Origin of the sequence: Bacillus sp. T33-2 (assembly GCF_002860205.1) — a bacterium.
Taxonomy (GTDB): Bacteria; Bacillota; Bacilli; order Bacillales; family Cytobacillaceae; genus T33-2.
Genome location: NZ_PGVB01000027.1, coordinates 1 through 84,214, shown reverse-complemented (window position 1 = coordinate 84,214; position 84,214 = coordinate 1). Strand labels below are relative to the sequence as shown.

Genomic DNA, 84,214 nt, shown 5'->3' with positions numbered 1-84,214 from the left:
GCAGTTTTGTCCATCATAGACCGTATGATGGACAGTTTTCGCCTTCGGCCTGGCAGTTTTGTCTATCATAGACCGTATGGACAGTTTTCGCCTCCTGCCTGCAGTTTTGTCCATCATAGACCGTATGATGGACAGTGTTCGCCTTCGACCTGGCAGTTTTGTCTATCATAGACCTAAGGTAATGTTTGTTTTTTAAGCTAAAACCACTGTTAATAGTGAAGAGTGATTTTATTAATCTTTTTGTGCATTTTATTTTGGTTAAATTTAAAAACGACTGAAAAAATAAACCTGCCATAAGTTTGGCAGGTCCACTCACTTGATAACGCTTACTTTATCTTATAAAAAGGCTTGTCAGTTCCCTACCTTTAACCCGTTAACCCTTTGCGCCTGCTGATTCACTCTGTCAACTGCTTCCCGGTACTCCGACTCTAGCTGTTTAATAATTTCCTCTGCGGATTCAATTCGTTGAACGGCCCCAACTCCGTGGCCTGCAGACCATATATCACGCCAGGCTTTCGCGTTGGTGGATTTTTGCATATCATCAAAATCCACTTTGTCTTTCTTTACGAGCTGTTTCGGATCCAGACCTGCCTTGACAATGCTTGGTATCAGCATGTTCGCCTTGACGCCTGAGAAAGCATCTGTCAAAACAATATCCTCCTGGGTGGATTCGACAAGCATATGCCGGTACTCATCCTGGGCCATGCTCTCTGTGGCAACGATAAATCTTGTCCCCATGTAGGCAAGGTCTGCTCCCGATGCCTGTGCCGCCAATATGCCCTTTCCTGTAGAAATGGAGCCTGCCAGTATAATGATGCCATCCCAGAAAGTACGGACCATATCGACAAATGCAAACCCGTTTATATTGCCAGCATGCCCCCCGGCCCCGCTTGCAACAAGAATGAGCCCGTCTGTTCCGGCTTCTGCTGCTTTTTTGGCAAATTTCATGTCACTTACATCGGAAAATACAAGACCGCCATACTCATGAACAATGTCCACCACATGCCTAGGGCTTCCAAGTGAAGTAATCACCAGCTGGGGCTTATGCTTCTTGATCAGTTCCAGTTCGTCCTGCAAGCGGCTGTAAGAACTATGTACCACCATATTCATTGCCCATGGCGCAATTTTACGGCCAGGTTCCTGTTCTCTTGCGGCATTTAATTCATCGTTCAGTTGCCCCATCCATTTGTCCAAAATTTCAATCGGCCTTGCATTAGGTGCCGGGAACGAACCGATTACCCCGTTCATGCAGCAGACTTTTACAAGATCCGGACCTGATACAAGAAACATCGGCGCAGCGATGGCAGGCAATGCCAGCTGATTCCACCATGATTCTGGAATATTTTTACCCATCATAACCCTCCTGATTTTTATAAGAATTTTCTGAATTGATTTCTATTTCATCTTAAGACATCTGTTTATATTTTTCAAGAATAGCAATGGAATAGAGCGATGGGAATTTTCTTTCTAACTTTCCCTCTAAACAACAAACCCTCCTCGTTCAATGAGAAGGGCTCTTGGGGTCTTTTTTTATAAGGTCGGCGAACTTTGTGGTGATTCTCTTACTTGTGTCACTGTCTCTAGCCGGGTTGTTGCCCAACATATATCGTTTCCATAAAAATTCGGCTGTTTCTTCGATAAACACCAGCAATAAAATCGGAGCAATGAAGACGGCAATCCAGATCCACATTTTGAGGTCTCCTTTTTAATTGGATAATTTATCCTATTCGTAGTTTACCACAAAAATTATGAATCTAAAACCCTTGCATTTAATGTGGCCTTTCATATTTCATAGCGCGTTGGCTGTCCTGGTACCCTTTTGTTGTTGGATCCTGGATTATACCCAGCATTGATAGCAGGACAAACACGGCATTTGCTAATGTAAGGATCGATTCTTTCACCTGATCAGTTAATTGAAAATCGATTATACCCAGTGAATTTAAGCCAGCCACTACCACTTGTGCTGCAATAAGCAGCTGGGACAGAAAAGCGATAACCCAGACACCATTTTTAAGTCTGACCTTCCAGTTGATCAATCGTTTCCCCTCCTTGAATGTGAAATGAGTTCTCAATATTTTATGCTGTTCCAAAAAGGGGTTGTACTTTAACTGTCCATACCCGAACAATATTTCATTAAATTTATCCTGGGACACAAACAAAAAAGCTGTCTAATTCGCAATGAATCAGACAGCTATCCATTTTTAACAGTCAATTATTTTTTTCCAGCCTCTATGACCTTTTTTAACAACTGTGGATCAACTTCGCTTTCGAGCAGGGCAATGTTTTTCTTTAGGTTTTCGATATTTTTCGTTCCAATTAAAACTGAACTGATTCCTTCGTTTTTATATAAAAAGTTCAAGGCAAGAGAAGTTAACAAGTCTGCGTCTCCGTCGACAAGTTTGAGCATCTCGTTTAGCTTGCTGTTTTGCTTAAGCTGATCCTCTGGCATTAGTAACGCCCTTAATGTCAGCAATCCCCTTCCAAGGCCGGTCCTGATCAGGACCCCAATTCCTTTTTCCTTGCATAGATTGATATTTTCCTCGTTCTTCTGGTTAAGCAAATGATACTCCATTTGCATGACATCAAAATCACCCGAAATAATGCATTCTTTTGCAAGCTCACCGTCAATGGAGGCGCCGAGATAGCGGATCTTCCCTTCACGCTGGGCATCTTTCATGGCCCTTACCGTTTCTCCGTCACTTATGACCTTTTCCGGATCGAGGCCGAAATGGATTTGCATAAGGTCAATTACATCCGTATTAAGCAGCTTGAGGCTCCGGTCAATGGAATCTTTTATCGCGCCATAGGAAAAATCATAGTAGGTAGCGGGTTCATCATTGTGTTCACCGCATTTTGAAGCTAGGATATATTCATTGCGCCGCCCGGAAATAAATTTACCGATGCGTTCCTCGCTGCGGTGGTAGGCACTTGCAGTATCAACCAGGTTGATACCCATGTCCAAAACCGAATTAAGCACCCTTCCCGCTTCCTGCTCATCAGGCCTGGCAGTATCGGCCACCTTCATTCCCCAGTCCCGGCCGATGGACAGGGCTCCAAAACCTATAAAAGTCACTGCTTCATCCATGCGTTTGATGTTTCTTTTCTCGAATGCTTTTGCCATTTTTTTCACGCTCCATGTAATAGGGTTCCCATTGTGATTATATCAGATATGCAATAACGCTTATCATGATTTACGTGCTGTTTGTAAAAGATTAAGTACAGCTGCTAGACCAAATATGACCGCGAATCCTGTCTCGCGAGAATATTTACGCAGCGCCACCGCGACTATAGTTTCGTGAAATAATGTTTTATTTTCGCTTGAATCACAGGTGTTTTCGCAAAATTCTATGATGTGTTCGCGAGAATAAGCCAGTTTTCGCAAAATTCTATGATGTGTTCGCGAGAATAAGCCAGTTTTTCGCAAAATTCTATGATGCGTTCGCGAGAATAAGCCAGTTTTTCGCAAAATTCCTATTGATCCCCTAATGACTCTAAATAATGTTCCTCATTATGGCGCCATGATCCCGAAATGATGAACCTGTAATGCCGGAAGCTTGTTCTGACTCAAGGAAAACGATAAGATCCGCTACTTCTTTTGGGGTAACGAAACGTTTAATCAGAGATGTTGACAAAGAGGTATTGAACACCTCTGATTCTATTTCTTCAAATGTTTTTCGGGTTTCCTGGCCCGTGCTTTCATAAAAACCGCTCAATTTTTCCGTTTTTGTCGGTCCTGGTATGAATGTGTTAACGGTAACCCCGCTTCCAGAGAGGCTTTCTGCCAAGCCTCTCAAAAGGGCAAGGAGCGCTGCTTTTGATTGCCATCGGCCCGGACAAACTCTTTTGCAATCGCATAACCTATTCCTTCCGAAGATTCCGTAACGACGGCTTTTCTTCCTTCAAGATTGATTTGCATATGTATTCTCCTTGTTTTTATATTGGCATCACTCGATTTAATTCTTACTCACCATTATACCAACAGTGAACCCAGACAAGAAAACGCAACATCAATCATGACAAAAACCCCGATGTAGATTCATCAGGGTTCATTAAGCACAGCATAAAGCTTATTTTGAAGCCATTTTCCATCCGTCGCCGCCCAGAACATAAAGACTGGCTAGCACAAACACGAGCAGCAACAGCAGCACGGCCAGTCTTTCTCCTCTTAACGGCCACAGTTTTGACTGTGCGCTGTAATTTTTGCGCTGAGGTATAAGCCGTGGCTCCTGTCCGGTTTTAATCCATGGGTTTCTCTGATAGTTGGACTGGAAACGGTTTTTCAAGCCATTTGCGAGCAGGCTGAAAGCGATTGTTATTAAGATGAGCGTACCGAACGGCAGAAGTAAAACGAATTTATCAGCACCGTAAATCGCGCTCCTGTTCTGTCCAACCAGCCCGGAAAGTTCCTGTGTAATTGAGTGGTAAAGAATCGGGTCGAAGGTCATGTATGTTCCGCCTAAAAAAATATTGACGAGAGCGAGCTGGCCCATCATCGTTATGACATAAACAATCTCTAATACAAACATGATCAGCAAGGATTCTTTCATTTGTGGAAAGATATGCCTCCAGACCATGCGGTTCTTTCCAGCACCTAGGGCGCGCGCAGCCTCGATAAAAACCGATTTATTCACTTCCTGCGTCTTCTGCCTTACTGATGAGATGATGCTTGGAATGCTGACAGCAGATGCGATCAGGATAAAGTACCAAATCAGTTTATTGGCCTCAAGCGGGCTGTTGAACGTAATCGGCCTAAGGAAAAAATACAGGATTAAAAAGAGCGGAACATAACCCCAAGCATTTTCAAATGCAACAAGCCACTGTGGAGACCTTTTCCACGTCCCTACATAAATGCCGATGACCGTGCCAACAACCATTTTGATAAATGTGACCGCAAGCGCTACAAAAATAGTGTACCTGATTCCAATCAATATCTTTGACGCAAGGTCATACCCCCACCGGTCTGTCCCCAATGGCCATTCCTTTGTTTCAAATGGTTTGACGGGCGGAGCAACCACATCCCCGTCTATGTATTTCGTTTTGAATTGGTCCGTCAACTCATGGGGAGCTAACGACGGTCCGAAAATCGCCAAAAACAGCAGGATCGAGACAAGGAACACTCCGATATAAAGCGGAAAATTGATTCGAAGCAGTTTATTCATACACAAAACCTCTTTTAAAAAGATAGAGTAATGCTCTCACCGAAAAATAAACGGCAACGGAAATAAGCAGCATGCAGAAAAGGCCTATCGCAATTGGCTGAACCTCATTGCTCTGAAAGATAAACTTGGTGATTCCTGATACATTGAGTAAATATTCAATAATAAATAGGTTGCCGATTGCCAGTGAAATCACTTTTGTCAATTCAGCTACAATGAACGGCTCTACGTTTTTAAAAACATGGTGAAAATTGATGTAGTTGACACCCATTCCCTTCGCCACTGCGGTCCTGATGTAATCCTCACCACTAGTCTGAAAGTATTTGACACCTACAAGCTTAAATAAGTATAGCGTGGGAGCAAGGCTGACAAGAATCATAGGGAACCAAATATTTAACGCCCCAGTATCAGGCCGAAGAGAAATGACCCTGATGCCCGTCTGTTTAAATATCTTAACTGCGATAATCAAACTGACTATGATTAAAATAAAGTCTGGTATTGCAGCAAGCAGATTGATCATTAGATTGATTATTCTCGTAAACCGGAAACGGCTGATAAAAATTCCGAAAAAAATGCTCAGGACAACTCCGGCGATTACACCGACGAGGACTATTTCAAGGCTTGTGACAAAGTTATTGCCAATATCGGCACTGATTTCCCTTTCCTGTTGCCCCAGTTGGTATGTACCGAGGCTTCCCTGGCTCATTTCAATTATGAAGCTTGCGTAAATTTCCGGCAGCTTCTCCATGTTCCAGTCAATCGAATCCCCTTTTTCGTTCACTTTCATTATCATCGGCAGTGCTGCCAGGAAAAGTATTAAAATAAACACGATTCCCGCTTTAAACAATGTTTTTTTCAAGATATCTCCCCCAGTGAAACTATTTCTCTCTATTCAAAGAACCTATCAAAATAATAAACCGACTTTTCAGTTTATTATCGATTTTATCTTATCTGATTTTTCAGGAAAATACAAGGAATAATATACCATATTCCTTGTACTAATTCAATCCGTTTTCCATAAAAAACCATCCACTTGAGCCAGGTGAATGGTTCTAAGGCTGCTTTTATCAATAGAAGCCGTAGCCGCCATATGGGTAGTATGGATAGTATGGGTAAGTGTAATACGGATAAGGATAGTAATATGGCGGCTGGATCAAGGCGCCTGCCAATAATCCCCCTGCGAATCCTCCAAGGAAAGGTCCAAATCCCCATGGCCGCCCAAAACCCCACTGCCTATTGTCGTTTTCGATTTGAATGAAGTTGCCGTCAACATGTGGCATTGGCTGAAATTGTGTATGCATCCCATTTCCTCCCCAAATTTAATGGTTTCTTTCCTTAAAAGATTATGAACCGGGTGCGATTTATGAATAGGCACACATCATGTGCACGCACAATAAATTAAAAATGCCCTCCATTCCTTAACGAATAGAGGGCAACCACAGGCTGCATCAATGCCCGACAGCCACTTTCCTGGAAAAAATACGCTTTTTGTGAATGCTAAAATAAAATAACATAAACACTCCGCCGCTGACCGCCCGTAAACTTCCCGAAATATACATCGCAGTATCCATACTTGTCTGCTCGAGCAGATAAACGCCAAACTGGGGCGCGACAAAACCAACAAAAGCAAGCAGGATATTATACTGGGCAATGTAGCTGCCGCGGTTCTCCTCCTTTGTCACCTCAAGCAGCTGGTTAAATAAAAGCAGGACAGTTCCGGAAACAAATACGCCTGTAATCAGGTTAACAAAAGTCAAGTAGATCATGTTTGCGGAAAGTATGGTCAGCACCGGGGCAGTTGCCATTCCAACCCCACAGACCGCAAGCATTTTCGCGTTGCTATACTTATCCGCCATTCTTCCCCACCACTTAAAGCTCACAATCTGGGCAACCTGGTTAGCGACCGTAAAGATGCTGATCCAAAACCCTGTTGCATGGGCAAATTTTATCTGGTATATACTGAACAGCGGCCATGCCATTTGCCAGGCAAAGTTAAAAAACAATCCGCAAATTATAAAGTACAAAAAGGGCTTGTAACGGTAAACACTCCAGTTCACAGTTGATTTTCTCTTCTGCGCCGGCAGTTCTTTTTTTGTCTCTATATGTCTGTTTAAATAGTACACTTCAATTAAACCAAATATGAATGCGACAGCAAACAACATCTGATATGGTACAGGATTACTTTTATCAAACATTTGAAGGCACAGGCCAACCGCCAGGGTAGCAATCATTCCCGCAATCGTGAGTGCCTTGTTGCGCTCACTGAAAAAACCGCTCCTCCTGTTATCAGGAATCAGGTCGCCAATAAAAGATTGCCAGCTGAGGTTTGCGAATGACCCGGGCAGGTTCATAAAACCGACCAAGAGCACAAACACCCATGCCCTGTATTCATAAGGAAGAAAAACAACAAAAAACATCCCAATCAGAAATAAACGTGTAAATAAAATAGAATAGCCAGTGAACCGTTTCTTTTCATTCAGCCTGCCCATAATAACCGAGCAGATAATTATCGCAGCCAAACCAATGATCTGAGGGAGCGAGCTAATAAGTCCCACCTGATAGTTTGTAGCACCTAGAACCCCAATTGCAAATAATGCGAAATAGTTATTGCTCATATTCAGTACAACTGTCGATGCTACACCGTTCACAATGCTGTTTTTTTCATTCCACTGGTTGATTTCCTGACTGTTTTGCATGCTTCCCTCTTCCTTTAGGTTGGTAAAATTATTTTAGATTTCGAAATAACCACCTAATCATATACCTTTGGATTTTTATTGGCAATAGGTTTTTTTGTGTCTTTTTCGTAAACATTCTCCTTCCTGCCGGGTGCCTATAAAAATGAAAAGAGGCGCCATGCGCGCCTCCTTCTTATCTATTTTGTGTTTCTTAAAACCATATACAGCCAGTTGTTGCGGGCACTCTTTTCCTCTTCTGATGCCAGGTCATATTTTTTAAGGAGATGGAAAACTTCATTCAACAGGTCTTGGGTATGCTCCTGGACAAAAAAGTCCTCAAACAAAGGCTTCATGTCATCCGGCAGATGCTCAGCCTGGGTTACATATTTCGTTCTTACGTCTTCTGGGCTATGGTTCTCTTTGCATTCACTCATTTTTTGGCCTCCTCTTTCTCGGTATTCACTACTCTTTGATTAGAATACCAAATCCTTCATCTAATTACCCAATCTTTTCACCTCATAAAAGTTGATCTGTTTTTTTGGTCCCTAATCCTTTTCTTTCTTTCCTAATTTGAATATGATTGAGGGGATGAACCGAATGAAGGCAAGGAGTAAACATGATCAGAACACTGGCAATTACAAAAAACAATGAAATTGTAAAAGGCCTCTCTATTGATGAGGTTCTTTCCGGAGATTATAAGTGGTATTGGATTGACTTTAATAATCCCACCATGTATGAAGCAGAGCATTTAAGGACACCGTTGAATTTTCACCCGCTGGCGATCGAGGATTGCATTCATACTCTCCAGCGGCCGAAACTGGATTACTATGAAGACTGTACGTTTTTTGTGACACAGGCGCTCCGTCCCGGTTCATTTACAAGGGATGAAGTCGATCTTTTTTTGGGAGCAAACTATATTGTGACTTTCCATAAGCATCCGTGCATCGAGATTGACGAAGTGTGGAATCGCCTCCAGTCTTCAAAAACGCCGGAAAAATGGGATCCATCACAAGTCCTGTACCATGTCCTTGATCAAATCGTGGATAATTATTTTCCAGCGTTATATTCCATTGAAGACAATCTGAATGAGATTGACGAAAATTCAAAAGGCCGGACAATGGAGTACCTGCTTGAAAACTTATTCGACACCCGGCATGATCTTGTCTCTTTGAGGCAAACCGTTACACCGATGAGAGACCTTGTCTACAGGATGATAAACTCTCAGAGGCTGGAAGGCATTCTTGAAAAAAAGTACTATTTCTCTGATATACATGATCATTTATTGAAATTGACAGAAATGATCGAGGCAAACCGGGAACTCACCACCGATATCCGTGACAGTTACTTATCCATCAACTCACACCAGACAAACCGGGTAATGAAAGTATTGACCGTGATTACGACCATTTTCATGCCGCTTACCTTCATCGCCGGCATATACGGGATGAATTTTGAAAATATGCCTGAACTAACATGGAAATATGGTTATTTCCTTGTCTTATTCGTGATGCTCGCCATTGGGGTTGGAATGGCTTTGTGGTTCAGGAAAAAGGGTTGGTTTAGATAGCCTGAAGTTTATGATAAAAAAGTAGACTGGCGTGCGAGCCAGTCCTTTTACAATGGTTATAAAAATCACTAATCAACGCCCATAAGAACTATCAAGATTCCATATTCGTTCACCCAAGCGTTCAATTAAAGCTTTGGCCCTTTTCTCAATTTTTGCAGGCAATGTCTCCCTGCTGAAAAATTGCATATCGAGACTTTCTCCATCTAGCATTTCAAGTGAACCTTTAACATCAAATGCTCGGTATAAATGAATCACACTATAGGTTTCATCACCATTTGGATATCGGAAATAGAAATCAGGACTGGATATCGGAAATAGAAATCAGGACCTGAAAATACCTCGATTAATTGAAACTGATTAGCAGCGAGCCCGGTTTCTTCTTTCAGTTCACGAAATGCAGTTTCTTCCAAACTTTCTCCTAGTTCCATTGATCCTCCTGGCAATCCCCAATCAAGCGTATCAGAGCGATGTTGAAATAAGATTTCCCGTTTTTTGTTTACAACCAGTATGGTTGCACCGACAGTAATAATTGGCTGCTTCCCAACAAACCTCCTAAGATCTTGAACATACGACAACGGTTTGCCACCTCACTAATCATCTATGTAAATGCCGGAAACACAAAACGCCCCATGTACATCTTATGTTTTTGCACACAAATACACGTCCTCTCCTGGATTATACCATCTTATGATTTTGTAAAATTCTCGCTTTACTGAAAAATTCTAGAAAGTTATGATGAAGTCAAGGCATAGTTTCGGAGGATTGTATATGTGGAACACTGAATTAGCATCGAAGCTGAAGATTAAATATCCCATTATCCAGGCGCCAATGGCTGGTGGAATTACGACAACTAAACTTGTGGTCACTGTATCAGATGCAGGCGGACTAGGGATGATAGGTGCAGGATATTTGGCTCCCGAACAATTAAGAAACCAAATCAGAGAAATAAAAAATCAAACTTCAAAGCCATTTGGCGTCAACTTGTTCATCCCCACCGAAATGGAGCCAAACGAAAATGAAATTAAAAAGGCGAACAATCTTTTAAAATCAATTCGTGAAAAACTGGGGGTACCTGATGAAAAATTCAGCATTGAAAACATCCATAATCACTTCAACGAGCAATTGGAAATCGCGCTTGAAGTAAAGGTAGCAGTTTGCTCTTTTACATTTGGGCTGCCAGAAACGAATACCGTTGAAAAACTTAAAGAAGAAGGGATTTTTACCATAGGCACTGCAACAACCGTGAAAGAAGCCATCATGGTTGAAGACACTGGCATGGATGCGATAGTTCTCCAGGGAAGCGAAGCCGGTGGCCACCGTGGAACCTTCATTGGCGGCACCCAATCAGGCCTCATTGGTTTGATGTCCCTTATTCCACAGGCTGCTGACCAGGTCCGTATACCAGTCATCGCGTCTGGAGGTATAATGGACGGAAGAGGTTTGTTGGCTGCTTTATGCCTAGGAGCACAGGCGGTTCAGCTTGGGACCGCGTTATTGACATGTGAGGAAAGCGGCGCCCATCCTATGCACAAAGAAGCGATTATTAATTCATCAGAGGATGACACTGTGATAACAAGAGCATTCTCCGGGAAGCCGGCCAGGGGAATCAACAACGAATTTATCACAAACATGGCCCCCTTTGAAAGCGACTTCCCTGCATTCCCTGTTCAAAACACCCTCACCACAGGCTTAAGAAAAGCCGCGGCACTGCAAAACAATCCGGAGTACATGTCATTATGGGCTGGACAAAGTCTGAGGTTAGCGAAAGCACAATCAGTAAAAGAGCTGATCAACAATATTATTTCTGACGCTGAAGTACAAAGTTTTAAAATAATGGACCGCTAACAATGTACTTTTTCAGCATAACTGCTTCCTCGAAGGAGACATTATGGTTAGGAGGTGGAAATAATGGAAAATAAAAAGGATATCCGCCAGGAAAAAATAAATGTTGAACTCGCTGGCATGGGCCTGTACGGGACGACTACTAATGCCGAAATAGCTGGCTACAAAGCAACCGGGGACATTGAAAATGCCGGCCGCGTTGATAAATTCACAAAAGAAGAAGGTCACAGAGGTGCGACAGCATCCTTGAAAGGCTCCCACCAGCGGGATTAAACCTGCAGATTTTAACCAAAATGAACTCCATGGTCTTTTACAGTTCAATAATTCTCCTATTTGGAGGCCTAAAGATGGAACCGGTACGGTTTCATCTTTAGGCCTAATTTAAAAAAACCCGTTCATGCTGGTGGCGGACTTTCAATGGATCTCTTTGTTATATTGAGTTTTCACCTTTTGAAAAAGATGGTGGAAGCGTGAATGTATGGGCATGAAAGACAAAATCCTCACTCCACAGCCGAAACCTGTCCATCCTAAAAGCTATGAAAGACAAAATCCTCCCTTGAGACCTGAAATCTATCCTTCAATTTGAAATAACTAACAATGCGTTTAAATGAAAACAAAAATCCTGCCATCAGGAGTTTGCTGGATGAACATCCACATTACCCATTGTAAAAGCCAATACACATTTCTAAACAATCCCGGCAATGAAAAAGGTTTGACTAAGTCCATGGGTGGAGCTATTTGTAATGTTTGACACATAGCTGCCCTTGGAGGATTTTATGCAATTATTTTCGGTTAAAAGACTATTAATAGGAAAACCTTTGAAAACACATGAGTTGGGCGACCAAGAAATGAACAAATTAAAAGCTCTGGAGATTTTTTCCATTGATGCGACTGTCGTCGGTTGCCTACGGGACAGAACAGATTCTTCTTGTCCTTGCGACAAGCCTTCATTTAGCAATTAAATACTTAGCACCCAAAAATAAAGATAAACCTTTCTGCCAGCGCCGGAATAGTGCGCTTTTATTTTGCCATCGTTTGTCATACACAGTTTGCAGGTTCCTTATCCCCTCTCGTTCCATAACAATTCAGTCCCTTTATCCTGCCCTCCCTCAACAAAATCAGCCTCTTCTATCGCTTTTTCACCAAAATACATTATAATACTAGAAATACGGTCTATTTACCTAAACTGAAATCTTATTGATGAAGATTATAGAAAGCAAGGAGATAGAATGAAAATTTTGCAGCATATTTGGGAAGCAATCAATCGATTCTGGAAACAAAAACATATTACACAAATATTATTGCTTATCTTGTTGACGGTCATTTTATTGACGATCCTGTTCTTTGCGTTTATCGCCAGCAGGGCCAATGTTGAATCTTTGAAGGAAGGCCTCAGCCAGACGACCCTTATTTATGACAAGGATGGGGATCAGGCAGCCCAGGTTGCGACGAACCGCACCGCGGGCGTAAAAATTGAAGAGCTCCCCGACCACATCCCTAATGCAGTTATCGCGATTGAGGATGAACGTTTTTATAAGCACAACGGCTTTGATATAAAAGGCATGGCGCGCGCCTTTTTTGGCAACCTGTTCGCCGGCAGGATCACGGGTGGCGGGAGCACGATAACGCAACAGCTGACCAAGAACGCCCTTCTTTCACCAGAGCAGACATATAAACGAAAAGTCGAAGAATTATTTTTGGCGGTAGAGATTGAAAAAGCGTATAAAAAAGATGAAATTCTACAAATGTATTTGAACCAGGTGTATTTTGGCAGCGGTGCCTGGGGAATCAGCAATGCATCCAGGAAGTATTTTAATGAAAATATTCAGGACATATCAATCAGTGAAGCCGCCCTCCTTGCCGGTCTTCTTCAGGCGCCGACTGCGCTTGACCCGTATAATCATTATGACAGGGCCATAAATCGCCGGAATGTCGTGTTAGGCAAAATGAATGAACTTGGCATGATTACTGATGAAGAATATAAAGATGCAAAAAATGAAAATATTAAGCTAAGGGATGGCGGAGGCAGCTATGTCGACCGAAAATACCCCTACTACGTGGATGCGGTAATGGATGAAGCCATCCATCAGTATGGGTTGACACAGGATGAAATATTAACGAGGGGATACCGAATCTATACAGAAATGGACCAGAACCTGCAAAGCGGACTCGAGAAAGTGTACAAGCAAAACTCCCTGTTCCCGCGTGGCAGAGGCGATACGCTTGTGCAGAGCGGCGCAGTCCTTGTAGACCCGAAGTCCGGCGGCGTCCGGGGGCTTGTTGGCGGGCGCGGGAAGCATGTATTCCGCGGTTTTAACAGGGCAACGCACTTAAAAGCGCAGCCAGGCTCAACGATGAAACCTATGGCAGTTTATACACCCGCTCTGGAAGAAGGCTACAATTTCAAGTCCATGCTGGTAGATGAGCCGATGTCGTTTGGAAATTATCACCCGCAAAATTTCTCTAAAACATATCAGGGCGAGGTACCGATGTATGAAGCGGTGGAGCATTCCATCAACCTTCCTGCGGTCTGGCTTTTAAAAGAAATAGGCCTGAACAAAGGGCTTGATTCGGTGAAGAAATTCGGGATCCCAGTGGACAAAGAGGATGAAAATTTAGCGATTGCGCTAGGCGGGATGCATAAAGGAATATCCCCCCTTCATTTGGCTGAAGCCTATACTGCCTTTCCTAATGGAGGGAAACGAAGCGAGACCCACCTGATTACGAAAATAGTCGGGCCGACGGGAAATGTGATTGGGGAACATGATCATAAAACCACCAGGGTGACATCAAGAGCGGTGACTGAAGAAATGACATCGATGCTGCTGAATGTTGTAGAGACTGGGACCGGCAAAGCGACAAAAATACCTGGTGTGGAAATCGCAGGCAAAACCGGATCGACACAGCTTCCATATAATGATATTGAAGGCACGAAGGATCAGTGGTTCGTTGGTTATACGCCAAATATTGTGGGTGCAGTATGGCTTGGTTACGATAAGACCGACCGGCAGCATTATTTGGCAGGAAGCAGTTCCCAAAATGTTGTCCCTATCTTCCGGGAAATCATGGAACAATCACTGCCCCACCTTGAACCTGCTGAATTCGGCGTAAAATCCGTCAACGCCAGGCTCTCAGCCGATGATGAAAAACTGGCAAAGACTGATAAGGAACTGAAGGAACGGGCTAAAAAAATAGAGAAAGAACTGAAAGAACGGGCTGACCAGGTTGAGCAGAAACTAAAAGAAGAAGCACCAAAATGGAAGAAGGTGCTGGAGCAAGGACAGAAAGATTTAAGTGAGTTAAGTGATAAAGTTAAAGAAAAGCTAAACAATTAGGTTGCCGAGGGAACAGTTTGCCGCTGTTCCCTATTTGCGTTCAAATCCTTCACAGATTGTTCATTATTGAACAAAGTGATTTCTAATATAATGGAAGTAATAGAAATAACATTTCAGGATGGGGATGTTGGTTATGGTGAAACTACTTTACGTTACGGCGAATCCAAAGAGACCTGCTGTTTCAAAGGGAATGAAGATTGGAGAAGCTTTCCTGGAAACGTTTATAAAGGAGCAGCCAGATACTGAAATTACTCATATGGATTTGTTTAATCTTGATATGCCATGGATGGATGCGGATTTGATTTCAGCCCGCGGCAAAATGGGAGGCTTTGGAGTCAAAATTGATGAACTTCCAAAGCATGAAAAAGTGAAAGTGAAAAAAATGCATGCTTTAGCTGATGAATTTATCAGCCATGATTATTTTGTTTTTGTGTCGCCATTATGGAACCTTAGCTCACCTGCTGTGTTAAAGAACTTCCTTGATAATCTGTTTATATCTGGAAAAACATTTAACTATACGGCTACTGGACCGAAAGGCCTTCTGAAAAATAAAAAAGCAATCCACATCCAGACCCGGGGAGGAGTTTATACGAACACCCCAATGGAACAAATGGAATCAGGCGACCGTTATTTAAAAATCGCCCTTCGTTTTCTCGGCATAGAGGTCATGGACAGCATTGTTGCTGAAGGTTTGGATGCATTTCCAAAAATGGTTCCCGATATTGTTGCAAAAGCGAAACAGAAAGCAGTTCTGGCAGCAGAAGAAATGGCAAGGAGCACTATCCAAGTATAGAATCAAATAGCTGGAGCAATCCAGCTTTTTTATTATTTTAACGGGTTGGCCGGATCCGCAAAACGATCGCAAAAATCATCTGAGCAAGCGGAATAAATATCACGAGCCTAAACCAATTTTCAGCACCCACCAAAAAATAAAGTGCAACCGGCAAGATCGTCAACGCACTTAAAAGCATGAACCCAGCCGATTTTTTTATAATGGCTGCAAGCAAGATTGACCAGGAGCCTAGAACAAGTAGCAAAAAAAGAAGCCCGACCCAATGGATATTTTCCAGGGTGAAAATCTCATTGCCAATTTGCATAGCATTCTCCCCTTTTTTTGCTGGATCCTGAGCATATCTTCTTCATAGGTGCGACATATTAATGCTCTTTTTCCGGCTCATTTACAATTTTTATCGTTTTGAATCCCAGGTTTATTTTGTAATTCAAATTCCAACTTCCCCCGAAAACTTCAATTTCATGATCCAAAACAGCAAATCTGATGACAACATCGTCATCCCAGTCCAGGACAATATAGCAATTATTATTCGAGTACACCTTAAAAGTTGGATGAGCGATCAAATACCAGCCATTCAATAATGGGTGCCGTTTGGTGGCCATAAAATCCGCCTTCTTTCCTTCAGTGCGCTTGCAGCTTTCGTACTATTATAGTACTACCATCATTGCCATGTTTTCGTAAAAAGAAAAGTTCTGTGTGCAATTGTATTTGGAATCGGCGCAGTGATTTTTATGCTTCAAAACACCATACCAGTAAATTCTATACTAATGTGGAATTCCCTTCTAACTCCCGAATTTCCTGATACATTTAAAAAAGCCCTTTTCCGATGAGGTTCGCATGTACAGGTTCCAGTCCAATTTCTCGCGCCCAGACAGAAAGCTGCCCGACGTGGTGTATCTCGTGTGCAATCATATGCCTCATTATTTCCCCAAATTTATATTCAAAAGGCTGACCTGAAGAATTTATGCCTGTTACCAGCTTTAAGTCTATTTCTGGTGTCCAGCTTCGAACGATTTCTTCCGTTTCTGCCCGGCACATATTTGAAAATTCGATGACTCGATCCAAACTGCCAAAATCCTTGTATTCATAAAAGATTTCAGTCCGTCCCGTCAAATCTCCTGTCCAGCTTTGTTCGACATCAACAATATGAAACAGTGTATGAAGGATACTATTCATTCCCCCTGTCCGCTCCTTAGCAACTTCTTCAGCAGATAGTTTCTTGCACCATTCAAACCATTCTTCGCGAACCATCCAGTTATATTGAAAAAAATAAAGCATTCTCATTTTCTCCCCTCTTACATCCGTATAGAGTGCTTCCCATGTTTTCTGCGTTCGACGATTATTCATAAAATTGGACTTCAGCCATTAGGTAATTTGGCTGAAGATGTGTTTTCTGGCATAACTGGCATCTAAATGGTTCATTCTATAAAGTGATACCAAATGAAAGGAGCTCTTTTATGGATAATACACAAGGACCAATTCCAGAGCCGCCGCGAGCCATTACAACAAAAGACATACTGTACCTAAAAGATGCACTGTCCTGGGAACTGCTTGCTTTTAAAAAATTTCATTTTCTGTCCAGACAAGTGGATAATACCGAGATCAGGGACGCCATGGACCAGGCCGGGAAAATGCATCAAAAACATTTCCAAAAATTACTGACGCACCTGGAAGTTGATAACAATAAAGCACTAGCCGAATTTTCCGGACAACAGTCCAACCAATCTTGAGGATCAATGGAGGTGGCTTGAATGCCCAATCAGCAATCCCAGAATAAGAATCAAATCGCCAACCCGCAGACAGGGGAATTGCCGAAAGTAAAAACTCCTGAAATGAACGTTCGCGATCATATTAACGACGCCCTCAGTACGTGCAAATATTTGACGGACAGCCTAAATATAGCCGTGCGGGAAGCGAGCCATAAAGAACTATACACTGATATGCTGCAGATCCTGCAGGAAACACATGAAAGCTGCCGCACTTTTTTTAACCTGATGTTTAAAAATGGCTGGTACAAGGTTGAAGCGGAGGAACAGCAGAAGATTGATCAGGCCCACAAGCAATTCAGCAATTATTCAGAACAGTTCCCATATTAGCATTATAAGCCTGGTTGCTGTTACACCAGGCTGTTTTTTTAATAATAAAAATAATAGGATGCAATCTTTCTTCTAACCTTGCAGCCGTTCTTGATAAATACCTTCAGCATCGCCACATTGTTTTCATGAGTGCTCCCGAAATATCAAATGCATCACCCATGAGGTTTTCCATATGTGTGATTGGCAATCAGCTCATTCCTTTCGATTTTCTAACCTGAGATCCATCCCGGCGATGGTTACTTAATTAAGGTCGAAATCAGGTATAGGGCTGTTCCCCACATGATTAATGCAGAGATTTTGTTCAAAGCCGCCAATCCTTTTCCAGCTGTGTCAATTTTTCCTGTTATATGCCCGGCAATAGCAAGGCCGGTAAACCAAATCCATGACACAATGATACAGGAAAGGGTAAAAGCCCATTTCTCCATGCCTTGGTATGATAAAGAACTGGTCCCTATAACGCCGATTGTGTCCATAATCGCATGTGGATTAAGAAGCGACACGGATGCGGCAAACATGACCTGTTTCATCGGTGTAAAAGATTCTGTTTTTTGGCGATTTGCATCCGGCTTGCTGTTCCAAGTCACATAGCCCATGTACAGCAAAAATAATATTCCAACTCCCAGTAAAGCAGCCTTTACCCAAAAAATTCCGAATACAATGACTGATACTCCAAGTACCGCCAGCGAGATTAGCAGACTATCACAAATGCTCGCTGTTAAAACAACAGGCAACGCTCCGACAAACCGTTTGTGCGTCGCTCCTTGATTAAATACAAAAACATTCTGTACCCCCAATGGCAAAATAAGCCCAAATGAGAGTATAATTCCGTGGATGATTGCGTTCAACATTTATGTAACCTCTGTTTCTATCATTTATTAAACCTGTTAATATTCCTTTCATGTCAGCGCAAACAATAAACAGCAAATCCCTCCCTTCTTCGTCATAACACTACAATTAATAGTAGCGAAAATCTGGTATAATAGGAAAAAATAAACCTTATTATTAAGGGGCAACCGCAATGGTTTGGTCAGAATTTCAGCCAGTTCGAAATCAATACAATGACATAAGAAGTCATACTCGACAAGCCTGTTTCTGTTTTAAAAAGTCCCAGGAACCTCAGTGCTAGGTTCCGTTCTTTATATGCTAATAGGATTAAGATAATGCCTCCAGCCTGTTGAACGACTTCAGCACCAGCATCTTTTCAATGACGCGGTCTCCCTTCCACCAATTTTCAGCGATGGTAAATTCCTTTGGGTAGTCATTCCAGCTCCAGCTTATATCCCATACCCCGTCGGCATTCCGAGATTCAACCAAATAATCAAGAGCTATATCTGTAATATCTTTATGTTCGGCATAAAGGTAACTTTCAGGAGAATCGATAAGGTCAGTTGGCAACGGCACATAGGAAGTCTTCCATTGTTCTACATCCCTTGAAATCGCCCGGTCTACATTCTCACTGATTTTCCTTTTCAAATTGGCTGTATCGAAGGCAACCGTGCAGCCTTTTTCGGAAACAAGCTCCAACAGGCGCTGATAGCAACTCGTAAGATGTTTATTTCCTTCAACCGGTGCATTTATATAGTCTTTCGCTGCTTTTTCAACTATTTCGAGCGCCATTTCATAAGGAAGGGAATTTTCATCCGACCAATACAACATATAACTCGCAAGCGCAGCAGTAGGATTATAACCCCAGTCTTTTTGAACATTCTCATACCATGTCCACCACGGTGCATGAGGGAAATCATTATTTGAAGGGATACTGGCCAGCCATAATCCGTCTTCTAAGTGCTCTGTATTTAGCAAGTATGTAATTGTGTCCTTTACAATCGGTTCATCTCCTCTGCATCCTGCTTCAAGCATGATTTCACAGGCCTTCCATGTCTGAAGTGGAGAAGAATTGGGATTCATGGAATCTGCTTCAATGGCATGGCCAAAGCCACCGTCTTTATTTTGATAGGCTAATAATGATTCCAGCACGGCTTCTTTTGACCCGTTTTCAAAATGTAATTGCCATCTTGCCAAATCGACTGGCCTTGCGTTGCGGTACATCCAACTCAGGATTTCTTCGACATATTGTTTACTCAATTTTTTCATATGAACCTCCTGCATTCACGATTTTATTTACGAAGATATAGCCAAAAGCAATCCCAATAAGCATGATGACTAAACCAATGTAAGAAACAGAATAAAAATCTGTAAACTGACTGCGAAACAATAGAGCTATGAAAGTTATTATCTTTACACCGTTTACAATAACATAACCGATATTGGAACCTGCCCAAAAGGCAATTCCAGACATTGGATCATAAAATTTTCTATACCTGCCAATCGCGATAAAAACAGCAAAAGAAATGATCAAAAGTACTAGTGTATGCCTGAGTCTTAACCGTCTGAATTAAACATTTCTTCAACCCCCATTCCATAAAATTTGTATTTTTTCCATACACATCCCTAATTTTACAATACCTGATTTGCTGTAAATATAAAGGAGTTTTTTGTAAAATGGCGAATAAATTTAAAATGCATCCCTGCCTTGTGTTTGGCCACTTGGCTTCCAATCCGATTTGTGAGGAAGGCGGAAATGATGACATAATTAATAAAGCGCGGTGATTATGTGGGCTGGTTTGGCGGAAGTTATGAAGAATATGATTTTAATATGTTTTCGGTTAGTCATTTTATCATACTTGCTATATTAATTATCGGTGCTGTATCTGTTTTCATTTATAGGGACAAATTTGCTGAGAATCAATGGAGAAAAGCAGAAATAGGAATTGCCCTATCATTGATTGTTATTGAATTGACATACCATTTCTGGATGTATGTGAATGGGAATTGGAAAGTAAGCCACGCCATTCCCTTAGAATTATGCAGCTTGAGTCTTGTCTTAACAGTCCTGCTTTTGTTGACGCGAAGCAAAATGATATACGAAATTTTGTTGTTTACTGCCCTTCTCGGTGCATCCCAGGCATTTTTGACACCGTTTTTAAATTTTGATTTCCCTCATTTCAGATTTTTCCATTTCTTTTATTCACATTTGATGATTATTTGGGTACCCTTATATTTTACATGGGTCAAGGGATACCGGCCAACCATCTGGTCAGTTCTAAAATTATTTTTATTTTTGAATGCGATTATGCCCATCATCATGTTAATAAATAAACTGGTTGGCGGAAATTATATGTACTTAAGCCATAAACCGAAAGGTGCAAGCTTGCTGGACGTTTTAGGCCCCTACCCGTGGTATATATTATCATTGGAAGGTATGCTGATATCGCTTAGTTTAATAGTGTGGCTAATCTTTAGAGGCAAGGGGGCAAACATTAATTCTCATACATCAGCGAGAAAAAAACTTGAATCATAGTACATAAGCTATACAATGTTGTAATGGGTAAGCCTATAATGGACAAAATTTGGACTGCAGCTCAGGAAACTGTCCTTCATAAAGGTATGAAGGACAGAATTTCGATTGCTGCCTGGAACAATGTCATTTCCTGAACACAAAATGTTTCTGCCCAAAATAATTGGTCACAGTATACAAAGCTGCTCCAAGCAGAACAGCGAAGTTATCCCGCAGTATGAGCCCGTCCATGAACGGCTGCTGCTGAAGCCAGCTTGCAATGAAGGCACTTGCATAATATGAACCGACGTAGCAATGCAGGATGACTGATATGAATCTTGGACCTGCGTTTTTGACATCAACGGAGCTATGAAAAGTAAAAGTCCGGTTAAGAAAATAACTTACAATTGCTCCAATACTGTTCCCTATAAACGTTGACACCCAGTATGGCCAGCCAATCAAATTCAACAGAAAAAATGTGATCGACAGCCCGGCAGCGGTGTTAACAAGGCCGACAAACAAAAAACGGATGAATGGGTTAGTTCGTTTCTGAAAGCTTTCCAGCATCAATGCTAAATGGCTCATTCTTCTGTCCCTCTTTATTTAAGATATGGCGTGGCAATGGCAGGTTAAATGTATCAATATCGATAATATATTTCGGCCTGCGCTTTGCTTCCTTATAGATCTTGCCTATATACTCCCCTACCAGGCCGATTGCGATCAACTGCAGGCCTCCGATCAGCCAGATGGAGATGATCAGGGTAGTCAGCCCTAATTCCGTGTGTTCTAAAAGTTTCACTCCCAAATCATAAGCCCCAAATAGCATGCTTACAAAAAAGAACAGGCAGCCGGCCATCAATATAAACCGGATTGGCACAACAGAAAAGGATGTAATTCCGTCAAATGCGAATGAAAGCATTTTTTTCAAAGGGTACTTTGTTTCCCCGGCGAGACGTTCCTGCCTCGCATAATAAACGGATGTCGACCGGAATCCGATGAGAGGGACTATTCCGCGCAAAAACATGTTCACCTCTCCGAAGCGTTCGAGTTCTTCTACCGCCCGTCTGCTCATCAGCCGGTAGTCTGCATGGTTAAAAATAAGCTGGACACCCATCTTTTGCATCAGCTTATAAAAACCTTCTGCTGTACTGCGCTTAAAAAAGGTGTCTGTCTGCCTTTTTCCCCGCACTCCGTAAACAACCTCATACCCAGCCTGATACTTCTCGACAAACTTGCGGATGACGGCAATGTCATCCTGCAGGTCCGCATCAATTGAAATGATGCAGTCCGACGCCTGTTTTGCTGTAAACAACCCGGCAAGGAGGGCATTCTGGTGCCCGACATTCCGGGAAAGCTTCAAACCGCGGATCAAATCAGAGTTAAGGCTCTCCTTATAGACAATTGTCCAGGTATTGTCCTTGCTGCCGTCGTCCACAAACAATATTTTACTGTTTCCTGAGACCAGGCCATCAGAGATCATTCCGCTTAAAAGGCTGGACAGCTGCGGGATCGTTTCAGGCAGAACTTCCTCCTCGTTATAGCATGGGACCACTATCGTAAGTACTGGTTCATTCATCGCTGTTTCCTCCTGGTGCTATATTGCTTCATAAAGGTATATTTTCCAAATAGATGAATTTGAATTAAAAATTTTATCCAGTTTTAAATTATTTTCACCTGCATTGTCGATCGGAACTGCTGACAAAATGTACCTTCCCCCCATTTTTTTGAAAGGTTCCATATTAAGCTCAAGGTTTTTCAGCCGCTTTTTCGAGTCCTTTGTAAACATGTAATGTTTGCCAAGCTCGTCTGTAAAAATGTAGCAGCGTCCGCCCCATTCATCGAAATAAGTCCTGATCGTTTTATTTTTGTCCAGTTCTTTTTCAATGATCTTCCGAAACTCGTACTTATAGGACAATGGGTAAAAGTTATTGTAAGTATCAAGCGTATAAAAACCGTTATATTGCGAGATGGACGGATGGATGCCAATGCTTGCCACCCGGTAGTCCTGCTGGGGCAGGCCAATATGTTCTTTAATTTCATCGAACTGTTCCTCAGCGAAAAATTCTTTGACTGTCGGTTTGTTCTGGAAAATGATTTCCTCATTCGTAAAGATAAGCAGGACTATTTGCGCAACAACGAGCCACGGGACAGCCCTCCTCCAACCGCTGCCCTGCTGCCAAAGTATTCTCAGCCCAACAGCGAACAACACATAAACGACTAGCGGCCTCAGGAAGTGGAACCTGGCAAAATTGAATGTATCAAGAAAGTGGAATCTTTCCGTCATGGGCAGCCAGCCCTTATAAAACCAGAAAGCATACCATGCTGACAGGATGAAGTTCAGTGCAAACAAAAATACAAACACTTTTTCGTTTCTCCACAATCTTTTCTTCCAAACGAAATACAATGCGATGAACATGACAGGCAATATGATAAACGTATGTACCGTCATCGCATGGTGATGCCCCAATATGTAATTTTTAAAAGTAAGCCTGACTGACCGCAGGAACGACAGCCTTGCGTGAAAGTATTCATCCCTGCTGTTCGGCTCATCGTCAAAAAGGAATGAATACACAAGCCGGTAATCCGTAACCAAATAAATGGCAGACATATAAACGATGGCAAATAAAAACCGCCAGTTCCACCCTTTGCCTCTGGCTACATCCACCAGCCAGAAAATCCCCATTGCACTCAGAAAAAAGAAAAATCCGAGCACGATGCTTGAATAAAACGGCAGCAGCGTCAGGGCAAGATAGTTTTTCCAGGAAGTCTCTCCACGCCGGATATTCAAAAAAGCCCAAAGCGCAAGCGGCATTCCGAGTGTGCTCAACATTCCGCACGGCCAAAACGGAGTCATGGCGAAGGCGAGTGCGGTCCCGACACGGATAAATCCCCACTCCTGCTTCGGGAGAAAATGCTTTTTTAATAGCAAATACATACCAATAAAAGCGACAAACCTTGCTATTGCCTGGCTGAGCGCGTACGCAACCATCGTTGGGAACAGTGCATAAAGCCAGACGATCAAACTATATTCAGTTCCAAAGGCATTTCGGGGAAGCCCGTTGATCACCTGCGAAACCTTTGCATCAACCGCGCCCGCTATTTCTCCGCTGTTGGCGAGCACCCTGTACCATGCCAGGTTGGAATCTAAATTGTCATGGACCCGGATATGGGCGTTTTCACCAAGTACAAAAAGTGGCGCGAGAAATATGGCCAGGGCAAGGATTGCTACAGTTACAAGCTTTTGCTCATTATTTTTCAGTGAAAACAATCATTACACCTCGTAGAACCTGATTATGATGTTCGTTTTAAGGTGTGCTTTTTAACATGAAACTATTCCCTAGTTTTCCAGAAATATTGAATCCATGTTAAAATCGTGATAGGCCAACCATGGCAGGACATATGATAGAAACGGATTCGGCATGATGAGCTGAGAGGGGGATTATATGATTAAAAAAGCAGTGATTCCTGCGGCCGGACTCGGTACACGTTTTTTGCCGGCGACAAAGGCGCAGCCAAAAGAAATGCTTCCAATCGTTGATAAGCCAACGATCCAGTACATCATAGAAGAGGCCGTCCAGTCCGGTATTGAGGATATCATCATCGTGACAGGGCGCAATAAACGGGCAATCGAAGACCATTTCGATAAATCGGTCGAACTTGAGCTGCTGCTGAAAAGAACCGGAAAACAGGAAATGCTTGATGTAGTCGAAAACATTTCGAACATGGTTGACATCCACTATGTGAGGCAGAAGGAGCCGCTCGGCCTTGGCCATGCAGTTCTTTGCGCAAAGAAATTTATCGGGGAGGAGCCGTTCGCTGTCCTCCTCGGAGACGATATCATTGATGCTGAAGTCCCAGGTTTGAAGCAGATGATCGACCAGTACAAAAATGTACAGGCCAGCGTTCTTGGCTGTAAAGAAGTTGCGGCTTCCGAAGTGGTGAAGTATGGAATTGTCGGGTATAGCAATCAAATTGGTGATTTGTACAGGGTCAATACCCTGGTCGAAAAGCCACCTGTGGAATCGGCACCCTCAAGGCAGGCGATCATTGGCAGATACCTGCTTTCCCCCGCGATTTTCGAAATACTTGAAAAAATACAGCCTGACAAAAAAGGCGAAATCCAGTTAACCGACGCTCTTGACCTTTTATTGAAAAATGAAGCCATTTATTCATACATTATTGAAGGAGAACGTTATGACGTTGGGGATAAATTCGGTTTTTTACAGGCGTCCATCGATTTCGCAATGAAAAGCCCGGACCTTAAAGAAAAGCTCACGGCCTATATGAGACAGCTCGAATGGTGATTCATGCAAAAACAATACACCGGCCAAAACCGGTGTATTGTTTTTTCGCTGTTATATTATTGAAGGTCGATATCAAAATCGTTATATCCCTTCATTGAATCCATATGGCTTGCGATCATGGCAATGATCGTGCCCGCTTCTTCCTTCGTAAAAATAAAGTTCGTTTCATCCTTGATCAGTTCATCATCTTCCGTCCAGATCCGGTTCACCCTTCTTAAAACCCCATCCCCGGTTTCCGAAACTACTCCGAACTGGTAGGTGACTTCAACTTCATCTTCTTGCATGAAGGCTGTTACTTCAGGCGTTTCCCATTCAACATCTACTTCATCGAACAAGCCCTCATCGTCAACTTCAGCTTCTCCAACATAGTATTCAACTTCAAAGTCGTCATGAGCTGCGTCAACCCGGCCAGCTAAACCATCGTCATAGTCTGCCATGCCTGCACCGTCAGCATAATATTCATCGTCATCTACTTCTACATAATAATCATCATTCATAAAATCGTGGAATGTTTCATGCACAGCATCCACTATATCTTCAATGTCCGTTAAAATCACCCGGGCGGGCTGGTCCAGATCGAGATCGTAATTTTCTATATAGAACTCTTCATTATGGGGATCAAACAACAAAGTGCAGAAGTATTCTCGTTCATCATCTTCCGTCTCAACAAAAAATTCAATCCGGGGATGTTTCGCACTCCGGTCGATTTTCATATAGCCGGTTTCATCATATTTTGCGCATATGGACTCGAGGTGATCCTGAAGCTCCCCTGCCACACGGTCAAACCATTCTAATGACATCCATTTCCCATCCTTTCTATAGGTGATCTCTAATATTATTTCCTGTCAACGGTTTCTCGTTCATTCCATATGAAGGGAATAATGCCACCTATCTACTGTTTGTAACCGCTCTCCTAAGGGAATAGGAAGTATATGGATTAACATTCAAAATTGGAGGCTGAATACTGTGGACAAGAAAATTTTAGGTGTGTACAATTCACAGACGGAAGTAACAAGTGCGATTGAACAATTACGAAATGATGGCTACGATGTGCAGGATCTGTCGATCATCGCTAAAACAGAACGAGACCATTCGCGGGTAGAAGGGCAAACAGGAGCAACTGTGGAAACCTTTGATACAACTGGCAGCAGGGACGGTGGTGGCTTAGCAGGTGCAACATCCTCACTTATGGGCACTGTCTATGAAAAGCTTAGGGGGCTTGGATTGTCTGATGAAGAAGCGAAGGAATATGTTGGTGATGTAAATGCCGGGAAAATTATTTTGTACAGTAACCATGCTCCTGGTGAAATCGGCGGAGGCTACATCGAAAGTACCGGGTATAATCAGAAGAACGGCGAAATTGACCAAGCCCGGCTTGAAAGAGATAATTATTGAACTGGCGCTTATTTTGACTAAAAGGCTCTCTGCGTATGAGAGCCTTTTGCATGAGGAAATATTTGTTTTGCATCAAAGTCGTTCCGCTGTACAAAAATAAGCTACAGGAATACAATTGATTTATCTGACTTGCGAAACTTTTGGTGGTTCAACTGCCGCCGCACCCTCCGTCTCCACCACCGAAACCTCCGCCATCACATGAGCCGCCATTATTCGACCCGGACGAAAAATCAGACGGGCCCCAATTCGAATCAAAGGAACCTGGCATGAATCCGGACCTTCTTTTTGTCCCTCCCCCATCTGCCACCATGCCAATAAACGCCGCTCCCGCTACCACCAGTATAAATACAACCACTAACATTTTTCCCCACCCACCCCTCATAAAAATTATTCATATAACTTCCTTGAATTTACGTTGTATCTTCGATGAGGTTTCAACGTTTTCTGATTTTTACGTCTCATTTCCATTTTTCAGTTACTTATCAAATGAACTATCAATGTCAATAATTAAACATGAATTTCAGAATTTCATTAAATTACCAACAACTATATTACTATTTCCCTATTTATTACATAGGGTTATTATTTATAATGGTAAATAGACATTTTAAGGAGATGATTAATTGAATTCCAATTCGAAACTTGTCTCTAAATTCCTCCCGCTAATTGCAGCCTTCGTTGTAATCATGGTTGCAAGCATTACTTGGTTTGTTCAAAAAGCAGATCCCGAGATCAGTGTACCGTTTTCATCTTTGGTGAAAACTGTCCAAAACCTGGATGGGGAAACTGCTATTCTTATAGAGCAATATGATGGAACACTTCATTTAGAAACAAAGGATGCGAAATATGTATCCCAAGTCCCTCCAAACAGCCAAATGGTCGATAAATTGGTAGAAACCTTCAACGTTAAGTATTCGTATTCCAGCAACAGTAAATACGGCAAATGGTTGATGGGCGGCTTGCTTGTACTGCTGGTGGCCGGGGCCCTGGTTGTCCAGAAGAAGACGCAGGGCGGCATTGGCGCAGGCAGTAAAATGAAAAACAGTTTGTCAAAACCCTCCCCGATTCCAAACATTACACTAAAAGATGTGGGGGGCTTGCCAGAGGAAATGAAAGAAGAAATCCTGCAGACTCTGTCCATACTTAAAGAGCCGCAAAGGGCGGCCAAGCTGGGAATTAAACCTCCAAAGGGAATCCTGCTTTATGGCCCTCCGGGAACAGGAAAAACACTGCTTGCCCAGGCAATGGCACGCGAACTTAATGCGAATTTCTTTTCAGCAAGCGGTTCTTCTTTCAATGAAATGTTTATCGGTGTAGGAGCTTCACGTGTGCGCAGCCTTTTCCAGAACGCAAGGAAGCATACCCCGGCTGTCGTTTTCATCGATGAAGTTGATGCATTGGCAGGAAAGAGAAAACCGCACGACGGCGGAGAGGCCGAAAAAACGTTGACTGAACTCCTTGTCCAGCTTGACGGCGGCCATTCAAATGATGGCATTCTCTTCATTTCTGCAACTAACCGCAAAGATATGCTTGATGAAGCGTTCCTGCGGCCAGGACGGGTGGATTTTTCATTTAATGTAGCCCTCCCTGACACGAAAGGACGGCGCGAAATCATCAATATCCACACTGCGGGTAAAAATATTGCGGACGATGTGCTTTCTTCCCTTGATGAACTTGCTGAAAGTACGTCTGGTTTCTCAGGAGCCGAGCTGCATTCACTTTTTGCAACTGCCAGCAGGCGCGCACTCAGGAACGGTCAGGATATCATCCAGAAAAGCGACATCGATTACGCGCTTGACCGGACAATACTCGGAAGCACTTCCCGGGAACTTAATGATTTGGACACAAAGCGCCGCGTTGCCATCCATGAATCAGGCCATGCCCTTGTTTCTGCGGTTACAAAGCCAGGTTCGGTAAGGAAAGCAACAATTGTTCCGCGAGGCCAGGCGCTCGGATATGTTGCACCAATTCCGAAAGAGCTGCATTTATCCACCACAAGTGATCTGCTTGACCGCGTGGCCATGATCCTTGCTGGCGGGGTCGCAGAGAGGATGTTCCTCGGAGAACATAGCATCGGAGTGAGCGGTGACGTACAGCAGGCAAAGCAAATCATTGAACAAATGGTTGATACTGGCCTATTGCAGGACGGTTTCACGTTAACGTTCAATAAAAATGACAAAGATAAAAAGATGCAGGAATTGTTCCATGATGCCCTCGAAAAATCGGAACTGATCATAAAGTCACACGAACCACAATTTAAGCTTTTAGTTGAGGCTCTCTTAAAGAAGGAAACACTCGAAGGCGGCGAAGTGCAGGACATTGTAAACGTTCGGCTTCCGCTAAATTCAGAAGAGTTGATTTATGCATAATATATTGAACAGATGCACCGGTGGATGCCGGTGCTTTTTTTATCCTGAACGCTTAGAAACAACATTTGTATCTTTTACGTGAATTAAATTACTTTTTGCTTAAATCATCTTCATTTTCGCTCAAATGAAGGAGGTTTTCGCCTAAATAAAGAGTTTTTTGTTTAAATGAAGTAATCTTCCGTTTAAATTAAGTTGAACAAAAAAAGTGCGGCCACCAGCGCTGATGTTAATCAGCGCAATCGGAAGCAAGGCACTTTTTGTATTATATAATTTGCCTTCCAGACTGTGCGAGTGAATGATAAATTCCATGCTGCAACGTTTGGAAGCAGTTAAATTTTGCCAAGTTTATGTTTGCTTGTGTAATGCTGATTCCGAGTTCCGCCGAAATTCCGACCAGGATCGTTTCTGTTCCAATCAAGGCAGCGGCTGATGCGAGTTTTCCAATAAACTCTGCACTGTAGCCGCTAAGTTCTTTATCCAATCCTGTAAGATCAAGAACAAGGTATTTTGCCTGGTACTTCGGAAGGTTGTGCAACGTTTTGACGAGCAGGTCTTCAGCCCGGGACTCATCATATTTTCCGATTAGCGGCACGACAACAATCCCTTCGAGGACAGGAATGATCGGGGAAGATATCTCTTTTACAAGATCCTGCAGCTCACGGGTCTTGTCTTCGACGAGCGCTTCAAGCTCCCTGATGTGCTCCGACTCTTTTCTTCTGGCTAGCTCATGGATATTTTTTGCTACTGTGATTTCGGAAGGGAAATACTCCACAATGTCGGTTTCGTATCCCTCGATTTGGCTCCTTGTCACCCTGAACCACATGTTCGTCCCGAACAAGCCGGTGAAGATGCCGGCGTAATGGGCCGACAGATAGGTTCCAGCCGTTTTCTTGCCCTGAGCCTTATTGATTTTATATTCCCAGCTGTTCTTCAGCTCCATCGTCACTGTTTTCGTTTCAGTGTTCAGATCCTTAATATAAGCCCGGCCCCATCCTGCAGAAGCATATGTACTCGGGATTAGCTCGGCTGCCTCTTCGATGCTGACGTTTTTCAGGTTGGTAAAATACTCACTTACGACCAAACCTTGCCTGAATCCTGTTGTTTCTAATACGATACTTGCTGCCTCCTCACCGGAAACCTCCTCAATCGTGTCGAAAAATGTTTTCATCGCAGAGGAAATCCAGAAGAGTACCGCATCTTCCCGTTCAAACAGAAATTGACCTTTTTCGATATCCCATTGAAAATCAAGTCCTCTTACATCCATAGAGTATTTAAACATGTTCGCCAAATCAGAACATCTCCTTTCATTGCCTGTCACTTAAGATGATTTGATTATGTAAAAGATATTAATCCCTATTGACAACTCAATTTTTTCATTAATTAGCGTACCCGTTTCGTCGACTTTTGTCTATTTTTTTTAACCGCTCGCGGATTTCCCTCATGTTTAACTTCAAATAAAAAACAGGGTCACCGTCCTCAAACGCAGTGACCCCTTCAATATTACGCAGTATTTTTCTGTGACAAAAATCCTTTGAGTTGCTTGCGAGCCCTGTAAAGCCTTGTTTTTACAGTAGAAGATCTCAGTTCGAGCTGCTGGGCGATCTCATCTTCCTTCAGGCCAAAGTTTGCTTTTAACAGGAGTATTTCTTGATGTTCATATGTCAAAAGATTCACCAAATCCAGGATTTCTTCTTTTAGCAAAGCTGCTTCAACTTCGCCCTCGACGCTTTCCTTAATAGCCAAGCCATTGCCCACCTGTTCCATTATCAGTTGGTCGACAGGGAAACATTTTTTCCTTCTTTCCGCCCGGATAAAGTCAATAGCTGTCCTGGCGGCTATGGACGAAAGCCAGGCCCCAATTTTTGCATGATCGTTGATGGATCCGATTTTTTTAAATGCTTTAATAAAGGTTTCCTGGACTACATCTTCTGCAACATGGACGTCTCTCGTAACGGCATATGCAACCTGGTACAACTTCTTCGAATATGTTAATACCAGCTCATTAAAATCAATTTCCAGCTTATTCGTATATCCCATCCTCACACTCTCCTTATCCCAGGCCATCCCGACTATATTCTATTTGAAATGATTGATGACAAAGTCGGGAGCATTGTCTTTATCAAACCAGCCAACTTGCGGATATTCGATGCCTTTAAAATATATCAGCACCCCATATTTCTGGTCAGAATCACCCCAGCCGACATTCTCCAAACAATAATCAATCCGTTTTTTATCCGTTATTTTTAACGAGCCAGGCTGGCCTTCAAGCTCGCTGACAACATCCCGGGCGCTCCCTCTGTGTTCAGGTGAACGCACATCTTCGTATGAAGCAATCAGGATATGTTCAATATCATCTGCTGACACTCTCGCCTCGTCGAGTTTACCTTTTTCCTCGAGCCATTGTTCAAACTTATCGTACGAATACTTAAAATCAACATGAATGATCCTGTCCCTGGCAATGAAAATCTCCACCCTGGAGCTAATCCCATTCGATTGATTCATTTCATCGTAGGATTCATGCAGGACCTCATCCTTTAAAAGCTCAACTGCTTCCTTCAAATCTTTTTCTTCAACAATATTAACACTTTGATTTTCTGGACCGTTTGAAGTAATGGTGATTTTATTCACGTCTTCTGTTTTGAAATCAAATATGTCACGGGTGCTGCGCTTGTATTCAGCAGATTCGTAGATTGGCTTAAGATATCGCTTATACTTATTTTTCTCGATCTGGTACTGGCGGATCATCTTTTTGCTATTATCTAGCTCATATATGAAAAATACATTTTCATAAAAGCGGGATTGATCTGTTACATTCTCTTTTTTATCTGCCACAATCTGACTGTGCAGCTCCTGAACATCTTGGAGGGACTCTTTTCCTGTTAAAGGTTCTGGTGTCTGGGATTTATATTCATACACATAGCCTATTGGCATGTCAGTGAACAATACACTTTTCACTTTATCCATGGAAGGGACACGGTCCTCATATGGTTCGAGTAGCTGGGCAACAACCACGATCATTAAAATGCCTGCAGCATACAGCGCCAACCCCTTAAATTTATTAAAAACCCTCCATGTCTTCTCCAAAACCATTTCCGCAGCAAAATACCCGATTATCGCCCCAAGCACGTATCCGAAAATCGTCCACGCCAGTTGTCCCTGTACATTCCCGAAATACATTCCCCCGAGAAGCATGGTACAGAAAGTGGCCCCATATTTAAAGATAGATTTAAGGCTGGAAAACGCAATCGCCTGGGACACTGCTTCAACCTTTCTTTTCTTATAGATGAACAGAGAGAACCCATATAATACAGCCGCAATCAGCAAATAAATGACTGTTCCCTCCCAATGGAGAGTATGCCGTTCCAGCATAGCCACATATGAAATTGGCGTCATTTTATCGATGTTCAGGTTCATGTAGTGATCCCGCGGGAAGCCGTAGAGTAAAACTTTCAGGTTAAACAGCACAAGCAGTGTAATCCCTGCAGGAAACAGGACAAAAATATAGGTCAACACTGCATGGACAGCAGTCAATCCTGTCAACATGGCCACAAAAACACCCGCCGCAAACAGGACGATATCAAACACTATTGTAGTACTCGCCCAATAAAGGATGTCTTCCGTGCTAAAGTAGATCCCAAAGCCAAAAGCAGAATGAATGATCAAGACTATTAACGCAATGGCGATCACAGGCACCAGCAATAGAACAACGCCTGCAATAGTGTAATGGAAGAACAGCCGCTCCCGTTTTATCGGCAGGCTGTGCATCAGGTCTGCTGCCGCTTTCACGTGTAAAAAGCGGAAAAGAAACACACTGATGAGAATGGGTACTGAGGCAGTGAGTGCCAATTGGATCGGCAGGTCGATATGAAACAGATTATCTACTTTTAAATTGACCCTTGTGAGTTCATTGGAATAAGTCATCAACATCCTTAATGGAAGTGCGAAGGCAAGGCCGAGAAAATAAATAATCGACACCCAGCCGACACTTCGGGCAATTTGAAGGTTAAACTTTGGATTAAACAAGGACATTCTTGATGGCATAGCCAATATCCCCCATTTCATAAATAAAGATTTCCTCTAGTGTAAGTGGAAGCAAATCAAAAATGACCGGATTAAACTCGTCAACCACCGTACTTATCTCGTCCTCTCGTCCTCTGACAACACATAAAAGGACACTGCCGCGTTTTTCGGTATGCAAAGGCTTCAGTCGTTCCAGCATTTCTGCAGGGATTTCCCCTTTAAAAGCAACCTGTATTTTATGTACATCCGACTTGAGATCATCAAGCTCTTTCTCAATGACCAGCTTTCCTTTGTGCAGGATTCCGATATGATCGCAAATATCTTCGATCTCCCGCAAATTATGTGAGGATATCAGGAGTGTCATCTCTCGGTCGGCAACATCCTGGATCAGCAGGTTTTTGACTTTTTTCCTCACCACCGGGTCGAGGCCGTCCATCGGTTCATCAAGAAGCAATATTTCTGGCATCGTCGATAATGCCAATATGAAAGCTGTCTGTCTTTGCAGCCCTTTTGAGTAGGTGTGCAGTTTTTTCTTCATATCGATTTCAAACAGTTCCAGCAGTCTGTTAAAACGGCCGTCGTCCCAGCCCGCATAAACACTTTTATAAAAATTGGCCATTTGTATAATCGTGTATTGTGGAAAAAAGTATGGGTAATCAGGAATAAAAAAGATGCTGTCCTTTAAACCAACATTTTCGTAAACTGCCTCTCCATTTACTGTCACGTCGCCATTGTCCTGCCGGTAGATACCGGCAATCAGCTTTAAAAGTGTTGTTTTGCCAGCACCATTCGAGCCGACCAAACCATAAATCGAGCCTTTATGAACTGACATATCCACTTTTGCAACTGCGTCCAGGCCATCAAATTCTTTGCTGACGTTTTTCATTCGAATCATCGTGATCGCCTCCCCCTTTTGAAGCTCCCAATTCTTTTATCATCATATAAAGTTCCTCGGCCGCTATCCCTAGATATAAGGCTTCCAGAACAAGCTTTTCAAATTCTCTTTTGACATTTGCGATTTTTTCCTGGTCCTGGACGTGGTTGAAAACATTCACAAAACTGCCACGGCCCTGGACCGAATATATATATCCCTGGTTCTCAAGCTCCCTATAGGCTTTTTGGATTGTATTGGGATTGATCGTCAGCTGCTGGGCCAGAGTTCTCACCGAAGGCAGCTGTTCATCGGGCTTGAGCACTTCGTTAATAATCAGTTCTTTCAGTTTCTCGACTAATTGCTCATAAATGGGTTTCCGGCTCCGCATATCCAGCTCAAACATAATGACCCCCAATCTGTACTTAGTGTACTATTATTCTTAATACAGTTAATACAGTTATATTATATTATAGTGTTTTGGAAAAATGAAGTACTTTTTGGAAAAAATATTTTTATAATTTGAAGGATAACATCTCGTCCCCCAGTGGACCCCCTATTCAGTCAAACCAATGCAAAAGATTGATAGCCAAGGCCGTTTCACATACTTTTTCCTTACAAAAAAAAATACAGCCGCCCCCTTAAATGATGAAGGGGCGGCGGGAATAGCCTCAGGAAACTTTTTTACGTTCCCATCTCATGTAAATTGCCAATCCGATAAACATGACCGGCAGGAAAATGTATAATTTCTGCCCATCACTGATGGGCAGCTGGCGGACCACAATTTCGGGAATGAACAGGATCAAAGGAATGATTATCGAAAACCATGTTTTGCTCCACAACGCCAACGCCACAAACACGAGGGATGCGGCCACTCCGACGGCGATGTGCCCGGTGGTTCCTAGAGTGAACAATGGCTCGCCGATTTTTTCATCCAATACGCTTAGCACAACAAAAGAACTGATTGAAATGAGTCCCAATCCGAAAAAAATCAGATTTTCTTTCGTTTTTGAGATTTCATTTTTCGCCAGAAGTCTAAAGGCACCTGTATATATACTAAGCAACAACAAGATGACAACGGGAAAGCCCACCAACATAATCGCAGAGTAATCGATAGTTCCCCTGATGGCATCTCCCATTACGGTATAGGCTAGTGCCCCAATCATGATGATCGGAATGACTTTTGATAATCCTTTGAAATCTACCTTTAATTCGCTGGCTATATCCTCCATATATTGTTGAGGAGATTTGCCAATGATGTCATTAATGTTTTTCCCGTTTTGTTCAGCCAGCAGCAAATGGTCCTCTAGTTCCGCCGTAATTTCGTCGATTTCTTTTTGTTTCTTTCCGCTTGACACTAAATACATGCGCAAATTATCAACAAAGTCTGTACTTTTTTGAGACAGTTTCTTAATTTTTTTCCCCTCTCATTTCGGTCTTCCTGCAAAAGCCTGCTCACGCTTCCCGAAAGCTCCAGCCAGCGCTTCTTGAATTCTTCAAGCTCCTCGATGCCTTTGACGGTAAGCGAATAATACTTTCGTTTCGGCCCCGAAGGCGATTCCTTCAGCGTAGTTGTGACAAGCTTATCCTTCTGCATGCGCAGCAAAACTGGATAAATGCTCCCTTCACTTATCATGTAGAAACCGTACTGTTCCAGTTTTTCAATCATTTCATAGCCGTACGTTTCCCCTTTGTTTATGACAGCCAGCAGGCACCCTTCCAAAATTCCCTTGAGCATTTGGCTTGATGACAAAAATTTCACCTCCGTCTCTGTATGTGTCTGCAATAACTTATCTTGTATTACAAGATACCTAGTAAAAAAATTGTATTGCATTACATGGGATCCTTTAGCACAAACTAGTTTGTATTACAAGATACTATAGGAAAAAATAAAAACATGAAGCTTCCATGTATTGCAAGATACCAATTCAAAAAAATATGCAACTACTATTTTGTATTACAATATAGTTATAAGTTACCAAAAGCCTGAAGTTACGTCAACACTATTTGCAACAATTTTCCAATTAAGGGAAATTGGCGCCACCAGGACGCCAGTTTTCAATCAAGTTATCATTGTTTTCTACGGATCTTCTCAACTACCTGTTCGATTTGGTCAGGTTTTACAAATTCGATCGGTGAAAAGCCCTTTTCAAAAACAACCGAATCTGCTTCGATCATTAATACATATTTCCCGTTTGCCTTTGCAAGGTGAACGCTATCGCCAAAATCGGCAAGCATACCCTTTACCGAGATGTGGTCAAGCTTCATTTTGAGTTCGAGTTCAGGTGTATGTTCAATGATCTGTGCGGCAGCTTCGATTACCTGTTCCGTTTCGAACCGTTCCTGCAGCTCCCGCTTGTCACTCGCCGCCCAAATCTCCATCGCATTTTCCAGTTGTTGCCGTTCTTCGCTTTCTGGCTGGAATGCTTCCTCCATATGGCCTTTTACCATATCAATAACCTGGGATTTAACGATTTCCGGCATCGATTCCCCGTACTCTACATATTTCAGAAAATCCTCGAAATATCGGGCATGGGACGACTGGTTGATTTTTAGCTCATTGTCAGAAATCATGCCCTCCTCTGGCATGTACGGGTAAAGGATTGATTTCATGTTCTTCGTCGTAATCGCCATTTCCACGTTCCGGATCAAAGTAGACTCATCAGAAATGGAGGCTACCTTAGGTTCGAAATCACATTTCATGATAAATATAAATGGATCATCATAATATTTTCGCAGCTTCGCTGTTGCTACAAGGAAAACTCCACCGCGTACTGCACTTGTATCCACATAGGCGACGGCGAACTTTTCACTCTCCTGCTGGAACTGTTCTTTCGATACTGCGAAACGGGCTCGGCGGAACTGGTTATAATTGGGATTTGAAGTCAAATCATGGCCTTCTTCCACAATAAAATAACCGATTTTCGTCGGAACCTCTTCCGCCTTCGGATGCCGGTCCGCTTTCCGCTTCACAATTTTTGTGAATTCCCCGTCCAGAAATTCTTTGAGAGAGCTATTTTCATATTCTTCTTCATTCAATGTCTGGAAATGCTTATATCGTTTGTCTGCCTGTTCCCCTTTGCCTTCAACCTGTATTACATAAAATGATAAATATTGTACCTGAAATTCCATGCTGTAAAATTCACCTTGTTTCTTATTTTCACTCTCATCAGTATAGGAAAGGTTTCGTTTTTCGTCAATTTGAAAAAAATCCTATGATTTAAACTCGCAAAAAAAAGAGTTGGCGCACACAGTTCGAATGCTGCGCGGCCAACTCCTGTGCGTTATTTTATTTGAGTAATTGATACTTCTCCCGTAAATTTATCGGTGCCATTTTAATGATTTGCTGCAGTATCAGCAACATAATGCCCACGTCATCAAAAATGCCAATTACCGCAAGGAAGTCCGGCACAAGGTCAAAAGGCAGCAGAAAATACCCTACAATTAAACCAACTGATAAGAGTTTCTTTTTTATGTCGACCTCCCTGGAGGTGAAAAATTCAGCCAGAAACGGCAGGAATTTTTTTACCTTAAAAACGAGGCGTATCCTGTTAAGAAATTTGCGCATGTCCAATCCTCCTTAGGTTGACTTTTATTATCTGTTCACTAAAAAGGGGTTTTAAAACATAAATGGTGACCGCAACAGTCTAAGGGAAGAATCCAAAAGCATCCGGATCATACACTATCATGTAAGTCCGCTTATTAAAGTCTGTTTGAACCCTGCAATTGGACGTCATCAGGGAATTCGTGTACCTAAAAGTGCATTAGAACCCGTCTATTGGACTTTACCGGAGAATTTGCGGGCCTAGAGTCGATTGTGAGCCCCCTATTGGACTTTTTCAGGGAATTCGCGGGCATATGGTCGATTAGGCGCCCTCTATTGGACTTTTTCAGGGAATTCACGCGCATATGGTCGATTAGTAGCCCTCTATTGGACTTTTTCAGGTAATTGGCGGCCATAAGGTCGATTAGAACTCCCTATTGGACTTTTTCAGGGAATTCACGCGCATATGGTCGATTAGTAGCCCTCTATTGGACTTTTTCAGGTAATTGGCGGCCATAAGGTCGATTAGAACTCCCTATTGGACTTTTTCAGGGAATTCGCGCGCATATGGTCGATTAGGCGTCCTCTATTGGACTTTTTCAGGGAATTCGCGGGCATGTGGTCGATTAGGAGCTCTCTATTGGACTTTTTCAGGGAATTCGCGCGCATATGGTCGATGTAGCCCTCTATTGGACTTTTTCAGGGAATTCGCGCGCATATGGTCGATTAGGCGCCCTCTATTGGACTTTATCCCGCAACTCAAGTATCTAATAGTGCATTAGAACCCGGCTATTCAACTTTATCAGAGAAGCCGTGTACCTAAAGTTGGTTAGAACCCATCTATCGGATATCTTCATGAAAGTCCGTTGACCTAAGCACTTTGGATCCTGTCAATTGGACACAACCTTGGACGTTCTGCTAATTATGTCCCATTAAGCCTCTCTCATTCCGACTATAGTCACTACTGGGCATGACCGAGTGCTGGCACAAAGTGATTTTCAACAAGGATCGGAACGGTTCTGCAGTAATCTAGTTGGCTTGAAAATCTCACATCTTGTTCATAGCCCTTCTTGCGCAATTCCCGGCCGCTTCCACAGTCCCAAATCAATTGTTCCAGTGATGGTTTTGAATGCTCATAAGCCCCGATACATACCAATGCCTCGGGAGATTTGGCCCCGCGCAGTTCGGAGAGTATCGCACCTGCACCGAGATAATCTTCCAATGATGGCCGCAGTACATTTTCACCTTCTTTAGGATTGTTCCAATGTTCACCGCAAGCTATAACAGTTATGTTCGCTCCTGTCCTGGTTTGGAGCAAATCAGCCGTTTCTGCCACAGCCGTAGCGTTCAGCAGGCTTCCGGCAAGGAGGGCTGGCACGGCCGCAGCCACTGCCGTGCATGCTGCACCGTTCAGTGAACACATAACAAACTTATTCCCTTTTAACTCTGGAGCAAACGATACTGGAGAAAGGGATGGCCTTCCGATTTTGGCCGCTTCGGCCCTGCCAAGCAAAAGTTCAGCACCAAGTTGGGCTGCGAATGCACTTGCTTCCTCATTTATAGGGGGCGGGAATGGGTAAATGGCTGCACCAGAGTGTACCGCAGCAGTTACGGCCGTAGAAAAACTGAGAACGTCCACAATAATAATGATATCTCCCCGACCAGCTGCCTCCCTGGCACCACGCTTACCCCATTCCACCCTGCAATTGTATGGATCCTGACTATACATTCCCTTTCCCCCTGACCAAATTATATGTACAAAAACAGGACTCCCACTTAGGAAGCCCATCGACCCATATGAAGTTTTTCTTCCTTCCAAAAAATGATGTGGTTTCAGTGATGAACGATTTTAGCAATTACTCTAGCAATAAATCTAAGCAATAAAAACAATGGCTCAATGATATCGAATGCCAACTCAAATATGTCCCATTTATCATCGTTCTTTTTATTCCTTTTCTTTTGCATTTTCATTTGCCCGCACCCCTCCTCATTGAGCCGGATATGTAAACTTGCTTTCGCCACCTAACTATTACGCATAATTATATTAAAAGTTTCATTTAGATTTTTTTATATTTTCACCATTCTCTATGTAATGTTAAAAACCAACACTTTACAAACAGTGTTGGTTGTTTCTTTGTATTTAAAAGGGTTTCGTAAACATTAAGATGATGAGAATAACTGCTGATTCATGGACAACACTGTTGTAGGGTGCTGCTTTCTTTCCCAATTCTACATACTTCATGGGAAGTGTTTCTCCTGCCGCTTCTTCAAGAGCCGCGGCTTGCTGCTTCATGGTCCTTGGCAAAACACCTGCAACGATAAATTGAACCCCGATATAGATTCCTAGAGACGATAGAAACCAGCCTTCCCTAAATAGATCAGGTTGATAATTGCCATTACAATCCCGGTCAAAAGTAGAGTGATACTTCCGATTTTCGGCAATTTTTCAATTTTAGCGGCGAGTTCTAAACAAAACTTTGCCTGGCTCGTCGTTTTCCCGGCACTCATGACAACCGGAATTGCGAAGCTAGCTCCTAACCCAGTAACGCTGCAACAATGTGGATCAACAGCAACACACCATAAAATGTCATTTTTCCCCTACCTTCTAGCCATTAGTATAATTGACGCCACTTATATTATACTATTTTTATAGAAAAAAATAACTCGTTTTTCATAATATTACAAAATTAATTCTATACAAAGAACACCAAAAACCAAAAAAAAGAGTGTAAAACCATTTTGATTTTACACTCCTCTCTTCATGTTTTAAAGCTGGTTAAATGTATCGGTCAACACAGGAACAATTTGTTTTTTGCGGGAAACGACACCTTTCAGGATGGCTTTGTTGTTTTCAAGTGTTACATTGAATGCTTTCTCTACCGCATGAGTTTGCCTGCCTAATGCAAGGGCGACTGAATCGTTTTCCAGGATGTCAGTGACAACCAGGAGAAACAGGTCGAGATTTTTATCAGCAATTACCCTTGAAAGGGCTTCTTCTACTTCTGGCTGGCGTGAATACACATCATTAACGTCAACAGCGTTCACCTGGGCAATTTCCACTTTGCTTGAACCCATCTGGAATTCTTTTGCATCAAGGGAAATCAACTCACCGATAGTCTTGTCGCTTAAATCAGCACCGGCTTTTAGCATGGCCAGGCCGTAGTTTTCCGCATCAACTCCTGCAATTTCCGCCAGTTCACGGGCTGCAGCCACGTCTTGATCTGTGCAGGTTGGGGATTTGAACAGCAATGAGTCAGAAATGATCGCGGACAGCATCAGCCCTGCAGTCTGCTTGCTGATTTCCACGCCATTCTCTTTGTATAATTTATTAAGGATCGTTGCTGTGCACCCAACTGGCTCAGCGCGGTAATACAGCGGGTCGCTCGTTTCAAAATTGGCAATCCGGTGGTGGTCGATGACTTCAAGGACCCGGACTTGGTCGATATCTGACACGCTTTGCTGGCGCTCATTGTGGTCAACAAGAATGACTTCTTTTGTTTCATTGGCGACTGTTTCCACAAGTCGCGGCGCTTCTGCTTTAAAATAATCCAGCGCATATTTCGTTTCATTGCTGATATTTCCCAAGCGGACAGGCTCCGCATCTACACCGAGCTGCTTTTTTAATTCAGCATAAGCAATCGCTGAACAAATTGTATCTGTGTCTGGATTTTTATGGCCGAATACAAGTACTTTATCCATAAATCTGCTCCTTTACTTTATATGTACAGCATGATTATACCCCATGGTGCACGCATCGTTAAATGTTTCATCACATATTTTATCACAAATAGCAGTTATTTTTTGAGAGAATTCCATTGCTTCGATAGTTGCATTGGAGGCATTAATTCACTCCAATTTTAAAAGCGCGGGTTTTGTGGCCGCGCTTTTTTCGATCATTGCTGGCTAATTTTCTTGTTTTTAGAAATAATAAAAAAAATAATTTCTGCCGTCCATGCTCCTCAAGTCCGGATCATAGATTGTCGCATGCAAAAGGGTTTTTACTGGCATATCCATTAAATATCGTTTTAATTCTGGCTCTCCCTCGAAATCTTTGAACTCCCTTTTCCCGTCATTGGACAGGATCTGGATTCTCCAGCCTTTCACGCACATCCCCCCGGAATTGAACTTTTTGTATCTAAAAATATTCTTTTCTAAAATATGTATATGATTCCTCATACCATTCATTCGAGTAATATTCCAGGAGAAGGCAAATGACATCTAATCAATTCTCATATTATTTGGAAATGATAAGCCAACTTCCCCTCAAAGATGGTTATGAGAAGGAAGAAATATTGACGGAGGATTTTTTAATAGAAAAAGACAGGAAAATGGAGGTTTATTATTGTACTCACAATGAATACATCAACCATGAGGCAAAAATATTCATTATCGGTATCACACCAGGCTTCGTGCAGATGAACAAATCAATCGCAGTTGCGAGGAAATGTCTCGCTCAAAACGTGCCACATTGTGGGATTCCCTATATATGTAAAAGGGAGAGCAGATTTTTTGGACCGATGCGGAAAAATATCATCGAAATGCTCGATGAACTGGAGTTGGCTAAAGCCCTCGAAATAGAAAGTGCCGCACAGCTTTTCGGGGAAAAAGACGGATTGCTCCATACGACTTCTGTCATTCCTTATGCCGTTTTTATCGATGGCCGAAACTACACAGGGCACAGCCCGAAATTGTTATCGGACCATCTGTTGCTAAAATACATGAATGGATACTTTGTGCCACAGGCTAAAGCATTGAAGAATGCGCTATTCATTCCGCTCGGCAGAAGTGTGGAAGGAGTGCTTGGGAGCATGATTGCTGAGGGGTTGATTAAACAAAATCAATGCCTTTCCGGCTTTCCCCACCCTTCAGGAGCAAATGGCCACAGAACGCAGCAATTTGAAAGTAACAAGCAAAAGATGAAAAAAATCATTTGCAGCTTTTTTTAACAGAAAAAGCGGTTAGCCCCCGCTATCCGCTTGTCATTGGCATGCCATGATCATTAAACCGGTTGGTCCCCGGAATCAATGGCTCTTCCTAAAAGGTGGATATCTTCGATGATTTGCTGTTTCACTTCTTCATCCCTGCAATTCCTGTAATCCCTGAATAAACGGCCGAGTTCCTTAATGAAAATTAAATGTTCTTCAACTTCTGCCATTACAAGACCCCTTTGTTGTGCATTATCCCAGGTAGTGCGTTAATAGTAAGTCTTTGTGGTTATATATGTTTTGATTTATATATCGACGAGTTTATTTACCCTTGTTTTAAAAAAACTAAACTCAAAATTTGTCTGCAAATATTTCCTTTCCTAAACAAAAACCCGATGCCTGGTTTAGCGGATGATTTGGTAGTCAAGCCATTCGTCCGGCAGCATTTTCTGATATTTTACCTGCAGGAATCGGTCATCCACAAGTATGATTGTTCCTGTATCCTCTTCCGAGCGGATGAGCCTGCCGCCTGCCTGCAGCACCTTATTGATCCCGGGATAGACATAAGCGTAATCAAATCCATTTTTGCCGGTTTCAGAAAAGTATTTTTTAATCAGGTTCCGTTCGAAGCCAATCTGGGGCAACCCCACCCCGACAACCACTACACCATTCAGCCGGTCCCCTTTCAGGTCAATCCCTTCTGAAAAAATGCCGCCCAGTACAGCAAACCCGACAAATGCTTTTCCGGTGACGGGCTGAAACTCCTCCAAAAAAGCTTCGCGGTCAGCTTCAACCATGCCCTGGCTCTGGATGATTGTATTGATGTCCGGGTTTCCGGCAGTCCATTCCTCGTAAACAGAGTTCATATACTGATATGACGGAAAGAAAATCAGAAAGTTTCCAGGCTTCCTGTCTACAGCATTACTAAGTGTTTTCACAATAGCGTCGATTGATTTGCTCCTGTCATGGTAGCGTGTTGATAGTGGCTGAATAAACACATCTGTTTGTCCGGCTTGAAACGGTGACGGAATGTTGACGGTGTAGTCTTCCGTGCCGCCGCCGAGCATATCAATAAAATAATCGTGCGGGGTTAAAGTAGCCGAGAATAAAATACGGCTCCTGTATTCACTGCCCGCCCGTCCTAATAGCTCTGAAGGATCGATGCAAAATTGTTTTATAAAAACATCTTTCCTGATAACCTCAGCATAGATTACGTACCGGTCACTATAAAGTTTGGCGATGCGCAGCCAGCTCTGTGCTGCAAAATATGCATCGAGAAGGAGCTGGTTATCTTCTGGATCCATCCCGCCAACAAGCTCCCGTTCTGCCTCGCCGGAAAAGGCTTCAAGCAAGGCATTTAATTCATCCGGAAGTTCTGATAATACGATAGACTTTTCCCCTCCAGCCTCCTTCTTCAGACGGATGAAATAATTGTTCAACTGCCCTGACGTTTCAAAAATCCCTTTGCTCTTTCCTTTGGACTCTCGTTTAAGTGCGAGGAATATTGATTTGTTCAGCTGCGCGGAGAACATCTCCCTTGCCCGGTCGACGAGATTATGCGCCTCATCGACAAGCAGGACGGTTTGCCTTTTCTGCTCGCCGAATAACCTTTTTAGAGAAACCCGCGGATCAAAAACATAGTTGTAATCACAAATGACAGCATCCGCAGCATAAGCAAGATCAAGTGAAAATTCAAACGGGCAAACCTTGTGCTTCAGGGCGTATTGTTCAATCACAGAACGGTCCATGGACGTTTCATTCTCGAAAATATCCATTACTGCACCGTTAATCCGGTCATAATAACCATCCGCAAATTCACAATCATTTTTACGGCATCTGCCGCCCTCGTTAAAACAAATCTTCTCTTTTGCCGTAATGGTCACGGTTTTCATGCATAACCCTTTTTTATTCATTAAATGGAAAGCTTCTTCGGCAGTTTGCCTGGTAATCGTTTTGGCTGTCAAATAAAAGATCCGCTGAATGAGCCCTTCTCCAATTGCTTTTACAGAGGGAAAAACCGTGGAAATCGTCTTTCCAATTCCGGTTGGAGCGCTCGCAAACAGGGTTTTTCCTTCCTGGATGGTTTTATACACCGCTCCTGCAAGTTTGCGCTGTCCCTTTCTATATTGCGGGAAAGGAAAATCCAATTTCTTTATGGACTGTTCCTTTTTGTGTTCATGGTGGATCCTTAACCTCGCATACGGGGCATACCCTTTGGCAAGGTCCATTACGAAACCCTCCAATTCCGCCATGGAACTGGAAGTGATGAATCTTTTGAACTCCCCGGATTCTTTTTGGACATAGGTTAACTGGATATTTATCCTGTCAATCCCGTGGTCTTTGGCATACATGTATGCATAGCATTTTGCTTGGGCCCAGTGCACCGGATAGCTCTCCTCCAGGATAACCCTAATGTCTCCGGATGTTGATTTTATTTCATCTATGGTTACTTCGTTTTCAGAAAATAAAAGCCCGTCGCAACGTCCCTCTATAATAAAGTCCAGATTTTCATATGTTATCCGTGCCTGGAGGAAAACTTCACTATGATCAGACTCCCCGTAAGTTTTCTGGATCTTCCGGTGGACTTTCGCTCCTTCGGTCATGGAGACCGCAGACCTGAATCCGGACTCGATGCTGCCGCTGCGAAAAACATATTCAACAAGCCCTCTGACCGGTAGTTTGATTTCGTATCCCATGGCCTCTCCTGTCCCAAACTGAATTGTTTAGTCAATCATAGCACAAACGTTCGTTTCACGGAAACGACAATAAAAAACCTCCCATCTTTAAATGGAAGGCCTCTTAAATGCGGTATCGCTTACCAGTCACGGGTATTTTCAAGCAAATGGTCAATTTCAATAAAACCAATGGAATAACATTGCTCATTTTCGGCAATCTCAACCGTATCTTCCAATAGTTGGTCAATATCTGCCACATACGTTTCCATGCCGAACCTCCTCAATGCATTTTCCGGATCTAGAAGAATAATTACTAAAAAACCCTTTCACCAGAATCTTCGGTGCGAGGATGGAATATGTGGGGGTTGCACATGAATTTTCATTCAATTCCTCTTGTTAAGTTAAATTGGTCTACTTGCCAGTGTACCATTTTATCTGAAAACAATTGCACGCCAATTGATTCGGCCTCGGGAAAAACTCTTGATGTGAATACTGTCTCTCCGTCATCAATAAATATTTCCACAATGCTTTTATCGATAAAAATGGTTAGTTCAACCTGGTCTGATGGAATCCAGCCAGCAGTCCTAATGCCCCTTTTCTCTGATTTTATCGGATTATTGAATTTCCTGCGGTCAATTGATACAGCCTTTAACATCCTGTCAAACTCAATCCGGAAGCCTTCCTGATTAGAATGGAACAGTTCCAGCCCAAATAGGGCCGCGTCATCAGGAGACATTCTGACTGACATCTCAACAGCATTTCCTCCTATATCTTCCAATACTCTGGTGCCCTGGGTGCTTCCTTCGAAACGTATTCTGCCGGACCTCAAGCTTTTTAATTCATTTGCAGGCTTCTGTTTCAGTATATTTCCGTCAAGGTGAAGCTCTCTGGGCAGTGTCAGCATATGGGCCCACATGTTTTTATCAGACGGGAATTCAGTTTCACCTACGCCGGCCCATGCAAACATGAGCCGCCTGCCATCTTTACCCTCAAACGTTTGCGGTGCATAAAAATCGAAGCCTTTATCTATTTCCTGGTAATGTTCAACAATGAATTCCAGTTTTTCAAGGTCCATTTTACCAACTGCATAAATGACATTAAAGATATTCTGAAAGTTGTTTCCTGTTTCATTTCCAATTCCCTGCGGTGAAAACACGAGCACATCTCTGCCATCAAGCTGAAAATAGTCCGGGCATTCCCACATATATCCGAATTCGCCAAGATTGGTCTTTAATTCACCTTTTAAGCTCCAGTCAACGGCGTCGCCAGACTCGTAAATAATCAGTGTACCTGTTTCATTTTCCCGCTGGGCGCCAAGTACCATGTAATAGCTGTCCCCTTGTTTCCAAACCTTCGGGTCGCGGACATGCCCTGTGTAGCCCTCAGGGGTGCCCTCAATGACCGGATTTTTTTCATGCTTTTGAATTTCCCCGCCATTGTCCAAAACGGCAAGGCACTGGTTTGCATCACGCATATGGCTTTCGTCACCAAACTTGATATTCCCGGTGTAGTAAAGGTACAGCTGATCATCCTTGGCCAGCGCCCCTCCAGAGTATGCCCCGTGTGATTCGTAGTTTTCCGTCGGAATAATGGCAACAGGCATCCTTTCCCAATGACTGAGATCCTTCGACTTGACATGGCCCCAGTGCTTCATGCCATGGATCGGGCCATATGGATACCACTGGTAGAAGACGTGATATTCCCCATTAAAAAAAGCCAGGCCGTTCGGATCATTCATCAAGCCGAATTCGGGGTGGATATGGTAGAAAGGTTTCCATGGACAAGAAGCAGCTTTATCTTTTAACGCATCCAGTTCGCCTTCTTTTGCCTGTAAAATGGTCCTGTATTTATCCATGTTCATCAATTTCACCTCTATTATAGAATGGACCAACGCCAATGCCTTCTACCTGAGGTGATACCCTTAGGAAAGTACATAGCAAACGCATATCATAATTTCCTTAGCAATTCGTCTCTAAGCCTGGTTATATTATCCCATGCATAAGCTTGTTCAGTCACTTTCGCCCCCCCTATCTCGAATTCGCCTTCTTTATAAAGCTTGCCCCCCAAAGTTTGGTAGAAGCCCCTGGAATTGTTGTCCCGGAACACCCAAACCAGCATGTTGTCAATGTCCCTTGAGTTTAAAAAATCAAGAAGGGGAAGGAGTAATTTTTGTCCCAATCCCTGTTTTTGATATTCCTTTAATATATAGATGGCGTATAATTCTCCTTTATATACAGGGTCGCCGTCCCTTTCGGCACCGCCTGATATAAAGCCTGCGATTTGATTTTTCTCATCTTCTGCCACAGCCAGAATGGAATCTGTACTGGCGGCGCCGAAATGATCTGTCCATTGCTTTTCACGTGATTCGTATGTAAGTTCTTCATCCAATAACACATCCGGGACGATCCCCCGATAAGTGCTTCGCCAACTGTCCACATGCACTTTGGCGATTCCTTTCACATCCTCAATCGTGGCAGATCGAATCTTCACTGAATTGCCCCCTCAAAACAATAGTAGTTATCAATATTATCCACTTCATAAAAAAAGCGTGCAACTGATATCAGTGGCACGCAATTCTTAAGGTTCACAGTATTCAGGTGACAAATCAGATAGGCGGCTGGATCGGTGGGTGTTCCGGTGCTGAAACGTGAACAGCCTTGTCGAACGAAACTCCCCCGGCAAAAGCAGCACCCAAAGCAAAAACTGCCAAAAACCCTGCAGAACATAAACCAATCAATAACTTTTTCAAATCCATTTCCTCCTTCAATTGATTTTTTCAATATATTTTACTGCTTCCTCATGCATTCCCCGTTCAATGAAATGATTCGAAAGCAATTTGTAAAACCCTGTTAATTCGTCCAGATTCCCGTCTCCATCTTCCAGGAAAGGAATTACTCTAGCAACCAGGTAATCCAGTGCTTTATCCGGTGAATTGATCGCCATGAGATAATATTTGGCAAGCATTTGATATTTTTTATTCTCCAGATTCTTCGCCAGCAGGGATACCTGTTCAAATCTGGCCAGGGCCTGCCTGGTTTCGCCTTTGATATAGTGAATTTCCGCGATCGAAAATAAAGAAATCAAATAATGGAGTGATTTATGCTGCTCCAGAGATAAGCTTTTTTCAAAATAGTAGGCTGCCTGTTGATAATCTTCCAGTTTTTTTTGAAGAAAGCCCATATTATGATAGATTTGCGGGAGCAATGTGGAATCGCTCAAAAGTTCCGCATTTCTGATCAGGTGCTTAAAGCAGCTTAACGCTTCTTCATATATTTTTGAATGGGTATAATTGATCCCCAGCAGCATCAGGACGTGAAGGATCCTGTTAAAATTATGCTCGTGGGTGAAAGCCTGCAAGGCAAGCCTGCCGAAGTGGATCGCATACCCGGACTGCTCCATCGAACTTTTCGCAAGGGCACGGTGATAAAGGATTTCACCGGTTGCAATCTCGTTGTTTGCTTCGGAAAAAATTTCGTCAAACATACGATCCGCTCTTTTATAGCACCCTGTTGATAATAAAAATACAGCATTCAGGTACTTATATAAATAGCCCTCATGTTGGGAAAAATTATTTTTTTGTTTATTCAGAAGGTCCTTTTGCATCTCTGCCTGCGACAATTCACCCTTAAACAACAGGTATCTAAATTTTGTTAACTCATATGTATATAGGTTGGGGGAAAAAGGTATGATGTCCTCGGCCTTTTTCAGCCTGTTCATACAAACATCAGCCTCATCCTTTAAGTAAAAATTCATATTCTCATTCAATTCGATCAGCAGGCTCTGGATTTGTTCTTCCTTTTCGGATATTTCTGCTATATCAACATGAAGCCTGTCAAGCAAAAGACGTATCGTATCACGGTTGCCTTCTTTCGGGTTGCCCTCAATCTTGCTTAAATGAGGCACTGAACATATACCTTTGGACAATTCCTTTTGGGTCATTTTCTTTTGTGTCCGATAGTATTTGATTAATAGGCCAAAGTGCATAAGCTCACCTGTCGACTGCTTTTTTTAATAATCTATCACCTATGAACGTTGCTGAAAAAGCCAAAAAGACCTATTTTTAAATGTTTTTCCGTAAATTCTGAAATTATTTTATGCTGTACAATCCTTCCAACCGGGTAAAACATATTTTAAAAAAGACCACCTGGCTTGTTGATGACCAGGTGGTTGAACTTGTGGGGGGAAAATCCTCTAATTATTGAATCATATAAAACTATTTCACTCTCGGGAAGCCGAAACCGGACGCGTAATCATCGCCTGTTGCAGCCCCGGTTCCTCCCTTTACATCATATAGCTTGGCGCGGCGTTGCAGTTCCGTACGAAGCTGGGTATGGCTCCAGGTTTTATTGGCCGCCCAGATCTTTGCGGCAAGCCCGGATATATGAGGGGTGGCCATTGATGTGCCGCTCATAGTCGTATATCCGCCATTATTGGCTGTGGAATAGATCGATCCGCCCGGAGCAGACACTTCGATATCCCGCTCATGAATGACATAGTCAGCGTCAGTGGCTGGATTGCCGCGGGAAGAGAAGTCGGAAACTTTATAGGTTCCGTTCACTTGGGTATTGTCCAGTGAGGCCACGGCTACTGCGTTTACGAGTGCTCCAGGATAGCCGATGGTGTTGCTGCTGGGTCCGCTGTTTCCTGCCGCCGCAACTACAAGTGCACCTTTGCTGTAGGCATAATCTACAGCGCTGGCAATCAGCGAGTCTTTTGCACTTGAGCCGAGTGACATTGAAATGACTACCTTGGATCCCGTCCTTGCCGCTTCATCAGCAGCATGCCGGATTCCTGCTGCGATATCGTCGGAATAGCCTGAACCTCTGTCATTCAGGACTTTGTAAGCCCATAGTTCGGATTGAGGGGCGACACCATAAATACCCAGGCCATCATGCCCGCCATTGGCAAGCACTGTCCCGGAGACATGAGTCCCGTGGCCGTGGCGGTCAGCGCAGCTTCCATTGACAAGAGGCGAGCTTGCCTGGGTAAAGTCCTTGCACTGCTCTACATTGCCTGTTAAATCAATATGGCTGGTGTATGCCCCTGTATCAAGTACCGCAACTTTAATGCCGTCTCCTCCAGAAGTCGCTTGTATGTTGTTATCATTATAGATCGCCTGGATGCCCCATGGCGTCTGGTCATTAGGCACTGCACTGGCGACCGCGCCAGCCTTTCCTGCCGCATCAGTTCTGGTTTGCAACTGGACTTCCTGCACTCTTTCAATCTTCAAGTTCTTGTTTTTTAATAGCGCCTGATGCTGCTTGCTGTTCACAGTAATTGTTAGGCCATCATTGCCAAAATCCCAGCGTGCACCGTGGATTTTTTTGACTTTAACTTTTTCGGAACTTGGACCTTGAATAAATACTCGATAAGTATCGGCTGGCTGTGCCTCCTGTCCAAAAACCCCGGTAGCAAAAACTGAAAATCCCATTGCAAAGCTAAGTACGGCAGATCCGAGCATTTTTCTTTTTTTCATCCCATAGCTCCTCTCACGTTTTTTGGCAGCTATATCGCTACATTTAAAGTATATTGCTAATTTTCAGACAAAAGCAATCACTATAGACGCTTGAAAAGTTGGGAAAATTTTTTATATGCATAATTGCTTTCGTTCAATCTGAAGGTAAATTAATCCATTTCACCATCGTATTTTCTAGCAGTTTACTAGAATTTTCCTAAAATCCGTGTATCCGGCCAGGCAGCTTCTATTAAAAATTGGGAAACTTTTTGCTGCGGATTTTTTTAGGCTATTAAACATCTAATAAAAAGATCAATACTGAGTCTGAACATCTGGCCAATGCAACAGGTGTTAAAAAATCACCAAAAAATTACTTTTGACCTATTTTGACGTAATAAACTATTGATATGACAGTCTTTGCGTATTGCTACTTTTGTCCCGTCAAAAATAATGCCCCACATTTTGTGTTAGAATGGGGTTAAGATCCAAAAAAAAGGAAAATATTTCGAAGGTGGGATAACAATGAAAATTAGTGTTTTTCTTGATGACCACCGAAGTTGCCCTCAAGGACATCTTCTGGCGAGGGATATTGATGAATGTATCGATCTGCTGATGAATTTTGAGATCGAACATCTCTCATTGGACCATGACCTGGTCAGCAAAACCAGAAATGGGCTGCTGCTGGTACAATTAATGGTGGAACAACAGTTGTTTGCGGAACGAATTACGATCCATTCTGCAAATTCGGTAGGCGGAAAAGCCATGTTCATTTATCTTAAAGAGGCACAAAAAAACCGCATGATGCCTCAGTCCATTAAAGTAATTCGACGCCCCCTCCCCTTGATCTTCTGAATGCCGGTCTCTTCTTCACAGATCCTTTGCTTTGTGAAACCCCATTGGCTCCATAATTGAAAATTCACCAGTAGATTCTATTTACCGAAAAATTCCGCTCCTGTGGGCAACAAAATCTTATTGAAATCTTCCAAATTATCCATTACTATATTCTAACAGTTATAGGATGGGGGAATATTTCGATGATTCGAAAACTGCATAAAGAAGACAATGAAAAGGTGATGGCATTTCTTGCAGATGAACCGTCTATCAATCTATTCCTTATAGGGGATATTGAAGCTTTTGGCTATGATGCGGAGTTTCAGCAGCTATGGGCTGGGTTCAATGACAAAGGCGAAATGACCGCAGTGCTGTTGAAATTTTACGATGCATTCATTCCTTACGCGAAAGGTGAATTTGATGTTAATGGTTTTGCTGATATTATCCTTTCATACGGAGATGCACCTGCTTTATCAGGAAAGGCAGAAATAGTAGACAAGTTTGAAGGGCTGGAAGGGTTGAACCTGGGTAAAAAGCAGGTTACTTACTTTGCGGAGTGCCGGAAAGCAGTAAATATTGGCGCTGGCGCTTTTAATGTCAAAAAAGCAGAAATAGACGATATAGACCGGATTGTCGATATTCGCCAAACGATAGTGGAATTTCCAACAAGCTCTGATGCCCGCGATATGATTTTAAAAGCAATGGAATCAAACACCGGCCGCACTTATTACATAGAAGAAGACGGAAAAATGTCCGCGTCAGCTTCCACCACGGCAGAAAACTCGATGTCAGCCATGATTGTCGGCGTATGTACACGGCCGGAACACCGGAAGAAAGGCCTTGCTTCGGCAGTCATGCAAAAGCTTGTCCAGGATGTTTTGGATGAAGGCAAAGTCCTTTGCCTGTTTTATGACAATCCAAAAGCAGGCCGTATTTATAAAAGGCTCGGCTTTAAAGACATCGGCATGTGGACAATGTGCAACAGATGAAGAAAACTCTCCGATGGCGACCCCCTAAGGGCGATGAAAGAGGCGTAGTAGCACTTATCGCGCCAATAACGCCACTTCCTCTGGCAATGTCCCGACTAGGACTTCCTGTCCGTCGTACTTAGTTGCTAAAATTGGCCACTGCGGCGAGTTTTCTTCCTGCTGCCAATTTATGCTTTCCTACGTATAAAACAAAAATCTGACAGAAAGAAGCTTTTTGTCAGATTTTTTTATTTTCCTGGACAGGATTGAAGTTGAGGGCTGCTTGTCGTTTTGGCTTGTTCTCATAGCAACAACACGTTACAAGGTGGTCATTTACCATTCCCGTGGCCTGCATGAACGCATAGCAAATGGTCGAACCGACAAATTTAAAGCCGCGCTTTTTCAAATCCCTGCTCATCCTGTTGCTTATGTCTGTCGAAGCAGGTACCTCGCTTAAACACTGAAAGTGGTTTTTGACCGGTGTACCATCGACGAATGACCAAATATACGTACTGAAGCTTCCAAACTCCTCTGCCACCTTAAAATAGGCCTTTGCATTTGTAATGACAGCATGGATTTTAAGCCTGTTCCTCACAATCCCTTTATTTTGCATGAGTTCATCAATCTTCTCTTGATCGTATGTAACTATTTTTTCCGGATCAAAACCATCAAATGCCACGCGGTAATTCTCCCTCTTTTTGAGGATTGTATACCAGCTAAGACCGGCCTGTGCCCCCTCAAGATTGAGATACTCGAACAGCAGCATGTCATCATGCACCGGCCTGCCCCATTCCTCATCATGATATTTAATATATAGTTCATCCTGGTTAACCCATCCGCATCGTTCCACTTTAATGTCCCCTTTGACACCTTAAATTTCGACCGTTCTGCAACTAAAATGGTTTTTCAAGAATATTTGCTTTGTTCCTTGTTCATCAGGTTACCCTTTCTAACAGACATCATAACAGAGCCGGCCAAAAAAGCGCTATATTCATGTTTCATAGAATAATCTAACAGTTTTATAATCATTTGGCCCGGGTAAATTTAAAACGAACCGATTTTACCAAAGGAGGCGAACTTGTGTGAAAATAGAAGAGGTAATGACCACAGACGTTGAATATTGCACACCGGAGACTCCACTGACTGATGTTGCTTTAAAAATGAAAGAGCTTGATGTGGGAGTAATCCCAATATGCGAGGATGACAAGCTTGTCGGGTTGGCGACTGACAGGGATCTTGTCATTAAAGGCCTTGCCAGCCAGCTGCCAATCGACACCCCTGTCTCAGAAGTGATGACCAGTGACCCAGTTAGAGGGACAAAGTCCATGACTGCCGAGGAAGCTGCCGAATTAATGGCTGATGTGCAAATCCGCCGTCTTCCGATTGTCGAAGAAGGTAAACTCATCGGCATCGTATCACTCGGGGATCTCGCTGTCACCGACCGCCTTGATGATGAAGCAGGAGAAGCTCTTGAAGAAATCTCCCACCCTGCCGAGCCAGAAAAATAATGTAACAGACCCGCAGGCAATGTCCTTCGGGTCTATTATTTTTTATGTGGAAACACAAGTGCGCTGGCGGTCTATTTTAATAAACTTCCGCCAGCAGAGGTACTCTCCTTCTTAGCAGCCTCCTGTCACAGCCGCCCCATCCTCACGCGCAAAGAAGTAATATGTGCGATATGATGGCGGTTGTGCCATGTATAATCCCCAATACTTTTACCTACTTTTTGCTCCCCTGCTTCCGGGTGGATGAATGTCTTTTCAAGGTCTGCCGGGTTCAGGCTTCGCAAAACAGTGACCCATTTACTATGTAATTATTCTAATAGTGACTATGATTGGACAAAATGGAGCTGCTGGTCGGAGAAATGCCCATCATAATACGAATGATGGACAAAATCAGCCTCTGAATTGGATAAACTGTCCATCGTAATGCGAATAATAGACAAAATCAGCCTCTGTAATTGGATAAACTGTCCATCATAATGCGAATGATGGACAGAATCAGCCCTTGAATTGGATAAACTGTCCATCATAATGCGAATGATGGACAGAATCAGCCTCTGAATTGGATAAACTGTCCATCATAATGCGAATGATGGACAAAATCAGCCTCTGAATTGGATAAACTGTCCATCATAATGCGAATGATGGACAAAATCAGCCTCTGAATTGAATAAACTGTCCATCATAATGCGAATGATGGACAAAATCAGCCTCTGAATTGGATAAACTGTCCATCATAAAGGTTCTGGCGGACAAAAACCAGCCTGCTGGCCCTGAGTAAATGAGTTTTCTTATAATATTCCCAGATTAATCAAACCGCCGGATGCTTGGCACAGATAATGCGACTGCAACGATAGCCAAAGCGGCAACCGCCAAATAAGTGATCGTCGTGATGCCTCCTATTACATCCGCAAGCCAGCCGGTCAAAAGGTAGCCCAAAGGCAAAAGTGCAAAGGAACCGAGCATATCAAGGCTGGCTACTCTCCCAAATGCCTCTTCAGGTACAAGTTCCTGCAGGCTCGTTTCCCACACTAGAGCGAACATCATGATGCCAAATCCCTCGATGGCCAACAATCCAACCAAGCCGGGAGCCCATGTCACAAAAGGCATTGCAAGCAGCGCAAGGCCGCTGAGCAACACTCCTCCATAGGCAATCAGGCCCCTGCGCTTCCATTTCTGCCGGGAACCAAAAATAAAGGCAGCAAGGACCGCTCCCCCGCCAGAAAATGCCATTGCGAGTCCATAAATAAACGGATCAAAATCATAATGAACATTGAACAGCCATGGGATCAAGACTACGATGATACCAGCGTAACAAATATTTATAAAAGAAAAAGCCAAAATTGTGACCCACAGCCAGGGCTGGCTCTTGAGGACTGCCACACCTTCCGCAAAGTCTTTCATCATATTAAATTTGTAAGCTTCCGATTTTGTCTCCGTTTTTGATGTCAAATCTCTTATGAATAACAGGCAAATGAAAGACAACAAGTAGGTTATGGCGTCCAACCCAAAACCGATGCCTGCGGATGCAGCAGACACGATCAGCCCTCCCAGTGCAGGGCCAATCAAACGCACACCTTGATGGCTCATCTGAGTGAGCGCGTTAGCCGCATTGCGGATCTCCGGCACAAAGACCTGCGCCCGCACTGCGGCATAGGCAGGCTGGAACAAACCGTCCATCAGGCCGTATATTGCCACCAAACCATATAAAATATGTATTGTTAAAGCATCTGACAGCACGAGTACCATCGCTGCCACCATTAAAATAAACCGGACTATATCGGTGAACAGCATCACATTTACCCTGTTAAGTCGGTCGACGATCAACCCTGAAAACGGCAGGACAAGCACGTTCGGCAGCATATACATCGTCATAGTGGTTCCCATGACCACTGTTGAACCTGTCAGAGAATAGACGACGACAGGAAGGATTACCATCGTTATGGAACTTCCAAGGATAGAGAAAAGCTGGCCGACCCATAGGAACCTGAAATGTTTTGATTTTTGTACAGGTAAAAACAAGTTAGCAAGATACGTTGTTTGTTTTCTCGCCTCAATTTCACCTTGCATACTGGACCCCCTCTCGATAAAAGATTTTGCACTATTGGTTTAATCATACATAATATATGCTTCTGTTTACAAGAATAGTTGTCAGGGGAGCGACCGACTCCCGGAAAGTAAAATAAACAAGAATTGAGGCACCAATCGAGTGGCTCAAGATGTTAAAATTCAATTTATTCAATTATCTCTTCAATTAACGCCCTAAGACTATTGTTCCGTTCTTTCATCTGCAAAAGCATTTCATCCAGCACCTTCACAGCATCTTGTTTGCGGCCGGCTTTGTCTGCAAGCTGCAAATCCCTGTATATAAAAGGATTTCCCATTCTCCGTTTGTGGGCAGTTCCCCGTAATGCCCGCATCTTAATCCGCATTTCTTTCAGGCTGATATCTCCTTTAACATAAGAGTTTTGAATTTTTTGCTTTTCTTCCCTCTTGGCTTCTATCCAGGCCTTACGTTCGGCGTCCATTTCAGGACTGGCCCACCTCTTGTGCAGGTTTTCCCGGTCCAAAAATGCATTTTTCCATTGGTCAAGCTTTTTGGGATTATACTTCTGGACGTATTCTAGTACCTCCTCCTTCCCTGGAGCATCGCAAAGGTGTTTATGCATGCCCTGCGCTCCCATATGGCGGTGCCGTTCGTTTCCGTCCAAACAAGGATCATCGATAGCATTCCTATTCTCTGGGCGGATTGGCGCCCTGTTTATCCCCTCTTCATCCACTTTTACAGGAATTCCATTAGCTGCAGCTGGCAACGGCATTGCGAAAGCAAGTAAAATTACAAACACTTTCAAATACCTCTTCACAAATCTCACTCCTTCTTCATTTGTCGCTTTTTAACATGCCTAAAATTGGAAGAAATATGAGTGGTTCTGTTAAAAAATATGAAAAATAGGTTAATTTTTAAATAAGAACCCTCATTAACGACATAGCTGGAACAGAGAAGATGGGAGGTATGGCACAATGCCGATCAAAAGGCCGGAATTCATAAAAAGCCCCTATTTTATGGATGAGCCGGGAAACTGGCACTTAAAGACGGGGGCGCCGGAAGACCTGAAAAAAGAATTTGAGCGCTACATGGAGTCTATAGAGGTTATTCCAGTTGAACCGGGAAATGTATCAGGGATCCACATCTCATATCCCTATGATCAAACTGATTAATATTGAAAGGGATAAGCCACTAAGCTTATCCCTGTCATCGTTTATTTTCTCAAATTTTCTTTGTCCTTCAGCCTGTTTTGTTGATCCGGCAAACGCCCCTTGTTACTGTCATTATTTTTCGGATTCGTATCATCTAAGACTTTCCGTTCATATTCCATCAAATCAACTTTCTTTTCTTTATTAAAAGACATATGGAACCCTCCTAGAAGATTTTCCTTTCCCTTTTCCCTGAAACAGCAGAAGAAAAACAACCTGAATTAGATGTTTAACAATCTGGCTCACATGGTATATATACATCACCCCGCTGACTAAAAACAAGCGGAAAGGCCCTGGCCCTGGAACAATACTTTAGTTCACAACCATGAAAATCACAAATAGTAGAAAGGAAAAGAATTATGCTTCAAGTAACAGTTTTGGTAAATTTTGAAGGAAAGAGCTACCAAACAAATGTCATTACAAACCGGGACGCGACAAAGGAAGAAATACTATCGCTCGCCCACGAACAGGTTAAGAAGCAATGGACTTAAAAAAAAGCTGGGGGAAAAATCGCAGATCGATTTTTCCAAACCAGCTTTTTTCTGTATATTAGGTGTTATACACCTACGAAGATTTTGCCCATTTCGTAATCTTCACCGTTGTTCCCTTCCCCGGTTCTGATTCAATAATGAATTCATCCATCAATCTTTTCACACCAGGCAATCCGGCACCAAGGCCCCCTGATGTAGTGTATCCATCCTGAAGAACCATTCGGATATCATGTATGCCAGGACCATTGTCAACCGCAATGATCTGGATACCCTTTTTCCCTTCTGATTTCAGCACATTTATGATAATTTCCCCACTTCTTGCGTAAAGATAAATATTTCTGGCCAGTTCCGATATTGCAGTAGTAATTCTGGACTGGTCCACCGTTCCAAATTGAAGCGCTTTGGACATTTCCCTGCCTTTTTGGCGGGCTAGCACTATATCAAATTCATTATTTATAACTATCCGGATTGGTTGGCTCATTTATCTAACCCTCTAACAATTGGCTTAATATCGAAAGTCCGTGGTCAAGTTTTTACAGCAGCATGAACGTTATCGAGGGTAATTTCAATGTGATGTCGAATCACTGCGCTAATCTATTATTTTTAACTGTAAATTTCTAGCTTTTCTTATTTTATCATATACGAACGTTCGGTTGTATGGTTATTAATTGGTTTATTTTTCGAGGTCTTTCGCACTTGTTAATTCCGGCCGTTCATGATCAAACTAAAAAACCTCCAAAAAGGAGGTTTACAAAACTAATATGGTGGTATAGTAGCAATGTTGTGTCTGGATTCTGTTAAAATTTCGTTTTTGCTCCCAAGTAGCGGGCCTTCCAATATGAAGTTGTCATATCACTGATTGTGACACCGTATGAAGAACTGGCGTGAATAAATTTATTGCTTCCCAAATAGATGCCGGCATGGGATGGCCCTGCCTTATAAGTTTCAAAAAACACGATATCACCCGCTCTTGGTGACGGGACCGGGGTAGTGGCATTCCAAATGGTTGCAACCGTCCTCGGAATCGATATGCCTACTTTATTAAATACGTATTGCAGGTATCCGCTGCAGTCGAAGCCGGATCGTGAACTTCCACCCCAGGCATAAGGAACACCCATATATTTTTTCGCTTCATTGATCAAAGCGCTGGCACTAGTAGAAGCTGAAGCCACTGCTGTGTTGACAGGGGCAGCAACAGGAGCAACTGCTGGAGCTTGACCTGTTACGCGGAGCGTTTGGCCAATGCGGATCAAATCAGATGATAAACCATTTGAAGACTTTAGCTGACCTACGGAAACACCAAATTGTCTTGATATGCCCCATAAAGTATCTCCTGACTTTACTGTATAAGTGGTGGTTGTTGTTGCCGTTGCAGCCTGGGCTGGTGTAGTTCCTGCCGGGGCATCGACTGTCAGTTTTTGATTTACATAAATAGTAGGCCCAGAAAGATGATTCCAAGCTTTTAAATCATTAACTGTCACATTGTACGTTCTTGACAATCCCCAAAGCGTATCTCCGGATTTCACTGTATGTACAGCAGCACTGGCCGCACCATTAAAAGAAGTAAATAAAAAACCTGCCGTAGCAGCTACCGTCAAAATCTGTTTTTTCATGATTGCAACTCCCTTAATTTCGTTTTACAAAATTATAGTAGAGTTTCCTTTGATAGATTGGTAGATAGAAAAAATGGTTGCAGTGGCAAACTATTCCACAGGGAAATTTAACCCAACCAAGGCAAAATGAGGTGGAAACCTTGTACTATAAAGGGTTTTCAGCCTCTTTTTTATAACACCAGCCTTTTCTTGTAACATTCCTGCAATACAATCTTAATGACCTTGTAATCAAAGGATTTTGATCATTTAATTCTGGCTTAAAATAAGCAGTATTTCTCAATATGTAAATAAACAAGACCCCTTATATGAGTTCTTTGATTCATTTATTGCTTGTTTATCGTGTAGACTGCCCTTTTTAACCATGACTATTAACTTACTCCCTCCTAATTTTGCATATAAAATTTTATAAATCAAAAAGAAGCCCTGTAAAGCGGGCTTCGTGTAGCTTATTTATGGGTGTTTTCCTCGATCAGCTTGTTTTTGAATTCAGCCAGCTCTTCCGCCGATTCTGAATCTGCTCCGTGGGCTAATTCAGCAAGCGTGAAGTGGTTTTCATCATAGTGAACAGGCTGTTGTGCCGAATTATCTTTTAAACCGTTTTCCTTTGCCTTGCCATGGTTTCCATTTCCAACGGTTCGGTGATAATTGCCCGGGGTTTTCCGCGCCATATGATTCACTGCTGCAAATTCAGATGCAAACTCGGTAAAAGCTCCAGGCATGACGAATTTTTTCGTGTAACCTGCAAATTCGCCCTTCCCCGCTGCATTCCTTCGTTTGTTTCGTTTGAAAAGAAAAGCTGCTCCTACACTCATCCCCACTCCCATTAGGGCTGGGACCACCATTCCCCGCGCTCCGGACCTACTTGCCAATCCTTTCAGCAACCGCTGCGGTATTTTTGTTTTAAATACTAAACTGAGCATCTGCGTCGAATTCAAACAGAGCACTCCTTCATCAGGATTGGAGGCAACTATTCCCCCCACTCTTAGTATCGTGCCCATGGCCGTTATTATGCTGCCAATACTTTCAGCTACCAGTTAAAATACTTTGGATTCTGTCGGTTGTGTTCGTCCTATATGTCGAGCTTCTATAACGTTTTTTTCAGCCTTTCAATGCTTTCAGAAGTCCCGCGCAAGGAAAGTAATATAATATCTTCCTCAATCCGTTTCGTTATATCAGGTTCACCTTTTCCATTATCAGGCACAGAAATTTTTGCATTGTCGTCATAAACGTCTACATTCAAGCTGTCCGTTAGAAGTGATCTGGGAAAAGGGGCACTCCCCAAAATGTGCCGGAATTTTTCCAGGTTTGCTGAGGCACGATAAACGTAAAATCCCTAATTGTATTATCATACTTAACGGGAAATCTATTCATTCACAACACCAAATCAAAAAAGGAGCCATTTCCAGATGGAAATGACCCTTTATGCTATTTGTTCAAGGGATATTGCAGAATATATTGCATGCCGATCGGGCCTGTCCTCCTTTCACCGAGATCCTGAAAACCTGATTTTTCATAAAGCTGTTTGGCAGCAATGTTCTTCTCATTTACAGCTAATACAATTTCATCTATTTCCGGAAAGTGCATGGAAACAAAATCAGGCAGTTGCAGCAAGGCTTGTTTCGCGTAGCCCCGCCCCTGGTGTTTATGATTTATCGAGAACGCCCTTAATAGCATAGCCCGGGGATTTTGTGTAAAGGGTTTGATGTCTGTGCCCTTGTGAAGAATAAAAAAACCAACAGGAATGTCCGAAGACAGGATCACAATTGGGAAACGGTTGGGATCGGCTGAAGCGGTCTCCAACGATTTATCCGGCATGCCTGTAAATTTCTGTTGTTCTTCCGGAAGCTGAAAAGCTCTCAGCTCTGCATCAAATCGTGGATCATAAAATGAGATCATGACATCATTTCTAGATTTAGTTTTCATAAAATAGCTCCTATGTAGTTCTTTTTATTATTGGACGAGAATCCTGGCATTATACAATACATAGCCCTGTTCCCACTTGGCGCGGACTTCTAGGGCATAATCTCCGGGCTGCACGTCTAAATCCTTCAGTTGCAGAGGATTTTCCTTGATTCCTTTATAAGCTATTTGCCCTGTCTCCATCTGCCACAGGTAACAATTTATCGAGTCAGGATTTTCTTCAAACATTAATTTTAACCGGGAAGCGGTCACTCTGACTGGTTGTTGTGACCTGACAAGCCCTGTGGGATCGGCAAATGCATCCGCAGTGGCTGCCCTGCCCCACTCGTTCCAGGAAAAAGTTCCAATCTTCATGTCCACAACTTCAGTACCCGAGTCAAGGCGGACCTGTGGCGGTTTGGGAATATACACGCTGTAAAGCTTCCAGCCAACAAAAAGAAGCACTATTAAAACAGCTGTGGTTCCCAATGCGATGGAGTTCCTCACCAGATTCCCCTCTTTCCCGGCTACGCCAAATTCTACTAAATAGACGGCGGGAGGGAACAAATGGTTTCATAAAAAAGCAAATATTTACAAAATTGCGCCATCATTATAGTTTTGCAAAATCTACATTTGAATACGGAAGTTCTTTCTCAATACTTTCTTTTAAATTCGTAAGAGTGTAGGCCTGCCAGTCTTCCAGATGCTCCAAATCCCAATTTTGCAGGAACAGGGCGTAAAGAAACAATTCGCGCATTTTCAGGAAAACCGGGATTTGCTTAATGATGTCCTTGGTTAATTGCATTTCCTTGCTATAGCCTTCAAGAAAATGCTCTATAAATTCGGTACCGAATTCAACATGATCCGGCCGGACAGACATCCCCTGCCAGAATGCATGATAGAATGAAACGGCTATATCGTTGGCAAACCAGGAAAAAGCACAATCATCAAAGTCAAACGCAGTTATTTTTCCGTCATGAACAAAAAAATTCCCCTGATGAAAATCGTTATGTATGAAGCCATATGTGCTGTTATCCAATTTGAAATCCCATATGTTCGTTAACAGGCTTCTGTATTTCTGCTGAATCTCCCTACTTGGAATGTTTCGTTCTATATTAAGAATATCTGGATGATTCCTGTTCCATGCCTGTCTGTTTAAATTTTTTATGAATGTCTCACCGTTACGGGATATAGCATGCATTTTCCCAGTGTACCGACCCCATTCCCTGAAGAAATCTGGATTCCATTGTTCCGGGCTAGATACATTCACTGGAGCTCCGTCAGCCTTCATAAACGAAACCAAAAAACTCTCTTCTGTTTGCTCTATAAACCGGTCATTAAGCGATTTTACCGGCCGGCTGACAGACAGGCCATTGTTATGAAGGCATTCGATCCATTTCAGCTCTGAGTCAATCTCCTTCTTATTCCGGCGGGCTGCATCAGTTATTCTTAAAATGAAACGGTGATCCTCTGTCCCATATTCATAAACTGAATTTCTAAACCCGCCGGACAACGGCACCGCCTCATTCGGGTGAAAACCAAAAAGTTGAGCAGCTTTAATCAATGTTCTGTCCACCATGAAATCCCCCTCCACCCATCAGAATTTTCAACAATTATTGGATGTTATTGTAGAATTATTGTAACATTCCTTCCGTGAAAAATGGCCTGCGAACCTTATAATTAACCTATAAAATTGTTATTTAAGCTTTAGTTCGATCCACACAAAAATAAGTAAAGTTTGGTGATGAAAATGCATGGACATGGAAAGAATGGCAAGGGAATGTATCCTGGATTAATTGATTTCAATGTAAATCCCTATATTGTAATTTGGGAAGTAACAAGGGCATGCCAACTGAAATGTGTTCATTGCCGGGCCGATGCCCAGACAACGGCCGATCCCAGAGAGCTTAATCATGAAGAGGGGCTCAGCCTGATTGACGAAATCTATGAAATGAACAACCCGATGCTTGTTTTTACCGGCGGAGATTGCATGATGCGTGAAGACCTGTTTGAACTGGCCGACTACGCTGTGAAAAAAGGTATGCGCGTATCCATGACACCAAGTGCTACTGCAAATGTAACTAAGGAGAGAATGGCAAGGGCAAAAGAAGTGGGTTTGTCCCGCTGGGCATTCAGCCTTGACGGCCCGACGCCTGAAATCCATGACCATTTCCGCGGGACTCCTGGCTCGTTTGATCTAACCATTGAAAAGGTGAAATATTTAAACGAGCTCGGGATGCCACTTCAGCTTAACACAGTCATCTCCCGGTACAATTACGACCATCTTGAAGAAATGGCCGAGTTGATGAAGGAATTGAAAGTGGTGATGTGGTACATCTTCCTGCTCGTTCCAACAGGACGCGGGCAGATGGATGACTGCCTGACCCCTGCTCAGCATGAAAAAGTGTTCCGCTGGCTCTATGAGCTTAGCAAAACGTCTCCCTATGATATTAAAACAACGGCAGCCCAGCATTACCGACGCGTCGTGTTCCAGCAAAAAGCACGTGAGAAGGTTGTCGACAAAACCGAAATTCGTTATGAGGACACACTGACAAAAGATATGGCATCTGTCATCGACGGACTGAAACGGGCTCCTAAAGGGGTAAACGATGGAAACGGCTTTGTGTTTGTATCCCATACAGGTGACGTCATGCCGAGCGGACTGCTGCCTCTCGTCGGCGGAAACGTCCGTGAACAACCTTTGGCTGACATCTACCGGGAATCCCAAATATTTAAAGATCTGCGCAGCCCTGAGAAATATAAAGGGAAGTGCGGTGTGTGCGAATTCCGCTATGTATGCGGGGGCTCACGGTCCAGAACCTACGCAGTCACCGGTGATTATATGGGCAGTGAACCATTCTGCGTCTACATACCGGAAGCGATGAGAAAACAAACTGTTTAATATTAAAAAGCTGATTCGTTTTTAAAATGTACCCTTTAGAGTAGACACTTAGAAAAAGTCTTCCTGCAGGGTGCATTTTAATTATTGATCAGTTTTTTTCGTAGAACAACCTATTATTGAAAAGATTATTCTCGTAAATTAAACTAAAAATAGTATTTTAGTATATAGGTGGTGTTTTTTTGTATTTAGAAACAGAAGGACCTCAAAAACGTTTATCAAGGGACGCGGTTAAAGTATGGTTCATCAGTGGAACAATTGAGAATGTTATTGGGTTTATCGTACTTGGGATATTGTTTTATCTGGATTATCGTTTCTCATGGAAGGAGTGGATTGGCTGGATTTTAATCGGAATTGCAATCATCTCGGTTCTTGCCTTTGTATGGTCCATTTTCAGCCCGGTTCTGCTTTATAAAAGCTGGAGGTATGACGCGGATGAAGAGTTTCTGCAACTGAAATCGGGTGTATTAAATGAACAGCATCAGCTTGTCCCCATGACAAAAATTCAATCCGTCGCTATCAAACAGGGGCCACTACTTAGAAAATATGGACTATGCACAGTCCATATTCAAACCATGGGGTCCTCTCACAGCATTCCTGCCCTTCCTAAAGAAGAGGCAATCGAATTAAGAAACCAGATTGCCCAATTTGCAAAGATAAAGGAACAGGAATCATGAAAAACTCTAAAAGATACAGTCCACTTCTCATGCTTTTTGAATTATGGCAGCTCGTAAAGAATCTTTTTTTCTTTTATATTTTTTTGTTTGTCATTAAGGCTCAATCGGAGTTAGCATTCATTACATACGGCAGGATCCTGTTTCTCATCATTATCGGAATCGCGCTTATTTACATAGTTTTAAAGTGGTGGACTCATAAATATGAAATGGATGATAAGTCGTTTCATCTTTACAATGGAATTTTCAACAAATCGGAGCGGATCATTCCTTTTTCAAAAATCCAGAATATCAACCGTCATACATCTCTTTTTCACCGGATTTTCAACGTGACAGCCATCAACATTGAGACAGGAGTGACCGGTGAAGAAGCTGATGTTAAATTCGAAGTCCTTCCCAAAAAAGTTGCTGATGAGATGGAAAGGCTTCTTGCAAGCTCCACTGATAATATTGAGTCTGAGGAACAGAATGCACAAAAACAAGAGAATGCAACTAATCGAACAATTCATTTTAAACCTACCAATAAGGACACATTAAAAGCCAGTTTTACATCGTTAAGCTTTCTGTTCCTTATCCCATTACTGGTTTCTATCTATTCCAATGTCAATGATATCTTTGATATTGAAGAAAAGGCGGCAGGCTTTTTTGGCACGATCATTGGTTCAGGGTGGGTTCTGACAACCCTTCTTATTGTATTCACGATCGCTTCTGTGGTTTTCGGAATCGCCCGGACATTTATCAAGTATGGAAAATATGAAATCTCTTCAGATGAAAAACGCATTTATATCATCAAAGGTGTCATCGATGAATCTGCCTTCTCCATTGCCAAAGATAAAGTACAGGCTATTGAAATTAAGCAGTCCTTCTTGAAAAAGATGCTAGGGCTTGCCGAAGTAAAATTGACCAGTTCCGGCAGTGTCAGCATGGGGGAACAAACCCAGGAAATTAATTCGCTTTACCCTTTCCTGCCAATGAAACGGGCTTATGAGATGTTATCAGAAATACTGCCTGCATATGAGATTACAGAGAGGATGAGTCAGCTTCCAAAAAAATCTTTGGGGATTCGGTTGCTTCGCTCAAGCTGGGTCTGGATACTCGGTGCCGCTGTCCTATGTTATTTTAAACCTGCTGTTCTAGGATGGGAGCAGGCCTGGTGGATCCTGTCTGCTGCACTATTTTGCTTTACTCTTGTATTGGTTTTGCTGGATTTTTTCAATACACGCTATGTCTTGAATGAGAATTTCATTCAGATTAAAACAGGAAGTTTGACAACATCTTTATTTGTTTCAAAGCGGGATAAGGTAATTGAAGTAGCGGTAACGCAAAACATACTGCAAAAACTATTGGGGGTCGCTTCAATCAATACCATCAACCGGGCGGATCCGGTGCAGCACACTGTCGTTGATGATGTTCCTATGACACTCGCCAGCTCTTTTTTCAGCTGGTATAAGGCGCGACGGACCGAGATTAAAGTTGAATGAAAATGAACGAATTCCTTTTAATCAAGCTTTTGGAAAATGATTTTTTTCGTGGAGGTTCATACGCGGAATTCAATATATACATATAGTTATGCACCATCATTTTTTTGACACTTTCATGAACGTTGCAAGCGCTGTGACTTCAGCCACAGACAGATCCTTTCCTCCCAAAGTAGAATAAAACCATGAAAGGATGGTGCAAATATTATGATCACTATTAATGACAGTGCATACAAATGGTTTGAAACCGAGTTCCATGCCCAGAAGCCGTTTTTCATCCGCCTTTATCCTCAATATGCCGGATTTGGCGTACAGAATAAGGGTTACAGTCTCGCTTTTTCTTTGGAAAAACCGGAAATAGCAGCCCAGCAGCAGGAAATTGATGGAATCACCTTTTTTGTGGAATCTAATGATGAGTGGTTTTTTAATGATACCGACCTTGAAATACAGTATAGCTACTCAGACAAGGAAATAGTTGCAGCATATAAAGGATAATCATTGATTCATATGAAAAGCCCCGGACGCGCCTGGGGCTTTTGTATATTGTGGATCGATCCTCCTGGTATTCGTTCCACAAATCAAGCAGCAGATGTAAACCCTCTGCTGCTTGATTATTAGTTTTTCCATATTCGTTTGTTTTCGACCCGCCTGGTCAGCCCTATGGCATCAAGCCTCTCCAGAAACGGGATCATGTACTTCCTGGACAGATCCACGGCTTCTTTCGCCTGGCCGACCTCGAATTCCGGCCCGGTATGGCTTCTGAGTTTATCGACTGCCTCTGTAAAAATATCATCATGCCAATAGTATTGATCGTCCAGCGGCCTGACCAGGCCCTCAGCTTCCAGGTAGCGTGTCAGTTCCGGCGCAATTGTATCCGGTATCCCGGCATTCTTGATATAATCGTTGAGGTACTGAACCTTCAGACCATCCTGTTTTAGCTGAAGAAGCATATTTTCTGTCCGCTTTTCCCAGTTTTTCGGGACATGCGGTTTAAAATCATGCAATCTGACGAATTGATCCTTTCTGTCAAACACTCCGCTTGCAATACCCTGTTCGACAATGTATTCCAGCAGCATTTTTGGATACTGCTTTTGCAGTCCCTGAATGAGCTCAGCTTTGTTCAATCCAGGCCTCATCGGATTTTGCTGATGATAATCATTCAGGCGGTACGCTATTTCCTGCTGAATCATTTCAATCAATATCAGCAATGTATATTCTTTGCCATTGAACAGGACAAACTGATTACTGGAAAGGTTTTGTTTCAGCGTGTCTTCATCAAGTGCGGTCTGCTTGATCAGCTCAGGGAGCGAGAGGCTTTTTGCTTCATATAAAGCAGCCGTAATCCGCTCAACTGGCGTTCCCACTCTTTTCTTTTCGAGTTCCTCGACCGTTTGCTGTCCAAACCGGTATTTTCGCCCGCGGGGATCGATGACCCAGCCTCCGCCAATCGTTTCCTGGGGGCTGGGCCTGCGGACGATGAACCTGTCCCCTCGCTTTGTGACAATCTCGTCTTCCAAACGCAGCTGGCAAAGAATTTCCCCGTTTTCTTCTTTAAGTTCGTTGCGGTCAAAGAATACAATCCGGCCCATTACTTCGGCTGTCCCGATGTGGCATTTGATCGGTGTCCGCTGTTTGACAAGGTGGTCAAGATCCTCGACTACACGGATTGCGACATCAATCGTATCGGTGACGATGAAATGCTCCGACGAAACAAGGACCTGGCCGCGTTCTAAATCCTCTTTGGAAACACCGGAAAGGTTGATGGCAGCCCGTTGGCCGGCGAACGCTTCGACGGCAGGCTTGTGATGCACCTGCAGCTGCCGTGCCCTCACTTCGAGGCCTTTTGGCATAACTGTGAGCAGCTGGCCTTCTTCGACAGTTCCTTCATACACAGTGCCACGGACGACAGTACCCTGGCCTTTCACTGTAAAAACCTGGTCAATGGGCAGCCGGAAAGCACCTTTTGCATCGCGCATCTCCTGCTGTTTTAAAGTATCGATGATTAAAGACTTTAAGCCGTCGATCCCTTTATGTGAAAGGCTGTCTACCAGCATAAACGGAGAATTCTCAAACACAGTTCCTTCTAGTTCGCCTAAAATATCATCCTTCACCAAATCGATGAATTCTTCTTCGACCCGGTCGATTTTCGTGATCGCGATGATACCGGAACGGATGCCGAGGAAACCAAGAATGTCAAGGTGCTCCCTGGTTTGCGGCATGACACCCTCATCCGCTGCTACAACGAGCACGACAAGGTCGATTCCGGCTACCCCGGCGATCATTTGGCGAATGAACCGTTCATGCCCTGGGACATCGACTACGGAAATTTGGATCTCATCGTCTTCATATAGAGGTGCAAAGCCAAGCTCAATTGATATCTGGCGCTCTTTTTCTTCTTTAAGCCTGTCAGTGTCCACATTCGTCAGTGCTTTTGTCAGTGATGTTTTGCCATGGTCGATATGGCCTGCCATGCCGATAGTAAAATACCTTTTAGTCATTGCTGCCACCTACTTTTATGTATCATAAAAAATCGTAATTTGTTGTACCTTTAACTGTACTCTTCATAAATCAATTGTTCAAGAACTCAGATCACAATGCAAGCCAGGCCCCGACCGCACCGCTATATTCTCCATCGCTGAGGAACACAGGGTTTAAGCCGACCATTTTGGAGTAATATTCGAGTCCTTCTTTTAATGGCTGATTTCCCGAAAGTGTGCTGCCTATGTATACGACATCCTGGATTTGATGAATGGCGCCAGCTTGCATGCTTAAAAGTACAGTGTTTTCTGCAATCATGTTGACCAAAGAAGCAATCCGGCCGGCCGGTGTGCTTTCTGCATCAGGTTGAATCTTGGCAAAGCTGCTGGCTGTTAGGCTTCCATCGATTGGAGGTGTCTGCGGGAAATAGATATCCCTGACGAGAATATCCACTGTCCCCTTATCTCCGTCCCGGGCCAGCGTCACCAGCTCGGAAAATTCATGGTTATCAGCCAGCAATTGGCCCAGCCCCATTAATGTTCCCCCGCCAAGTCCGCTCCCAAGAATTCGCTCATACTTGTTTCCGTTTATCAAAAACCATGAGGTTCCCGTACCGATATTTACAACCAGGAACTTATCTCCAGGAATAAGGCTGGATTGCTTCAAAAGATATACTGCCCCTTCGCACACAGTCTGGAATTCCGGCAGGACCTGGCCGCCCGGAAAAAAATCGGTTCGGACCAGGTCCGCCTTGCCGCCGGTCAAGCCAATTTCCGGATGTGCAGCTGTTGCTTTCAGCCAGCCCATCACCTCATCCAATTGGTTGACAGGGTATTTTTTATAGTGGAGCCTTCCGTGCTCTTCGATTGCAAGTTTGATCAGTGACCCGCCGGCATCAATTCCAAGCTTTTGTGCTTCCATTTGTAGATTCCCCCAATTAACTTCAAGCGTTATTTTTGAACAAGTTCTCCCCGAATGAGCTCCAGCCGCCTCGTCGATTCGAGAGGAATAATTTTTCCCGTCTCGAACGCAATTTTTTGGTGGAAAAGGGGACCGTCGAAAACATAGGTGTGATACTCCCCAGCTTCTCCCATCGGGCATATGTCTTTTTTTAAAATGTCTGTTAAAAACACTTGGTCAAGCTGCCGGCCAAGCCAGGAATGATCAAGCTTGTCGTCCATAATCCGGATTGCCACTGCCTGATAGCCTGATTCCACAAAGGTATTCAGGGCGCTGGCTGAGTCTTCCTTGTCCATCCATAATGGATATAATGGCTCAATCCCTGCCATCTTTGCAACCTTTTCGCCCCAGTCACGATGTTCATCGAGGTATAAGTCCCCGAAAGCGATGCCTTCTATCCCCATTTCATCTTTTAACTGTACCAAAGTGGTGACAAAGCTTTCAGTATATGTATCAAATGTGCATTCGATAAAATGGACCGGAATTGAAAGCGCCCTTCCTTGCAGCTTGATCATATCCTTCCTTTCCCCGTGGACAAACGTCCTGTCCATCTCCTTTGGAACCGTTGTCAATAAACAGCTGACTTGATAGCCATCGTTTACCAGCCTGTCCAGTGCCAGGCAGCTGTCCTTTCCGCCGCTCCAGGATATAGCGATCTGCTTTTGCATAAGGCATCCCCTTAAGATAGTTTTGTTATTTTTATCATATACACGGGAATTGGAATAAAATGGGCGTCGGTAATATATTTTGATTTTCTATAATATATTGTGATTTGCGTTAATCAATTTGCATTATCGATAATATATTGGATTTTTCGGTAATAAAACGTGATTTTCGGTAATAAATAAATTGTCCTTCCTGACAACCACTACTTTTCCCCTGAAATATACTATTGTAAATTGATTATACGGCATGATCTTCCATTTGTGCATCAACTTTGCCGGAAACCACCATCCATTATTGGCAGAAATACTGACCCAGCAAAAATCAGCACCCATGTATGGATGCTGATTTTACGCCTGTTAGTTTAAGAGATGAAACGCAGTTTTACTTCCTGACTGGGTTGAAGTGACTTCGAGCCTTGCATCAATGCGTTCCTTTAGCTCGGGAACATGGGAGATGATGCCGACGAGGCGGCCGCTGCTCTGGATGTCAATCAATGCTTCGATTGCCTGGTCGAGTGATTCCGGGTCAAGCGTGCCAAATCCCTCATCGATGAACATTGTTTCCAGTGACACGCCCCCTGCATAGTTCTGGACGACATCGGCAAGGCCGAGTGCCAACGAAAGCGAGGCTTTGAAGCTCTCCCCTCCGGAAAGGGTTTTGACATGCCGTTCCTGGCCTGTGTACTGGTCTGCCACGAGCAGCTCCAGCCCGCTCTGGACATTTCCCTTTGAGCGGTCAGTTTTTCGGAGCAGGCTGTATCGCCCTCCGGTCATTTTGGAGAGCCTCACATTCGCTTCTGCCAAAATATCATCCAGGAAGGCGGCCAGTACAAAGCGCTCGAATGTAATCCTGTATGTGTTCTGTCCTTTAGAGATTTCATACAAATGGCCAATAAGCTTGTACCGTTCTTCAAGAGCCTTCATCTGCTCGTTGATCGTTTCCACGGTTTGTAGTATGTGCTCGTTATCCCGTTTTTTGATGGACAGGTCCTGGTACTGTTCGTCGGCCTTCCGTATTTTTTCCGTCAGCTCCAGGAAATTCTTTTTCAGCCCGTCCAGGTCCGGTTTTTTCACACCGGAAAGAAGCCTTGACAATTCCTCAAACCTGTCCGTCACGGAACGAAGCTCTTCCCTGTACTCGCGAATTTCGGTCTCCAGCCGTGCAATTTCGGCACTGGACTTTTTTGATCCCTGGTACGACTGATAGTTTTCGAATCCTTGGCTGAGCATATTATTTTTAAACGTTTCCCGCTCAGCTGCCAGTTTTGAATCAGTTTCCTTAACATGATTTTGGACGGTTTCCAGGCGAGCTTTTTCTGAGCCGAGCGCTTCCTTTGCATTCTGGTGGTTTTGCCGTGCCTGTTCAAGCTGCCAGTCCATGTCTTTCAGGCAGCTCGTTGCGATATCAAGCTGCCGTTCAAATTTTTCAATTGAACGAAGCTCTTCCGGTATGCTGCCGGTCATGCGGGCAAGAGTTGTATTTCTCTCTGTATATTGAATGGTCAGCTCATTCAGCTTTTCATCGAGCAGCTTTATTTCCTTCTGCAGTCGATCTTTGGAGACATCAAGGCTCGCAAGTTCCTTTTTAATTGGCTCACTCCGCTCTTTCTTATGCAGCACAGTTTTTTGCACGGCCAGAAGTTCGGAAAGGTTTTCCTTCAACAACACAACTGTGGCATCCAGTTGCTCCAACTCAAATTCGGGACGCAGTTTATGAATCGTGCTGATCAATTCTGCACTACTTTCATGCAAGGCACTGACTGCTGCCTCTGACTCTATCCAGGCTTTTTCCGTTGTTGCTTTTTCTTTTTCGAGACGGGCGGCCTGCTCTCTTGCAGCCTTTAAATCAGCCTCAGTAGGCATGCCATCAGATGTGCCGTACGCAGGATTCGGATGGTGCTCAGATCCGCACACCGGGCAGGCATCCCCGGACCTTAGCGAGGATGCCAATACAGCGGCCTGTGAATGCAGCCATTTTTGCTCAAGCTCCTGGACGAGGGCTTTCCCATCCATCAGGCGGGCCTCCGCATTGTCGAACTCTCTTTTGCGTGTCTTATATGCTTCGAGTGCGAGCTGATATCGTTTGTTATGGATTTTCAGCTTATCGAGACCTTCGAGTTCAGCTTCAAGCTTTTCTGCCATTCGTTCGTTTTCCAGAAAAGCGATTTGTGCTTTTTCAGCTTCCTCTTTTTCAGACTGAAGCTCCTTTACCTGCTTTTCCACAGCCTCAAGATTCGCTTCCATCAGTTTCTTTTCGCTGTTTCCCTTATTTAAAGCGGATAGCAAATGTGCCGTTTCTTTTTCCACTCCGGCCAACGCTTGTACATCTGCTTTTATATGTTCAAGGCGGTTGACATCCTCCGCCGCCTGCTTACGCTCCGGTTCCCGGTCAATTTGCTGCTGAAGCTCGCGCTCGCACACCGCCAATTTACTAGCCAAGCCATCAATATTGCGGGTAATTCCTGCCAGTTGCCTGTTTAAATCATCAAGATCACGTTTAAGCCGGTGGCATAGCTCTTCCTGGCTGGCGAGCAGGGCTGCTTTTTTAGCCAGATCCGTTTCCTGCTCCTTCGCCTGATAGATGTCCTTTTTGCCCTGGAGCTCTTCTTTTTTCAGCCGCAGCTCTTCCATTGTGTTGAGCTGTTTCAAGGTTGATTCTGCCTCGAAAATTTGTTTTTGCAGAATATCACGTTCTTCCTGCCTTTTGCTTCGATCAACATTCAATTCATCAAGCTTCCCGTCCATTGACAGGAGCTCTTGTTTTAAAAGGGGAAGGATCAGTGCATCGTTCACACTCCCCGCCTCCACATAACTGATCAGCTCCTCGTTATCGATAGCGTGGATTTTGCGGATCGCCTGATCTCTCTCTTCAACCTGTCTGTCGACTGATTTTTTCAGTTCAGCAGCTTCTTCCTTCAGCTTCTCTTCGACCCGCTTATAAATTTCAGTATGGAACAGCCGCTGCAGGATTGCCTCCTTATCTTTGCTGTCCGAAGTAAGGAGCTTGCGGAATTCATTCTGGGGGATCATCAGTATTTGCCTGAACTGGTTGCTGTCAATGATCATGATGTCCTTTATTTTCTCGTCGACATCCCGGATATTGGCTGCCAACAGCTGGTGCTCTCCGTACTCATTCAGCATGTAAAGCTCGGCTTTAGCCCCGATTGATGTTAAACCGTCGCCCCGTTCCTTTTTCTTATGCTGCTGGGGAGAACGCGTAATCCGGTACGATTTTTGCCTTAGTGAAAATTCAAGGCTGACTTCAGTCAACAAATCATTCCCCGCAAACTGGCTTCTCAGATCAGGGCCGTTCCGGTCTTCACCGCTCGCCTTCCCGTAGATGGCATAGCTGATCGCATCAAAAATGGTGGTTTTTCCCGATCCCGTTTTCCCGGAAATGACGAACATCGTGCGGTTTTCAAGCTGGGAAAAGTCGATCGTTTCCGTTCCGGCATAAGGGCCGAACGCCTGCATCGTAAGCTTTAACGGCTTCATCCCGACCCCTCCTCTTTCAGTACCTTCGCGATTATCCCAGCCATAATATCACGCTTGTCCTCCGTGAACTCGGCCGTAGTCATTTCATGGTAAAATTGCTCAAATAATTCAATCTCAGATTTTTTCTCATCTTTTACGGAAGTAAAATTCTGTTTGCGCTTCTGGTCGACAGACTCTATTTTCCGCTCCAGATGAAGCACATTCGGGTATATTTGGCGCAGCTTTCCGATCGGGTCGATCAGCGCCCCTTCATCAAGCAATGAAACCTTCAGGTAATCATCGGTTTTTTGTTGTTTGTAAAATGAAGGATCAAGCAGCTGCTCCAGTGTTCCCTCGAGCTCCCTCATATCCTGGGCAGGCGTGAGAGACCTGTACTGTAAATCAAAGCTGCCGTTGCCAGACATTTCAATGATCGAGATCGCTTTCCTTTGTGCCGCCTCTGAAAACGAATATTTCATCAGTGACCCGGAATATTTAATTTTATCATGGCGAATTGCGTCCGGGCTGTGAAGATGCCCGAGAGCGGTAAACGAAAAAGGATCAAATAAATCCGATGTCACACAGCCAGACCCTCCGACTGACAAAATCCTTTCGGAATCACATGTCTGCCCCCCGAGAACGAAGGCATGCCCGACAAGGACGTTGGGCTCGTTGGGGTTCAATGATTCTTCTATTTTTCCTATTAATGCTTTCATGGCATCCTGGTGGGTATGGATCGTTTGGTCGTCCAGCAAATGCCGGACAAATCCTGGTTCCGCAAACGGCACAAGATAAAAATTGACCCCATTAATATGTACAGGCGTAAAATCGTTTGATAGTTTACCGGTCAAATAGAAATGGCTGTGGCGGTACCATGAGCTGCCAAAAGAAAGGCGTTCGGCGCTATCATGGTTCCCTGCTATCGCCACTACCGGCGTTTTTAATTCAACATTAATTTTAAACAGGATTTCATCGAGCAGCTCGACTGCTTCCGTTGGCGGCACCGAACGGTCATACAAATCTCCGGCTATGACGACTGCATCCGGCTGTTCTTCTTCAACAAGGTCGATAAATTGATTTAGGACTTGGCGTTGGTCCTCCGTCATGTAAACACCATGAACCAGCTTCCCGAGGTGCCAGTCCCCTGTATGTATAAATTTCATTTGAATTCCTCTCCCTCCGGCCTAGGGCTATATGTTCTGCTATTATTATAGCAAACATTCGTTTGATTCCAGCCTTTCAAATTAAGGAAATCGGATTGGAATCTTTCCCTATCACGGGCATTGGCTATTTTTGTGATGAAAATGAAGAATGCAAAAAAACCTGCCTGATCAAGCAGGTTCTATTGCTGCTAAATATGTGTGTTTAAGAAGAGCATCCGCCGCCGCAGCTTGAGCAGCTTCCGCTGGAACAGCTGCTGTCACCCTTGCCATCGGAACCTTGACTTCCTGATCCACAAAAGCTGGCCGACGAGCACCCGCTGGTGGAATGGAACTGGTTTGCGAAGGCATATTTATTTACATACGCCCAGTAATCGTCAAAGTAATAATATGAGAAAAATACCATAACGAGTGATAGTGACGTTAAATCACCATACGTGGCCGGCCGTGAAAAATGTCCCCGTTCGTTTTCGGTATTTATTGCCTGTGATTCATTGATCTGTTTTTTCATTTTCATGATTAAGTAAACGGCGAGTTCTTTGCTTTCATCCTTCACTTTGAAATATTTATGCAGAAGCCCGTCTGTATTGAGGTTTTTAAAATCCTGTAAAACCTTTTGGTCAAGTGGATACCTGAAGAAACCTCCCCATGCCTTCCAGCTATATTCGGTTATTTCGAACAGCTGTGAAAACACCCAGTCAAAGAAGGCTCTCTCCTGCGGCACAGGCTCAGAGTCAAGGTTCGGGGTATGGTGCAGCATTGTTCCGATATACTTTTCAGAAAACCTTTGATAGTCTTCAGTGAACATCAGCATTTCATGCCAAATATCATCCACTTCTTCACTGAACATCGGTGTTGATTTCAACAGCGAGTTGAGCAGGAAATACCGTTTTAACTCAAACAGGCGCCACTCGAATTCATCTTCCGTTATTTCCGGATGCTGTTTCAGATAACGGCTTCTTACCTTTGAAACATATTCTTCGCCAAACGCAGCATCAAGCTTTCCGCTCAGGTGCGCCAGTGGTACGCCGTTTAAAATCCCTAAATTCCGGGGTATATTTTCTTTAATCAGTTTTGAATTTTTGCTTTTATTGCCCGTAAAAAAACTTACAGCCATAATTATCGCGACCCCTGCTGCGACAGAAATGATGATTGACATTTTGCTGCACCTCCTCTTTTACGTAATTTTACGATAGTGACCGTGAAAAAGTTTCGAATATTTTCAAAAAATGTTAATTTTCTAGCGTTTACATGTGCTATCTTTGAAGGGCATACATGACTGGAAGAAGGTGATACGGTGAGAAAGCTGCTTATTTTGCTTGCTGTATTTTTGTTAGGCTCATGTTTAAAAAACGAACAGAAAGTGCAGGAGTACGAAAATTCAAGATTTTCCTATGACCATCCCAACAACAATACAAAGCAGCAATTTGAAATCATTCATGTTTACAAGCTATATGATTCTTTTATGAAAAACTCCAAGAATAAGGACAAACGGGAAGTTGGTGAACTATATAAGGAGCAAATCATCGAACCTGTTTATGACGCTTGTTTCAAGGACGCCGAATATTTACATATCGCGGACCACCTGATGGTGCACCCCCCGGAAGATCTCGACCGGATGCAGCAAATTGTCGATAGTATAGATCAAGGTACAACAGAAACATTATTTAAAGAAACTCTGCTAAAATCTGCAGAAATATTACCAACTTCAAACAAGACCACCGTTTGTGTGTTTCCAACCTTCAATCACAATGAGGCTCCCATGTTCGCACAGGGGGCAGGTAAAATTACCGTATTGCTAAGCCCCTATTTAAGCGAGGCGATGATTAAGGCAGGACTTGCCCATGAGTATCACCACAGCGTCTGGACAGAAAAGTATTTTGATGAAAAAAAACATACGGTCCTAGATAATTTTGTTTTTGAGGGAAAAGCCGTGATGTTTGAAAAAACAGTATATCCAGATTTTACTTTAACAAAGGTTGATCCGGCTTTTGACCGGGAGAACTGGGACAAAATCAATGGGGATCTAAATATGGTTTCACTAGCCAGGAGCAGGGAAATCCTGTTCGGCGGAGGGGACCTGCCTCCAGGCTTTGGTTATAGCGAGGGGTATAAAATGGTGAAAGCCTATCTTGACACTCATCCGGGCTTGGACCCTGCCGAATGGACTGCCATACCTGCAAAGGAAATTTATGAAGAGGGCAGGTACGAGGAGAATTACAAATGAGAAGAAAATATCCATGAGCCATAAGTTGATGGCGTTTCGTGTCACCAAACCGTGCAGTATGCAAGAGGATTCTGGCCGATTCGGCCAAAAATATAAAAAGCCCAGCCAATCGGCTGAGCTGTAATGGAAGTTATCCGTTAATTATGCTTTTTGAACGTTAGCAGCTTGTGGTCCACGAGCACCTTCAACTACTTCGAAAGTAACTTCTTGACCTTCTTCTAATGTTTTGAAACCTTCAGTTTGAATTGCAGAGTAATGAACGAAAACGTCGTTGCCATCTTCAGCTTCGATGAATCCGAAACCTTTTTCAGAGTTAAACCATTTTACTTTACCGTTTTTCATTAAAAAAAATCCTCCTAGATTGGCTTAACTTAAGCCATGTGTTAAATTTACCAATTTACAACGTATAGTTTAACCTCATCACTTCAACTTATTCAAACGTTTTCAAACATTAGAACAAGCTAATTGCATAAACCCTTAACGATGCAACCGGCTATCTTAAATTTAGCACCTTTATGAAGGAATGTCAAGTTAAGGTAATTAGGTCTTAAGGCCTTTCTTGCAGCCGTTCAGGGAGACTTTGGATCGATTGGACAACGTTGTCAAGCTTTGCCTCAATACGGTGAAGCAAGTACAGCGTCACGACAATCGGAAAACCGACATCGCTTATGAACGGAATAAGCTGATCCATTTTCCTTTACCTCCTTAATTAAGAGATTAAAAGAGGCCGGTTCCAAAAAGGAAGCCGGCCCCCGTTGCTGCTGTTACGCTAATTCGTATTCTGTCACGTTGCGCTCGACGACTCTTGCGCCACTTACAGCAGCAAGGCTGCCAGAGCTTGTCGAGAAGGCATTCGATGCGATGATTGCCTGCATCGCAAGCTTCACGGCCGCCTGGTCAACCGGTTCCTTTGGATTATCGACGGTAAGCCGGGCATTTTTGCCCTGATCGGTCACAAATTGCAATTCCAGTGTCTTAGCCATTGTATTCACCTCCTACTTATTGATTTCGAATGGATTAGATGATGTCAAAGTTGTCAGTACGCTCTACAACACTTAGCGGGTATCCGCAAAGTCCTGCAAGAGCCTGGGCGGCTTGCTGAACCTGGTCAGGAGTCGCTTCCTTTTTTACATTGTTGTAGGTTTTGCCTTTAAAAATTGGCTCTCCCTTTTCGTCCATGCCAGTTTCAAACAGCAGCCTGATGCTTGAATCTTTTAACATTGCCTGTGCCATGCCTCTCACCTCCCTTCACCCTCTATATATGGAAAAAGGACAGAAAAGGACATGCACCCAGAAAATAATTTTTTTATCTTTTCCGGGCGTAAAACCGGAAAAAAGCCTCCTGCTGTAAGCAGGAAGCCGCTCATCGATTTTAATTAACCCTCTTACGATTCAAGCCGCACTGAGGTTACCTTATTTATATCACTGGAAAAGTGATGATGAACGATGTGCCTTTTCCAGCCATGCTCGTTACCTCAACTTTTCCGTTCATGGCTCTAATAATGCTGTAAGTCACCATCATTCCCAATCCTGTTCCCTTCTTGCCTTTGGTGGAGTAATATGGCTCACCAAGCCGGTCGAGCTGTTCTTCAGACATTCCGATGCCTGTATCAGAAACGAGGATTTTCACCGAATTTCCTGCCCTGCTTGTCCGGACCGTAAGAGTGCCACCATCTGGCATCGCTTCAAGGCCATTCTTGATCAAATTGATGAATCCCTGTGTGAATTTTTGCCGGTCTCCCTGGATTTTTAAATCACGGGAAAGTTGGTGGACGATTTCAATTCCATTCATGTTTGCCATCGGCTGAAGGATATTTAAGACGTGGGCTAGCTCTTTATGCAGTTCGATTTCTTCCACCTGGTCGATGGATGGCCTTGCAAATGTGAGATAATCACTTATAACCTGTTCTGCTCTGTCTAATTCCTGGACGGCAATCTCAATGAATTCCTTCCTTTTATCCAGTGAATCCTCTTCCTCTTTCAACAGCTGCAGAAAGCCTTTAACCGTTGTCAATGGGTTCCGGATTTCATGTGATATAGCCGCGCTCATATGGCTGACAGCCTCTATTTTTTCAGCTTTGGCAAGCTTTTGCCGCATCAGGGCATTGTGCCTGAGTGTTTCGATTGAATAACTGATAATTCCGGCTGCAATTGCGGGAATAAAGATGAAACTGATCCAGGTTTCTGCATTGATGACAGGCTTTGTGATAACTGTGATCATTTCCAGCAAAATGAATGAGGTAAAAACATTAATAAGAACTGAAACCGCCATACGCATTTTAAAAGTAGCTTCAATAAACCAGCCATGTAACCACTTTAACAGGAGTGACAACATGATGAAAACTGCTGCTGAGACCCAGAAGCCCTCGTCTATTCCGATAAATCCCCTCATTAATATAGTGAGGACAGCGAGCAGGAAAGCATTCCCAGTGTAGAGAATGCCAAGAATCAAAGGTACCTGCCTTAAATCAAAGTAAATCCCGTCCTGGGCTTGGACCGAGAAAACAAAGCAGGTGAAGATTGACAGGATAAAATAGAGCAGAGACACCAGGTTATGCTCGTCTTTTTCGTTCCAACGCTCGCTAAGCATTTGCATAAAAAATAACAGGACAAGTACAAGAGACAAGTTTAGAAGCAGATGTTTCGTAATTTCCACATGAACACCATCCAGAGTAATTTCATCGACTAAAGAAGAAAAGCCATTTTTTCAGTGGTATCGACAGGGATGCTGACTTACATGCATTTTACTTCCACTTTGTATTTTCAGCAATGCTTTTTTAAGAATGAAATTGTACATAAAAAAATAAGACAGAGAAAAATCTTATCCTCTGTCTTTTTATTTGCTTATTTTTTGTTATTTTTTGTAGACCTGGACGGTTCAGGCTGTTCTCCCCCAATCAATGGTTCAAGCGTTTCCCTGTTGTACTTGCTTTTTGAGTCACCCATTCCCGGCAGCGTATTGGACATCGGCAGCTGTTCCAGTTCTTTTCCTCTCGGCATGTTGAGGCACACCTCCTTTGTACATAAATTGCTACAATCTGAAGATTTCTACCCATTAGCAAATTTTGACATACAATCTACTTAATATCCTACTATTACCAACCCATGTTTTTAAAACCGGGCTCTTGGATAAGGGAGCTGCCCATTTGCAGCGATACTGATAATTTTCTGGATATCTTTATGATGATAGGCAGGAAAAGTCTCGTGCCCTGGCCGGTAATAAAAAATCTTGCCTTTTCCCCGTCTAAAAGTACAGCCACTGAAGAACCTTTTGTTAGTCTTAGTGCGGTTCGCTAGTTTTTTTATCATTTATGGATTAAAATGGTCTGAAAATGGCCGAGTGGAGGAATGACAATGGCAGAACATCACTTTCATTTGCAGGCGAATTGGCCGGGACTTCGAAATGATGTTGGAGATATTTCAGTTGGTAATTTAATTACAAAGGTTTCCATTCCACCGGAAATGGATGGCCCGGGTATCGGTACGAATCCGGATGAAATGCTTCTCGGGGCCGCAGCAACCTGTTATATCATCACACTTGCTGCGATGATGGAACGGAGTCATTTGGAGAAGGAAGCTTTAACAATGGAGTCGGAAGGTATAGTCGACGTGACGAACGCCATCATCACCTATAAGAAAATTATCCACCGGCCTTTTATCCTTCTGAAAAAAGATGCGACAGACCTGGACATACAATTGGCTCAGAGGCTTGCTGAAAAGGCTGAAAAGTCATGCATGATCAGCCGCGCCATTCAGGGCAACGTCGAAATTGAACTCCAGGCATTCATTAATATTTCAACAAACTAAAACGGAGGAACCACCCCTCCGTTTGAATCTGCAGCACAGTTATTTCTTAGCTTGCCTGTGGATTAAGTTGAGTAATAGATTACGCCATCCTCGTTCTGCGCCACAATCTCTCCCCTGTCTTCCAAAAGGTCCAGAAGGCCGATTGTATCGGAAGCCAGCAGGGTCATTGCGCCTTCAAATCTGCCCGGGTACAATTTCTTCACTAATTGATAGCCATTTTTTTTACCGTCCAACAGCATGCTTCTCACTCGTGCCGCACGTTTATCAATTTTTTCAAGCGTTTCATTTATCAGTTCCCGTGAATTGTCAATCGGCTCCCCATGGCCAGAAAGTGTTATTTGAATGGGATACTCCACCAGCTTTTTCAGATTGTCCACATACTGGATCAGCGGCCTGGAACGTTCGGTCTCCGGTTCTATCGGCGGCTCAAGGAAAATGCCGGCTGGTATATGCTTGATTAAATGGTCACCGGCAATTAACACCTTGTCGACAGAATTGTATAGGGAAATATGACTTTGTGCATGGCCTTTCGTGTCAATGACCCGCCAGCCGGTTAAGCCTGGAAGCTGCTCTCCCTCATTTAAATCCTTTGATATATCAATCTTTCTGTTAAATGGCTGGTCCCAGCCTTTGAAGCTTGCCAGTTCATGGGAAAGCTGTTCCGCAAGGCCAAATTCCGTATAAAACCCTTTAAAAAACCGATATGTGTTTTCAGAGTGAATAACATCTTTAGTTAAGTAAGGCCGGCAATTCGCATGGGCATATACAGGGATAGGATTTGCATCCAAAATATACTCCAATAAACCTACATGATCACCATGATGGTGCGTAAGTACAATTTGTTCGATATCCTTGACATTTAGCCCGAGTGCTTTTAATGCTGTGTTGAATTCATCCCATGCTTTTCCTAATTTCCTCCCGGCATCGACCAATGTTAATTTTTCTCCATAAACAAGAAACACATTGACAGGTCCGACAGGCCAATCAGTCGATAACTGAATCGTTTCAATTTTTGATTTCAAGCTTATCACGCAATCAACACTCCTATCCCTGAATGAGTTCCTTAAGGTTTGGAAACACAGGCATAAATAATGAATGATTGGTCATTCATTAACAGCTGATGCCCAAACGTGACAGGCACGACATTGGTGATTAAGTTACAAATTCACCAAAGCGGGTATTCTTAAAATCTCACTAAGGCCTTGAACTACAAAATCCGGTTGCACATTGCCAGTGACTTGTTTGTTGGATCTGTTTACCCAAACACTGTTAATACCAACACGGTTAGCTCCCGCAACATCACTTGTCAAAGAGTCACCGACATGCATCACTTCCTCAGGAGACCGCCCGCTTACCTTTAAGGCATAATCGAACATTTCACGATGTGGTTTATAAGATTTGACATGTTCGCTCGTGATAACCCGGTCCACTTTCAACTGTAACACGTTTATTGCTTCAATAATATCAGCATGGTCGACGTTTGAGAGGATATAGACAGGAATTGTATTTTTGGCAAAAAAATCGGCCGCATCAGTAAAGATGCTTGGATTTTTCCAATGGTTGAACATTGACTCAAGCAATTCATCCTCGTTCGCATCGGAACGGAATTGGGTAAGCGTATTTCGTAATGATGAAGCACTCAGCTCCCTTTGTTTTAAAAATGTATCGCCGCGACCGCCAATCAGTAAATCGTTAAACTCCTTCATCCAGAACTGGCCAATTTCAACTGCTGAAGCTTCAGTCAGGGACTGTTGTTTAATTTTATGGCAAATGTTCATCATCGTTTCCGTTTCTTCGTGGACGACTGTTCCGTAAAAATCTAAAAAAATAGCCTTAATCACCAATATACCCTCCCCATTCAATGCACTATTAATTGTTAATTCTATACCTTTTGCTATTAAGCTTCCATAATTATGTTTTGACAAATATACTTGCTTATGGATTCGGTGGTTGATACCGAAATGGATAAAAGCCCGCTTGTAAATAAGACAAGCGAGCTGGCAACTTGCATTATTGTTTGTATCTAAATTGATGAATCCGGCAAGGAATCTCTAACCTATTAAACACCCTTTTTTATTACTCCTTTATAATGCGCCGATGTTCTCACTTCTATTGTAAGGGTTCCGTTGCCGAAGATCGTCCTTATTAAAAACGGGACCCCTGTCGTATTTTGGAATCTAAAATCTTTGCCCCCATAAGAAACCGTAGCATCCCGTCCTGTCGGCACATAACCGACAGTCACAGAGTGATGATGTTTTTCCACGTAACTAACCCCTATTTGGTCGACAGCATTGTAAAGTGTAGACGACGTCTGGCAGATTCCTCCCCCAATTCCCATCACCAATTTACCATTTATCGCTTCTTCCGCCGGCTGGTATCCATGGGCTTCGTCACTTGGCCCTACTGTTGTGTTAAATGAGAAGTAGTCTCCATTTCCGACGATGACATTATTTATGGCCAAGGCCGACAACTCGATATTTTTTGTTCTTCCAACAACGCCGCTGTTAAAACGGGTTGTATAGGCTGCAACTAATTCTTCTCCCAAAGTGGCAACATCTTCGGGCCGATAGCCGCTTTCCTCCACATGAATTGGCAATTCCACATCTCCACCCTTGGCAGAAGCTTCAATGACCTTTTGCGTCAGCTCGGCTTCTTCAAGGATTCGCATCGGATTTCCTTTTATGATCTGGCCATTTGCATCTATTTTATCAAGGATCATTCTTTGGTCGTATCCTGGAGTGGTTGCTGTTCCCCTCGCCAGTTCCTTGGCCCATTTTTCAATTTCTGCTTTATACTTGGCATCATCTGTACCAAATCCCATCTCCTTAGGATTAAAGGTTCTAATGACGTTTTTCGTAATCGGGTCCACCACATTTAATAAAACTGGTTTTTCTTCTTTTATTTCTACTTTTTCTACATCGGCGGATTTCTCATTTTCAATTTTCTTCTCCAGCTCCGCTACTTTTTTCTCCAATTCCTCTTCTTTCGCAGTTGTATCTGCACACCCGGTGAGCCCTACCAAACTGGAAAATAATAAACATGATACCACCCTAGTTCGTTTACCCATGTTCCCCCAACTTTTCTTATTAATTTTGCTTTTAGACATTGTGACGCACCATACATACATAAATAACAGGAAATCGATTTCCATTTCTTAATTTATTCGTTATTCAGAACAATATTCCTTCAACAAAATATTGATGCTGCACTTTATTACTTAGACGTACTTTTTTCGGAAAAGACGCATTGAATTGGGAAATATTTTCATAGTGCTTTAGGTGCAAATTTATGTCCAAAAAGTTTGCCCGTGCAGTATATGCACCGCAGTGAACAAAGGTGTTCCGCGGCAGTGAGGCAGGATAACAATAAAGTAGGGAAACCTCTCTCAAGGCTTCCCCCTTATCAAACCGTCATTGACCACACTTTGTTGGACAATACGGTCCTCAATCGTGGGAATACCCAAGGGACGCTTCT

The 84,214-nt window shown here is 43.2% G+C and carries 91 protein-coding genes and 3 pseudogenes; 24 read left to right on the top strand and 70 right to left on the bottom strand.

Annotated features, from left to right (window positions below; translation table 11 throughout):
• Positions 1 to 351: 351 nt before the first annotated feature.
• The 11 genes from CVD19_RS18025 to CVD19_RS17980 form a co-directional block, all read right to left on the bottom strand.
• Positions 352 to 1,353, bottom strand: a complete 1,002-nt coding sequence (locus CVD19_RS18025; protein ID WP_257985188.1) for an NAD(P)H-dependent flavin oxidoreductase — start codon at positions 1,351 to 1,353, stop codon at positions 352 to 354.
• A gap of 148 nt (positions 1,354 to 1,501) precedes the next feature.
• The gene (locus tag CVD19_RS18020; protein ID WP_101584086.1) at positions 1,502 to 1,690 is read right to left on the bottom strand and encodes a hypothetical protein; all 189 of its coding nucleotides are present in this window, start codon (positions 1,688 to 1,690) and stop codon (positions 1,502 to 1,504) included.
• Positions 1,691 to 1,769: 79 nt separating this feature from the next.
• Positions 1,770 to 2,036: a phage holin gene (locus CVD19_RS18015; RefSeq protein WP_101584083.1), complete on the bottom strand. Its 267-nt coding sequence runs from the start codon at positions 2,034 to 2,036 to the stop codon at positions 1,770 to 1,772.
• A 176-nt stretch (positions 2,037 to 2,212) separates the two neighbouring features.
• A complete protein-coding gene (locus tag CVD19_RS18010; RefSeq protein ID WP_101584080.1) occupies positions 2,213 to 3,121 on the bottom strand; it encodes an aldo/keto reductase in 909 nt (302 codons plus the stop codon).
• A 370-nt stretch (positions 3,122 to 3,491) separates the two neighbouring features.
• Entirely contained in the window at positions 3,492 to 3,785 is a 294-nt protein-coding gene (locus CVD19_RS18005; protein ID WP_180953694.1) for an SDR family oxidoreductase, read from the bottom strand.
• 5 nt (positions 3,786 to 3,790) lie between these two features.
• Positions 3,791 to 3,916: a hypothetical protein gene (locus CVD19_RS25585; RefSeq protein ID WP_257985187.1), complete on the bottom strand. Its 126-nt coding sequence runs from the start codon at positions 3,914 to 3,916 to the stop codon at positions 3,791 to 3,793.
• 151 nt (positions 3,917 to 4,067) lie between these two features.
• Positions 4,068 to 5,159, bottom strand: coding sequence for an ABC transporter permease (locus tag CVD19_RS18000; RefSeq protein ID WP_101584076.1), 1,092 nt, complete (start codon positions 5,157 to 5,159; stop codon positions 4,068 to 4,070).
• Positions 5,152 to 6,015: an ABC transporter permease subunit gene (locus CVD19_RS17995; protein WP_257985186.1), complete on the bottom strand. Its 864-nt coding sequence runs from the start codon at positions 6,013 to 6,015 to the stop codon at positions 5,152 to 5,154. Before CVD19_RS17995 ends, CVD19_RS18000 begins: the two co-directional genes overlap by 8 nt.
• A 208-nt stretch (positions 6,016 to 6,223) precedes the next feature.
• On the bottom strand, positions 6,224 to 6,457 hold the full coding sequence (locus tag CVD19_RS17990) for a spore coat protein (RefSeq protein ID WP_374702905.1): 234 nt from the start codon (positions 6,455 to 6,457) through the stop codon (positions 6,224 to 6,226).
• A 147-nt stretch (positions 6,458 to 6,604) separates the two neighbouring features.
• Positions 6,605 to 7,852: an MFS transporter gene (locus tag CVD19_RS17985; RefSeq protein WP_101584075.1), complete on the bottom strand. Its 1,248-nt coding sequence runs from the start codon at positions 7,850 to 7,852 to the stop codon at positions 6,605 to 6,607.
• Between the two features lie 176 nt (positions 7,853 to 8,028).
• Positions 8,029 to 8,265 (bottom strand): group-specific protein, encoded by a 237-nt coding sequence (locus CVD19_RS17980; protein WP_101584074.1) that lies wholly within the window; start codon positions 8,263 to 8,265, stop codon positions 8,029 to 8,031.
• Between the two features lie 182 nt (positions 8,266 to 8,447).
• Here CVD19_RS17980 and corA point away from each other — a divergent pair, with 182 nt between their 5' ends.
• Positions 8,448 to 9,398: a magnesium/cobalt transporter CorA gene (gene corA, locus CVD19_RS17975; protein WP_101584072.1), complete on the top strand. Its 951-nt coding sequence runs from the start codon at positions 8,448 to 8,450 to the stop codon at positions 9,396 to 9,398.
• Between the two features lie 72 nt (positions 9,399 to 9,470).
• On the opposite strand, the pseudogene CVD19_RS17970 reads toward corA, so the two are convergent.
• A pseudogene (locus CVD19_RS17970) lies at positions 9,471 to 9,973 on the bottom strand (NUDIX hydrolase).
• A 193-nt stretch (positions 9,974 to 10,166) separates the two neighbouring features.
• Here CVD19_RS17970 and CVD19_RS17965 point away from each other — a divergent pair.
• From CVD19_RS17965 to CVD19_RS17950, 5 genes and pseudogenes are all read left to right on the top strand, one after another.
• Positions 10,167 to 11,243 carry an NAD(P)H-dependent flavin oxidoreductase gene (locus CVD19_RS17965; RefSeq protein WP_101584069.1) on the top strand — a complete coding sequence of 359 codons (1,077 nt, stop codon included), beginning with the start codon at positions 10,167 to 10,169 and terminating at the stop codon, positions 11,241 to 11,243.
• A gap of 63 nt (positions 11,244 to 11,306) precedes the next feature.
• A complete protein-coding gene (locus CVD19_RS17960; RefSeq protein ID WP_101584067.1) occupies positions 11,307 to 11,513 on the top strand; it encodes a hypothetical protein in 207 nt (68 codons plus the stop codon).
• Between the two features lie 503 nt (positions 11,514 to 12,016).
• Positions 12,017 to 12,215 (top strand): annotated as a pseudogene (locus CVD19_RS25960) (amino acid permease); the annotation flags it as partial.
• Between the two features lie 254 nt (positions 12,216 to 12,469).
• Positions 12,470 to 14,575 carry a PBP1A family penicillin-binding protein gene (locus CVD19_RS17955; protein ID WP_101584064.1) on the top strand — a complete coding sequence of 702 codons (2,106 nt, stop codon included), beginning with the start codon at positions 12,470 to 12,472 and terminating at the stop codon, positions 14,573 to 14,575.
• Positions 14,576 to 14,708: 133 nt separating this feature from the next.
• Entirely contained in the window at positions 14,709 to 15,368 is a 660-nt protein-coding gene (locus tag CVD19_RS17950; RefSeq protein WP_101584062.1) for an FMN-dependent NADH-azoreductase, read from the top strand.
• Positions 15,369 to 15,405: 37 nt separating this feature from the next.
• Here the strand turns inward: CVD19_RS17950 and CVD19_RS17945 are convergent, their stop codons facing one another.
• The 3 genes from CVD19_RS17945 to CVD19_RS17935 all read right to left on the bottom strand — a co-directional run bounded on the left by CVD19_RS17945 (position 15,406) and on the right by CVD19_RS17935 (position 16,646).
• Positions 15,406 to 15,672 (bottom strand): hypothetical protein, encoded by a 267-nt coding sequence (locus tag CVD19_RS17945; protein WP_101584059.1) that lies wholly within the window; start codon positions 15,670 to 15,672, stop codon positions 15,406 to 15,408.
• 58 nt (positions 15,673 to 15,730) lie between these two features.
• Positions 15,731 to 15,970, bottom strand: coding sequence for a hypothetical protein (locus tag CVD19_RS17940; protein WP_101584057.1), 240 nt, complete (start codon positions 15,968 to 15,970; stop codon positions 15,731 to 15,733).
• A 205-nt stretch (positions 15,971 to 16,175) separates the two neighbouring features.
• Positions 16,176 to 16,646: a DinB family protein gene (locus tag CVD19_RS17935; RefSeq protein ID WP_101584096.1), complete on the bottom strand. Its 471-nt coding sequence runs from the start codon at positions 16,644 to 16,646 to the stop codon at positions 16,176 to 16,178.
• Between the two features lie 179 nt (positions 16,647 to 16,825).
• Here CVD19_RS17935 and CVD19_RS17930 point away from each other — a divergent pair, with 179 nt between their 5' ends.
• Positions 16,826 to 17,098: a rubrerythrin family protein gene (locus CVD19_RS17930; protein WP_101584056.1), complete on the top strand. Its 273-nt coding sequence runs from the start codon at positions 16,826 to 16,828 to the stop codon at positions 17,096 to 17,098.
• A gap of 21 nt (positions 17,099 to 17,119) precedes the next feature.
• Entirely contained in the window at positions 17,120 to 17,464 is a 345-nt protein-coding gene (locus tag CVD19_RS17925; protein WP_101584054.1) for a spore coat protein, read from the top strand.
• A gap of 236 nt (positions 17,465 to 17,700) precedes the next feature.
• Here the strand turns inward: CVD19_RS17925 and CVD19_RS17920 are convergent, their stop codons facing one another.
• Both CVD19_RS17920 and CVD19_RS17915 read right to left on the bottom strand, forming a co-directional pair.
• On the bottom strand, positions 17,701 to 18,312 hold the full coding sequence (locus CVD19_RS17920; protein WP_101584052.1) for a LysE/ArgO family amino acid transporter: 612 nt from the start codon (positions 18,310 to 18,312) through the stop codon (positions 17,701 to 17,703).
• A gap of 304 nt (positions 18,313 to 18,616) precedes the next feature.
• Positions 18,617 to 19,558, bottom strand: coding sequence for a hypothetical protein (locus CVD19_RS17915; RefSeq protein ID WP_101584051.1), 942 nt, complete (start codon positions 19,556 to 19,558; stop codon positions 18,617 to 18,619).
• Positions 19,559 to 20,120: 562 nt separating this feature from the next.
• On the opposite strand from CVD19_RS17915, the gene CVD19_RS17905 reads away from it, so the two are divergent.
• Positions 20,121 to 20,825: a YwaF family protein gene (locus CVD19_RS17905; protein WP_257985190.1), complete on the top strand. Its 705-nt coding sequence runs from the start codon at positions 20,121 to 20,123 to the stop codon at positions 20,823 to 20,825.
• 123 nt (positions 20,826 to 20,948) lie between these two features.
• Here CVD19_RS17905 and CVD19_RS17900 read toward each other — a convergent pair whose 3' ends face one another.
• Genes CVD19_RS17900 through CVD19_RS17890 form a run of 3 tightly spaced genes read right to left on the bottom strand, consistent with a single transcriptional unit; the run spans position 20,949 to position 24,069 of the window.
• Positions 20,949 to 21,386: a GtrA family protein gene (locus tag CVD19_RS17900; protein ID WP_101584045.1), complete on the bottom strand. Its 438-nt coding sequence runs from the start codon at positions 21,384 to 21,386 to the stop codon at positions 20,949 to 20,951.
• A complete protein-coding gene (locus tag CVD19_RS17895) occupies positions 21,340 to 22,377 on the bottom strand; it encodes a glycosyltransferase family 2 protein (RefSeq protein ID WP_101584042.1) in 1,038 nt (345 codons plus the stop codon). Before CVD19_RS17895 ends, CVD19_RS17900 begins: the two co-directional genes overlap by 47 nt.
• An 18-nt stretch (positions 22,378 to 22,395) precedes the next feature.
• Positions 22,396 to 24,069, bottom strand: coding sequence for a DUF6044 family protein (locus CVD19_RS17890; RefSeq protein ID WP_101584040.1), 1,674 nt, complete (start codon positions 24,067 to 24,069; stop codon positions 22,396 to 22,398).
• A gap of 175 nt (positions 24,070 to 24,244) precedes the next feature.
• Here CVD19_RS17890 and galU point away from each other — a divergent pair, with 175 nt between their 5' ends.
• Complete coding sequence (gene galU, locus CVD19_RS17885; protein WP_101584037.1) at positions 24,245 to 25,105, top strand: UTP--glucose-1-phosphate uridylyltransferase GalU; 861 nt, start codon at positions 24,245 to 24,247, stop codon at positions 25,103 to 25,105.
• A gap of 56 nt (positions 25,106 to 25,161) precedes the next feature.
• Here the strand turns inward: galU and CVD19_RS17880 are convergent, their stop codons facing one another.
• On the bottom strand, positions 25,162 to 25,905 hold the full coding sequence (locus CVD19_RS17880) for a hypothetical protein (RefSeq protein WP_101584033.1): 744 nt from the start codon (positions 25,903 to 25,905) through the stop codon (positions 25,162 to 25,164).
• A gap of 166 nt (positions 25,906 to 26,071) precedes the next feature.
• Between CVD19_RS17880 and CVD19_RS17875 the strand changes: the two genes are divergently transcribed.
• Positions 26,072 to 26,500 carry a general stress protein gene (locus CVD19_RS17875; protein ID WP_180953693.1) on the top strand — a complete coding sequence of 143 codons (429 nt, stop codon included), beginning with the start codon at positions 26,072 to 26,074 and terminating at the stop codon, positions 26,498 to 26,500.
• Between the two features lie 148 nt (positions 26,501 to 26,648).
• On the opposite strand, the gene CVD19_RS17870 is transcribed toward CVD19_RS17875, so the two are convergent.
• The gene (locus tag CVD19_RS17870; RefSeq protein WP_101584028.1) at positions 26,649 to 26,861 is read right to left on the bottom strand and encodes a hypothetical protein; all 213 of its coding nucleotides are present in this window, start codon (positions 26,859 to 26,861) and stop codon (positions 26,649 to 26,651) included.
• Positions 26,862 to 27,123: 262 nt separating this feature from the next.
• On the opposite strand from CVD19_RS17870, the gene CVD19_RS17865 reads away from it, so the two are divergent.
• On the top strand, positions 27,124 to 28,869 hold the full coding sequence (locus tag CVD19_RS17865; RefSeq protein WP_101584025.1) for an AAA family ATPase: 1,746 nt from the start codon (positions 27,124 to 27,126) through the stop codon (positions 28,867 to 28,869).
• A 262-nt stretch (positions 28,870 to 29,131) separates the two neighbouring features.
• On the opposite strand, the gene CVD19_RS17860 is transcribed toward CVD19_RS17865, so the two are convergent.
• The 14 genes from CVD19_RS17860 to CVD19_RS17800 form a co-directional block, all read right to left on the bottom strand.
• Positions 29,132 to 30,148, bottom strand: a complete 1,017-nt coding sequence (locus CVD19_RS17860; RefSeq protein WP_101584093.1) for an STAS domain-containing protein — start codon at positions 30,146 to 30,148, stop codon at positions 29,132 to 29,134.
• Positions 30,149 to 30,369: 221 nt separating this feature from the next.
• Positions 30,370 to 30,906 (bottom strand): RNA polymerase sigma factor, encoded by a 537-nt coding sequence (locus CVD19_RS17855; RefSeq protein ID WP_101584024.1) that lies wholly within the window; start codon positions 30,904 to 30,906, stop codon positions 30,370 to 30,372.
• Between the two features lie 39 nt (positions 30,907 to 30,945).
• Entirely contained in the window at positions 30,946 to 32,910 is a 1,965-nt protein-coding gene (locus CVD19_RS17850) for a DUF6449 domain-containing protein (RefSeq protein WP_101584022.1), read from the bottom strand.
• Complete coding sequence (locus tag CVD19_RS17845) at positions 32,885 to 33,784, bottom strand: ABC transporter ATP-binding protein (protein WP_101584019.1); 900 nt, start codon at positions 33,782 to 33,784, stop codon at positions 32,885 to 32,887. Before CVD19_RS17845 ends, CVD19_RS17850 begins: the two co-directional genes overlap by 26 nt.
• Positions 33,750 to 34,166, bottom strand: coding sequence for a GntR family transcriptional regulator (locus CVD19_RS17840; protein ID WP_101584016.1), 417 nt, complete (start codon positions 34,164 to 34,166; stop codon positions 33,750 to 33,752). The genes CVD19_RS17845 and CVD19_RS17840 overlap by 35 nt, the downstream gene beginning before the upstream one ends.
• 265 nt (positions 34,167 to 34,431) lie before the next feature.
• Entirely contained in the window at positions 34,432 to 35,127 is a 696-nt protein-coding gene (locus CVD19_RS17835) for an HAAS domain-containing protein (protein WP_101584014.1), read from the bottom strand.
• Positions 35,118 to 35,513 carry a PadR family transcriptional regulator gene (locus tag CVD19_RS17830; protein ID WP_101584012.1) on the bottom strand — a complete coding sequence of 132 codons (396 nt, stop codon included), beginning with the start codon at positions 35,511 to 35,513 and terminating at the stop codon, positions 35,118 to 35,120. Before CVD19_RS17830 ends, CVD19_RS17835 begins: the two co-directional genes overlap by 10 nt.
• Before the next feature lie 317 nt (positions 35,514 to 35,830).
• Positions 35,831 to 36,892, bottom strand: coding sequence for a DUF3900 domain-containing protein (locus CVD19_RS17825; protein WP_101584010.1), 1,062 nt, complete (start codon positions 36,890 to 36,892; stop codon positions 35,831 to 35,833).
• Between the two features lie 157 nt (positions 36,893 to 37,049).
• Positions 37,050 to 37,328: a YkvA family protein gene (locus CVD19_RS17820; protein ID WP_101584007.1), complete on the bottom strand. Its 279-nt coding sequence runs from the start codon at positions 37,326 to 37,328 to the stop codon at positions 37,050 to 37,052.
• Between the two features lie 937 nt (positions 37,329 to 38,265).
• Positions 38,266 to 39,033 carry a 2-phosphosulfolactate phosphatase gene (locus CVD19_RS17815; protein ID WP_101584005.1) on the bottom strand — a complete coding sequence of 256 codons (768 nt, stop codon included), beginning with the start codon at positions 39,031 to 39,033 and terminating at the stop codon, positions 38,266 to 38,268.
• A gap of 104 nt (positions 39,034 to 39,137) precedes the next feature.
• Positions 39,138 to 39,275 (bottom strand): hypothetical protein, encoded by a 138-nt coding sequence (locus CVD19_RS24935; RefSeq protein ID WP_180953695.1) that lies wholly within the window; start codon positions 39,273 to 39,275, stop codon positions 39,138 to 39,140.
• Between the two features lie 169 nt (positions 39,276 to 39,444).
• Positions 39,445 to 39,624, bottom strand: a complete 180-nt coding sequence (locus CVD19_RS25580; RefSeq protein WP_257985189.1) for a hypothetical protein — start codon at positions 39,622 to 39,624, stop codon at positions 39,445 to 39,447.
• 446 nt (positions 39,625 to 40,070) lie between these two features.
• A complete protein-coding gene (locus CVD19_RS17805; RefSeq protein ID WP_101584002.1) occupies positions 40,071 to 41,003 on the bottom strand; it encodes a manganese-dependent inorganic pyrophosphatase in 933 nt (310 codons plus the stop codon).
• A 219-nt stretch (positions 41,004 to 41,222) separates the two neighbouring features.
• The gene (locus tag CVD19_RS17800; protein WP_101584000.1) at positions 41,223 to 41,408 is read right to left on the bottom strand and encodes a hypothetical protein; all 186 of its coding nucleotides are present in this window, start codon (positions 41,406 to 41,408) and stop codon (positions 41,223 to 41,225) included.
• A gap of 107 nt (positions 41,409 to 41,515) precedes the next feature.
• On the opposite strand from CVD19_RS17800, the gene CVD19_RS17795 reads away from it, so the two are divergent.
• Positions 41,516 to 42,250, top strand: coding sequence for a hypothetical protein (locus CVD19_RS17795; protein ID WP_101583998.1), 735 nt, complete (start codon positions 41,516 to 41,518; stop codon positions 42,248 to 42,250).
• A 53-nt stretch (positions 42,251 to 42,303) separates the two neighbouring features.
• Here CVD19_RS17795 and CVD19_RS24930 read toward each other — a convergent pair whose 3' ends face one another.
• The 8 genes from CVD19_RS24930 to CVD19_RS17770 all read right to left on the bottom strand — a co-directional run bounded on the left by CVD19_RS24930 (position 42,304) and on the right by CVD19_RS17770 (position 50,380).
• Complete coding sequence (locus tag CVD19_RS24930; RefSeq protein WP_180953692.1) at positions 42,304 to 42,459, bottom strand: hypothetical protein; 156 nt, start codon at positions 42,457 to 42,459, stop codon at positions 42,304 to 42,306.
• 174 nt (positions 42,460 to 42,633) lie between these two features.
• Complete coding sequence (locus tag CVD19_RS17790; protein ID WP_101583995.1) at positions 42,634 to 44,925, bottom strand: ATP-dependent DNA helicase; 2,292 nt, start codon at positions 44,923 to 44,925, stop codon at positions 42,634 to 42,636.
• A gap of 119 nt (positions 44,926 to 45,044) precedes the next feature.
• A complete protein-coding gene (locus tag CVD19_RS25575; protein WP_257985185.1) occupies positions 45,045 to 45,173 on the bottom strand; it encodes a hypothetical protein in 129 nt (42 codons plus the stop codon).
• 110 nt (positions 45,174 to 45,283) lie between these two features.
• Positions 45,284 to 46,759: a glycoside hydrolase family 32 protein gene (locus CVD19_RS17785; RefSeq protein WP_101584091.1), complete on the bottom strand. Its 1,476-nt coding sequence runs from the start codon at positions 46,757 to 46,759 to the stop codon at positions 45,284 to 45,286.
• A 92-nt stretch (positions 46,760 to 46,851) separates the two neighbouring features.
• On the bottom strand, positions 46,852 to 47,394 hold the full coding sequence (locus tag CVD19_RS17780) for a GNAT family N-acetyltransferase (RefSeq protein ID WP_101583993.1): 543 nt from the start codon (positions 47,392 to 47,394) through the stop codon (positions 46,852 to 46,854).
• Between the two features lie 115 nt (positions 47,395 to 47,509).
• A complete protein-coding gene (locus CVD19_RS24925; protein ID WP_180953691.1) occupies positions 47,510 to 47,653 on the bottom strand; it encodes a hypothetical protein in 144 nt (47 codons plus the stop codon).
• A 14-nt stretch (positions 47,654 to 47,667) separates the two neighbouring features.
• Entirely contained in the window at positions 47,668 to 48,888 is a 1,221-nt protein-coding gene (locus CVD19_RS17775; RefSeq protein WP_101583991.1) for a helix-turn-helix domain-containing protein, read from the bottom strand.
• A gap of 229 nt (positions 48,889 to 49,117) precedes the next feature.
• Positions 49,118 to 50,380, bottom strand: a complete 1,263-nt coding sequence (locus tag CVD19_RS17770) for a S8 family peptidase (protein ID WP_101583989.1) — start codon at positions 50,378 to 50,380, stop codon at positions 49,118 to 49,120.
• A 501-nt stretch (positions 50,381 to 50,881) separates the two neighbouring features.
• Here CVD19_RS17770 and CVD19_RS17765 point away from each other — a divergent pair.
• Both CVD19_RS17765 and CVD19_RS17760 read left to right on the top strand, forming a co-directional pair.
• Complete coding sequence (locus CVD19_RS17765) at positions 50,882 to 51,211, top strand: cyclic-phosphate processing receiver domain-containing protein (protein WP_101583987.1); 330 nt, start codon at positions 50,882 to 50,884, stop codon at positions 51,209 to 51,211.
• A gap of 182 nt (positions 51,212 to 51,393) precedes the next feature.
• The gene (locus tag CVD19_RS17760) at positions 51,394 to 52,179 is read left to right on the top strand and encodes a GNAT family N-acetyltransferase (RefSeq protein ID WP_101583984.1); all 786 of its coding nucleotides are present in this window, start codon (positions 51,394 to 51,396) and stop codon (positions 52,177 to 52,179) included.
• Positions 52,180 to 52,396: 217 nt separating this feature from the next.
• On the opposite strand, the gene CVD19_RS17755 is transcribed toward CVD19_RS17760, so the two are convergent.
• Entirely contained in the window at positions 52,397 to 53,008 is a 612-nt protein-coding gene (locus CVD19_RS17755; RefSeq protein ID WP_101583982.1) for a DNA-3-methyladenine glycosylase I, read from the bottom strand.
• Positions 53,009 to 53,240: 232 nt separating this feature from the next.
• Here CVD19_RS17755 and CVD19_RS17750 point away from each other — a divergent pair, with 232 nt between their 5' ends.
• Complete coding sequence (locus CVD19_RS17750; protein ID WP_101583979.1) at positions 53,241 to 53,666, top strand: CBS domain-containing protein; 426 nt, start codon at positions 53,241 to 53,243, stop codon at positions 53,664 to 53,666.
• A 125-nt stretch (positions 53,667 to 53,791) separates the two neighbouring features.
• On the opposite strand, the pseudogene CVD19_RS24260 reads toward CVD19_RS17750, so the two are convergent.
• The 3 genes and pseudogenes from CVD19_RS24260 to CVD19_RS17735 form a co-directional block, all read right to left on the bottom strand.
• Positions 53,792 to 53,956, bottom strand: a pseudogene (locus CVD19_RS24260) (metal-dependent hydrolase); the annotation flags it as partial.
• Positions 53,957 to 54,467: 511 nt separating this feature from the next.
• Positions 54,468 to 55,730 (bottom strand): MFS transporter, encoded by a 1,263-nt coding sequence (locus tag CVD19_RS17740; RefSeq protein ID WP_101583975.1) that lies wholly within the window; start codon positions 55,728 to 55,730, stop codon positions 54,468 to 54,470.
• Positions 55,731 to 55,894: 164 nt separating this feature from the next.
• Positions 55,895 to 56,524: a hypothetical protein gene (locus CVD19_RS17735; protein WP_101583973.1), complete on the bottom strand. Its 630-nt coding sequence runs from the start codon at positions 56,522 to 56,524 to the stop codon at positions 55,895 to 55,897.
• A gap of 157 nt (positions 56,525 to 56,681) precedes the next feature.
• On the opposite strand from CVD19_RS17735, the gene CVD19_RS17730 reads away from it, so the two are divergent.
• A complete protein-coding gene (locus CVD19_RS17730; protein WP_101583970.1) occupies positions 56,682 to 56,879 on the top strand; it encodes a hypothetical protein in 198 nt (65 codons plus the stop codon).
• Positions 56,880 to 56,920: 41 nt separating this feature from the next.
• On the opposite strand, the gene CVD19_RS24920 is transcribed toward CVD19_RS17730, so the two are convergent.
• Positions 56,921 to 57,070 (bottom strand): hypothetical protein, encoded by a 150-nt coding sequence (locus tag CVD19_RS24920; RefSeq protein ID WP_180953690.1) that lies wholly within the window; start codon positions 57,068 to 57,070, stop codon positions 56,921 to 56,923.
• 204 nt (positions 57,071 to 57,274) lie between these two features.
• Between CVD19_RS24920 and CVD19_RS24255 the strand changes: the two genes are divergently transcribed.
• Positions 57,275 to 57,406, top strand: a complete 132-nt coding sequence (locus CVD19_RS24255; RefSeq protein WP_142383547.1) for a BA3454 family stress response protein — start codon at positions 57,275 to 57,277, stop codon at positions 57,404 to 57,406.
• Positions 57,407 to 57,479: 73 nt separating this feature from the next.
• Here CVD19_RS24255 and CVD19_RS17725 read toward each other — a convergent pair whose 3' ends face one another.
• The 6 genes from CVD19_RS17725 to CVD19_RS17700 form a co-directional block, all read right to left on the bottom strand.
• Positions 57,480 to 57,887 (bottom strand): anti-sigma regulatory factor, encoded by a 408-nt coding sequence (locus tag CVD19_RS17725; RefSeq protein WP_101583968.1) that lies wholly within the window; start codon positions 57,885 to 57,887, stop codon positions 57,480 to 57,482.
• Positions 57,888 to 58,203: 316 nt separating this feature from the next.
• Positions 58,204 to 59,019 carry a C40 family peptidase gene (locus tag CVD19_RS17720; RefSeq protein WP_101583966.1) on the bottom strand — a complete coding sequence of 272 codons (816 nt, stop codon included), beginning with the start codon at positions 59,017 to 59,019 and terminating at the stop codon, positions 58,204 to 58,206.
• A gap of 446 nt (positions 59,020 to 59,465) precedes the next feature.
• Positions 59,466 to 59,954: a hypothetical protein gene (locus CVD19_RS17715; RefSeq protein WP_101583964.1), complete on the bottom strand. Its 489-nt coding sequence runs from the start codon at positions 59,952 to 59,954 to the stop codon at positions 59,466 to 59,468.
• Positions 59,955 to 60,444: 490 nt separating this feature from the next.
• Complete coding sequence (locus CVD19_RS17710; RefSeq protein ID WP_101583962.1) at positions 60,445 to 60,942, bottom strand: GNAT family N-acetyltransferase; 498 nt, start codon at positions 60,940 to 60,942, stop codon at positions 60,445 to 60,447.
• Between the two features lie 27 nt (positions 60,943 to 60,969).
• Positions 60,970 to 61,425 (bottom strand): hypothetical protein, encoded by a 456-nt coding sequence (locus CVD19_RS17705; RefSeq protein WP_101583960.1) that lies wholly within the window; start codon positions 61,423 to 61,425, stop codon positions 60,970 to 60,972.
• A 103-nt stretch (positions 61,426 to 61,528) separates the two neighbouring features.
• A complete protein-coding gene (locus CVD19_RS17700) occupies positions 61,529 to 62,494 on the bottom strand; it encodes a phosphotransferase enzyme family protein (RefSeq protein WP_180953689.1) in 966 nt (321 codons plus the stop codon).
• A gap of 174 nt (positions 62,495 to 62,668) precedes the next feature.
• Here CVD19_RS17700 and CVD19_RS17695 point away from each other — a divergent pair, with 174 nt between their 5' ends.
• From CVD19_RS17695 to CVD19_RS17680, 4 genes are all read left to right on the top strand, one after another.
• Positions 62,669 to 63,820 (top strand): TIGR04053 family radical SAM/SPASM domain-containing protein, encoded by a 1,152-nt coding sequence (locus CVD19_RS17695; RefSeq protein WP_101583954.1) that lies wholly within the window; start codon positions 62,669 to 62,671, stop codon positions 63,818 to 63,820.
• 179 nt (positions 63,821 to 63,999) lie between these two features.
• Positions 64,000 to 64,494 (top strand): PH domain-containing protein, encoded by a 495-nt coding sequence (locus CVD19_RS17690; RefSeq protein ID WP_101583951.1) that lies wholly within the window; start codon positions 64,000 to 64,002, stop codon positions 64,492 to 64,494.
• Positions 64,491 to 65,972 carry a PH domain-containing protein gene (locus tag CVD19_RS17685; RefSeq protein ID WP_101583948.1) on the top strand — a complete coding sequence of 494 codons (1,482 nt, stop codon included), beginning with the start codon at positions 64,491 to 64,493 and terminating at the stop codon, positions 65,970 to 65,972. The genes CVD19_RS17690 and CVD19_RS17685 overlap by 4 nt, the downstream gene beginning before the upstream one ends.
• A 204-nt stretch (positions 65,973 to 66,176) precedes the next feature.
• Entirely contained in the window at positions 66,177 to 66,464 is a 288-nt protein-coding gene (locus CVD19_RS17680; RefSeq protein ID WP_101583946.1) for a HesB/YadR/YfhF family protein, read from the top strand.
• 119 nt (positions 66,465 to 66,583) lie between these two features.
• Here the strand turns inward: CVD19_RS17680 and selB are convergent, their stop codons facing one another.
• The 6 genes from selB to CVD19_RS17650 all read right to left on the bottom strand — a co-directional run bounded on the left by selB (position 66,584) and on the right by CVD19_RS17650 (position 75,865).
• Entirely contained in the window at positions 66,584 to 68,467 is a 1,884-nt protein-coding gene (selB, locus tag CVD19_RS17675) for a selenocysteine-specific translation elongation factor (protein ID WP_101583943.1), read from the bottom strand.
• 91 nt (positions 68,468 to 68,558) lie between these two features.
• On the bottom strand, positions 68,559 to 69,368 hold the full coding sequence (gene coaW, locus CVD19_RS17670; protein WP_101583942.1) for a type II pantothenate kinase: 810 nt from the start codon (positions 69,366 to 69,368) through the stop codon (positions 68,559 to 68,561).
• Between the two features lie 29 nt (positions 69,369 to 69,397).
• Positions 69,398 to 70,075 carry a diphthine--ammonia ligase gene (locus CVD19_RS17665; RefSeq protein ID WP_101583940.1) on the bottom strand — a complete coding sequence of 226 codons (678 nt, stop codon included), beginning with the start codon at positions 70,073 to 70,075 and terminating at the stop codon, positions 69,398 to 69,400.
• Positions 70,076 to 70,429: 354 nt separating this feature from the next.
• On the bottom strand, positions 70,430 to 73,567 hold the full coding sequence (locus tag CVD19_RS17660) for an AAA family ATPase (RefSeq protein WP_101583937.1): 3,138 nt from the start codon (positions 73,565 to 73,567) through the stop codon (positions 70,430 to 70,432).
• Complete coding sequence (locus tag CVD19_RS17655) at positions 73,564 to 74,709, bottom strand: exonuclease SbcCD subunit D (RefSeq protein WP_101583934.1); 1,146 nt, start codon at positions 74,707 to 74,709, stop codon at positions 73,564 to 73,566. Before CVD19_RS17655 ends, CVD19_RS17660 begins: the two co-directional genes overlap by 4 nt.
• A 202-nt stretch (positions 74,710 to 74,911) precedes the next feature.
• Entirely contained in the window at positions 74,912 to 75,865 is a 954-nt protein-coding gene (locus CVD19_RS17650; protein ID WP_101583930.1) for a hypothetical protein, read from the bottom strand.
• 138 nt (positions 75,866 to 76,003) lie between these two features.
• Here CVD19_RS17650 and CVD19_RS17645 point away from each other — a divergent pair, with 138 nt between their 5' ends.
• Entirely contained in the window at positions 76,004 to 76,933 is a 930-nt protein-coding gene (locus CVD19_RS17645) for a DUF2268 domain-containing putative Zn-dependent protease (protein WP_101583927.1), read from the top strand.
• 141 nt (positions 76,934 to 77,074) lie between these two features.
• Here CVD19_RS17645 and CVD19_RS17640 read toward each other — a convergent pair whose 3' ends face one another.
• From CVD19_RS17640 to CVD19_RS24915, 6 genes are all read right to left on the bottom strand, one after another.
• Positions 77,075 to 77,275, bottom strand: a complete 201-nt coding sequence (locus CVD19_RS17640) for a cold-shock protein (RefSeq protein ID WP_101583925.1) — start codon at positions 77,273 to 77,275, stop codon at positions 77,075 to 77,077.
• Between the two features lie 205 nt (positions 77,276 to 77,480).
• Positions 77,481 to 77,624, bottom strand: a complete 144-nt coding sequence (locus tag CVD19_RS17635; protein WP_101583922.1) for a YvrJ family protein — start codon at positions 77,622 to 77,624, stop codon at positions 77,481 to 77,483.
• A 73-nt stretch (positions 77,625 to 77,697) separates the two neighbouring features.
• Positions 77,698 to 77,916 (bottom strand): DUF2922 domain-containing protein, encoded by a 219-nt coding sequence (locus CVD19_RS17630; protein ID WP_101583920.1) that lies wholly within the window; start codon positions 77,914 to 77,916, stop codon positions 77,698 to 77,700.
• Between the two features lie 34 nt (positions 77,917 to 77,950).
• On the bottom strand, positions 77,951 to 78,166 hold the full coding sequence (locus CVD19_RS17625; RefSeq protein WP_101583918.1) for a DUF1659 domain-containing protein: 216 nt from the start codon (positions 78,164 to 78,166) through the stop codon (positions 77,951 to 77,953).
• A gap of 184 nt (positions 78,167 to 78,350) precedes the next feature.
• The gene (locus CVD19_RS17620) at positions 78,351 to 79,589 is read right to left on the bottom strand and encodes a sensor histidine kinase (protein ID WP_101583916.1); all 1,239 of its coding nucleotides are present in this window, start codon (positions 79,587 to 79,589) and stop codon (positions 78,351 to 78,353) included.
• Positions 79,590 to 79,777: 188 nt separating this feature from the next.
• Entirely contained in the window at positions 79,778 to 79,933 is a 156-nt protein-coding gene (locus CVD19_RS24915) for a hypothetical protein (RefSeq protein ID WP_180953688.1), read from the bottom strand.
• A 354-nt stretch (positions 79,934 to 80,287) separates the two neighbouring features.
• Here CVD19_RS24915 and CVD19_RS17610 point away from each other — a divergent pair, with 354 nt between their 5' ends.
• Positions 80,288 to 80,740, top strand: coding sequence for an OsmC family protein (locus tag CVD19_RS17610; protein WP_101583914.1), 453 nt, complete (start codon positions 80,288 to 80,290; stop codon positions 80,738 to 80,740).
• Between the two features lie 62 nt (positions 80,741 to 80,802).
• Here the strand turns inward: CVD19_RS17610 and CVD19_RS17605 are convergent, their stop codons facing one another.
• From CVD19_RS17605 to CVD19_RS17595, 3 genes are all read right to left on the bottom strand, one after another.
• The gene (locus CVD19_RS17605; RefSeq protein WP_180953687.1) at positions 80,803 to 81,771 is read right to left on the bottom strand and encodes an MBL fold metallo-hydrolase; all 969 of its coding nucleotides are present in this window, start codon (positions 81,769 to 81,771) and stop codon (positions 80,803 to 80,805) included.
• Positions 81,772 to 81,897: 126 nt separating this feature from the next.
• A complete protein-coding gene (locus CVD19_RS17600) occupies positions 81,898 to 82,581 on the bottom strand; it encodes an HAD family hydrolase (RefSeq protein ID WP_180953686.1) in 684 nt (227 codons plus the stop codon).
• A 218-nt stretch (positions 82,582 to 82,799) separates the two neighbouring features.
• Positions 82,800 to 83,807 (bottom strand): VanW family protein, encoded by a 1,008-nt coding sequence (locus CVD19_RS17595; protein WP_101583908.1) that lies wholly within the window; start codon positions 83,805 to 83,807, stop codon positions 82,800 to 82,802.
• Positions 83,808 to 84,214 lie beyond the last annotated feature (407 nt).

Bases quoted from the DNA above. Each gene is read 5' to 3' on its own strand.
- CVD19_RS17840 (WP_101584016.1), bottom strand. From the start codon at position 34,166: ATGTTTGAGCTGGATATGCGGAGCCGGAAACCCATTTATGAGCAATTA.
- CVD19_RS17820 (WP_101584007.1), bottom strand. From the start codon at position 37,328: ATGCGCAAATTTCTTAACAGGATACGCCTCGTTTTTAAGGTAAAAAAA.
- CVD19_RS18010 (WP_101584080.1), bottom strand. From the start codon at position 3,121: ATGGCAAAAGCATTCGAGAAAAGAAACATCAAACGCATGGATGAAGCA.
- CVD19_RS17965 (WP_101584069.1), top strand. From the start codon at position 10,167: ATGTGGAACACTGAATTAGCATCGAAGCTGAAGATTAAATATCCCATT.
- CVD19_RS18020 (WP_101584086.1), bottom strand. From the start codon at position 1,690: ATGTGGATCTGGATTGCCGTCTTCATTGCTCCGATTTTATTGCTGGTG.
- CVD19_RS25575 (WP_257985185.1), bottom strand. From the start codon at position 45,173: ATGGAAACGTATGTGGCAGATATTGACCAACTATTGGAAGATACGGTT.
- CVD19_RS17595 (WP_101583908.1), bottom strand. From the start codon at position 83,807: ATGGGTAAACGAACTAGGGTGGTATCATGTTTATTATTTTCCAGTTTG.
- CVD19_RS17895 (WP_101584042.1), bottom strand. From the start codon at position 22,377: ATGAATGAACCAGTACTTACGATAGTGGTCCCATGCTATAACGAGGAG.
- CVD19_RS17980 (WP_101584074.1), bottom strand. From the start codon at position 8,265: ATGAGTGAATGCAAAGAGAACCATAGCCCAGAAGACGTAAGAACGAAA.
- CVD19_RS17760 (WP_101583984.1), top strand. From the start codon at position 51,394: ATGATTCGAAAACTGCATAAAGAAGACAATGAAAAGGTGATGGCATTT.
- CVD19_RS17835 (WP_101584014.1), bottom strand. From the start codon at position 35,127: ATGTATTTAGTGTCAAGCGGAAAGAAACAAAAAGAAATCGACGAAATT.
- CVD19_RS24935 (WP_180953695.1), bottom strand. From the start codon at position 39,275: ATGAAAATGCAAAAGAAAAGGAATAAAAAGAACGATGATAAATGGGAC.
- CVD19_RS17680 (WP_101583946.1), top strand. From the start codon at position 66,177: ATGATCACTATTAATGACAGTGCATACAAATGGTTTGAAACCGAGTTC.
- CVD19_RS17880 (WP_101584033.1), bottom strand. From the start codon at position 25,905: ATGTCATTAGAATGGTTTGACCGTGTGGCAGGGGAGCTTCAGGATCAC.
- CVD19_RS17720 (WP_101583966.1), bottom strand. From the start codon at position 59,019: ATGAAAAAACAGATTTTGACGGTAGCTGCTACGGCAGGTTTTTTATTT.
- CVD19_RS17850 (WP_101584022.1), bottom strand. From the start codon at position 32,910: ATGCCATCAAGAATGTCCTTGTTTAATCCAAAGTTTAACCTTCAAATT.
- CVD19_RS17665 (WP_101583940.1), bottom strand. From the start codon at position 70,075: ATGCAAAAGCAGATCGCTATATCCTGGAGCGGCGGAAAGGACAGCTGC.
- CVD19_RS17905 (WP_257985190.1), top strand. From the start codon at position 20,121: ATGTTTTCGGTTAGTCATTTTATCATACTTGCTATATTAATTATCGGT.
- CVD19_RS24915 (WP_180953688.1), bottom strand. From the start codon at position 79,933: ATGCCGAGAGGAAAAGAACTGGAACAGCTGCCGATGTCCAATACGCTG.
- CVD19_RS17685 (WP_101583948.1), top strand. From the start codon at position 64,491: ATGAAAAACTCTAAAAGATACAGTCCACTTCTCATGCTTTTTGAATTA.
- CVD19_RS17945 (WP_101584059.1), bottom strand. From the start codon at position 15,672: ATGCAAATTGGCAATGAGATTTTCACCCTGGAAAATATCCATTGGGTC.
- CVD19_RS17740 (WP_101583975.1), bottom strand. From the start codon at position 55,730: ATGCAAGGTGAAATTGAGGCGAGAAAACAAACAACGTATCTTGCTAAC.
- CVD19_RS18025 (WP_257985188.1), bottom strand. From the start codon at position 1,353: ATGGGTAAAAATATTCCAGAATCATGGTGGAATCAGCTGGCATTGCCT.
- CVD19_RS17860 (WP_101584093.1), bottom strand. From the start codon at position 30,148: ATGTTTAAATACTCTATGGATGTAAGAGGACTTGATTTTCAATGGGAT.
- CVD19_RS17710 (WP_101583962.1), bottom strand. From the start codon at position 60,942: ATGAAAACTAAATCTAGAAATGATGTCATGATCTCATTTTATGATCCA.
- CVD19_RS17655 (WP_101583934.1), bottom strand. From the start codon at position 74,709: ATGAAATTTATACATACAGGGGACTGGCACCTCGGGAAGCTGGTTCAT.
- CVD19_RS17855 (WP_101584024.1), bottom strand. From the start codon at position 30,906: ATGGGATATACGAATAAGCTGGAAATTGATTTTAATGAGCTGGTATTA.
- CVD19_RS17775 (WP_101583991.1), bottom strand. From the start codon at position 48,888: ATGCACTTTGGCCTATTAATCAAATACTATCGGACACAAAAGAAAATG.
- CVD19_RS17990 (WP_374702905.1), bottom strand. From the start codon at position 6,457: ATGCATACACAATTTCAGCCAATGCCACATGTTGACGGCAACTTCATT.
- CVD19_RS17635 (WP_101583922.1), bottom strand. From the start codon at position 77,624: ATGGATCAGCTTATTCCGTTCATAAGCGATGTCGGTTTTCCGATTGTC.
- CVD19_RS17660 (WP_101583937.1), bottom strand. From the start codon at position 73,567: ATGAAGCCGTTAAAGCTTACGATGCAGGCGTTCGGCCCTTATGCCGGA.
- CVD19_RS17920 (WP_101584052.1), bottom strand. From the start codon at position 18,312: ATGTTGAACGCAATCATCCACGGAATTATACTCTCATTTGGGCTTATT.
- CVD19_RS17610 (WP_101583914.1), top strand. From the start codon at position 80,288: ATGGCAGAACATCACTTTCATTTGCAGGCGAATTGGCCGGGACTTCGA.
- CVD19_RS17825 (WP_101584010.1), bottom strand. From the start codon at position 36,892: ATGGAATTTCAGGTACAATATTTATCATTTTATGTAATACAGGTTGAA.
- CVD19_RS17940 (WP_101584057.1), bottom strand. From the start codon at position 15,970: ATGGCCACCAAACGGCACCCATTATTGAATGGCTGGTATTTGATCGCT.
- CVD19_RS17730 (WP_101583970.1), top strand. From the start codon at position 56,682: ATGCCGATCAAAAGGCCGGAATTCATAAAAAGCCCCTATTTTATGGAT.
- CVD19_RS17650 (WP_101583930.1), bottom strand. From the start codon at position 75,865: ATGTCAATCATCATTTCTGTCGCAGCAGGGGTCGCGATAATTATGGCT.
- CVD19_RS17625 (WP_101583918.1), bottom strand. From the start codon at position 78,166: ATGGCACAGGCAATGTTAAAAGATTCAAGCATCAGGCTGCTGTTTGAA.
- CVD19_RS24255 (WP_142383547.1), top strand. From the start codon at position 57,275: ATGCTTCAAGTAACAGTTTTGGTAAATTTTGAAGGAAAGAGCTACCAA.
- CVD19_RS17845 (WP_101584019.1), bottom strand. From the start codon at position 33,784: ATGATTCGAATGAAAAACGTCAGCAAAGAATTTGATGGCCTGGACGCA.
- CVD19_RS17900 (WP_101584045.1), bottom strand. From the start codon at position 21,386: ATGAGCCATTTAGCATTGATGCTGGAAAGCTTTCAGAAACGAACTAAC.
- CVD19_RS17930 (WP_101584056.1), top strand. From the start codon at position 16,826: ATGGATAATACACAAGGACCAATTCCAGAGCCGCCGCGAGCCATTACA.
- CVD19_RS17805 (WP_101584002.1), bottom strand. From the start codon at position 41,003: ATGGATAAAGTACTTGTATTCGGCCATAAAAATCCAGACACAGATACA.
- CVD19_RS17815 (WP_101584005.1), bottom strand. From the start codon at position 39,033: ATGTATAGTCAGGATCCATACAATTGCAGGGTGGAATGGGGTAAGCGT.
- CVD19_RS17985 (WP_101584075.1), bottom strand. From the start codon at position 7,852: ATGCAAAACAGTCAGGAAATCAACCAGTGGAATGAAAAAAACAGCATT.
- CVD19_RS17695 (WP_101583954.1), top strand. From the start codon at position 62,669: ATGCATGGACATGGAAAGAATGGCAAGGGAATGTATCCTGGATTAATT.
- selB (WP_101583943.1), bottom strand. From the start codon at position 68,467: ATGACTAAAAGGTATTTTACTATCGGCATGGCAGGCCATATCGACCAT.
- corA (WP_101584072.1), top strand. From the start codon at position 8,448: ATGATCAGAACACTGGCAATTACAAAAAACAATGAAATTGTAAAAGGC.
- CVD19_RS17935 (WP_101584096.1), bottom strand. From the start codon at position 16,646: ATGCTTTATTTTTTTCAATATAACTGGATGGTTCGCGAAGAATGGTTT.
- galU (WP_101584037.1), top strand. From the start codon at position 24,245: ATGATTAAAAAAGCAGTGATTCCTGCGGCCGGACTCGGTACACGTTTT.
- CVD19_RS24920 (WP_180953690.1), bottom strand. From the start codon at position 57,070: ATGTCTTTTAATAAAGAAAAGAAAGTTGATTTGATGGAATATGAACGG.
- CVD19_RS24930 (WP_180953692.1), bottom strand. From the start codon at position 42,459: ATGGCAGAAGTTGAAGAACATTTAATTTTCATTAAGGAACTCGGCCGT.
- CVD19_RS17765 (WP_101583987.1), top strand. From the start codon at position 50,882: ATGAAAATTAGTGTTTTTCTTGATGACCACCGAAGTTGCCCTCAAGGA.
- CVD19_RS17960 (WP_101584067.1), top strand. From the start codon at position 11,307: ATGGAAAATAAAAAGGATATCCGCCAGGAAAAAATAAATGTTGAACTC.
- coaW (WP_101583942.1), bottom strand. From the start codon at position 69,368: ATGGAAGCACAAAAGCTTGGAATTGATGCCGGCGGGTCACTGATCAAA.
- CVD19_RS17630 (WP_101583920.1), bottom strand. From the start codon at position 77,916: ATGGCTAAGACACTGGAATTGCAATTTGTGACCGATCAGGGCAAAAAT.
- CVD19_RS17770 (WP_101583989.1), bottom strand. From the start codon at position 50,380: ATGAAAAAAAGAAAAATGCTCGGATCTGCCGTACTTAGCTTTGCAATG.
- CVD19_RS17790 (WP_101583995.1), bottom strand. From the start codon at position 44,925: ATGGGATACGAAATCAAACTACCGGTCAGAGGGCTTGTTGAATATGTT.
- CVD19_RS18000 (WP_101584076.1), bottom strand. From the start codon at position 5,159: ATGAATAAACTGCTTCGAATCAATTTTCCGCTTTATATCGGAGTGTTC.
- CVD19_RS17785 (WP_101584091.1), bottom strand. From the start codon at position 46,759: ATGGATAAATACAGGACCATTTTACAGGCAAAAGAAGGCGAACTGGAT.
- CVD19_RS17870 (WP_101584028.1), bottom strand. From the start codon at position 26,861: ATGTTAGTGGTTGTATTTATACTGGTGGTAGCGGGAGCGGCGTTTATT.
- CVD19_RS17955 (WP_101584064.1), top strand. From the start codon at position 12,470: ATGAAAATTTTGCAGCATATTTGGGAAGCAATCAATCGATTCTGGAAA.
- CVD19_RS17725 (WP_101583968.1), bottom strand. From the start codon at position 57,887: ATGAGCCAACCAATCCGGATAGTTATAAATAATGAATTTGATATAGTG.
- CVD19_RS17640 (WP_101583925.1), bottom strand. From the start codon at position 77,275: ATGAAAAACGGTAAAGTAAAATGGTTTAACTCTGAAAAAGGTTTCGGA.
- CVD19_RS17915 (WP_101584051.1), bottom strand. From the start codon at position 19,558: ATGAAAAAATTGAGTAAACAATATGTCGAAGAAATCCTGAGTTGGATG.
- CVD19_RS17925 (WP_101584054.1), top strand. From the start codon at position 17,120: ATGCCCAATCAGCAATCCCAGAATAAGAATCAAATCGCCAACCCGCAG.
- CVD19_RS17950 (WP_101584062.1), top strand. From the start codon at position 14,709: ATGGTGAAACTACTTTACGTTACGGCGAATCCAAAGAGACCTGCTGTT.
- CVD19_RS17795 (WP_101583998.1), top strand. From the start codon at position 41,516: ATGACATCTAATCAATTCTCATATTATTTGGAAATGATAAGCCAACTT.
- CVD19_RS25585 (WP_257985187.1), bottom strand. From the start codon at position 3,916: ATGCAAATCAATCTTGAAGGAAGAAAAGCCGTCGTTACGGAATCTTCG.